This is a genomic window from Acidovorax sp. LjRoot38 (assembly GCF_964252975.1).
Lineage (GTDB): Bacteria > Pseudomonadota > Gammaproteobacteria > Burkholderiales > Burkholderiaceae_C > Acidovorax > Acidovorax facilis.
This window is the reverse complement of sequence record NZ_CAXUPT020000001.1, coordinates 112,510-227,852: the sequence shown is the minus strand read 5'-3', so window position 1 is coordinate 227,852 and position 115,343 is coordinate 112,510. Positions and strand designations below refer to the sequence as shown.

The 115,343-nt window shown below is 63.8% G+C and carries 96 protein-coding genes and 2 tRNA genes (2 of these 98 only partly in view); 28 read left to right on the top strand and 70 right to left on the bottom strand.

The window, feature by feature from the left end; genetic code table 11:
• Positions 1-66: the beginning of an ATP-dependent Clp protease adapter ClpS gene (gene clpS, locus ACSQ22_RS01030; protein ID WP_055396693.1), read on the bottom strand. It extends 303 nt beyond the left edge of the window; only the first 66 of its 369 coding nucleotides appear in the window; its start codon is at positions 64-66; its stop codon lies off the left edge, out of view.
• Positions 67-173: 107 nt separating this feature from the next.
• Positions 174-3,707, bottom strand: coding sequence for a DNA polymerase III subunit alpha (gene dnaE, locus ACSQ22_RS01025; protein WP_436129137.1), 3,534 nt, complete (start codon positions 3,705-3,707; stop codon positions 174-176).
• 183 nt (positions 3,708-3,890) lie between these two features.
• On the opposite strand from dnaE, the gene ACSQ22_RS01020 reads away from it, so the two are divergent.
• Positions 3,891-4,688: an outer membrane protein assembly factor BamD gene (locus ACSQ22_RS01020; protein ID WP_055396690.1), complete on the top strand. Its 798-nt coding sequence runs from the start codon at positions 3,891-3,893 to the stop codon at positions 4,686-4,688.
• On the opposite strand, the gene ACSQ22_RS01015 is transcribed toward ACSQ22_RS01020, so the two are convergent.
• Complete coding sequence (locus tag ACSQ22_RS01015) at positions 4,651-6,699, bottom strand: ATP-dependent DNA helicase (RefSeq protein ID WP_436129136.1); 2,049 nt, start codon at positions 6,697-6,699, stop codon at positions 4,651-4,653. The genes ACSQ22_RS01020 and ACSQ22_RS01015 overlap by 38 nt on opposite strands.
• On the bottom strand, positions 6,699-6,902 hold the full coding sequence (locus ACSQ22_RS01010; RefSeq protein ID WP_055396751.1) for a YdcH family protein: 204 nt from the start codon (positions 6,900-6,902) through the stop codon (positions 6,699-6,701). The genes ACSQ22_RS01015 and ACSQ22_RS01010 overlap by 1 nt, the downstream gene beginning before the upstream one ends.
• 106 nt (positions 6,903-7,008) lie before the next feature.
• Here ACSQ22_RS01010 and ACSQ22_RS01005 point away from each other — a divergent pair, with 106 nt between their 5' ends.
• Positions 7,009-7,815, top strand: a complete 807-nt coding sequence (locus ACSQ22_RS01005; RefSeq protein WP_121420339.1) for a PP2C family protein-serine/threonine phosphatase — start codon at positions 7,009-7,011, stop codon at positions 7,813-7,815.
• A gap of 180 nt (positions 7,816-7,995) precedes the next feature.
• Here ACSQ22_RS01005 and ACSQ22_RS01000 read toward each other — a convergent pair whose 3' ends face one another.
• The 5 genes from ACSQ22_RS01000 to ACSQ22_RS00980 all read right to left on the bottom strand — a co-directional run bounded on the left by ACSQ22_RS01000 (position 7,996) and on the right by ACSQ22_RS00980 (position 15,592).
• Positions 7,996-8,694 carry a hypothetical protein gene (locus tag ACSQ22_RS01000; RefSeq protein WP_436129135.1) on the bottom strand — a complete coding sequence of 233 codons (699 nt, stop codon included), beginning with the start codon at positions 8,692-8,694 and terminating at the stop codon, positions 7,996-7,998.
• Entirely contained in the window at positions 8,691-9,788 is a 1,098-nt protein-coding gene (gene zapE, locus ACSQ22_RS00995; RefSeq protein WP_228895768.1) for a cell division protein ZapE, read from the bottom strand. Before zapE ends, ACSQ22_RS01000 begins: the two co-directional genes overlap by 4 nt.
• An 81-nt stretch (positions 9,789-9,869) precedes the next feature.
• Positions 9,870-11,297 carry a dihydrolipoyl dehydrogenase gene (lpdA, locus tag ACSQ22_RS00990; protein ID WP_436129134.1) on the bottom strand — a complete coding sequence of 476 codons (1,428 nt, stop codon included), beginning with the start codon at positions 11,295-11,297 and terminating at the stop codon, positions 9,870-9,872.
• 89 nt (positions 11,298-11,386) lie between these two features.
• A complete protein-coding gene (gene odhB, locus ACSQ22_RS00985; protein ID WP_306553301.1) occupies positions 11,387-12,661 on the bottom strand; it encodes a 2-oxoglutarate dehydrogenase complex dihydrolipoyllysine-residue succinyltransferase in 1,275 nt (424 codons plus the stop codon).
• A gap of 51 nt (positions 12,662-12,712) precedes the next feature.
• Positions 12,713-15,592, bottom strand: a complete 2,880-nt coding sequence (locus ACSQ22_RS00980; RefSeq protein ID WP_055396677.1) for a 2-oxoglutarate dehydrogenase E1 component — start codon at positions 15,590-15,592, stop codon at positions 12,713-12,715.
• A gap of 243 nt (positions 15,593-15,835) precedes the next feature.
• On the opposite strand from ACSQ22_RS00980, the gene ACSQ22_RS00975 reads away from it, so the two are divergent.
• Positions 15,836-16,894: an AI-2E family transporter gene (locus ACSQ22_RS00975; RefSeq protein ID WP_055396675.1), complete on the top strand. Its 1,059-nt coding sequence runs from the start codon at positions 15,836-15,838 to the stop codon at positions 16,892-16,894.
• A 131-nt stretch (positions 16,895-17,025) separates the two neighbouring features.
• On the opposite strand, the gene ACSQ22_RS00970 is transcribed toward ACSQ22_RS00975, so the two are convergent.
• From ACSQ22_RS00970 to tolB, 5 genes are all read right to left on the bottom strand, one after another.
• A tRNA-Lys gene (locus ACSQ22_RS00970) sits at positions 17,026-17,101 on the bottom strand.
• A gap of 44 nt (positions 17,102-17,145) precedes the next feature.
• A complete protein-coding gene (locus ACSQ22_RS00965) occupies positions 17,146-17,967 on the bottom strand; it encodes a tRNA threonylcarbamoyladenosine dehydratase (protein ID WP_436129133.1) in 822 nt (273 codons plus the stop codon).
• Positions 17,967-18,758, bottom strand: a complete 792-nt coding sequence (gene ybgF, locus ACSQ22_RS00960) for a tol-pal system protein YbgF (protein ID WP_121506181.1) — start codon at positions 18,756-18,758, stop codon at positions 17,967-17,969. The genes ACSQ22_RS00965 and ybgF overlap by 1 nt, the downstream gene beginning before the upstream one ends.
• Positions 18,758-19,297 (bottom strand): peptidoglycan-associated lipoprotein Pal, encoded by a 540-nt coding sequence (pal, locus tag ACSQ22_RS00955; RefSeq protein WP_055393955.1) that lies wholly within the window; start codon positions 19,295-19,297, stop codon positions 18,758-18,760. Before pal ends, ybgF begins: the two co-directional genes overlap by 1 nt.
• A gap of 44 nt (positions 19,298-19,341) precedes the next feature.
• On the bottom strand, positions 19,342-20,661 hold the full coding sequence (gene tolB, locus ACSQ22_RS00950) for a Tol-Pal system beta propeller repeat protein TolB (RefSeq protein WP_176886156.1): 1,320 nt from the start codon (positions 20,659-20,661) through the stop codon (positions 19,342-19,344).
• A gap of 187 nt (positions 20,662-20,848) precedes the next feature.
• Between tolB and msbA the strand changes: the two genes are divergently transcribed.
• Positions 20,849-22,654 carry a lipid A export permease/ATP-binding protein MsbA gene (gene msbA, locus ACSQ22_RS00945; RefSeq protein ID WP_436129132.1) on the top strand — a complete coding sequence of 602 codons (1,806 nt, stop codon included), beginning with the start codon at positions 20,849-20,851 and terminating at the stop codon, positions 22,652-22,654.
• Positions 22,655-22,718: 64 nt separating this feature from the next.
• Here msbA and ACSQ22_RS00940 read toward each other — a convergent pair whose 3' ends face one another.
• From ACSQ22_RS00940 to mltG, 6 genes are all read right to left on the bottom strand, one after another.
• Positions 22,719-23,393 carry an ankyrin repeat domain-containing protein gene (locus ACSQ22_RS00940; RefSeq protein WP_055393961.1) on the bottom strand — a complete coding sequence of 225 codons (675 nt, stop codon included), beginning with the start codon at positions 23,391-23,393 and terminating at the stop codon, positions 22,719-22,721.
• Positions 23,390-24,196 carry a TatD family hydrolase gene (locus tag ACSQ22_RS00935; RefSeq protein ID WP_055393963.1) on the bottom strand — a complete coding sequence of 269 codons (807 nt, stop codon included), beginning with the start codon at positions 24,194-24,196 and terminating at the stop codon, positions 23,390-23,392. The genes ACSQ22_RS00940 and ACSQ22_RS00935 overlap by 4 nt, the downstream gene beginning before the upstream one ends.
• A 154-nt stretch (positions 24,197-24,350) precedes the next feature.
• The gene (locus ACSQ22_RS00930; protein WP_010465538.1) at positions 24,351-24,710 is read right to left on the bottom strand and encodes a PilZ domain-containing protein; all 360 of its coding nucleotides are present in this window, start codon (positions 24,708-24,710) and stop codon (positions 24,351-24,353) included.
• Between the two features lie 17 nt (positions 24,711-24,727).
• Positions 24,728-25,738, bottom strand: a complete 1,011-nt coding sequence (locus ACSQ22_RS00925; RefSeq protein ID WP_436129131.1) for a DNA polymerase III subunit delta' — start codon at positions 25,736-25,738, stop codon at positions 24,728-24,730.
• Positions 25,735-26,412, bottom strand: a complete 678-nt coding sequence (tmk, locus tag ACSQ22_RS00920; protein ID WP_436129130.1) for a dTMP kinase — start codon at positions 26,410-26,412, stop codon at positions 25,735-25,737. The genes ACSQ22_RS00925 and tmk overlap by 4 nt, the downstream gene beginning before the upstream one ends.
• A gap of 20 nt (positions 26,413-26,432) precedes the next feature.
• Positions 26,433-27,419 (bottom strand): endolytic transglycosylase MltG, encoded by a 987-nt coding sequence (gene mltG / locus ACSQ22_RS00915; protein WP_436129129.1) that lies wholly within the window; start codon positions 27,417-27,419, stop codon positions 26,433-26,435.
• 45 nt (positions 27,420-27,464) lie between these two features.
• On the opposite strand from mltG, the gene ygfZ reads away from it, so the two are divergent.
• Positions 27,465-28,373, top strand: a complete 909-nt coding sequence (gene ygfZ / locus ACSQ22_RS00910) for a CAF17-like 4Fe-4S cluster assembly/insertion protein YgfZ (protein WP_436129128.1) — start codon at positions 27,465-27,467, stop codon at positions 28,371-28,373.
• Between the two features lie 65 nt (positions 28,374-28,438).
• On the opposite strand, the gene ACSQ22_RS00905 is transcribed toward ygfZ, so the two are convergent.
• The 3 genes from ACSQ22_RS00905 to ACSQ22_RS00895 form a co-directional block, all read right to left on the bottom strand.
• Positions 28,439-29,296: a YbgC/FadM family acyl-CoA thioesterase gene (locus ACSQ22_RS00905; protein ID WP_436129127.1), complete on the bottom strand. Its 858-nt coding sequence runs from the start codon at positions 29,294-29,296 to the stop codon at positions 28,439-28,441.
• A gap of 7 nt (positions 29,297-29,303) precedes the next feature.
• Complete coding sequence (locus tag ACSQ22_RS00900) at positions 29,304-30,266, bottom strand: alpha/beta hydrolase (protein ID WP_436129126.1); 963 nt, start codon at positions 30,264-30,266, stop codon at positions 29,304-29,306.
• Between the two features lie 62 nt (positions 30,267-30,328).
• On the bottom strand, positions 30,329-31,198 hold the full coding sequence (locus ACSQ22_RS00895) for a 2-keto-4-pentenoate hydratase (protein WP_436129125.1): 870 nt from the start codon (positions 31,196-31,198) through the stop codon (positions 30,329-30,331).
• 97 nt (positions 31,199-31,295) lie between these two features.
• Here ACSQ22_RS00895 and ACSQ22_RS00890 point away from each other — a divergent pair, with 97 nt between their 5' ends.
• Entirely contained in the window at positions 31,296-32,432 is a 1,137-nt protein-coding gene (locus ACSQ22_RS00890) for an iron-containing alcohol dehydrogenase (protein WP_436129124.1), read from the top strand.
• 270 nt (positions 32,433-32,702) lie between these two features.
• Positions 32,703-35,537 (top strand): bifunctional diguanylate cyclase/phosphodiesterase, encoded by a 2,835-nt coding sequence (locus ACSQ22_RS00885; protein WP_436129123.1) that lies wholly within the window; start codon positions 32,703-32,705, stop codon positions 35,535-35,537.
• Between the two features lie 3 nt (positions 35,538-35,540).
• Here the strand turns inward: ACSQ22_RS00885 and ACSQ22_RS00880 are convergent, their stop codons facing one another.
• The 3 genes from ACSQ22_RS00880 to ACSQ22_RS00870 all read right to left on the bottom strand — a co-directional run bounded on the left by ACSQ22_RS00880 (position 35,541) and on the right by ACSQ22_RS00870 (position 40,069).
• Positions 35,541-36,746, bottom strand: a complete 1,206-nt coding sequence (locus ACSQ22_RS00880; protein WP_436129122.1) for a phospholipase — start codon at positions 36,744-36,746, stop codon at positions 35,541-35,543.
• Between the two features lie 44 nt (positions 36,747-36,790).
• Positions 36,791-37,618 (bottom strand): HDOD domain-containing protein, encoded by an 828-nt coding sequence (locus tag ACSQ22_RS00875; protein WP_055393979.1) that lies wholly within the window; start codon positions 37,616-37,618, stop codon positions 36,791-36,793.
• Between the two features lie 81 nt (positions 37,619-37,699).
• The gene (locus tag ACSQ22_RS00870; RefSeq protein WP_055393981.1) at positions 37,700-40,069 is read right to left on the bottom strand and encodes a Tex family protein; all 2,370 of its coding nucleotides are present in this window, start codon (positions 40,067-40,069) and stop codon (positions 37,700-37,702) included.
• Between the two features lie 163 nt (positions 40,070-40,232).
• Here ACSQ22_RS00870 and ACSQ22_RS00865 point away from each other — a divergent pair, with 163 nt between their 5' ends.
• The 5 genes from ACSQ22_RS00865 to ACSQ22_RS00845 all read left to right on the top strand — a co-directional run bounded on the left by ACSQ22_RS00865 (position 40,233) and on the right by ACSQ22_RS00845 (position 47,374).
• A complete protein-coding gene (locus tag ACSQ22_RS00865) occupies positions 40,233-40,643 on the top strand; it encodes a hypothetical protein (protein WP_121420358.1) in 411 nt (136 codons plus the stop codon).
• Between the two features lie 42 nt (positions 40,644-40,685).
• Complete coding sequence (locus tag ACSQ22_RS00860; protein WP_436129121.1) at positions 40,686-41,792, top strand: DUF72 domain-containing protein; 1,107 nt, start codon at positions 40,686-40,688, stop codon at positions 41,790-41,792.
• Between the two features lie 625 nt (positions 41,793-42,417).
• Positions 42,418-45,792, top strand: coding sequence for a hypothetical protein (locus ACSQ22_RS00855; protein ID WP_436129120.1), 3,375 nt, complete (start codon positions 42,418-42,420; stop codon positions 45,790-45,792).
• Positions 45,789-46,718 (top strand): RHS repeat-associated core domain-containing protein, encoded by a 930-nt coding sequence (locus ACSQ22_RS00850; RefSeq protein ID WP_436129119.1) that lies wholly within the window; start codon positions 45,789-45,791, stop codon positions 46,716-46,718. Before ACSQ22_RS00855 ends, ACSQ22_RS00850 begins: the two co-directional genes overlap by 4 nt.
• Positions 46,718-47,374: an SMI1/KNR4 family protein gene (locus tag ACSQ22_RS00845; RefSeq protein WP_436129118.1), complete on the top strand. Its 657-nt coding sequence runs from the start codon at positions 46,718-46,720 to the stop codon at positions 47,372-47,374. The genes ACSQ22_RS00850 and ACSQ22_RS00845 overlap by 1 nt, the downstream gene beginning before the upstream one ends.
• 346 nt (positions 47,375-47,720) lie before the next feature.
• Here ACSQ22_RS00845 and ACSQ22_RS00840 read toward each other — a convergent pair whose 3' ends face one another.
• Both ACSQ22_RS00840 and ACSQ22_RS00835 read right to left on the bottom strand, forming a co-directional pair.
• Positions 47,721-48,923 carry a multidrug effflux MFS transporter gene (locus ACSQ22_RS00840; RefSeq protein WP_228898373.1) on the bottom strand — a complete coding sequence of 401 codons (1,203 nt, stop codon included), beginning with the start codon at positions 48,921-48,923 and terminating at the stop codon, positions 47,721-47,723.
• A gap of 99 nt (positions 48,924-49,022) precedes the next feature.
• Complete coding sequence (locus tag ACSQ22_RS00835) at positions 49,023-50,045, bottom strand: GGDEF domain-containing protein (protein ID WP_436129117.1); 1,023 nt, start codon at positions 50,043-50,045, stop codon at positions 49,023-49,025.
• 380 nt (positions 50,046-50,425) lie between these two features.
• On the opposite strand from ACSQ22_RS00835, the gene ACSQ22_RS00830 reads away from it, so the two are divergent.
• Positions 50,426-51,289: a diguanylate cyclase domain-containing protein gene (locus ACSQ22_RS00830; protein ID WP_436129116.1), complete on the top strand. Its 864-nt coding sequence runs from the start codon at positions 50,426-50,428 to the stop codon at positions 51,287-51,289.
• 132 nt (positions 51,290-51,421) lie between these two features.
• On the top strand, positions 51,422-52,039 hold the full coding sequence (locus ACSQ22_RS00825; protein WP_436129115.1) for a BON domain-containing protein: 618 nt from the start codon (positions 51,422-51,424) through the stop codon (positions 52,037-52,039).
• 77 nt (positions 52,040-52,116) lie between these two features.
• Here the strand turns inward: ACSQ22_RS00825 and ACSQ22_RS00820 are convergent, their stop codons facing one another.
• From ACSQ22_RS00820 to ACSQ22_RS00710, 23 genes are all read right to left on the bottom strand, one after another.
• Positions 52,117-52,818: a Crp/Fnr family transcriptional regulator gene (locus ACSQ22_RS00820; protein WP_121506161.1), complete on the bottom strand. Its 702-nt coding sequence runs from the start codon at positions 52,816-52,818 to the stop codon at positions 52,117-52,119.
• Between the two features lie 177 nt (positions 52,819-52,995).
• Positions 52,996-53,670 (bottom strand): Crp/Fnr family transcriptional regulator, encoded by a 675-nt coding sequence (locus ACSQ22_RS00815; protein WP_055394229.1) that lies wholly within the window; start codon positions 53,668-53,670, stop codon positions 52,996-52,998.
• A gap of 192 nt (positions 53,671-53,862) precedes the next feature.
• Positions 53,863-62,508, bottom strand: coding sequence for a GH36-type glycosyl hydrolase domain-containing protein (locus ACSQ22_RS00810; protein WP_436129333.1), 8,646 nt, complete (start codon positions 62,506-62,508; stop codon positions 53,863-53,865).
• Positions 62,509-62,567: 59 nt separating this feature from the next.
• A complete protein-coding gene (locus tag ACSQ22_RS00805) occupies positions 62,568-62,810 on the bottom strand; it encodes a hypothetical protein (RefSeq protein ID WP_436129114.1) in 243 nt (80 codons plus the stop codon).
• 162 nt (positions 62,811-62,972) lie between these two features.
• Positions 62,973-63,533 carry a methylated-DNA--[protein]-cysteine S-methyltransferase gene (locus ACSQ22_RS00800; RefSeq protein WP_436129113.1) on the bottom strand — a complete coding sequence of 187 codons (561 nt, stop codon included), beginning with the start codon at positions 63,531-63,533 and terminating at the stop codon, positions 62,973-62,975.
• A gap of 124 nt (positions 63,534-63,657) precedes the next feature.
• Positions 63,658-64,563, bottom strand: coding sequence for an SDR family oxidoreductase (locus tag ACSQ22_RS00795; protein ID WP_431149488.1), 906 nt, complete (start codon positions 64,561-64,563; stop codon positions 63,658-63,660).
• Positions 64,564-64,739: 176 nt separating this feature from the next.
• Positions 64,740-65,672, bottom strand: a complete 933-nt coding sequence (locus ACSQ22_RS00790; protein WP_436129112.1) for a glutathione S-transferase family protein — start codon at positions 65,670-65,672, stop codon at positions 64,740-64,742.
• A 30-nt stretch (positions 65,673-65,702) separates the two neighbouring features.
• A complete protein-coding gene (locus ACSQ22_RS00785) occupies positions 65,703-67,373 on the bottom strand; it encodes an isovaleryl-CoA dehydrogenase (RefSeq protein ID WP_436129111.1) in 1,671 nt (556 codons plus the stop codon).
• 9 nt (positions 67,374-67,382) lie between these two features.
• Positions 67,383-67,841: a GNAT family N-acetyltransferase gene (locus tag ACSQ22_RS00780; RefSeq protein WP_218299891.1), complete on the bottom strand. Its 459-nt coding sequence runs from the start codon at positions 67,839-67,841 to the stop codon at positions 67,383-67,385.
• 268 nt (positions 67,842-68,109) lie between these two features.
• On the bottom strand, positions 68,110-69,126 hold the full coding sequence (locus ACSQ22_RS00775; RefSeq protein WP_436129110.1) for an NADP-dependent oxidoreductase: 1,017 nt from the start codon (positions 69,124-69,126) through the stop codon (positions 68,110-68,112).
• A gap of 95 nt (positions 69,127-69,221) precedes the next feature.
• Complete coding sequence (locus ACSQ22_RS00770; RefSeq protein ID WP_055394013.1) at positions 69,222-69,653, bottom strand: PaaI family thioesterase; 432 nt, start codon at positions 69,651-69,653, stop codon at positions 69,222-69,224.
• A 146-nt stretch (positions 69,654-69,799) separates the two neighbouring features.
• Positions 69,800-70,591: an SDR family oxidoreductase gene (locus ACSQ22_RS00765; RefSeq protein WP_055394014.1), complete on the bottom strand. Its 792-nt coding sequence runs from the start codon at positions 70,589-70,591 to the stop codon at positions 69,800-69,802.
• A 387-nt stretch (positions 70,592-70,978) separates the two neighbouring features.
• Positions 70,979-71,188, bottom strand: coding sequence for a hypothetical protein (locus tag ACSQ22_RS00760; protein ID WP_431149492.1), 210 nt, complete (start codon positions 71,186-71,188; stop codon positions 70,979-70,981).
• Entirely contained in the window at positions 71,188-73,041 is a 1,854-nt protein-coding gene (locus ACSQ22_RS00755) for an acyl-CoA dehydrogenase (protein ID WP_121506150.1), read from the bottom strand. The genes ACSQ22_RS00760 and ACSQ22_RS00755 overlap by 1 nt, the downstream gene beginning before the upstream one ends.
• A gap of 55 nt (positions 73,042-73,096) precedes the next feature.
• Complete coding sequence (locus ACSQ22_RS00750) at positions 73,097-73,579, bottom strand: hypothetical protein (protein ID WP_436129109.1); 483 nt, start codon at positions 73,577-73,579, stop codon at positions 73,097-73,099.
• Positions 73,580-73,932: 353 nt separating this feature from the next.
• Positions 73,933-75,108, bottom strand: coding sequence for an acetyl-CoA C-acyltransferase (locus ACSQ22_RS00745; RefSeq protein WP_055394022.1), 1,176 nt, complete (start codon positions 75,106-75,108; stop codon positions 73,933-73,935).
• A 40-nt stretch (positions 75,109-75,148) separates the two neighbouring features.
• Positions 75,149-77,248 carry a 3-hydroxyacyl-CoA dehydrogenase NAD-binding domain-containing protein gene (locus tag ACSQ22_RS00740; protein WP_436129108.1) on the bottom strand — a complete coding sequence of 700 codons (2,100 nt, stop codon included), beginning with the start codon at positions 77,246-77,248 and terminating at the stop codon, positions 75,149-75,151.
• A 190-nt stretch (positions 77,249-77,438) separates the two neighbouring features.
• Positions 77,439-78,134, bottom strand: a complete 696-nt coding sequence (locus ACSQ22_RS00735) for an ABC transporter ATP-binding protein (RefSeq protein WP_121420373.1) — start codon at positions 78,132-78,134, stop codon at positions 77,439-77,441.
• Position 78,135: 1 nt separating this feature from the next.
• Positions 78,136-78,930 carry an ABC transporter ATP-binding protein gene (locus tag ACSQ22_RS00730; RefSeq protein WP_055394028.1) on the bottom strand — a complete coding sequence of 265 codons (795 nt, stop codon included), beginning with the start codon at positions 78,928-78,930 and terminating at the stop codon, positions 78,136-78,138.
• Between the two features lie 2 nt (positions 78,931-78,932).
• Positions 78,933-80,261, bottom strand: coding sequence for a branched-chain amino acid ABC transporter permease (locus tag ACSQ22_RS00725; protein ID WP_121420374.1), 1,329 nt, complete (start codon positions 80,259-80,261; stop codon positions 78,933-78,935).
• Positions 80,262-80,265: 4 nt separating this feature from the next.
• A complete protein-coding gene (locus tag ACSQ22_RS00720; protein WP_055394032.1) occupies positions 80,266-81,219 on the bottom strand; it encodes a branched-chain amino acid ABC transporter permease in 954 nt (317 codons plus the stop codon).
• Positions 81,220-81,287: 68 nt separating this feature from the next.
• Complete coding sequence (locus ACSQ22_RS00715; RefSeq protein ID WP_055394034.1) at positions 81,288-82,520, bottom strand: branched-chain amino acid ABC transporter substrate-binding protein; 1,233 nt, start codon at positions 82,518-82,520, stop codon at positions 81,288-81,290.
• Positions 82,521-82,786: 266 nt separating this feature from the next.
• On the bottom strand, positions 82,787-84,430 hold the full coding sequence (locus ACSQ22_RS00710) for a 3-(methylthio)propionyl-CoA ligase (protein WP_436129107.1): 1,644 nt from the start codon (positions 84,428-84,430) through the stop codon (positions 82,787-82,789).
• 216 nt (positions 84,431-84,646) lie between these two features.
• Between ACSQ22_RS00710 and ACSQ22_RS00705 the strand changes: the two genes are divergently transcribed.
• Entirely contained in the window at positions 84,647-85,333 is a 687-nt protein-coding gene (locus tag ACSQ22_RS00705; RefSeq protein WP_055394037.1) for a Crp/Fnr family transcriptional regulator, read from the top strand.
• Positions 85,334-85,373: 40 nt separating this feature from the next.
• Here the strand turns inward: ACSQ22_RS00705 and ACSQ22_RS00700 are convergent, their stop codons facing one another.
• Entirely contained in the window at positions 85,374-87,080 is a 1,707-nt protein-coding gene (locus tag ACSQ22_RS00700; RefSeq protein WP_436129106.1) for a carboxylesterase/lipase family protein, read from the bottom strand.
• 194 nt (positions 87,081-87,274) lie between these two features.
• Here ACSQ22_RS00700 and ACSQ22_RS00695 point away from each other — a divergent pair, with 194 nt between their 5' ends.
• The 6 genes from ACSQ22_RS00695 (at position 87,275) to ACSQ22_RS00670 (ending at position 91,982) form a co-directional block, all read left to right on the top strand.
• A complete protein-coding gene (locus ACSQ22_RS00695) occupies positions 87,275-88,324 on the top strand; it encodes an AraC family transcriptional regulator (protein ID WP_436129105.1) in 1,050 nt (349 codons plus the stop codon).
• Between the two features lie 62 nt (positions 88,325-88,386).
• Positions 88,387-89,871: a protein adenylyltransferase SelO gene (locus ACSQ22_RS00690; protein ID WP_436129104.1), complete on the top strand. Its 1,485-nt coding sequence runs from the start codon at positions 88,387-88,389 to the stop codon at positions 89,869-89,871.
• Positions 89,868-90,281 carry a peptide-methionine (R)-S-oxide reductase MsrB gene (gene msrB, locus ACSQ22_RS00685; RefSeq protein WP_055394045.1) on the top strand — a complete coding sequence of 138 codons (414 nt, stop codon included), beginning with the start codon at positions 89,868-89,870 and terminating at the stop codon, positions 90,279-90,281. Before ACSQ22_RS00690 ends, msrB begins: the two co-directional genes overlap by 4 nt.
• 25 nt (positions 90,282-90,306) lie before the next feature.
• Complete coding sequence (locus ACSQ22_RS00680; protein ID WP_055394047.1) at positions 90,307-90,855, top strand: septation protein A; 549 nt, start codon at positions 90,307-90,309, stop codon at positions 90,853-90,855.
• Between the two features lie 13 nt (positions 90,856-90,868).
• Complete coding sequence (locus tag ACSQ22_RS00675; protein WP_055394049.1) at positions 90,869-91,129, top strand: BolA family protein; 261 nt, start codon at positions 90,869-90,871, stop codon at positions 91,127-91,129.
• 67 nt (positions 91,130-91,196) lie between these two features.
• On the top strand, positions 91,197-91,982 hold the full coding sequence (locus ACSQ22_RS00670; RefSeq protein ID WP_436129103.1) for a foldase protein PrsA: 786 nt from the start codon (positions 91,197-91,199) through the stop codon (positions 91,980-91,982).
• Between the two features lie 151 nt (positions 91,983-92,133).
• Here the strand turns inward: ACSQ22_RS00670 and ACSQ22_RS00665 are convergent, their stop codons facing one another.
• The 4 genes from ACSQ22_RS00665 to ACSQ22_RS00650 all read right to left on the bottom strand — a co-directional run bounded on the left by ACSQ22_RS00665 (position 92,134) and on the right by ACSQ22_RS00650 (position 95,093).
• Positions 92,134-92,928, bottom strand: a complete 795-nt coding sequence (locus tag ACSQ22_RS00665) for a DUF1624 domain-containing protein (protein ID WP_436129102.1) — start codon at positions 92,926-92,928, stop codon at positions 92,134-92,136.
• A 171-nt stretch (positions 92,929-93,099) separates the two neighbouring features.
• A tRNA-Pro gene (locus tag ACSQ22_RS00660) sits at positions 93,100-93,176 on the bottom strand.
• A gap of 206 nt (positions 93,177-93,382) precedes the next feature.
• The gene (infA, locus tag ACSQ22_RS00655) at positions 93,383-93,634 is read right to left on the bottom strand and encodes a translation initiation factor IF-1 (RefSeq protein WP_010465645.1); all 252 of its coding nucleotides are present in this window, start codon (positions 93,632-93,634) and stop codon (positions 93,383-93,385) included.
• A 226-nt stretch (positions 93,635-93,860) separates the two neighbouring features.
• Positions 93,861-95,093: an HPP family protein gene (locus ACSQ22_RS00650; protein WP_436129101.1), complete on the bottom strand. Its 1,233-nt coding sequence runs from the start codon at positions 95,091-95,093 to the stop codon at positions 93,861-93,863.
• A gap of 481 nt (positions 95,094-95,574) precedes the next feature.
• Here ACSQ22_RS00650 and ACSQ22_RS00645 point away from each other — a divergent pair, with 481 nt between their 5' ends.
• The 7 genes from ACSQ22_RS00645 to asd all read left to right on the top strand — a co-directional run bounded on the left by ACSQ22_RS00645 (position 95,575) and on the right by asd (position 101,911).
• Positions 95,575-96,762, top strand: coding sequence for an ABC transporter substrate-binding protein (locus ACSQ22_RS00645; RefSeq protein ID WP_436129100.1), 1,188 nt, complete (start codon positions 95,575-95,577; stop codon positions 96,760-96,762).
• A 155-nt stretch (positions 96,763-96,917) separates the two neighbouring features.
• Positions 96,918-97,559 (top strand): LysE family translocator, encoded by a 642-nt coding sequence (locus ACSQ22_RS00640; protein WP_121420384.1) that lies wholly within the window; start codon positions 96,918-96,920, stop codon positions 97,557-97,559.
• Between the two features lie 21 nt (positions 97,560-97,580).
• Positions 97,581-98,444, top strand: a complete 864-nt coding sequence (locus ACSQ22_RS00635) for a branched-chain amino acid ABC transporter permease (RefSeq protein ID WP_121420385.1) — start codon at positions 97,581-97,583, stop codon at positions 98,442-98,444.
• Positions 98,445-98,517: 73 nt separating this feature from the next.
• Complete coding sequence (locus ACSQ22_RS00630; RefSeq protein WP_436129099.1) at positions 98,518-99,516, top strand: branched-chain amino acid ABC transporter permease; 999 nt, start codon at positions 98,518-98,520, stop codon at positions 99,514-99,516.
• Positions 99,509-100,282, top strand: a complete 774-nt coding sequence (locus tag ACSQ22_RS00625; RefSeq protein ID WP_436129098.1) for an ABC transporter ATP-binding protein — start codon at positions 99,509-99,511, stop codon at positions 100,280-100,282. Before ACSQ22_RS00630 ends, ACSQ22_RS00625 begins: the two co-directional genes overlap by 8 nt.
• A 1-nt stretch (position 100,283) precedes the next feature.
• The gene (locus ACSQ22_RS00620) at positions 100,284-100,997 is read left to right on the top strand and encodes an ABC transporter ATP-binding protein (protein WP_436129097.1); all 714 of its coding nucleotides are present in this window, start codon (positions 100,284-100,286) and stop codon (positions 100,995-100,997) included.
• A gap of 62 nt (positions 100,998-101,059) precedes the next feature.
• Positions 101,060-101,911, top strand: a complete 852-nt coding sequence (gene asd / locus ACSQ22_RS00615) for an archaetidylserine decarboxylase (RefSeq protein ID WP_436129096.1) — start codon at positions 101,060-101,062, stop codon at positions 101,909-101,911.
• 60 nt (positions 101,912-101,971) lie between these two features.
• Here asd and ACSQ22_RS00610 read toward each other — a convergent pair whose 3' ends face one another.
• The 14 genes from ACSQ22_RS00610 to hutC all read right to left on the bottom strand — a co-directional run.
• Positions 101,972-102,181 carry a hypothetical protein gene (locus ACSQ22_RS00610; RefSeq protein ID WP_055394068.1) on the bottom strand — a complete coding sequence of 70 codons (210 nt, stop codon included), beginning with the start codon at positions 102,179-102,181 and terminating at the stop codon, positions 101,972-101,974.
• Between the two features lie 130 nt (positions 102,182-102,311).
• Positions 102,312-103,130: an N-formylglutamate deformylase gene (hutG, locus tag ACSQ22_RS00605; RefSeq protein WP_436129095.1), complete on the bottom strand. Its 819-nt coding sequence runs from the start codon at positions 103,128-103,130 to the stop codon at positions 102,312-102,314.
• Positions 103,131-103,151: 21 nt separating this feature from the next.
• Positions 103,152-104,534 carry a formimidoylglutamate deiminase gene (locus ACSQ22_RS00600; protein ID WP_436129094.1) on the bottom strand — a complete coding sequence of 461 codons (1,383 nt, stop codon included), beginning with the start codon at positions 104,532-104,534 and terminating at the stop codon, positions 103,152-103,154.
• A gap of 3 nt (positions 104,535-104,537) precedes the next feature.
• On the bottom strand, positions 104,538-105,377 hold the full coding sequence (locus ACSQ22_RS00595) for an alpha/beta fold hydrolase (protein WP_436129093.1): 840 nt from the start codon (positions 105,375-105,377) through the stop codon (positions 104,538-104,540).
• The gene (gene hutI / locus ACSQ22_RS00590) at positions 105,374-106,657 is read right to left on the bottom strand and encodes an imidazolonepropionase (RefSeq protein ID WP_436129092.1); all 1,284 of its coding nucleotides are present in this window, start codon (positions 106,655-106,657) and stop codon (positions 105,374-105,376) included. Before hutI ends, ACSQ22_RS00595 begins: the two co-directional genes overlap by 4 nt.
• A gap of 89 nt (positions 106,658-106,746) precedes the next feature.
• On the bottom strand, positions 106,747-107,379 hold the full coding sequence (locus ACSQ22_RS00585) for a HutD/Ves family protein (protein ID WP_436129091.1): 633 nt from the start codon (positions 107,377-107,379) through the stop codon (positions 106,747-106,749).
• The gene (locus ACSQ22_RS00580) at positions 107,379-108,269 is read right to left on the bottom strand and encodes a phytanoyl-CoA dioxygenase family protein (protein ID WP_436129090.1); all 891 of its coding nucleotides are present in this window, start codon (positions 108,267-108,269) and stop codon (positions 107,379-107,381) included. The genes ACSQ22_RS00585 and ACSQ22_RS00580 overlap by 1 nt, the downstream gene beginning before the upstream one ends.
• Positions 108,270-108,323: 54 nt before the next feature.
• On the bottom strand, positions 108,324-109,118 hold the full coding sequence (locus ACSQ22_RS00575) for an amino acid ABC transporter ATP-binding protein (protein WP_436129089.1): 795 nt from the start codon (positions 109,116-109,118) through the stop codon (positions 108,324-108,326).
• A complete protein-coding gene (locus ACSQ22_RS00570) occupies positions 109,115-109,783 on the bottom strand; it encodes an amino acid ABC transporter permease (protein WP_436129088.1) in 669 nt (222 codons plus the stop codon). The genes ACSQ22_RS00575 and ACSQ22_RS00570 overlap by 4 nt, the downstream gene beginning before the upstream one ends.
• Positions 109,784-109,812: 29 nt before the next feature.
• Positions 109,813-110,562, bottom strand: coding sequence for a transporter substrate-binding domain-containing protein (locus tag ACSQ22_RS00565; RefSeq protein ID WP_436129087.1), 750 nt, complete (start codon positions 110,560-110,562; stop codon positions 109,813-109,815).
• 32 nt (positions 110,563-110,594) lie between these two features.
• Entirely contained in the window at positions 110,595-111,341 is a 747-nt protein-coding gene (locus ACSQ22_RS00560; protein ID WP_436129086.1) for an IclR family transcriptional regulator, read from the bottom strand.
• 105 nt (positions 111,342-111,446) lie between these two features.
• Entirely contained in the window at positions 111,447-113,171 is a 1,725-nt protein-coding gene (hutU, locus tag ACSQ22_RS00555; RefSeq protein WP_228898280.1) for a urocanate hydratase, read from the bottom strand.
• Positions 113,172-113,209: 38 nt separating this feature from the next.
• Positions 113,210-114,751: a histidine ammonia-lyase gene (hutH, locus tag ACSQ22_RS00550; RefSeq protein WP_436129085.1), complete on the bottom strand. Its 1,542-nt coding sequence runs from the start codon at positions 114,749-114,751 to the stop codon at positions 113,210-113,212.
• Between the two features lie 65 nt (positions 114,752-114,816).
• A protein-coding gene (gene hutC, locus ACSQ22_RS00545; protein WP_436129084.1) for a histidine utilization repressor crosses the window boundary here: on the bottom strand, positions 114,817-115,343 show its 3' portion. Its footprint extends 286 nt past the window's final position; only the last 527 of its 813 coding nucleotides appear in the window; its start codon lies off the right edge, out of view; it ends in the stop codon at positions 114,817-114,819.

The window sequence follows — 115,343 nt, the reverse complement described above, 5'->3', positions numbered from 1 at the left end:
CCGCGCGGGCCGGGTCACGGGCAGCGCGGTGGGGGGTGAAGGTGGTTTTGTTGCCATGAAAATCATTCTAGCGATCCGCGCGGCATGCTGCCGTGAGAGAAATCTGACGTTGATCCGGTTTTTTTCAAGCTGTCGCCTTCACGATATTCACCGAATGGTTCCCAACACCCGATTTATTCGTAAACCACGGTGGCCGAACCACTGCCCGCCTGGGCGGTCCAGGCGGCCAGCGCAGCATCGGTGGGATAAAAACGGGCGCTCTCACCCAGTTGCAGCTCCGCCACAGCGGCCGCATCCTGCGCCACACAGCGCACACCCATGCGCACACGCAGGCCGTGGAGCAATTCACCCTCGGCAAGCTCCTCTCTGCGCGGCGGAAACTCCTTGACCAGGCGGTGCACATCCGGCCCCTTGTCGCCGACGGTGACATGCAGGTATTTGCCAAAACGGCAACGCGCCCCTGCCAAATCCCACACCTGTTGCACCTTCACGCGCAGGCCACCGCTGAAATGGTCCAGTTGCAAGCGGCCCATCATCACCACGAACTCGTCTTCCTTGAGCTGATTGCGGTACGTGTTGAGCAAGGCCTCATCGGCAGACGCCTCAATGACGGCAGACTTGTCGTCCAGTTTGAACAGGCCCAATTTGCCCCGCTGTCCATTGATGACCCGGAAATCACTGATGATCCCGGCCAAGACCTGGGGTTCGCGACTATCCAGCAGCTCATCGATCTGGGTGCGCACAAAGCGGCGCACCTCCGTGGCCACTTCATCGAACAGATGGCCGGACAGATAGAAACCGACCGCCGTTTTCTCCAGGGTGAGTCGCTCCTTGATCCCCCAGGGAACAGCGTCCACCAGCTCGGGCTCCTGCGTACTGGAACCATGGGCATCATCGCCCATCATGTCGAACAAGCCACCCTGGTTCACGTTGGCCAGCGTGGCAGCCGCAAAGTCAAAAGCCCGGTCGATCGAGGCCACCATCGATGCCCGGTTCATGTTGATGGAATCAAATGCACCCGCCTTGATCAGCGCCTCCACCGTGCGCTTGTTCATGCGCGCCTTGTCCACGCGCAGGCAGAAATCGAAAAGGCTCTTGAAAGGCCCGGTGGTGGCGCCGTGGGGCCCTTCGCCACGCCCCTCACGCGCCGCCACCATGGCCTCGATGGCCTGCTGGCCCGTGCCCTTAACGGCGCCCAGGCCGTAGCGGATGATTTTGTCGGTCACGGGCTCGAACCGGTAGAAGCCACGGTTGACGTCCGGCGGCTCGAAAGAGAGCCCCATTTTTTGCGCGTCTTCGAACAGCACCTTGAGCTTGTCGGTGTCATCCATTTCCACGGTCATGTTGGCGCAGAAGAACTCTGCGGTGAAGTGCACCTTGAGCCAACCCGTGTGGTAAGCCAACAGGGAGTAAGCAGCCGCGTGCGACTTGTTAAAGCCGTAGCCTGCAAACTTCTCCATCAAATCGAACACTTCGTCAGCCTTCTCCTGGCTGATGTTCTTTTCGGCCGCACCCTTTCGGAAGATCTCCCGGTGCTCGGCCATCTCCTCGGCCTTCTTCTTGCCCATGGCGCGGCGCAGCATGTCGGCGCCGCCCAGGCTGTAGCCCCCCAGCACCTGGGCGGTCTGCATCACCTGCTCCTGGTACACCATGATCCCGTAGGTCTCGGCCAGCACGGGCTCCACCAGCGGATGGGGGTACTCCACCACTTCCTTGCCGTGTTTGCGGTTCACGAAACTCGGGATCAGATCCATGGGACCCGGACGGTACAGCGCGTTCAGTGCAATCAGGTCTTCAAGCCGACTCGGCTTCGCTTCCTTGAGCATGCCCTGCATGCCACGGCTTTCAAACTGAAACACGGCCTCGGTCTTGCCGTCGGAAAACAGCCGGTAGGTGGGGCCATCATCCAGCGGAATGTTCTCGAAGGCGAAGTTCTCCTGGCCTTTGTGGCGCTTGATGATGAACTCACGCGCGATTTCCAGAATGGTGAGAGTGGCGAGACCCAAGAAGTCGAACTTCACAAGGCCAATAGCTTCCACGTCGTCCTTGTCGTACTGGCTCACAGCCGATTCGCTGCCCGGCTGCTGGTAGAGCGGGCAGAAATCCGTGAGCTTGCCAGGCGCAATCAAAACCCCACCCGCGTGCATACCGATGTTGCGGGTCATGCCTTCGAGTTTTTGCGCCATCTCGATGATGGTCTTGACGTCTTCTTCCTTCTGCACGCGTTCGTACAGCAGCGGCTCCAGCTCCAGTGCGTAGTTGTTCTTGTCGCCTTCCTTTTTCACCTCGGGCGGATAGGCCAGCGTGTACGACATACCGGGCTTGCCCGGTACCAGCTTGGAGATGCCGTCGCAGAACATGTAGCTCATGTCCATCACCCGGCCCACGTCGCGGATGGCGGCTTTGGCAGCCATGGTCCCGAAGGTGGCAATCTGGCTCACGGCATTCTTGCCGTACTTGTCCTTCACATAGTCGATCACCCGGTCACGATTGGACTGGCAAAAGTCAATGTCGAAGTCAGGCATGGACACCCGCTCGGGATTCAGAAACCGCTCGAACAGCAGGTTGTATTGCAGCGGATCCAGGTCGGTGATCTTGAGGGCATATGCCACCAGCGAACCGGCACCCGATCCCCGTCCCGGCCCCACGGGGCACCCGTTGGCCTTGGCCCACTGGATGAAGTCCCCCACGATGAGGAAGTAGCCCGGAAAACCCATCTTGAGAATGGTTCCAATCTCGAACTCCAGGCGTTCCACATAGCGGGGACGCTGCTGGTCGCGGTCGGACTCCTTGGGGAAGAGAAGCTTCAGGCGCTCCTCCAGCCCCTCGAACGAGGCAAAACGAAAGAATTCATCGATCGGCATGCCATTGGGGGTGGGAAAGTCCGGCAACTGCGGCTTGCCAAGCACCAGCGTGAGGTTGCAACGCTGGGCAATTTCCACCGTGTTCGCGATGGCCGACGGAACATCAGCGAACAAGGCCTGCATTTCTGCAGACGACTTGAAATACTGGTCGCGCGTGAACTTGCGCACGCGGCGCGGGTTGGCCAGGATCTCCCCCTCTGCAATACAGACACGCGCCTCGTGGGCCTCATAGTCGTCTGGAGTGGCGAACTGCACAGGATGTGTAGCCACCACGGGCAAGCTCAGGCGCGCCGCCAACTGTGCAGCAGCCACCACGTGGCTTTCATCGTCGACACGGCCCGCACGCTGCAACTCGATGTAAAACCGGTGTGGAAACAGCCCTGCCAGGCGCAAGGCAAGCTCTGCGGCGCCCGACTCATCCCCCTTCAGGAGAGCTTGGCCCACAGGCCCAGCCTGTGCCCCGGCCAGGGCAATCAGCCCTTCCGACAACTCTTCCAGCCAGGCCCAGGTGCACAGGGCCAGGTTCTTGACGACATTGCGCGTCCACGCGCGCGCGAGCAGTTCGGACAGATTGAGGTAGCCCTGGCGGTTCTGCACCAGGACGATCAGGCGTGAGGGGGCCGCGCCCGCTTCGCCTTCCAGAAAAATCTCGGCCCCCAGGATGGGCTTGACGCCCTTGCCCCGCGCCTCCTTGTAGAACTTGACCGCGCCAAAAAGGTTGTTGAGATCGGTGATGGCCAGTGCAGGCTGGCCGTCTTTGGCAGCCGCCTTGGCCACCTCATCGATTCGATTGGTACCGTCTACGACGGAGAACTCGGTGTGCAGGCGCAAGTGAACAAACATGGGGGCCATTGTAGAAAGCCCAGCACCTCCGCCGAGAGAAAGCTGGCAGCGCAACGCCTCTTGACAGGTGCCACCCCCAGTACAATGCTTTTTCGTGCCCTGGATGCCAGCGGCGCCCGGCCCTCTGGACCGGCCCAGCTATCCTGCACCCCTGTTTCCTTTTTTTGCTGAAAGCTGCCTGCGATGCTGCGTGCCCCACTGCCCCTCGTTTCTGCCCTGCTGCTTGCTGGTCTGCTGGCGGGTTGCTCCAGCACAACCGAAGACAAAACGGCCAACTGGAGCCCCAATCGCATCCATTCGGAAGCGCAGGACGAAATGAACAGCGGCGCCTACGACAAGGCGGTTCCTCTGCTCGAAAAGCTGGAGGGGCGGGCGGCCGGCACCCCGCTGGCGCAGCAGGCCCAGATCGACAAGGCCTACGCGCACTACAAGGCTGGCGAAAAAGCCCAGGCCATTGCAACGCTGGACCGCTTCATGAAGCTCCATCCCGCCAGCCCTGCGCTTGACTATGCGCTGTACCTCAAGGGCTTGGTGAACTTTAACGACAACCTCGGTCTGTTCTCGTTCATCTCGCGCCAGGACCTTTCCGAGCGCGACCAGAAAGCAGCCAAGGACTCCTTTGAGGCCTTCAGTGAGCTGGCCACCCGCTTCCCGGAATCCCGCTACGCACAGGATGCACGCCAGCGCATGACGTACATCGTGAATTCGCTCGCGCAGTACGAAGTGCATGTGGCGCGCTACTACTTCCAGCGGGGCGCGTATGTGGCAGCCATCAGCCGTGCCCAGGTAGCCCTGGCGGACTACCAGGGCGTGCCCGCGCTCGAAGAAGCTCTGTACATCCTCATCCAGTCGTACGACGCACTGGGCATGACGCAGCTGCGCGACGATGCACGCCGCGTGATGGACACTTCGTACCCCCAAAGCGCCTATCTGCGCGGTGGCCTCAAGGAAAAGGCGGAGCCGTGGTGGAAGCTCTGGTAAGCGCCTGAAGAGCAGCTTCAAACTCAGGCTCTGACTCCAGGCGCCGCATCGGGGGCAAGGCCGCCAGCAGGCGCTTGCCATAGCCCATGGTGACAAGGCGGGTGTCACCCACCACCAGAATGCCCTGGTCGGACTCACGCCGGATCAACCGCCCCGCCCCCTGCTTGAGCGCAACGGCTGCCTCGGGCAGCGCGTAAGACTTGAACGCTTTCCCGCCAGATTTCTCAATACGCTGTGTACGCGCCTCCACCAAAGGGTCGCCCGGGGGAGGAAAAGGAAGCTTGTCAATCACAACAAGCTGCAAGGAATCCCCAGGCACATCAAACCCTTCCCAGAACGTCGCGGAAGCCACCAGCACACAGCCTTGCTGCCCGTGCTCGCTCCCTTCGCGAAAACGCTCCATCAGCCGCCGTTTGGGCCACTCGCCCTGCACCAGCACTTCCAGGGCAGCAGAGCCCGCAAACTGCGCTTTCAACGCATCGCCAATGGTGCGCAAGGCCTTGAGCGTCGTGGTCAGCACCAGGGTGCGGCCACCCAGTTGGGCTGCAGCCTCGCCCACCCAGCGCGCAAGCGCCTTGCTGTGCGAAGGATCGGCCGGAGACGGCAGGTGGCGTGGCACATACAGTGCTGCCTGCGCCCCATAGTCAAACGGGCTCGCAACCCGCAGGATCTGCGCGTCTTGCAAACCCGCCCGCTCCGTGAACCAGCTCAGTTGCTCGTCATCGCCCAAGGTGGCCGAGGTGAAGACCCAGGCCCTGCCGGGTCCGGCAGCAGGCTCCCCGGGCCACCCATCGTCACCCACGGGTTCCGCAGGGGTGGCCAGCAGGCGTGTGCGCATGGCCTCGGCAATGTCCAGCGGGGACTCCGTCAAGCGCAGCTGCGGCCCCACATCGACCCAGCGCACCGCATCCGGATTGCCGGGGCCAGAAAAATGGGCCAGGCGCGCCAGCAGTTCAGTCCCGCGCTCATACAGGCGCACAAAGTCGGGCGCTATTTCGCTGACAGTGTCGAGCGCCTCCTGCGCCTGGGCGCAGTCGAGCGACACGCGGCGCAGGGCAGTCTGCCATTCATCCGGCCTGACGCTCTCCGGCGTTTCATCGGTCCAGCGCAGCTTTGCGCTGCCCCGCATATCTCCCGCCGCCAAGCGCAAATCCCGGGCAGACAGATCCACCTGGCTCGCAAGCCCCGTCCAGTCCGCAAGGCCCCGCGCATGCTGCAGCCCTGCTGCCAGCAGGTCCCTGCCAAAATCCATTAGCTGGCCCGTGGACAGCGTAAGCCCCAGAAACTGCACGCCCGTCTCGTTGATCTGGTGCGCCTCATCAAACACCACCACACGCACGGACGGTAAGAGCTCGGCCATGCCCGACTCGCGCACAGCCACATCGGCGAAGAAAAGGTGGTGGTTGATGACCACGATGTCCGCCGCCAAGGCCTCGCGCCGCGCCAAATGCACGTGGCATTCGCGAAAGCGGGAGCACTGCGAGCCCAGGCAGTTCTCACGGGTGGAAGTGACCAGCGGTATCACGGGCGAGCGTTCGTCCAACCCCGTCAGCTCCGCCAAGTCGCCCGAGCGCGTGCCATGCGACCAACTCTCGACCTTGGCCAAAACCCGTGCCACGCCAGGCTCACGGGCAGACACGTCCTGGCGGGCCAGTTCCATGCGGTACAGGCACAGATAGCTCGCCCTGCCCTTCAGAAGCGCCATGCGCACCGGCAAGCCCAGGGTCTGCGCCAGGCGCGGAAGATCGCGCGCAAACAGCTGGTCCTGCAAGGCCTTGGTGGCGGTGGACAACAGCACCCGCTCGCCGCTCAGGAGTGCCGGGACCAGATAGGAAAAAGTCTTGCCCACCCCCGTGCCTGCCTCCACGACCAGCGCCCCGCCTGTTTCGATGGTGTGCGCCACGGCCATGGCCATTTGCGTCTGGCCTTCGCGCGGCTGGAAATGCGTGTCGGCCCGCGCCAGCACGCCGCCGGGGGCAAACACCTCCTGCACCATCTCCACCAGCGCCATCAAGCGGGCTCTTGGGGTTGAAGGTCCCGTTCCAGGCGATCCAGGGCATCACGCAGAGCGAGGCGGCGCTTTTTGAGGCGCCGCAGTGTGAATTCGTCCGCCACGCCGTCGGGGGCACACCGGTCGATCAGAGCGTCCAGATCAGCATGCTCGATGCGCAGCTCAATGAGTTGGCGTTGGGGGGAATGGAGGCTGGGGTTCAAGGCAAGGGGCCGTGGGATGGCAAAAATGCCACAGGCGGGCGGATAATACGCGCTTGCCCCCGTTTGCGCGATGGCCCTTTGCGTACGCGCCCCCACAATCACCAGCATGACCAAAGCGTTTCGCCTCATCGCGTCCACCGGCATCCACAAGGGTGACCGGGAGTACCAGCAAGACCAGGTGATCCTGATCTCCCACGAGCGGCACAATGGCTGCATACTGGGTGTCATTGCCGATGGCATGGGCGGGCGCAGCGGCGGGCGCAAGGCGTCCGACCAGGTCATGATGACTGCGCGCCAGCTCTTCGAGCGCTATTCGCCCGACACCGACGACCCGGTGGCCATGCTCAAGAGCATGGTGGAAGAAGCTCACATCGTGATCCGGCTCACAGCGATTTCTGCCGAGCAGGAACCGCACAGCACCATCGCAGCCTTTCTCATCAACCCGCGTGGCGACTGCCACTGGGTGCATGCCGGTGATTCACGCATCTACCATTTCCAAGGTGCGCGCATGGTGTTCCGCACCAGCGACCACTCCTATGTCCAGGCTCTCGTGGACCGGGGCGAGCTGACCGAAGCCGAGGCCAACAACCATCCGCACTCGAACATTCTGGTGGGCTGCCTCGGCACTGAAAGCGACCCGCCCATCACCACCCATGTGATCCCCCAACTGCAGCCTGGCGATGTGCTCATGGCCTGCAGTGATGGGGTGTGGCACTACTTTTCGCCCACCGAACTCGGCTCCGTGGTTGATTCCCTCTCGCCACGGGAAGCCACGGAGTTTCTGATTGAAAAAGCCCGCTCCCGCGCGCGGGGCGGCGGCGACAACCTCTCGCTGGTCATCGTGAAGATGGAGGCGCTGGTGGAAGAAAAGAAGGTCGCTCGCCTGGTACCCGCTGACGCAGGGCGTCCCTGAAGCAGCGCCCCACCCGCTGGCATTTGCCTGGGTGGGCAGCCGAAAGGGCGAATGGCTGCGCGGCACTTGAGGAAAGCGGCGCTGACGCGAACCGAGCCTCGGTATCCACCGGCCCATTGCGACTTTTGGGCGCCACGCGCACTTTCAACACCTGGAGCAGCCACCCCAAGTAAACCTGTTTCAGCGTGCTGCCGAACCCGCTGGCAACGGAGCCGCAGGGACCCGCCCCTGGGCTGCGGCCTCTGCCCGTGACTTTTCGACTCGGTCGCGGCGCTCCTGCGCAGCCTGAAGCGTTTGCGCGTGGCGTGTGCGCGCCTCTGCGGCACGCTCGGCATTGCCACTGGTGCGCGCAGCCTGCTCCTGGGCCTGCTTTTGCACCTTAATGCGCTGCTGCTGTGCTCGCTGTTCAGCCTCGTTGTCACGCTGCGATTTCAGGCCCTGGGGGTCTTGCGACGGCTTGCGCACCACAGCGCTTGCAGCACCGCTGCCCGCTGAGGGGCTATCCGGCACGCCGCGCTGCTTTTCTTCAATGGATTTGAGACGCTCCGCCGCTTTTTCCTTGCGCTCGGCATCATTGAGCTCGATCTCCTGTGCACGCAAACGGGCTTCCGCATCGCGCACGCCCGCCCGCACACTGCGCAGACAGTCTTCTACGGAAAATCGCTGGTAACAGGCCGATTCGTCGTGTTGTCGCCTGGCCTTGATGGCCTCGCGTTCGGAGCGGATGCGGTCGTGTTCCGCTTTACGTTCGGCCGCCTTGGCGGCTGCCTGCTGGCCGTTGGCCTCCGCACCAGCAGCTGTCGGCTGCGCAATGGCCGAGGCCGACAACCCCCAGGCAAGCGAGAAAATCGCCACAGAGACGAAGCGTCTGGAGATCATGTCAGCCCCGTATCGACAGTGCGGCGCTCCAGCGCCAGGAACTCCTTGGACTGCATCTCGTTGAGCCGCGAAATCGTTCGCGGAAACTCGTGCGCCAAGGGGCCTTCGGTGTACAGCTGTTCGGGGGGTACTGCTGCAGACAGGATGAGCTTGACGCGCCGGTCGTACAACACGTCCACGAGCCAGGTAAAACGCCGCGCAGGCGACGCCATGCTCACCGGCATGTAGGGCACATCGGAAAGCAGCACAGTGTGGAACTGCGTCGCGATTTCCAGATAGTCGTTCTGCGACCGGGGGCCACCACACAGGGTCTTGAAGTCAAACCACACCACACCACCGGCCTTGCGGCGAGCCCGGATCTCGCGGGCCTCGATGTGCAGCACCGGGTCTTCGTCGTGCACTTCGGCCAGTTGGTCAAACGCCTGGCCCATTTCAGCATCTGCCTCGGGGCCCAGCGGCGTGTGGTACAGCTTCACGTGCTCCAGAGTGCGCCGACGGTAATCGGTACCGTTGTCCACGTTGACCACTTCAAGCTTTTCATTGAGCAGGGCAATCGCGGGGAGAATGCGGTCGCGGTGCAGGCCGTCGGGGTACAGGTCGTCGGGCTTGAAATTCGAAGTGGTCACAAAACCCACACCGTTATCGAACAGTGCCGCCAGCAGGCGGTGCAGGATCATGGCGTCGGTAATGTCCGCCACGTGAAACTCGTCAAAGCAGATAAGCTTGTAGCGCTTGGCAATGCGCGCGCCCAGCACGTCCAGCGGGTTGACCGTGCCCTGCAGGCCCGCCAGTTCGCGGTGCACTTCGCGCATGAACTCGTGAAAGTGAAGGCGCACCTTGCGCTTCAAGGGAACGGCGTCGAAAAAGCATTCCATCAGAAAGCTCTTGCCCCGCCCCACCCCGCCATACATGTACACGCCGCGCGGCACATCAGGCCGGTTGATCAGCTTCTTGAGTGCGTTGGAACGCTGGGCCTTGTATGCGGCCCAGTCATCAGCGCAACGCTGAAGGGCATCCACTGCGCGCAATTGGGCAGGGTCACTTTGGTAGCCTTTAGCGGCCAACTCGGTCAGGTAAGCCTGTTTAACAGTCACGTGGTGGATGCTCAGAAACTATGATTTTTATAGCTACTAGCGCTTATTGGATAAGCGCCAGAGCCCGATTTGACCCAAAAATCAGAAGTTCAGAGTGCGCTTATCCACGGCCAGGGCCGCTTCCTTGGTGGCTTCGCTCAGGCTGGGGTGTGCGTGGCAAATGCGAGCGATGTCTTCGCTGCTGGCCTTGAATTCCATGGCCACAACAGCTTCGGCAATCAGCTCGCTGGCCTGCGGGCCCACGATGTGCACGCCCAGAATCTCGTCAGTCTCGGCATCGGCCAGCATCTTGACCATGCCTGTGGTGTCACCCAGCGCCCGTGCACGGCCGTTGGCCAGGAAGGGGAAGCTGCCCGCCTTGTACTTGACGCCGTCGGCCTTGAGCTGCTGCTCGGTGCGGCCCACCCATGCGATCTCGGGGCTGGTGTAGATGACCCAGGGAACGGTGTTGAAATTGACGTGGCCATGCTGGCCCGCAATGCGCTCAGCCACCGCAACGCCCTCTTCCTCGGCCTTGTGCGCCAGCATCGGGCCGCGCACCACGTCACCCACCGCCCACACGCCGGGCAGGTTGGTCTTGCAGTCGGCATCCACCACGATGGCGCCACGCTCGTCGAGCTGCAGGCCCACTGCTTCGACGTTCAGGCCAATGGTGTTGGGCACGCGGCCGATGGAGACGATGAGCTTGTCCACGTCCAGCGACTGGGCTTCGCCCTTGGCGTTGGTGTAGGCAATGCTCACGCCCTTCTTGCTGGTCTTGATCTCGCCGACCTTCACGCCCAGCTCAATCTTCAGACCTTGCTTGTCGAAGGCCTTCTTGGCTTCCTTGGCGATCTGCTCGTCCACCGCGCCCAGGAACGTGGGCAGACCTTCGAGGATGGTGACATCGGCCCCCAGGCGGCGCCACACCGAGCCCATTTCCAGACCGATCACGCCCGAGCCGATCAGGCCGAGCTTCTTGGGCACAGCGCCCACGCGCAGCGCGCCGTCGTTGGACAGCACCAGTTCTTCGTCGAACGGCGTGCCGGGCAGCGCACGGGCATTGGAGCCGGTGGCAATGATGATCTGCTTGCCCGTCAGCGACTCTTCGGCGGCGCCAGCCACCTTGATCTCGTAGCCGCCTTCAGCAGCCTTCACGAAAGAGCCGCGGCCATGGAAGAAGCTGACCTTGTTCTTCTTGAACAGGTACAGGATGCCGTCGTTGTTCTGCTTCACGACGGTGTCCTTGCGGGCAATCATCTTGGCCACGTCCATCTTGACGCCCGTGGCGGTGATGCCGTGCTCGGCGAAGTGCTTGTTGGCGTGTTCGAAATGCTCGGACGATTGCAGCAGCGCCTTGGACGGAATGCAGCCCACATTGGTGCAGGTGCCGCCGGGTGCGGGGCCACCCTTGTCGCTCTTCCACTCGTCGATACAGGCGACGTTGAAGCCCAGCTGGGCTGCGCGGATGGCGGCAATGTAGCCACCGGGGCCACCGCCGATGACGATCACATCAAATTGTTTGCTCATGGGAAATCTCGTTCAGTCTGTTGGAGAAAGACCCACCGGCGGGCACAACCAGAGGTCGGCCACGCGGGTGGGTCCATGCGGTCAGGAGGTTAGATGTCGAACAGCAGGCGCGATGGGTCTTCCAGCGCATCCTTCATAGCCACCAGGCCCAGCACAGCTTCGCGGCCGTCGATGATGCGGTGGTCGTAGGACATGGCCAGGTAGTTCATCGGGCGCACAACGATCTGGCCGTTCTCCACCACAGCGCGGTCCTTGGTGGCGTGCACGCCCAGGATGGCCGACTGGGGCGGGTTGATGATGGGCGTGGACATCATCGAGCCGAAGGTGCCACCGTTGGAAATCGAGAACGTGCCGCCGGTCATTTCTTCAATGCCCAGCTTGCCTTCAGCGGCCTTCTTGCCGAATTCGGCGATCTTCTTCTCGATGTCGGCAAAGCTCATCTGGTCGGCATTGCGCAGGATAGGCACCACCAGGCCACGGGGCGAGCCCACGGCGATACCGATGTCGAAGTAGCCGTGGTAAACGATGTCGTTGCCATCGACCGAGGCGTTCAGCACGGGGTACTTCTTCAAGGCATGCACGGCAGCCTTCACGAAGAAGCTCATGAAGCCGATCTTCACGCCATGCTCCTTGGTGAACGTGTCCTGGAACTTCTTGCGCATGTCCATCACCGGCGCCATGTTCACTTCGTTGAACGTGGTCAGGATGGCGTTGGTCGATTGCGACTGCAGCAGGCGCTCGGCCACGCGGGCGCGCAGGCGGCTCATGGGCACGCGCTGCTCGGGGCGGTCGCCCAGGTCTTCCTTGGCGGCCGGGGCCGACACCTGGGGCAGTGCCTTGGTGGGCACGCCCGTGGGGATGGCGCTCGGGGCCGCCACAGCAGCCTTGGCGGCACCACCAGCCACAGCGCTGAGCACGTCGCCCTTGGTCACGCGGCCATCCTTGCCGCTGCCGGCCACAGCCGATGCGGACAGGTTGTTCTCGGCCAGCAGCTTGGCGGCAGCGGGCATCGCCACGTCGCCCTTGGAGCCGCCAACAGCCGCTGGTGCGGGGGAGGGAGCCGATGCCGTGGCGGCAGCGGGTGCTGCAGCAGCGGCGGCAGGAGCGGCCGCGCCGGCCTTGCCTTCGGTATCGATCTTGGCAATGAGCTGCTCGGCCACCACGGTGGCGCCGTCGCCCTGGATGATTTCAGCCAGCACACCAGCCGAGGGGGCAGGCACTTCAAGCACCACCTTGTCAGTTTCGATCTCGATCAGGATCTCATCCACTGCCACAGCCTCACCGGCCTTTTTCTTCCACGTCAGCATGGTGGCCTCGGCCACGGATTCGGACAGCTGGGGGACTTTGACTTCTACGATAGCCATATCAATTCTTTCGGAATGGGGTTTTGTTCTGTTATCGGGTCGCAGCTGGCCTTACTTGGTCAGGACAAAACCCTTGAGCTTGGCAAACGCGCCGTCCACCAGCGCCTTTTGTTGTTCCTGGTGCAGGTGCGAGTAGCCCACGGCAGGTGACGCGGAGGCCGCGCGGCCGGAATAGCCCAGCTTCTGGCCTTCGAGCATGTTCTCGTGGATGTAGTGCTGCACGAAGAACCAAGCGCCCTGGTTCTGCGGCTCGTCCTGACACCACACCACGTCGGTGGCATTGGGGTAGCGCTTGATTTCAGCGGCAAATGCCTTGTGCGGGAAGGGGTAGAGCTGCTCCACGCGGATGATGGCCACATCGTCGTCTTCGCGCTCGGTGCGCTTCTTCACGAGGTCGTAGTACACCTTGCCGGAGCAGGCGATCACACGCTTGACCTTGGCTGCCTTCTTGACGATGGCCTCGTCCTGCTCGGGAATCACCGTCTGGAAGCTGCCCTTGGTGAACTCGGACAGCGGCGAAGTCGCATCCTTGTTACGCAACAGCGACTTGGGCGTCATGATGATCAGCGGCTTGCGCAGATCACGCACCATCTGGCGACGCAGCACATGGAAGATCTGGCTGGCGGTGGTGGGCTGCACCACCTGCATGTTGGCGTCGGCCGACAGCTGCATGAAGCGTTCGAGGCGGGCAGAGCTGTGCTCAGGGCCCTGGCCTTCGTAGCCGTGTGGCAGCATCAGCGTGATGCCGTTGACGCGGCCCCACTTCACTTCACCCGAGGCGATGAACTGGTCGATCACGACCTGCGCACCGTTGGCAAAGTCGCCGAATTGCGCTTCCCAGATCACCAGGGTGTTGGGGTCGTTGGAGGCGTAGCCGTATTCAAAGCCCAGCACCGCTTCTTCCGACAGGATCGAGTCGATCACAACGAACGGAGCCTGATTCTCGGCCACATTCTGCAGTGGCACATAGGTGCCGATGTCCCACTTTTCGCGCTTCTGGTCATGAATAACCGAGTGGCGGTGCGTGAACGTGCCACGGCCACAGTCTTCGCCCGACAGGCGCACGGGGTAGCCGCTGGCCACCAACGATGCGAATGCCATGTGCTCGCCCATACCCCAGTCCACGGGGATCTCGCCACGGCCCATGGCAGCGCGGTCGTCATAGACCTTCTTGACCAACTGGTGCGGCGTCACGCTCTCAGGAATGGTCGTGATCTTCTCGGCCAGGCGCTTCCACTCAGCCAGAGGAATGGCCGTGTCGCCAGCGTCCGTCCACTTCTTGCCCAGGAACGGGCTCCAGTCCACGGCGTACTTGCTCTTGAAGTTGGTCAGGACGGGATCGACCGTGTGCTTGCCGGCATCCATGGCGGCACGATAGGCCTTGACCATATCGTCGCCCAGCGACTCACCCAGGCCCTGTGCCGCCAGCTTGTCGGCATAGAGCTTGCGCGTGCCAGGGTGCTGGCCGATCTTCTTGTACATCAGCGGCTGGGTCAGAGCCGGGGTGTCCTGCTCGTTGTGGCCCAGTTTGCGGAAGCAGATGATGTCCACCACCACGTCCTTCTTGAATTCCATGCGGAACTCCAAGGCGAGCTGGGTGGCCAGCACCACGGCTTCGGGGTCATCACCGTTCACGTGCAGCACGGGCGACTCGATCATCTTGACGATGTCGGTGCAATACAGCGTGGAACGCGTATCACGCGGATCGGAGGTGGTGAAACCGATCTGGTTGTTGATGATGATGTGCACCGTGCCACCCGTGTAGTAGCCACGGGTCTGGGCCAGCGCCAGGGTTTCCTGGTTCACACCCTGGCCGGCAAAGGCCGCATCACCATGCACCAGCACCGGCAGCACCTGCTTGCCGTGCGGGTCGGCGCGGCGGTCCATGCGGGCACGCACGGAGCCTTCGACCACGGGGTTCACGATTTCCAGGTGGGAAGGATTAAATGCCAGCGACAGGTGGACCGGGCCGCCAGGGGTGGTCACATCCGAGCTGAAGCCCTGGTGGTACTTCACGTCACCGGCTGGCAGGTCTTCGGGAGCGGTGTGGTCGAACTCGGCGAACAAGTCCTTGGGCATCTTGCCCAACGAATTGACCAGCACATTGAGACGACCCCGGTGGGCCATGCCGATCACGATTTCCTGAACGCCCTTGGCACCGGCAGACTGGATCAGCTCGTCCATGGCGGCGATGAAGCTTTCACCCCCTTCCAGGGAGAAACGCTTCTGGCCGACGTACTTGGTGTGCAGGAAACGCTCCAGGCCTTCGGCGGCCGTCAGGCGGTCCAGGATCTGCTTTTTCTTGTCCACACCAAAGCTGGGCTTGCTGCGGATCTTTTCCAGCTTTTCCTGCCACCAGCGCTTCTGGTTCTGGTCAGTGGCATACATGTACTCGGCGCCGATGGAGCCGCAGTATGTTTCGCGCAGCGCGTTGATCAACTCGCGCAGGGGCATCGACTCTTTGCCGAAGAACGTGTTGCTCGTGTTGAACACCGTTTCCTGGTCAGCGTCGCTGAAACCATAGAAAGAGGGTTCGAGTTCAGGAATGGCGGGGCGCTCGGTGCGCTTGAGGGGATCCAGATCAGCCCAGCGTTGGCCCACGTTGCGGTAGGCAGCGATCAGCTGCTGAACGGCAGTGCGCTTGCGGCCCAGCTCAGAGTCCGCACCCGTTGCCACAACAACCTTGGTGCCGCCCTGTTTGGCGCGCTCGGCAAAAGCGTTGATGACGGGGAGGTGGGGGACGTCTTTGGCATTGCTGCCATCCACCGCAGGCACATGTTGAAGTGCATCAAAGTACTCGCGCCAATTGTCTGGCACGCTACCTGGGTTGGCGAGGTAGTTCTCGTACATCTCTTCGACATAGGGCGCATTGCCGCCGAAGAGGTAAGTGTTGCCTTGGTAGGCTTGATAGACGGACGTCGTATCGCTCATATTCCGCTGACCTCCGCTTTCCTTGGGAAAGCATTAGCTGGTTGAGAAACCTTCCGCGACACGGCTGAACCGATTGGCGGATGCGACTGTGGCTGGGGAAGGGCCTTGGTACGGGCGCCATTGTGCCACCGAATGGCCGACCGCCCTACGGAAATGGTGGGGCCGGTGCTGACACGCTGGCGCAACAAGCGGCTACAAACCTGGCTCGCGTACATTCCGGGTATCTCATTGCCAACTACCCTCATGACGCCACCCACCCTCCAGAACAAAGTCTTTTTGCTGCTGCTGGCCCTTGTCACCATCGCCTTTGGAGCCATCCTTTGGCAGTTCCACGGCGCGGTCTTCTGGGGCGTCATCCTGGCCATCTTGTTTGCCCCCCTGCACCGCAAACTGTTGCGGCGCATGCCCCGGCGGCGCAATCTTGCAGCGCTGTGTACTCTGGGACTGTGCCTTATTGTGGTCATCCTTCCCATGACAGCGATCACGGTATCCCTGGCCCAGGAAGCCACGATAATCTATGAACGGATGCGGTCGGGCCAGCTAAATTTTGGGCTCTACCTACAGCAGGTGATCGCCGCCCTGCCCGCCTGGGCCGCCAATTTGTTGGACCGGTTGAATCTCACGACCGTTGGCGAGCTGCAACAAAAGTTCTCTTCCGTCGCCGTCCAGGCCAGCCAGTTTGTGGCCACACAGGCACTGAGCATTGGCCAGAACACGCTGCAGTTCATCGTGAGCTTCGGCATCATGCTCTATCTGCTGTTCTTCCTGTTGCGGGACGGATCGAGCCTGGCCTTGCGCATTGGCCAGGCCACCCCCCTGGACGAAACACACAAGCGGCAACTGGTCAGCAAGTTCACCACCGTCATTCGCGCCACGGTCAAAGGCAACATTGTCGTGGCGGCCTCCCAAGGAGCGCTGGGCGGTTTGATTTTCTGGATCCTGGGCATCCAGGGCCCCGTGCTGTGGGGGGTTTCCATGGCCTTCCTGTCGCTGCTTCCCGCCGTGGGAGCGGGGCTGATCTGGGTGCCGGTGGCAATCTACTTCCTGGCCACGGGTGCGGTCTGGCAAGGTGTGGTTCTGACCGCGTTTGGCGTTGGCGTTATAGGCCTCGTTGACAATGTCCTGCGTCCGATTTTGGTGGGCAAGGACACCAAGATGCCAGACTACGTTGTGCTGATATCCACCCTGGGAGGCATGGCGCTCTTTGGGTTGACGGGCTTCGTGATAGGACCAGTTATTGCGGCGCTTTTCATTGCGAGCTGGGACCTGTTTTCACCCAGCGCCAGCACTGAATCCGCGTAGCAAAATGGAGTGATACAACAATCGGGGCCATGAATAACATGGCACTGCATCGAACGTTCGGATCACAAAAAAACAAAGGCCTCCGCAAGGAGGCCTTTGTTTACGCCAAAAGACTGGCGCCTGGATTCGGGTGGTAGGACGTACAAGATTCGAACTTGTGACCAACGGATTAAAAGTCCGCTGCTCTACCAACTGAGCTAACGTCCCAACCGGTTGCAATCAATCATGACTGACTGCTGCAAAGCCTTGGATTATAGCGTCGTTTTTGCAGTGTTTTTGGAAGTTGCGGCAAGTTTGTCCAACACCCACCCTGCAGCGCACTGACCAAAAGTCGCCGTCACCGCAACGACCGAACCGTATCCATGGCAGTTCAGAGAACCATCGCCATCCACATTGCAGGACGCATCGGGAGGCGCCACGGCTTCTCTGCTGAAGACGCAGGTCACTCCGATTTTTTTGCCATCACGGGCCGCCCGATGGTGCTTGCGCAAGCGATAGCGCAGTTGCGCCAGCAGAGGATCGTGGGTCGTCAAAGCAAGATCATCCACATCCACTTTGTGCGCATGGCGCTTACCGCCAGCCGCCCCGACCGTGATATGCAGAGCCTTCTGGGCCTGAGCCCAGGCCGCGATGGTCGTTTTGGCTTGCACCTGATCACACGCATCAATCACCGCATCAACGGACTCCGGAAGCAAACCAGGCCAATTGTCTGCATCCACGAATTCCTCCACGCAGTGGACGCTGCATTGAGGGTGTATTTGCGCAATCCGATCGCGCATTGCAAGAACCTTGGCCTGGCCGACGGTATCGGTAAGCGCATGGATTTGGCGATTGATGTTCGACTCAGACACGTGGTCGAGGTCAATCAACGTGATCTGCCCTACCCCACTGCGCGCCAAGGCTTCAGCGGCCCACGAGCCCACCCCTCCAACACCCACCACCACCACATGCGCCCGGCGGATACGCCGAGCGCCTTGTACGCCGTACAGCCGTTCCAGTCCGCCAAAGCGACGCTCCAGCGATGCATCTTCAACATTCCCTGCCGGGGCTTGCAAAGGCGCTTCGCCGACCATTACTTCAATCGGGAAAGGCGCTCTTTGGCCGCCACAGCCGCCTCGGACTGCGGGTAGGCGCGCACAAGGTCTTCCAGGGTCTTGCGGGCAGTTCGCGTGTCTTTGAGTTCAATCTGGCAGTTGGCAATGGACAAAGCCGCCTCTGGCGCCCGCGCATGAGCCGGGGCATCAGACAGCATCAGCTTGAAATTACCAATGGCTTCCTTATAGTCCCGGGTAGCGTATTGGGCATTCCCAAGCCAGAAACGCGCAGACGGTACAAAACCGCTGCGCGGATACTGCCGCACAAAGGCTGCAAATGCTGCCCCAGCTTCTGGGAACTTGCCTGAACGAAACACGGCCAGTGCGGCTTCAAAGTCCTTTTTCTCAGCAGGATCTGCCTGGAACTCCTGGCCGTCCAAGGTCACCTTGACAGGTTCAAACTGACGCAGGCGCTCGTCTACCCCCTGGGCGATGTCTTTCTGGCGCCGCTGCAAATCGGCAGCATCACGCAACAGCTGTTCGTTCTGGCCGCGAAGTGTGGACTGCTCCGTGCGCAGCGTGTCAATCTGACCTTGCAGATCCAGCAGACTGCGCCGCAGCTGGGCGTTCTCTTCACTGAGCCTGCGCACTTCCTCTGCGGACCGTTGCTGAGACAGCTGCATGCCATCCACGCGCTGCCGCATTTCGAGAATGGCGCGGCGGGCTTCGCCATCCTCAAAAATTGCGGCATGGCCCGTGGGCAGCAAGGCCACGGACAGCATCACTGCCGCCAGCGCCTTGAGCGGGTAGGACAAAGAAATCGTGCGCATCAACGATAGGACAGTTCAGCCCGGCGATTTTGGGCGTGCGCGTCTTCAGAATTGCCTTGGGCTGCTGGTTTTTCCTTGCCAAAGCTCACAGCTTCCATCTGGCTGTCCTGCACGCCGAGCAGAGCCAGCGAACGGCGCACTGCCTCGGCGCGCTTCTGGCCGAGCGCCAGGTTGTACTCACGACCACCTCGGTCGTCCGTGTGGCCTTCAATCATCAGCTTGCGATTGGTGCCGGCCTTGATGAAACGAGAGTGCGCCTCGATCAGCGACTGAAATTCGGGCTTGATCACGTAGCTGTCGTAATCAAAATAAACGATACGGCTCACGCCCACTGGGCCTGCAGCATCGCGGCCCGACTGGCCGAGGTCCACACCAGCAACACCGCTCTGCGCGGTATTGCCAGAGTTGGCGCCAGTATTACCACCCATGGTAGACGTGGCGTTCTTGTCTTCGACCGGCACATCGTCCAGCTTCACGCCAGAGCTGCATCCGGCAACGAGGGCGACAACGGTAAGGGCAAGGGTAAAACGTTTGATCATCCAAAATTCTCCTGAAAACTTGATACTTGAAAGTGCTGATAAGTTCATTGCTTTTGAAACGGGCCCCAATCGGGCTCACGGATATCGCCCGCCTGCCCCGCGAGCCGGGCCTTGATCTTGCCGTCCAGCGTGGTGGTCATGAGCGCTTCACGCCCTTGCTGCTGGGTGGCATAAACGATAAGGCGGCTATTGGGGGCAAAGCTGGGGTTCTCATCTGCCGTTGTGTCGGTGACCGCATTCACAGTGCCCGAGGACAGGTCCATCACGTGCAGTTTGAAAGCCCCACCGACACGGGAGATGTAGGCCAGCCAGCGGCCATCGGGGCTGACGCTGGGGGAGATGTTGTAGCTGCCGGTAAACGTCACACGTTCCGCGTTGCCGCCAGATGTGGAGACCTTGTAGATCTGCGGCGCACCACCACGGTCGCTGACAAAGTAGATGCTGCGGCCGTCACCGGAGAACATGGGCTCCGTGTCGATGCCAGCGCTTTGCATGAGGCGGCGCGGCTCGCCACCGTTGGCGTCGATGGTGTAGAGCTGAGAACCCCCGTCACGGCTGAGCGTCACGGCGAGGGATCGACCATCCGGAGCCCAGGCAGGGGCACTGTTGGACCCCCGGAAATTGGCAATCAGACGCCTGCGGCCGGAGGCCACATCATGCACATAGACCACCGGCTTGCGCGATTCAAACGACACATAGGCCAGTTGCCCCCCGCTGGGCGACCATGCAGGGGAAATGATGGGCTCCGGGCTCGACAGTGCCGATTGGGCATTCTCTCCGTCAGCGTCTGCCACCCACAGGCTGTACCGGGAGCCTGTCTTGGTGACATAGGCGATACGCGTCGAGAAAATGCCGCGCTCGCCCGTCAGCTTTTCATAGATGAAATCCGCAATGCGGTGCGACACCAGGCGCAGATCGCCTTGGGTGACCACAAAGCTTTGGCCACCAAGGTCCTGCCCCTTCACCACATCCCAAAGGCGAAAGCGCACATCGAAACGCCCATCTGCCAGGCGCGTCACACTGCCAGTAGCCAGGGAGTCCGCACTCTTCTGGCGCCACAGTGCGACATCCGGGCGCGCGGTTTCGTCCAGCACCGCGCCGGAGGCGTCTACCGCGCGGAACTGTCCGCTGCGCTCCAGGTCGGCCTGGACGATGGCCGATATTTTCTGGGGAGACTGCGCCTCGCCCCGGAACGGCGCAATTGCGATGGGCAACTGGGTCAAACCAACACCCGTGACCTCGACGCGAAATTGCGCGAGGGCGGGCAGTGCGGGGGTCGAGATCAGCGCAGCCAGCATGTGGCGGCGCAAGGGATGCGGCAAGGCCGCAGGGGATGGGTGTGTTGGGATTCGATCTGTGGTCATTGGCATCCAGCGGTGGCCGAACAAATGCCGAAAGGCAAACCCGAATGTTACACACAGCGGGGAAACCCCTGTGACAAAACGTGCGACCTCCAAACCTATTCGCACCGATTTCTTGCAGTCCACAACCTGCTGCGCAGAAATATCTCACCGGCACCTTGACCGCCCACAACCGTAGAATCCGGGCCACATGCAAGCCACAGATACGGGCGCCGCGCCTCCCAACACTCCCTCCCCGCCCGCTGCAAGCCTGGCCACACGCCTGCGCCGACTGTCTGTCTACTTTGGCAACCAGCGAATGGCCTGGAGCCTTGCCGTTGTTGCCACCCTCGTCGGCGCGATCACCGAGCCGCTGATTCCCGCATTGCTGCAGCCCCTGCTGGACCGGGGCTTCACGCAAGGCACCCTCCAACTGTGGATGGTGCCACTGGCCATCCTGGGCGTGTTTTTTGTGCGGGGCGTTGCCCAGTTCGTCGGCCAGTACGCACTGGCACGCATTGCCAACGAAGGCATGCTGACGCTGCGCCAGTCGCTGTTTGACAGGGTGCTGGCTGCCGAAATGGGCCTGTTCTCGCGCCAGTCGGCCAGCACGCTGTCCAACACCGTGGTGTACGAGGTGCAAACCGGCGCAACCCTGCTCGTACAGGCACTGCTAGGGGTGTCGCGCGACGGATTCACACTGGTGGCGCTGCTGGTGTACCTGCTGTACCTCAACTGGCAGCTCACGCTGATCGTCGCCGTGGTCGTGCCGGGCGTGGCGTGGATCATGAAGACCTTGTCCCGGCGCCTTTACCACCTGACCAAAAGCAGCCAGCAGGCCACCGACGAACTCGCCTATGTGGTGGAAGAAAACGTGCTGGCCCACCGCATGGTCCGGCTGCATGGCGCGCAGCCTGGCCAGGCCGGGCGCTTCGCCGCCTTGAGCCAGAGCCTGCGACGCCTGGCGATCAAGTCCACCATCGCCTCCGCAGCCATGACGCCGCTGACGCAGCTACTCGCCGCTGCGGCGCTCTCCGTAGTGATCTGCATTGCCCTGTGGCAGAGCCGTGGCACCGTGGACGCCAAGGATGTCACCGTCGGCGGCTTCGTGTCATTCATCACGGCCATGCTGATGCTTATTGCGCCCATACGCCGCCTTGCCGATGTCGCCAGCCCGATCACGCGGGGTGTTGCCGCCCTGGAGCGGGGGCTGGCACTGCTGGGAGACACCGGAGCCGAAGCGGGCGGCCAGTTCCGCAAGGACCGCGCCCAGGGGGCGCTGGAACTCAAGCAGGTCACGGTGTCATTTGGCCCTGACCACGCCCCTGCACTGGACCACATCAGCTTGCGCGTGGAGCCTGGCGAAATCGTCGCCCTGGTCGGCCCCTCCGGGGCAGGCAAGACCACGCTGGTCAACCTGTTGCCACGGTTTGTGACGCCCGCTTCGGGTGAAATACTGGTCGACGAGACCCCGTTGCCAGAGTGGGACCTCGGATCGCTGCGCTCGCAATTCGCCATGGTGAGCCAAGACGTGGTGATGTTCAACGACACCATTGCGGCCAACGTGGCACTGGGGCACGCGGTGGATGAAGCACGCGTGCAGGCGTGCCTGGCGGCCGCCAACCTGGCCGAACACGTGGCAGCACTCCCCCAGGGCATGCACACGGTGGTGGGTCACAACGCCACGCAGTTGTCGGGGGGGCAGCGCCAGCGGCTGGCGATTGCGCGAGCGCTGTACAAGGACGCCCCCATCCTGATCCTGGACGAAGCCACCTCGGCGCTGGACACCGAATCCGAACGGCTGGTACAGGACGCCCTGCAGCGCCTGATGCAGGGACGTACCACCTTGGTCATTGCGCACCGCCTGTCCACCATCGAGCATGCCAACCGGGTCATCGTCATGGAGCGTGGGCGCATTGCCGAACAAGGCACACACGCTGAGCTGATGGCGATGGGCGGACTGTACGCACGCCTGCAGGCCCGGCCTGCCTCAGGCGAAACTGCCGCATTGCACTGAACACGCTATTGCGTGCTATTGCGTGCTAACCGGCGCGCGACAACGGCCGATCCCAGCGCTACGTCTACCACCGGCCCCGGTTGGGCTGGCGCTTGCGGATGGCTGCGGCGATTTTGTCGGCGGATTCGGTACGACTCACCCGCAAGGCAAAGTCGGCGGCCGTGAGCCCCAGCTGGTTCTTGAGCGTGGGGTCCGCGCCCTCATCCAGCAGCAGCTGAACGGCCTCGTTGGAACCGTATTGCGCCGCCATCATGAGGGGCGTGGTGCCGTTGGGTGATGTGGCATCGATGTAAGCGTGGTTTTCCAGCAGCAACGCGATGATGGCTACATGCTGGCGCGAACCTGCAGAGGCCGCATAGTGCAAGGGCGCCCAGCCTGTCTTGTTCACATCCGCATCGCGTGCCAGCAGCGCCTTTACGGCTTCCAGATTGCCCTTGAGGGCCGCCATCATCAAGGGACTTTCGTCCTGCGCATTGCGGGCCTCCACGTTCACCTGGCTGGATGCCAGCAAGGCTGCAAACGCTTTGGACGACCCATTCTGTAAAGCGATGGTCAGGCCCACCTGCCCTTTCGGGTCGCGCGTATTGGGATCAAAACCCCTGCGCAACAGCGCCGCAATGGCAGCATCGTCATCACGCAGGATGGCGACAAAAAAATCCTCATAGGCTCCGGCCCAGATGCCGGGGGCGGCAAGCCCCAGCGCCAGGGTGGCCAGCGCATTGCGGCGATGGCAAATCATGCGGTCACTCCCTTGAACAGAATGTCGAAGTTGCGGCTGGTGGCGTCGGCCACTTCCTCCAGCGTCAGCCCCTTGGTCTCGGCCACCTGCCGGGCCACATAAGGCACATACGAGGGATTGTTGGTCTTGCCGCGATACGGCACGGGCGCCAGATAGGGGCTGTCGGTTTCGATCAGCGTGCGGTCCAGCGGCACAAAGGCCACCACGTCGCGCAGCTCCTGGGCGCTCTTAAAGGTCACGATGCCCGAGAAGGAAATGTAGTAGCCCAGATCCAGCGCCGCACGCGCCACCTGCATCGACTCGGTAAAGCAGTGGAAGACACCGCCTGCACGGTTTCCGGGGCCGTCCTCGCCCTCTTCGCGCAGGATGGCGAGGGTGTCGTCCGACGCGCTGCGCGTATGGATGACCAAGGGCTTTTCGCACACCCGGGCCGCACGGATATGGTTGCGAAAACGGTCGCGCTGCCACTCCAGATCGGCAATGCTGCGCCCGCCCTTGCGGTCTTCCATGCCGTAGTAGTCGAGCCCCGTTTCGCCAATGGCCACTACGCGCGGCAGGGCGGCACGGTCCAGCAGGTCCTGCACCGATGGCTCGGCAATGCCTTCGTTGTCGGGGTGCACCCCCACCGTGCTCCAGAAGTTGTCGTGCGCCATGGCCAGGGCATGTACCCCGTCGAATTCTTCCAGCGTGGTGCAGATGCAAAGAGCCCGGGTGACCTGTGCCTCGGCCATGGCCTGGCGGATGGCGGGCAGCTGGCTCACCAGTTCCGGAAAATTGAGATGGCAGTGCGAATCAGTGAACATGCGGTTTCAAATTAGTCGTTTCTGGGGCGCAACGCGGGCCGTCAAAGGCGGCGCAGCGCTCTGGAGTAAAGATACGCCATCCGCTCCCTCGTCGTGGGCGCCCATAAAAAATGCCGACCAGCCTGCGCAGGTCGGCACGGTGGCGGCGCCAAACTCAGATGGTCTGGGTGGGCCGGTCGGACCCCAGGGATGTGCCCAGCAGCTCCTCAATCTTGGCCTTCAGCTGGCGCGACTTTTCGTCCTTGGGAAACTGGATGCCCACGCCCTGGGTGCGGTTGCCCGCAGCCCGTGCTGGCGTGACCCATGCCACGCGCCCCGCCACCGGATAGCGCTGCGTGTCGTCCGGCAGCGTGAGCAGCACATAGACATCATCGCCCAGCTTGTAGTCCCGCTGGGTGGGGACAAAAATGCCCCCTTCGGCAAAAAAGGGAATGTAGGCCGCGTACAGGGCCCCCTTTTCCTTGATGGCCAGCTGCATGACGCTGGGGCGAGGGGCGGTGGATGGACTGCTCATGGATGGATGGGTGCGGCTCAGTGCTTGGAGTGTAGGGTGTTTCGCGCCTGGGCGACAAGCGCCTCCAGCATGAGGCCAGCATTGAAAGGATGGTCCGCCGTGCGTGCAGCCTTGGCCAGTGCGCGCGACCAGCGGGTCAGAGCTCCCAACGGCGGCACCGTCTTGGGCAGGTCTGCGGGTGCAAAGTAGCGCGGCGCGCCGCCTACGCTGGCCGCCAGCAGGTCATGGCAGAGTTTTTGCAGTGCGTCGATCACCTGCGCGGGCGACCAGTCTCCCAAGGCAGTCACATCGCCCTTGGCCACCGCCTGCGGCAAGGCCGACCAGGCTTGTGGACTTCGGCCCGAGCGCGCCAGTGCCAACGCATCGTCGGGCCGCCCGCCTGCGGCCCGCAAAAAAGACACAGCGGCACCCGCAGCGATGCCCTGCCCTTGCAGCCACTGCAGCATCTGGTCCTGTGCGGGCCAGACCATGGTGTGGCCCAGGCAGCGGCTGCGAATGGTGGGCAGCAATTGGTGCGCCGCCTCGCTAGCGAGTACAAAGCGCACGTCACCCGGCGGCTCCTCCAGGGTCTTGAGCAAGGCATTGGCCGTGATGTGGTTCATCTGCTCGGCCGGGTACACCAGCACCGCCTTGCCTTTGCCGCGCGCCGAGGTGCGCTGCGAGAACTCCACCGCATCGCGCATGGCTTCCACGCGGATCTCGCGGCTGGGCTTGCGCTTCTTGTCGTCGATGTCCGCCTGGGCCTTTTCCGACAAGGGCCAGCCCAGCGCCATCATCTGCACCTCGGGCATCAGCACACACAGATCGGCGTGGGTGCGCACGTCGATGGCGTGGCAACTGCTGCATTGGCCGCACGCGCCCTGCTCTGTGGGCGCATCGCACAGCCAGGCCCGCACCAGCTCCAACCCCAAGGCGTACTGGCCCAGGCCCGACGGCCCCTGCAACAACCACGCGTGGCCGCGCTGGGCCAGCAGGCTGGCGCGCTGCGCGGCAATCCACGGCGCCAATGCCACTGTGGCCTCGCTCATTGCGCCCCCCCCTGGGACGCCACCATGATCGCCAGCCACCCCTTGCGCACAAACACGCTGGTGAGCTGCTGCCAAACGCGGTGGCGGTCTTGGGCCGCGTCAAGGCGCGCAAAGCGCTGCGGCGCTGCAGCGGCGCGGTCGGCATAGCCCTGGGCAACGCGGCGGAAGAACTCCACAGGCTGGGCCTCGAAACGGTCGGGCACACGCGCACCGGCCAGGCGTTCTGCAGCCACTTCCGGCGCCAGGTCAAACCACACCGTAAGATCGGGTTCACGCATCAAATCTGCCTCTGGCGCAAGTCCAGTCTGCGCAAGACGCTCCAATATTGCTAGCACATCAAGATCAAAGCCGCGCCCCGCGCCCTGGTAGGCAAAGGTGGCATCGGTGAAGCGGTCGCACAGCACCACGTCGCCCCGCGCCAGGGCGGGCTCGATCACATTGCGCAGGTGGTCCCGGCGGGCCGCAAAGATCAGCAGCGACTCGGTGAGCGCATCCATCGGGTCGTTGAGGACCATCTCGCGCAGTTTTTCGGCCAGCGGCGTGCCGCCTGGCTCGCGGCTGACGGTGACAGCACGGCCCTGTGCCCGAAAGGCAGTGGCCAGCCCCTCGATGTGCGAGGACTTGCCCGCACCGTCGATGCCTTCAAAGGTGATGAACAGACCGGGTCGTGACATGAAAACCTTGGTGGAAGAATCTACTGCTGGCCGCGTTGGTAGCGGTTGACGGCACGGTTGTGCTCCTCCAGCGACGTGCTGAAGTGGCTGGCGCCATCGCCCTTGGCCACAAAGTACAGGGCGCGCGTGGCGTCCGGCTGCACGGCGGCCAGCAGCGACGCCTTGCCGGGCATGGCAATCGGAGTGGGCGGCAGGCCTGCGCGGGTGTAGGTGTTCCAGGGCGTGTCCGTCTGCAGGTCGCGGCGGCGCAGGTTGCCATCAAACTTCTCGCCCAGGCCGTAGATCACCGTGGGGTCGGTCTGCAGCAGCATGCCCACGCGCAGCCGGTTGGCAAACACGCCCGCAATCTGGCCCCGGTCGCTGGCCCTGCCCGTTTCCTTCTCCACGATGCTGGCCAGAATCAGGGCCTCTTCGGCCGACTTGAGGGGTGTGTCCGCCGCGCGTTGCGCCCAGGCGGCTTCGAGGCGGCGGTCCATGGCATGCATCGCCCGGCGCAACACAGCGATGTCGCTGGAGCCTTTGGCGTAGGTGTAGGTGTCCGGAAAGAAGCGCCCCTCGGGTGGCACACCGGGGCGGCCCAGTTGGGCCATCAGCGCTTCGTCGGTCAGCGTGGCGACATCGCGCTTGAGTTGGTCTTCCTTGGCCAGCGCCTGGCGCACCTGGCGCCAGTTCCAGCCCTCGACCAGGGTGATGGCGCGCAGGCTCTCTTCGCCGCGCACCAGCTTTTGCAGCAGGCTGCGGGGCGTGGTGCCAGGGGGGATTTCATAGTTGCCGGCCTTGATGGCACGGTCCTGCCCCGATAAGCGGAACCAGGCGTAGAGCATGCGGGCATCCACGCGCGCGCCAGCAGCCACCACATCGCGGGCGACGCCCCGGGGTGTGGTGCCGGGCTCGATGGCCAGCTCCAGAGGCTCGCTGCCGGTCACCAGCGGCTGGTGCAGCCACCAAAAAGCCGCACCACCGGATGCGATCAAAACCAACGCGATCAAAGCCAGTAAACGTCGCACAACCCTGCCGTCTGTGTGTATGAAACAGGGCATCATAATTCAGCGATGACTTACCCCCTGAACGGCATTGCCCCCCTGTCCCACCTGGGCGTGATTCGCGTGGAAGGCGAAGACGCCGCCAAGTTTCTGCACGGCCAGCTCACCCAGGATTTCGCCCTGCTGGGCATGGACCAGGCCCGCCTCGCAGCCTTTTTGTCGGCCAAGGGCCGCATGCAGGCCAGCTTCATCGGCTTCAAGCGCAGCGCTACCGAGGTGCTGCTGGTGTGCAGCCGCGACCTGCTGCCCCCCACGCTCAAGCGCCTGTCGATGTTTGTATTGCGCGCCAAGGCCAAGCTGACCGACGCCACCAACGACTTTGCCCTGTACGGTCTGGCCGGAGACACCGTGCCCGACGGCAGCCAGCCCGCCTGGACCAAGGCCGATATCGGCACCGCGTCGGTGGTCCACCTGTACCCCGCCGATGGCCAGCCCCGGGCCCTGTGGGTGGCCCCGGCCGTTGACCCGGCCCCCGCAGGCCCCGCGCTGGAAGCCGCGCTGTGGCTCTGGAGCGAGGTGAAGAGCGGCGTGGCAACCCTGACCACGCCCGTGGTCGAGGCCTTTGTGCCCCAGATGCTGAACTATGAATCCGTGGGTGGCGTGAACTTCAAGAAGGGCTGCTACCCCGGCCAGGAAGTGGTGGCGCGCAGCCAGTTCCGGGGCACGCTCAAGCGCCGGGCCTACATCGCCCATGCGGCGGCCGAAGTAGCAGTGGGAGCCGAAGTGTTCAACACGGCAGACCTGGAACAGCCCTGCGGCACCGTGGTGCAGGTGGCTTCTGCGCCGAGCGGCGGATTCGACACCATCGTGTCGCTGCAGATCAGCGCCGCGCAGGAAGGCAGCCTGCAGGTGGGTGCCACGGACGGCGTAGCGTTGGCCCTGCGGCCGCTGCCCTACGCGCTGCTCGAAGATATTTGAATAAAAATGGGCTCCAGCGCCTATCCATCAAGCGCAAGCAGCTCATTTATTAATATCAAAATCAACTACAGCCGCTGCGCCATCGCAATGTGCGCGATGCCAGCCTCTTCGTAAGGCTCACCCACCGCGGAGAAACCGGCGCGGCGGTAAAACCCCTCAGCGCTGCGCTGGGCGTGCAATTGCACCTCCGTGTCGCCCCGGGCGCGGGCGGCGGCGGCCAGCGCATCCAGCAACTGCCGCCCCCACTGCGCACCACGCACCGAGCGGTCCACGGCCATGCGGCCGATGCGGCCCACACCCGGTGACTGCTGCAGCAAGCGGCCTGCAGCAATGGGCATTCCCAGCCGGTTGTAGAGCACGGCATGGCGGGCCGAGATGTCGTGCACATCGGCTTCGATTTCGGCGGGAATGCCCTGCTCGTGCACAAACACCTCCGTGCGCACACGGCCTGCATCGCGGCCCAGCGTGTTCCAGTCGCCCGTGCGCACCTCGGCCATGTCGGCACCGGCCTCAAAGCCCTCGAAGATGGCGCGCAGCGCGGGTGGCACCGGGCGCGAGGTCTGCGTGGCCGGGTCGGCAAACACATAGACCAGTTCGGCCGAGATCAGCAACCGGTCGCCACAGAAAATGCCCGCCGTGAACAGGCAGGATGAGTTGCCGATGCGCGTGCAGCGCAGGCCCACATCCAGCGTGTCATCGAGCCGCGCAGAGGCGTGGTATTCCACCGTGGCCTTCTTCACATACATCTCACCGCCCAGTACATGCATGCTCGCCTCGTAAGGCAAACCCAGCGCGCGCCAGTAGTCGCTCATGGCCGTGTCGATGTACATGAGGTAGTGCGCGTTGAACACGATCTTTTGCATGTCCACCTCGGCCCAGCGCACGCGCAGGCGGTGGAAACAGCGGAATTCGTTGCGTTGCATGTTGTCTTCACTCCATTCCAAAGGCCAATCGCAGCGCCCGGGCTGCGTCGGCATGGGCCTTGCGCGCCTCGGGGATGGCGCGGCCCATCTTGATGAATTCGTGGGTCACGCCCCGGTAGATGTCCAGATCTACGGGCACACCGGCCAGGCGCAATTTGTCGGCGTACTCAATGCCTTCATCCACCAGCGGGTCACACTCCGCCAGACCGATCCAGGCGGGGGCCACACCATCGACATCCGGCGCATGCAGCGGGGCAAAGCGCCAGTCTTCGCGCTCGGCGCGGCTTTGCACGTAGTTGCCGAAGAACCAGCTGATGGCAGGCTCTTCCAGCACCAGGCCGCGCGCGAACAGCGCGTGAGATGGCGTGTCTTGATGGGCGGCGCAGCCCGGGTAGATCAGCAGTTGCAGCGCCAGCGGCAGGCCCGCATCGCGCGCCAGAATGGCGTTGACCGCGGCCAGCGTGCCCCCCGCGCTGTCGCCCCCAACGGCCAGGCGCTGCGGGTCGGCACCCAGGCGCTCGGCGTTGGCAGCCAGCCACTGCAGCGCATCCCACGCATCGTTGCTGGCCGTGGGAAAGCGGTGCTCCGGCGCCAGCCGGTAGTCCAGCGACACCACCATGCAACCCGCCAGACGCGCCAGCTCGCGGCACAGAATGTCGTGCGTGGCGATGTTGCCAATGGTGAAGCCGCCGCCGTGCGTGTACAGCAGCACGGGCAAGCCCTTGTCGGTGCTGGGCGCGTACAGCCGTGCGGGCAGCATGGCGCCGTCGCGGGCCGGGATCTGCAGGTCCTCCACCCGCGCCAGTGCGGCCTTGGGCACCTCCAGCACATCCGCGCCCGCCTGGTAAGCGATGCGTGCCTCCTGCGGCGTGCGCGTGTGCAGCGGTGGGTGCCCCGCGCGGGCCATGCGTTCGAGAACGCTGCGCATCTGGGGGGTGAGACGGGTGTGGTGGATGTGCAGGTCGGTCAACGGTTGGGGTCTCGGCAAAAAAACAAAACGGCCCGCACGGCGGCGGGCCGCTCATCGGTGGCTTACTTGAAGGTCACGCGCACCGGTGCGGCGCCGGGCAGGCCATCGTAGGTGGCCGTCACCGACAAACCGGCCTTGGGTGGCAGCAGGGGCGAGAATGAGCCCAGGCTGATCAGATCGCCCGGCTGCATGGCCAGGCCTTCTTGCGCCAACGCGCCCGCCAGCCACACCACGGCATTGAGCGGATGCTCCAGGATGTCGCTGCCCTTGCCACCGCCCAGGCGCGCGCCCGCGCCATCGGTCAGCGACACGTTCATGTCGGCCAGCGCCTTCAGCATGGCAAAACGCTCGCCGCGATAGGCTGGCACAGCAATGGGTGTACCCGCCACGCCCAGGCGCGCGCCCACGTTGATGGCCGTCACGCCTGCGCCATTGAGCTTGGGCGGCGCCTGCACCATCAGGTCGGGCAATTCCATGAACGGGATGATCTGGTCCACGGCATCCAGCACGTCCATGGGGGTCTTGGCCTGGTTGATGGCGGCGCTTTTCACGCGCACCAGCATGTCGGCCTCGTACAGTGGGCGGGCACCGAAGGCCGCATCCACCGTGGCGCCACTGGGCAGCACCATGCCTTCGTAGAGCTTGCCCCAAACGGGTTTGTCGGTGTTGAAGCGCTTTTGCACAGCGGGGTTGGTCAGGCCCGCCTTGTAGCCAATCACCTTGCCCATGCGCTGTGCCAGCAATGCGTTGACCTTGCCGCGTGTACAGGCGCCGTCGGCGTCAGTGAGGTTCTCGGGGTTGGCGGCCGGGGTCTTGGCCACATAGTTGGCCACCAGGTCGGCGGCCTGCGCATCGGTCAGGCACTGGGCCTGGGCGCTTGTCACAGATGCGACGGCTACCAGGGCCGCCATCAGGGTTTGCTTCGTTTTCACGCGTGTCTCCTCCTTATAAAGTGAGCTCAGAACTCGTTTCAAGGGCTGGCGAGCTATCGTAATCGCTGGCACTCCCATTCACACACCCTGTTGCACCATGGCTTTCATCTACTACGTCACCCAGATCCAGTTTGAATTCGGCGCCGTCAAGCTGCTGAAACAAGAGTGCGAGCGTGTGGGCATCACCCGCCCTCTGATCGTGACAGACCCTGGCGTGAAGGCCGCAGGCGTGCTGCAAAAGGCGCTCGATGCGCTGCCAGATATGACGGTGGCCGTGTTTGACCAGACCCCGTCCAACCCCACCGAAGCCGCCGTGCGCGCTGCAGTAGAGATGTACAAGGCGCAAGGCTGCGACGGCCTGATTGCCGTGGGTGGCGGCTCGGCCATCGACTGCGCCAAGGGCATCGCGATTGCCGCCACGCACGAAGGCCCCCTCACCCACTACGCCACCATCGAAGGCGGCTCCCCGCGCATCACCGACCGCGCTGCGCCGCTGATTGCCGTGCCCACCACCAGCGGCACGGGCAGCGAGGTGGCACGCGGCGCCATCATCATCGTGGACGACCACCGCAAGCTTGGCTTTCACTCGTGGAATCTGGTGCCCAAGACGGCCATCTGCGACCCCGAACTCACGCTGGGCCTGCCCCCCATGCTCACTGCCGCTACGGGCATGGATGCGATTGCACACTGCATGGAAACCTTCATGTCCGCCGCGTTCAACCCACCCGCTGACGGCATTGCGCTGGACGGCCTCACACGCGGCTGGGCGAACATCGAGCAGGCCACCAAAAACGGCAGCGACCGCGACGCGCGCCTGCACATGATGAGCGCCAGCATGCAGGGCGCCATGGCCTTCCAGAAGGGCCTGGGCGCGGTGCACTCACTCAGCCACAGCCTGGGCGGCGTGAACCCGCGCCTGCACCACGGCACGCTCAACGCCATGTTCCTGCCCGCCGTGGTGCGCTTTAACGCTTCGGCCGAATCGGTGCAAAAGGAAAAGCGCCTGGAACGCATGGCACACGCCATGGGCCTGGCCAGCGCGGGCGACATCCCCGAAGCCATCCGCGACATGAACGCCCGCCTGGGCCTGCCCACGGGCCTGGCGGCCATGGGGGTGACCGAAGCCCTGTTCGACGACATCATCAAGGGCGCCATGGCCGACCACTGCCACAAGACCAACCCGCGCATTGCCACGCCCGAGGAATACCGCGACATGCTGGCGCAGTCGCTGTAAGAGCCTGCCCAAAGCGTATTGGTGATCTCCCTGCGGCGGCGCCACAGCGCCTGGCGCGCCGCCGCCTCCAACGCACATAGAAGCCTTCCTGCCGTGACCGCTCCTGCGGGATTGCGCTGTCCAAACCCATCTCACGCGATTCACTACGCGCTAGACTCCGACTCGTCAACAATTAATTAACAATTCATTACCCTGGTGGAGAGCCAGTTCAATGTCGTTCTGGCGCTGCCCGGAGACTTTGATCAGGCCCTGGGGGGAGGGCCACTGTCGATGCGCACCGGAAATCTCAGCACCTGGCTCCTGCGGGGCACCTATCCCCGGCTGTATGTGCCTATCGTGCTGATCATCGTGCTGGTCAGCACGGTGCGCTACCACTACCTGGTGGCCACAGAAACCGACGAGGTGCGCCGCCATGCCGCCACCGAACTGCGCCGTGCTGGGGATGCGCTGCTGCCGTCGCTGGCGACCCTGCCCGCCTCGGACCGCCAGGCCCAGGCCACGCTGCTCAGCGAAGGGATTGCCAGCTTCGGGCCGGGCATCCATTCGCTGAAATGGCAGGTGGACAACGAGCCCGCCACCGAAGCCCGGGCGCCCCGCCTGCCCGCCACCGCGCCAGACTGGTTTGCCCAATGGGTCAACATTGCACCGCCCTCGCAGCAGTTCAGCCAGGCGTTGTCCAGCGGCGGGGCCTCCGGGCGCCTGACGGTGACGCTGCAGGCGGCCCCCCTCGTCGGCCAGGTCTGGAGCACGGTGGTGGTGCAGTTGCGCATCTCGGCCCTCAACATTTTCACCATCCTGCTGCTGCTCACCCTGCTGCTGCGGGCCAATGCCCGCATGCTGCGCCGCCTGGCAGAAGCCACCGATGCGTTCCGCCAGGGCCGCCTGGACACGCGCATGGAGGTGACGGGCACGCTCGAATCGCGCGCCATGGCGGCCACCTTCAATGACATGGCGGGCAAGGTCCAGTCGCTGGTGCTGTCGCTGCGCGAAACCCAGCAGCAGCAAAGCGAACAACTGCACTTCACACGCCAGCTGATCGACGCCCTGCCCCTGCCGGTTTTCGTGCGGGATGCGAAGGGTGTCACCCTCGAAGTCAACTGCGCATGGCAGCGGCTTTTTCATGCCCCTGCCGGTGCTGGCAGCGCTCAGGCCTCGACACCCCCGTATCCCCAGGAGCTGTCGCCTGAGCGCTCCACCCAGATCGCCCAGGCACAGGACAACGAGATCCGCGTGCACCCCGCCAACCACCAGCCCCCAAGGGACATGGCCTACTACGAGGCCCCATTCACCACCACCCGGGGCACGCTGGCCGGCACCATTGGCACCCTGGTGGATGTGACCGAACGCAAACGCGCCCAGGAGGCCCTGCGCGCCGAGAAGGAACGCGCCGAGGTCACGCTTGCCTCCATCGGCGACGGGGTGATCACCACCGACCCCTCGGGCTGCATCGAAACCATCAACGAGGCCGCACAGCTCATGACCGGCTTCACCGCCGACCAGGCGCTGGGGCGGCAGCTGGACGACGTGTTTCGCCTGTATGAAGAGCTTGCCAGCCGCAACGCCAGTTCTGCGGCCGAGCGGGACACCGTGCCCGGCGCCCTGCAGCCGGTCACGCACGAGGTGCTGATCCACCGCTCAGGCGAACGCTACGCCATCGAGTACACCGCGTCAGCGATCCGCCAGGGCGATGGCACGGCCGCAGGCTGCGTGCTGGTGTTCCGCGACGTGACCGAAACCCGCAACCTGCGCCACCAGATTTCATGGCACGCACGGCACGATCCGCTCACCGGGTTGTACAACCGCGCCGCCCTGGCCGAGCGGCTGACCCATGCCATCTTCGTGGCACGGCAAAAAGGGCTGCTGCTGGCGGTGTGCATGCTCGACCTGGACCATTTCCAGACCGTGAACGACGCCCACGGCAACCGCGTGGGCGACCGTCTGCTCAAGGAAACCGCGCGGCGCCTGGGCGCCTTCATCACGCCGCAGGACGCCGTGGCGCGCATGGGGGGCGATGAGTTTGTGCTGCTGCTGGGCGAGCTGCCCGACGTACCCGCCATCCAGGCGCGTGTGGACGTGCTCATGCAGCAGCTGGCCGCCCCCTACGCCATCGACGACCGCGTGCTGCACACCACCGTGAGTGTGGGCGTGGCCGTGTTTCCGCAAGACGACGCCAACCCCGACACCCTGCTGCGCCACGCCGACCAGGCCATGTGCCAGGCCAAGGGCTTCGGCCGCAACCAGATGCATGTGTTCGACGTGCAGCTGGACCACGCCGTGCAGACCCAGCACACGCGCCAGACCCGCGTGGCCCAGGCGCTGCACGCGGGCGAGCTGGTGCTGCACTACCAGCCCAAGGTGAACCTGCGCACCGGCGAAATCCTCGGGCTGGAGGCCCTGCTGCGCTGGCAACACCCCGAGCAGGGCCTGCTGGGCCCGCAGCATGTGCTGCCCCTGATCGAGGATGCCGAGCTGGAGGTGGAAGTGGGCGAATGGGTGCTGCGCCAGGCCCTGGCACAGATGCGGCAGTGGACGGACGCCGGCATGCTGTGGGAGGTGAGCGTGAACATCTCCGCGCCCCACTTTCACCGGGCCAATTTTGTGGAGCGGCTCAAGGACATCCTGCACACCTGCCCCGAGGTGTCGCCCACCCGCCTGGAGCTGGAAATCCTCGAATCTGCAGCCTTGCAAGACATGCAGTACATGCGCCACATGATGCAAAGCTGCCAGGCGCTGGGCGTGCGTTTTGCGCTGGACGACTTCGGCACCGGCTTCTCCTCGCTGTCTTACCTGAAGCGCCTGCCCGCCGAAACCATCAAGATCGACCAGTCGTTCGTGCGCGGCATTCTGGAAGACGGCGACGACCTCACACTCGTGAGCGCCATCGTCGCGTTGGCCGCCGCCTTCCACCGGCATGTGGTGGCCGAGGGCGTAGAAACCGCCGAGCAATGCGCCAAGCTGCTGGAGCTGGGCTGCGAGCGCGCCCAGGGCTTTGGCATTGCACGGCCCATGCCTGCGCACGAGGTGCTGACCTGGGCCCGGGAGCACGCTGCTCGCCATGCGGCCCGGGCGGTGCAGGAGGCGGCGCGGCGGCTTGCCTCAACCTGAGTACTACAGCGGTTGCACTGCGTTCATGTCGGGCCGCGCCAGCCACGCCTGCCACTCGTCCACCAGCTGCTGGCTGGCCCGCGTAGCCGCAAGCCAGGCCTTGGCACGCGCGGCGCTGTCGGTGCCGTAGTGGGTGAAATCGTTGCGGTCGGGCAGCTTGGCGTTGGGCAAGGAGCGCACCCAGTCGGGGCTGGGCGACAGCACCACCATGTTGTCCAGCGACGGGGTGGAACGGTGGCGCCACTTGAGCCCCTTGTCCAGCCAGCCGGGCACCACCTGGTGCTGGAAATGCGGGTACAGCACCAGGCCGGGCGAGGCAGTCGGGCCAGAATTTGAGTTTTTTTGGCCGCCAGCGCTTGTTGGATAAGCGCTACCAGCTATTAATTCAATAGCATTCTGTGATTGCTGAACGTAGGACAGGTGCAGGTGGTAGTCGGTGATGCCCCCGTCCCAATACGCTCCACGGGGCGCACCCGGAATGTTGTGCACGGCCTGCAGCACAAACGGGATCGAGCAGCTGGCTTGCAGCGCTGGCATGAAGTTGCCGCCGTGCAGCAGCACCTGGCGCGTGCGGTAGTCCGAGGTGCCAAACGGCAATGCAGCGCACGCAGCACCAACGCTCACACCAACACCATCGGCCGTGGCTGCATCGGACGAGGAAAACACCACCCGCTCCAGCCACGCCCCCATCGCCTTGCGGTGCACCGTGTTCGTCAGAAACGCGCCCAGATAGCCCAGCGGCGTGGCCACGCGGTGCTCGCGCCCCAGCAGGTGCCGCCCGCGCGAGGTGACGATGTGCAGGCGGTAGCGCGGGTGGTTCAGCACCTCGTCGATGCGCCCACCATAGAACGCCTGCAGGTTCTGCCCAAACCGCTCGCTCACATGCGCGGCCGTGGGGCGCTTCTTGCCCGGCGGCAGGTCGTAGTGCTGGTGGATGTAGTCGTGCTCCAGCCGCTCGAAAGCCGCCACCGATTGCTGCAAGCAGGCCGTGGCCATGCGCCAGGCGCCGATCGAGGCGCCCACCAGGTGCACCGTCTGGCTGGACTGGGGCAGCCACTCCCCAAAGATGAAACGGTCCAGCGGACCCAGGATCAGGCCCTTGGGGCCCCCTGCCGCCGCAGGGATCACGCCCACATCGCCGGGCTGCAGCCCGTGGTTTTGAAGGTGTTGGCGGGCGCGGGGGCCGGCATGGATGCGAAGGGCTTTCATGGGCGGCATTTTCGCAAAGCCGCAAGGCGGCTCAAAACCAGCTCTCACACCACGTAGTCAGCAGCCTCAGGCTTCGCAGTCCAGTCGATAGGGTCTTGCTGCAGCACCATGTCGATGTCCAGCCCCAGGGCCAAGCCCACTTCGCCGGGGAACGACACGGCCAGTTCCTTTTCGCCCAGTTCTGCCTCACGCGCCCGGGCGCGCCAGGACGCCAGGTGGATCACACCCGCCAGGGGCTCGTAGGCATTGTTGTCAAACGGCGCGCTCTGGTGGTGCAGGGCATCCACCACCACCTCGGGCAAACGCCAGCGGCGTGCCAGCCCGGCCGTCACATGGCCATAGCAGTATCCAAAGATGCGCTGCTCGATCTTGCCGCGCCGCAGGTCAAACGGGGCCACCAGTGTGTTGACCGACTGGGCTTTGTCCGGGTCGGCCAGGTGAATCACCAGCTCGCCCAGCGCGTGCAGCAGGCCGGTGGTGTACGCAGCGGTCTGGTTCTGGTGCACGATGCCCGCCAGCGACCGTGCCAGCTTGGCCGTGTTGAGGCTGTAGCGCCAGAACTGCTGCATGTGCACGCCGGGCACCGAGCGCGACGCGGTGCCCAGCGGTGCCGACGTGACCAGTGTGCGAACCTGGGCAATACCCAGCAGTGCCAGTGCTTCGGGGATGCCGGCAATCTGGCGCGGTACCTGGAAGGTGTGGGAATTGGCCAGCTCCAGCAGCCGCCCGGCCAGGGCCGGATCGGTGCCGAAAAGCTGGTTCAGACGCCGCAGGCTGGGCTCTTCATGCGCCAGCTCGCTCATCAGCAATGCCACAGTGCGCGGAAGGCTGGGCAGAGCTACGGGTTGGGCCAGCAGTGCGTTCAGCTCCATGGGGTCAGGCACCAGAGTTGGGGTTGCTGGCGATTATGGCCCCCAACCTGCCGCAAACCCAGGCCATCCCGCCGCAATCCGTCAACGGCCCTTGGCCTGTTGCAACTTGGCAAATGCCGACGCCATGGCCGACTGTTGCACGGGCTCAGGCGCACGGCGCTGGGGTTGTGCATAGCCCCGGCCAGCCCCCTCAAAGCGGTTGTCGCGGGGTGCACCCCGGTCGCCGCCCTGGCGCGGTGGCGCGTCGCCCAGCTTCATCGACAGGCCGATGCGCTTGCGCTCCACGTCCACCTCCATGACCTTGACCTTGACGATGTCGCCGGTCTTGACCACTTCGCGCGCATCGTTCACAAACTTGTGCGCCAGCTGGCTCACATGCACCAGACCATCCTGGTGCACGCCCAGGTCGATGAAGGCGCCAAACTGGGCCACGTTGCTCACCGTGCCTTCCAGGATCATGCCTTCCTTCAGGTCCTTGATGTCTTCCACGCCATCGTTGAAGCGCGCCACCTTGAAGTCCGGACGCGGGTCGCGGCCGGGCTTTTCCAGCTCGGCCAGGATGTCCTTGACGGTGATCACACCGAATTTTTCGTTGGCAAACAGCTCTGGCTTCAAAGTCTTGAGCATGTCGGCGCGGCCCATGATCTCGGCCACGGGCTTGCCCGTCTTCTCCATGATCTGCTCGACCACGGGGTAGGTCTCGGGGTGCACGCCGGTCATGTCGAGGGGGTTGTCGCCCCCCCGGATGCGCAAGAAGCCCGCGCTCTGCTCAAAGGTCTTGGCGCCCAGGCCCGCCACGTCCATGAGCTGCTTGCGGCTCTTGAACGCGCCATTGGCCTCACGCCAGCGCACCACCGCCTTGGCCACGCTGCCCGACAGGCCCGAGACACGGCTGAGCAAAGGCACGCTGGCCGTGTTCAGGTCCACACCCACGGAGTTCACGCAGTCTTCCACCACCGTGCCCAACGTGCGCGCCAGCTCGCTCTGGTTCACGTCGTGCTGGTACTGGCCCACGCCAATGCTCTTGGGGTCGATCTTGACCAGCTCGGCCAGCGGGTCCTGCAGGCGCCGCGCGATGCTGGCAGCGCCGCGCAGGCTCACGTCCACATCGGGCATCTCTTGCGAGGCGTATTCGCTGGCGCTGTAGACCGAAGCACCGGCCTCGCTCACCACCACCTTTTCAATCACGCGGTCCACCTTGGCCGCCAGCTTGATCAGGTCGGCAGCCAGCTTGTCAGTCTCGCGGCTGGCCGTGCCGTTGCCAATCGCAATCAGGTTCACGCCGTGCTTCTCGGCCAGCTTGGCCAGGGTATGCAGCGAGCCCTCCCAATCGCGGCGCGGCTCATGCGGGTAGACAGTCGCGGTTTCCACCAGCTTGCCCGTGGCATCCACCACGGCCACCTTCACACCGGTGCGGATGCCCGGGTCCAGGCCCATCACCACACGCGGCCCCGCCGGCGCGGCCAGCAGCAGGTCGCGCAGGTTGTCGGCAAACACCTTGATCGCCACCTTTTCAGCGTCGTCGCGCAGGCGGGCGAACAGGTCGCGCTCGGTTGAAAGGCTGAGCTTCACGCGCCAGGTCCAGGCCACACACTTGCGGATCAGGTCATCGGCTTTGCGGCCCTGGTGGCTCCAGCCCAGGTGCAGGGCAATCTTGCCTTCGGCCATGCTGGGCTTGCCGGGTTCGGGCTCCACGGGCAGCACCAGCTTGGCCTCCAGAATCTCCAGGCCCCGGCCCCGGAACACCGCCAGCGCGCGGTGCGAAGGCACGCGGCCGATGGGTTCGTCGTATTCAAAGTAGTCGCGGAACTTGGAGACCTCGGGGTCGTTCTCGTTCTTGGACTCGACCTTCTTGCTGCGCAGCAGCCCCTCGGCCCACAGCCATTCGCGCAGGTTTTGCACCAGTGCCGGGTCTTCGGCCCAGCGTTCGGAAAGGATGTCGCGCACGCCGTCCAGCACTGCGGGCACGGTCGAAAAGTCCGCACCGGTCTTGCCATCGTCCAGCACCTCGGGCGGCTTCGTGAAGGCGGCAGCCTCCACGGCAGGGTCCAGCGTGGGGTCGGCAAAGAGCTTGTCAGCCAGCGGCTCGATGCCGAACTCGCGGGCCATCTGGCCCTTGGTGCGGCGCTTTTGCTTGAACGGCAGGTAGATGTCTTCCAGCTCCTGCTTCGTTGGAGCTGCGGCAATGGCAGCACGCAGCGCATCGGTCAGCTTGCCCTGCTCGTCAATGCTCTTGAGCACCGCAGCGCGGCGGTCGTCCAGCTCGCGCAGGTAAGACAGGCGGGCTTCCAGCTCGCGCAGCTGGATATCGTCCAGCCCACCGGTGACTTCCTTGCGGTAGCGCGCGATAAAGGGCACCGTGGCGCCCCCGTCCAGCAGCTCCACCGCTGCGCGCACCTGCTGTTCACTAACCCTGATTTCTGCGGCCAACTGCCGGATGATCTGCTGCATGTGTGGGCAAACTCTCTGAGACTCGGTCAAACAAACGAACAAAAACGCGAAGCGCGGGAGTTTGCCACAGGCACTATTGGTAACAACCCGTGGGAACAACCGGCCTTGCCATGAGGGCGGGGTGGGCTGTCTAGAATGCTCCAGCCTCCAAGACCGCCCCTTCATGCAGCCCCTGCCCTTCCCCATCCGCACAGAATGCCCGCCCGGTGCCTGTGTCTGCGACCGGGATGCCCTGCTGCAATCCCCCGATGCCGTGCTGGAGGCACGCATCCTGCAGCTCACCCAGGCTGAAGAAAAGAAGTTGCTGCAGCGGCTGGAGAACATCACCAGCCTGAGCGACCTGCGGCGTTTGCAGGAGCGCATGGAGCAGCAGCTGGGCCTGCGCCTGACCATTGCCCCCAGCCCCAACGAGGTGCGCACCCTGCGCGGCATCACCATCCTGGTCCACGAGCAGCGCGGGCTGTGCCGCAAGACGCGCCAGGCCATCCCAGCCGCCATCAAGAAGGGCATGGACCAGCGGCCGGAGATCACGTACGAGCTGCTGAATGAGGGCGGGTTGTTCTCGGGGTTGTGACCCCGCGCATTCGCCTCTTCGCCCACCCGCCCTGCCCGCCGCATGCAAGACGACCTGTTCGGCAGCCCCGAAGCCCCGACACCTCCTGTGCCTTCGCGGCATTCCACCCGGCCGACCAAAGCCGATGCGCCCGAAGCCGCAGAACACGCCGCGCCGCCTGCCCCGCGCAAGCGCTCCAGCCAGGTAACCGCCATGGCGCACGACGATGCGCTCACCGCCCTGGCCGCCGCCTTGCCCCGGCAGTTGCGCCTGGGCACCTCCAGCTGGACCTACCCCGGCTGGAAAGGCCTGGTGTGGGAGGGCGAACATTCCGACACGCAACTGTCCAAGCAAGGCCTGGCGGTATATGCCCAGCACCCACTGATGCGCACCGTGAGCATTGACCGCAGCTTTTACCGGCCGCTCACCGTGAGCCAGTACGAAAGCTACGCCTCGCAGGTGCCCGACGACTTCCGGTTTGTGGTGAAGGCACCAAGTGTGGTGACCGACGCCCTGGTGCGCAGCGAAGACGGCCGGGGCCGCCAGCCCAACCCGGCGTTTTTGAGCCCCGAACTGGCCCGCAGCGAGTGTGTGGAACCTGCCCTGCAAGGCCTGGGGCACAAGCTGGGTGCGCTGGTGTTCCAGCTCAGCCCGCTGCCGATGGCGCAGCTGGACCGCCTGCCGCTGCTGCTGGAGCGTCTGCGCACCATGCTGCTCGCCCTGCCAGCCCTCGCGCCCACGGCGCCCGATGGGGTGATTGCGGTGGAAGTGCGTGACCCCGAATGGCTGACCCCCGATTTTGCCGCCGTGCTGCGCGAAGCCGGTGCCACCTACTGCCTGGGCCTGCACGCCAAGATGCCGCCGCTGCAGGCCCAGCTGCCCATGCTGCGCGCGCTGTGGCCAAGCCCCCTGGTGTGCCGCTGGAACCTGAACCCGGTGCATGGCCCCTATGGCTATGAAGAGGCGGAGCGCCTGTACGCCCCCTACGACCGCCTGCACCACCCCGACCTGCCCACCCGCTCGGAGCTGGCCAGCGTGATTACGGGCATCACGCGCCGGGGGCAGAACGCTTTTGTGACCATCAGCAACCATGCTGAGGGCTGCGCGCCGCTGACGGTGCGCGGTGTGGCCGACGAAGTGGCTGCGGTGCTGGCGGCAGCGCCACGCTAACTGCATACCGGCCGCAGAGGCGTCCAAGCCTTTGAGCATGGGCACAGGGGGCACGGTGGCAAGACCCATGCCGTATGCATCCTCGGAAAGCGGGAAGATCACATATTCATAGCTGCCAGAGCTTATCTATGAAGCGCCAGGGCCGATTTTCGTCCATATTTTTAGAACAGTACGCATGGTATGTGTTCACCAGCGCGCGCCCAAAAAAGCCGAGCTGCACGGCGCAGGCGTCGGGCCGCAGGGGCTGACGTGAACAAACGACCAAATGGCCTTGAGCAGAGCCATCGCATCCCCTCAGGCCAACCACAGGGCCCTGCACCGTCACACGATTGCCCGGTGGCTTTTTGGGATGGGCTTGCCAAATTGCATCGAGACCTCAGGCATTCGCGCCGATAGGTACCTAACCTGAATGTCGCCGAACAACACCTACCAGAGTTGGTAGTTACGAACTCTTGACAGGAATTTTCTAATTGGCACCGACTTCAGCGCGTGCGCCACAGCACCGGGTATTTTTGCAAATGATACTTACTGCGACCGATGAGATGGTTTTCACCACGGGTAATGTAATAGATGTTCCCATTGATCAACAGCAGTTTCCAGACAATACTAATCACCGGGAGGAATTTTGAAAAATAAATCCACAAAATGGCTGTGGGTCGTGTTATTTGCTACAGCAAATATCGGACATGCACAAGAGGCGATTCCAGATTTTTACAAAGAACCGGGGATTCAGCCCAACAGAGCATTTGTCAATCAGAGCCAAAATGAAAATATTGACCCGTTTACTGGTGCACTCCAGCGGCACTATATCGACCTTAGAATTCCTGGCAACGGTGGAATGGATTTAACCATCGTCCGTTCTTACAACAGCAGCAGTGTAGATCCTGCCAATCCAACACAACCCCGAACGAGCATTGGCTTGGGGTGGACCCTGCATTTTGGTCGCATTCTGAAGTCTCGCAATTCATACCCTTGCCTGAATCAGAACCTTGAGTCCGTTTCAGACAACCCCATCCTGGAACTCCCGGATGGCAGTCGGCAGTTGCTTACCTTCACTGGCCAAAGCTCTCCATTGATGCTTACCACGCAACGATGGAAGGCCATGTGCAGCACCAGCGGGACAGGCTTGGTTATTACCTCACCCGACGGGATGATTTATGACATGACCCAAGCATTGGGACCGGGATCGACCGCCAATCCAATGTATGAATGGCACACCAAAAAAATCACAGATCGCAATGGAAACTACATCACCATTAGCTATGCATCAGCTTCCAGTTCAGAAATTCGAAGTATTACTACTAATGATGGAAGGTCCGCTTCCTTTACATACATTGACTCAGGAAAAACAACTGCTCGAATTAGCAGCATAACCAGCGCCGGCCAAACCTACGATTACTCGTACAAACCCTCGGGCATCGCAGGCGTCTATCAACTAAGCACCGTCACCAGGCCTGATAACAACAGCTGGGAATATGATTATTCAGAAAACAATGGTGCCACTGCTGGTAGCTATCTCATGCGCTCGGCTACGACACCGCAAGGCGGGACGATCAGCTACACCTACGATTTTGTATTTTTTGACTCGCAGTCCAATCCAGCCAGCAAATCCAATGTCGTGAGCCGCAAGTCAATGAGTACAGGAGGAAGCTGGTCATTCGACTATTCCCCTGGAGGCAATAGCTCTCTGGATACGACTCGAGTCACCTCGCCAGAAGGAACGACAACATACAAGCATGTAGGCCCCAACTATGCTGGCGCTGGAAGCGTCTGGAAGGTTGGTTTGTTGATCCAAAAGCGCATTGGCGATGAACAAACTGAACAATACACCTGGAGTGGACAGAGAATTTCCACAGAAACCTATGTCCGCCCCGGTGCATTTGTGACCAGATTCGATTATCTTGAAACCAATGCACCGTTGCTCACACGCAAAACCATTACTCGCGACGGCGGTAGCTACGATACTGCCTATAGCAATTTCGATAGCTATGGAAACCCACGCGCCATCACCGAATCAGGCACAAGGGGTGGCGACAGAACAACCACCGTCAGCTACTTTACAAATACATCGAAGTGGATCATCAGGCAGCCACAAAACGAAACATCATCAGGCCATACCATTACGCGGGATTTCGATAGCAGCGGCAACATGACCAATGAAACAAAAAATGGTATATCGATCAGCCGAACCTACGATAGCGCCGGCAATGTAAGCAGCGCCACCTTCCCAAGGTCGCTAACGCATAGTTATTCCAACTACAGCCGTGGTGTTGCACAAAACGAAAGCCAGCCTGAAGGAATTTCGATAACACGAGAAGTTAGCAGCGCTGGCAATGTCACCTCTGAAAGCATTGGGGGTGAAACAACTCGCTATGGATATGACTCCATGAACAGAATCACATCCGTGGACTACCCAGAGGGCAATAACGTCAACATCAGCTACACAAGCCGAAGCCGCACGGCAACACGTGGGTCGCTGACAGAAACGATCAACTACAACTCCTTCGGCAGAGTATTTTCAGTCACCCGGGGGGGTATCAGCACCTCATACTCCACAGATGCACTGGGGCGCACTACATTCATATCCAACCCCGGCAGCAGCTCGGGCACATCGTACTCCTACGATATTTTGGACCGGGTGACTCAAATCCGGAACCCTGATGGAACATCGAAATTCATCAACTATGGATCTGCTTCCAAATCGGTGCGCGATGAAAATGGCAATACCACCATTCACTACTACCGCGCATATGGCGATCCTGACAAAAAATTTCTGATGGCCATCACGACGCCTGATTCCAGCGCGAGCATGGACTATGACCGCAACAGCAAAGACCTCATTACGTCTGCAAAGCAGGCTGGGATAACAAGGCGCTACTCTTATAACAGCAGTGGCTACATGATTTCCGCAACCCATCCAGAAACTGGCACAACAACCTACGGTCGGGATGCAGCGGGCAATATGACATCCAAGAATGTAGGATCTTCAGGCACCACCACGTACAGCTATGACAATCAGAATCGGCTTAGAACCGTCAATTACACAGGCGCCACGCCTTCTGTCACCCACACTTATGATGACAGGCACCGTTTACTGCGGACATTCTCGACAGATGCTACCCGCAGCTTTTCCTACGATGGGAACGGAAATCTTCAGTCTGAAACATTAAATGCCAACGGGATGACCTGGACGGCCAGGTATGGGTACAACGATAACGACCACCTGACTTCCATTACCTATCCACTCTCCGGTGAAATTGTTCGCTACGGCGTGGATGCGCTCGGGCGCCCCACTTCCGTCTCCGGCTATATCACCAGTGTCAGCTATTGGCCATCAGGCCAGGTCAACAGGATTATGTATGCCAATGGCGTCTCTTCGGAGTACAGCCAAAACTCCCGCCTGTGGCCCAGTTCATTTTCTACGGTCCGGTCATCCACCGCCTACAGCCGGTCCTCATTTTCGTACGATGGTGTTGGTAACTTGACCAAAATTTCGGACAGCATCGACGATACTTATGATCGCACCTTGGGATATGACAATCTTGATCGCCTGACCAGCCTGAGAACACCGCAAGGTTCTGGAAGTATTTCCTACGACGGCGCTGGAAATATCACGACGCAGACCATTCCAGGATTGCGGCTTTCCTACCACTACGACAGCAGCAATCTGCTCAGTAGCATGACGGCAACGCCAGGCAACACTGCAAATCACTCATACGACGCCATGGGCAACATCATTGTGCGCGGCCCCCGGACTTTCGAGTACGACAGTGTTCCCAACCTCAAGTGCATCAACTGCTCAAACGCGGCCACCCGGGTGCAGTACGCCTACGACGGTGACCAAAAGCGCACGCAGGTCATCCAGGCAGGCATCACAACGCATGAGTTCCATGGCGCCCACGGCAACCTGCTGGCAGATTACTCCCCTGGCTCCCGCCGACTGGTCCAGTACATCTACCTGAACGGCAAGCGCATCGCCCAGAAGGAGTCCGCACAATGATCTCCACGCTCCACTCCTTCTGGTTGCGTCTTCTGATGCGCCTGGCCCTCCTTCTGGCCTTCGGCGCCTTTGCGGCCAGCGCTGGCGCTCAGACCACCATCACGTTCTTTCACAACGACATCCTGGGCAGCCCCGCCATCGCCACCGATGCCGATGGCGCCGTGGTCTGGAAGGAAAACTACCTGCCCTATGGGCATCGCCTGCAAGCGCCCCCCGCCGGTGCCAACAACAAGCTGTGGTTTGCGGGCAAGCCGTACGACCAGACGAACTGGATTACCTACATGGGGGGGCGCTACTACATCCCTCTGATAGGGCGTTTTACGGGGATTGATCCCCAGGGCATCGTCCCGGAAAACCCGCACAGCTTCAACCGCTATGCGTATGCCAACAACAACCCTTACAAGTATGTGGACCCGGATGGGAGGTCTGCCAGGCTGGCTTGGAAAGTAGGTGTGTCATTGCTTGCGCTTGCAGGGGCCGCCAGCCACCTAACACCTGAGCAGCGAGCGCGGATGGAGCAGGCCGGGGCCTTGCTCCAACAGCGCACGAGTGAATTGCTGGATCGGGCTTCTGGGTTGGTTTTTAATGAGGGGGCAGATAAGCCAGTTGATATCGTAGTACCGGGTGATAAGTATCCGGAGAGTGCTGATCACATCCGTGATGCGCAGAACAATGGACAGCCTGACGTGTTAACGCTTGATCGTGGTGGCGCAAAGGATCGACGCAAGGATGCAATGAGCGGACAGCCGGTTGTACCTGGCAAAGATCGCGATGAATACCCTCCAGCATTGACTGCCGAAGGCGGTCGCGGTGCGAGCGTCCGCCCAGTGTCACCCTCAGATAATCGTGGAGCAGGCGCTTGCATAGGAGCCCAATGCCGGGGACTACCAGATGGTACGCGGATCAGAATTATCCCAGGATCTTAATGTCAATAATATCTATTGAGAAACTTCTATCAATTTCCACTCCCGCAACTTCAGTTGCGGAAGTGGGAAAAACAGCGTCTCTCGCCGAGCATCGCGGCGAATTACCCGATGAATTAATTCAAATCCTCTCCAAAAAAAATGGCTTCTATGCGTTTGAGGAGGCACTTCATGTCTTCTCCTGGGATGATTCAATTTCGCAAGGCCAGATTCTAGGGCTTCAGGCATGGAATGAAAAGACTCTATGGCGCGATTGGTATCAAGGATTAACTGAAGAACTATTTTTTTTTGCAGAAGACATTTTTGGCGGGCAGTTCGCTCTTAAAGGAAGGGAAGTTGTTTCATTTGATCCAGAGTCGGGTGAAATAGAATTTCTTGCAAAATCAATTGAGGATTGGGCAGCAGAAATTCTATTAAACTATCCTCAGTTGACGGGATATCCCTTAGCGCACTCTTGGCAAATGCTCAATGGGCCAATTGCGCGCGGCAAGCGCCTTTTGCCAAAAATCCCCTTCATCCTTGGTGGAAAGTACGAGGTAAACAATTTATTTGCAGTTGATGCCGTCAAAGGCATGCGGTACCGTGGAGAACTTTGGGAGCAGCTTCGAGACCTCCCGGATGGCGCAAAGGTAAGGCTAAAGGCGCTGCCTCTTCAGTAAGTTTTTGACCTAATACTTATACCGAGATAAGCGTCGCTTATACGCTCCATTAAACGCAGGCACTATGTGGCGGCGGAGGGGACAGCGCACGCGGGTCATTCTGGGAGGCATCACAACGCATGAGTTCCATGGCGCCCACGGCAACCTGCAGGCCGACTACTCCCCTGGCTCCCGCAGGCTGGTTCATTACATCTACCTGAACGGCAAGTGCACGCCCAGAAGGAGCCCGCACAATGATCACTTCACAGCGGAGAAGTGCTCCTCTATTCATAGCTTCTAGCGCTTATCTATCAAGCGGTAGAGGCACTTTTTATTCAAATTTTTCTACAAGCGCTTGCGGCACGGACTAGGCATGCACCATCGCCCCGCGCCTGCCGCCCAGCGTGATCCACGCCAGCGCCACGCCCACCAGCGCCCCGGTGGCCATGCCGACTACCATGGGCAAGGGCTTGCCGGTGGCAAACAGGCCGACCACGCCCATGGCCAAGGCGCCCGTCAGCATCTGCAGTGTGCCCAGCAGGGCAGATGCCGTGCCGGCGATGGCGCCGTGTTTCTCCAGCGCCAGCACCGAGGTGGTGGGGATGACCAGCCCCATGAGCGCGCTGGCTACAAAGTACAAACCGATCAGCACGGCCAGGTCATCGCCGCCCAGCAGGTAGTACAGCAGCAACGACGCCATGACCGCGCCCGAGGCCGTGGCCGCCGCCTTCACCACCCGCACCATGCCAAAGCGCTCACCCAGCGTGGCGGTGAACTGGGAGGCGCCGATGAACGCCGCCGCGTTAACCCCAAAGGCCAGGCTGTACTGCGTGGGCGTCAGCCCGTAGTGGTTGATGAGCACAAACGGCGAGCCCGCAAGGTACACAAAAAACCCGGCCATGGCACAGCCGCCAATGAACACCAGGCCCAGGTAGTGCCAGTCGCGCAGCAGCAGCGCGTAGGCGCGCAGGGCGCCGCCCAGGCTGCTTTCCACGCGGTCGGACGCGGGGCGTGTCTCCTGCAGGCTGCCGTACACCAGCGCCAGCCCTGCTACGGCGGCAACAGCCACCACCCAGAAGACGCCGCGCCAGCCCGTGAGCGCAATCACCCCGCTGCCCGCCAGCGGCGCCAGGATGGGCGACACGCTGAACACCAGGATCAGCAGCGACATCAGCCGCGCTGCATCGGTGCCCGTGTGCAGGTCGCGCACCACGGCACGCGGTATGGCCATGCCCGCCGCCGCGCCCAGGCCCTGTAAAAAGCGCAGGGCCACCAGGGTTTCGATGTCACTGGCCAGCGCACACCCCACGCTGGCCACCGTGAACAGGCCCAGGCCAAAGTACAGCGGCGGCTTGCGCCCCACCATATCGGAGATAGGGCCGTAGAACAGCTGGCCAGCCCCCAGCGCCAGGAAAAACGCCGTCAGGCTCCACTGCACAGCGCCCACCGACGCCCCCAGGCTGGCGCCAATGTCGGGCAGCGCGGGCAGGTACATGTCGATGGCAAAGGGGCCGATGGCCGAGAGCAGACCCAGGATGAGGGCCATTTTGAGGAAGCGGGAAAAATGCATAGCCGCCCATTGTCACCATTTCGGTGCACACCACTCGGGTAAACCCTGAATGAACGGCCAACAGCGCTACCTGCGCACGGCAGGTACTGCGCCCACCCTTCAGTCCGGAGCCAGCTCGATGCGGTTGCGCCCGGCCTGCTTGGCGCGGTACATGGCGCGGTCGGCGCGGCGCACCAGTTCTTCGGGGGCCTGGTCACGCTGGGGCACAAGGCTGGCCACGCCAAAGCTGACGGTCACGATGCCAAAGGGTGCCCCCTCATGCGGCAAGGCCAGCGCCTGGATGGCCTGCTGGATCTGGCGGGCCACTTCCATGGCAGCCTGCTCATCCGACGCCGTCAGCAGCACCACAAACTCCTCGCCACCAAAACGCGCCGCCAGATCACCCTCGCGGCGCCCGCCGGTTTGCGCCAGGGTCAGGGCCAGAGCCTGCAGGCAGGCATCGCCCGCCAGGTGACCATAGTGGTCGTTGAAGTGCTTGAACACGTCCACGTCCAGCATGATCAGCGAGAGCGGCGTCTGCGCCCGCTGGGCGCGGGCCCATTCGTGCGCCAGGGTCTGGTCAAAATGGCGGCGGTTGGCAATGCCGGTGAGCCCATCGGTGTTGCTGATCAGTTGCAGCCGCTGGTTGGCCTGCGCCAGGGCTTGGGTGCGCTCTTCCACCAGCGCCTCCAGCTCCAGGTTGCGCTGCTGCAGGCGGCCTACCGGGTACACCTCGCCGTCACGCGCCAGGCCGTAGGGGATGGAAATGCTGCTGTGGGCAATCTTCCAGTCGCCCTCCTCATGGCGAAACACCAGCACCAGTCGCGCGGTCTCGCGGGCAAACAGTGCGTCAGGAATGGGCAGCCGGATGTGGAAAAACGCCGTGACGGCCACCACGTCATCGCTCAGTTCCTGGGGGAAGAGGTCCACCACGTCAATGCCGATGCGGCCGGGCACCTGGGCAAAGTCCTGCAAGGTGACGTCAACCCAATCGCTACGGCTCTTGACCAGCTGGTCGCTGCTGCCCGCAAAGCCGCTGAAGTTGTCACTAAAACGGGTGACCAGCCTTGCGTCCCGTGCGGCATACATCTCGATGTATTCGTCGAACAGCAGGCGAATCAGCCGTTGGCGTTCTGGGGACATGGGAGGGATTCCTTGCCTGAGACTTCAAAAATTCACGGACAGCCAGCGAAGCTGCCACAGCAGCCAAGAGCCCGGAGGCGATCTCCCAAGGGTCGCGCAGCAAGGGCAAAAACAGTTGCTTCAAACGGTATAACTGAATGTAACACTCGCAACACGCCACCACTGCCCCTCCTGAGACAAGCTGCAACAGGCCGCCTTCACCGGCCCGTCCTCGGCCAGATATGTGCGGTGACAGACAGTGACACCGGCAGCAACCCTGCAGACTTTGTGGCAACAGGGAGTCTGTCTGCGCTGGCAATAGCGCACGTGCGCCCTGACCACACGCCGTAAGGCAAATCAAATCTCCTTCCTTGAGGTGAAGGCACAACAGGGCTCGGCATATGGGTACCAACCAAAGATCATTTCTGTGGGGCAAAGCCCTCACCACGTCCTGGCCAACCACCGTGCAACTGCGGCGCTGGAACCAGGTGTTCCGGGCGATACGTGCGGAGTGGTTCCACCGCGCAGCACCGCATGCGAAAGTCCTCCTTCCCCGCACCACCCACACCCCCTATCCCAAGCCCGGCGCCGATGTCAGCTTGCCAGAGTGCGTTGCGGCCCTTGAGGAAATGCGCCAGGCCCTCCAGCGCGAAACCGCCCAGCGGCAAGCGCTGGAACGCGCCTTCCGCGGAACCCGCAAGGCACTCATTCAGGCCGAGGCCGATCTGGCCTGCGTGCGTGGGGGTGAGCGCCACGCGCGCCACCAAGCCCTGCATGATGAGCTGACAACCCTGCCCAACCGCCGCCACCTGATGCAGCAACTGGGCCAGGCCCTTGCCCAGCGCGGGCCTGAAGACCTTGGGCCAACGGTGATCTACATTGACCTCGACCACTTCAAGACCGTGAACGACACCCATGGACACGGCGTGGGGGACGAGGTGCTGCGCATTACCGCAGCACGGCTGAGTGCAGCAGTGCGCCACGGCGACCTGGTGGTGCGCCTTGGGGGCGACGAATTTGTCTGCCTGCTACAAGGCGTGGCCGACGCTGCGCCGCTGCGCCAGCTGTGCGCCAAGTTGCTGGAGGCCGTGTCCCGCCCCATGAAGGTCGCCGACCTGCAACTGCTGGTGTGCCCCAGCATTGGCGTAGCCATGTGCCCCCAGCATGGCTCGGCGGCCAAAGACCTGATGGCATGCGCCGATGCGGCGATGTATGCGGCCAAGCGCGAACAGCGCGGATTCGCGTTCTACGGCGAAGCCGCGTGATCCCGCAGGTGCCTTCCTCACAAAGTAAAACATTCCCATGAGTACGGTTACGAACAGACGGATGCAGCGTGCCATGGGACAGTGCAAACAACGGCCACCACCATGGTGACAACCTTTCCAAAGGACTTTTGCATGCGACATCCCACACCCTGTAAGCTTTCCAGGGCCCTTCTGGGGGCGTTGGCGGTGATGTCGCTGCAAGGCTGCAAGCGCATCGAGCTTGTCACCGACTGGACGCTTGCCGCCCCCTCCCCCACCGCCTACCTGGAAGACAGCGTGCTGACGTCTCGCGTCCGCGCCGCACTCATCCTGTCGCCGGTGGTAAACAGCTTCAACATCGGCGTCGAATCGCACCAGGGGGTGGTGCTGCTCAGCGGCATGGCGGCAGACCCCACGCAGATCGACCTTGCTGTGTTTGTGGCGCAAACCGTGCCCGGTGTGAGTTCGGTGGACAGCTTCATGTTCTCTACAGGCGTGGCCCCCAACCCGACCCTCGGCAAGAGCTACGTTCCCGACTCAGACACGTTGCGCAACCAGCGCAGTTTGGGCAATTTCTCACACCCTGAATCCGCCGGGCAGGATGGGACGCCGCCAGCACCGTCCCCCGTTGGGATGGCATTGAGCCATCCCCTGGCTCTGGAAACCGGGCTGCCTGCCGACACTGAACGCAAGCAGAGCGGCTGGGTCCACCTGGCCCACCGCGTGCTGGGCATTCGCAGCATTCAAGAAGAACTGTTGATCAAGCAGTAGGCGCGGCCCCTTGCCCGGAACGGGGCACAACCGTGCGGGCGCTGCGCTCTCAGAGCCTCCTGAGGTCTTCTGGATGGTCAGACTTTGGCCTTCATCAATCGCTGATAGATCTGCTTGTCTGCGGCGTAGCAGCTGCAGGCCTCGGCCTCCAACGCCTTGCGGTCGAGCACCGTGAGTTCGCCCCGGTGGTAGACGATCAACCCGCTGTCCTGAAAATGGCTGGCCGCCTCGGTCACGCCCACGCGGCGCACGCCCAGCATCAGGGCCATGAATTCCTGGGTGACGTGAAAACACTCTGAATGTGAGCGGTCCTGCATCATCAGCAGCCAGCGCGCCAGGCGCGGCGCAATCTGGTGGTAGCGCTGGCATGCCGCCGCCAGCGTCTGCTGGTGCAGGCGCGTCAGCAGGCAGGCCTGGAGCAAGGCCTCCAGTTCGGGAATCGCGTCGATCTGCGTGCGCAGTTGTTGGGCGCCGATGCGCCAGCTGGACCCGGCCCCCTGCACCAGCGCCCGCCAAGGTGTGGCCGCCAGCCCCAGAATCAGCTCCGCCCCCAGCATCGCCTCTCCCCCGACCATGCCAACTTCGAGCGGGGGGTGGCTGTCCACATCGATCACCAGGGACAGGAAACCTTCAATGGGAAAGTGGGCATGCTGCAGCGGCTTGCCCCGCACGCTCAGCTCTGCGGAAAGCACCAGTTCGAACGGTTCGCAGTGGTCCAACAACTGCTGGCGCGCGGCAGGGCGCAACTTGAGAAGAAGGGCATTTTCGGGGCGGTGCATCGGGGGGCGTCTCACAGGTCGGTCCGCGCCGCTCAAAGAAGCGGCATCATGACAACCGCACGGGGGCTTGCCCAGCGCAGGTCTGCGGCCAGTGTGGGCGTCACTTTGCCGCGCGACTGTCTGCCAGCGCACACAGCACGCCTGCCCCGCCCGACCCGGCACCACTTCGAAAACGCGCTAGCTGGCAACGCCCGTGGGCAGCAACCGGTCGTACTCCTTCTTGACGACCTCGTAGCACTCGCAGGTGCGTGCTTCCAGGCCCGGGCGATCCAGCACATTGATATGACCCCGGGCATAGCTGATCAGCCCCGCACGCTGCAGCTTGAGGGCCGCTTCCGTCACGCCCTCGCGCCGTACACCCAGCATGTTGGCGATCAGTTCCTGCGTCATCACCAGCTGGTTGCTTTGCAGGCGGTCCAGGCTCAGCAGCAGCCAGCGGCACAGCTGCTGGTCCAGCGAATGGTGGCGGTTGCACACGGCGGTCTGCGCCATCTGGGTAATGAGTGCCTGGGTGTAGCGCAACAGCAGGTGCATGACCGGCCCGGAGCGGGCAAACTCTTGCTTCATGGCGTCGGCGCGCATGCGGTAACCCGAACCCGCGCTTTGCACTACAGCCCGGCTCGGGGTAGAACCGCCACCCATGAAGATGGAGATGCCCACCAGGCCCTCAAAGCCCACTACCGCAATCTCCGCCGAGGCACCATCCTCCAGCACGTACAGCAGAGACACGATGGCGTTGGTGGGGAAATACACGAATGGCATGGCTGCACCGGATTCGTACAGCACCTGCCCCAAAGGCAGCTCCACCGACTCCAGCTGCGGCAGCCAACGCTGCAACTCCACCTTCGGCAAAGCGGCCAGCAATTGATTCTGGAGGGGGGAGTTGGATCGTTTGATGGCAGCACCTTGTGGAACGCGGGGCGCACCACCCTCGCGGTTGTGCCTGCCCCGCTGGGCAAGCAGCCAGTTTGTGGGGCCACGCCCTTCGGGTCTGTACGGTATCGCACATACACACATTTACCAAATGGCGCCCATCCCAAGGTACTACACAGCGCCAGAAACCGTGTCGGCATGTACCGAGAGGGGAATCACACAACACAGGTCCAAAGGCAGATCGACCCAGCGGAGCCGCTCTCCCACCTGGAGCCAGCGTGCGCCAGATGGGGCACCGTCCGGCAACGCGGCAGGCTCCGCTCCTGGGGCCATCCGCACCAGGATGAACCGCAGCGTGCGCCCACCGCGCACCAGCGTCAACTCTGCGCCCGGCCAGTGCGATGGCAGGCATGGGGTGAAGAACAGCTCCTGCGCGCCCATCTGCAACCCCACGATGGACTCCACCGCCGCCCGGTGCAGCCAGCCCGCCGCGCCGGTGTACCAGCTCCAGCCGCCGCGCCCCACATAGGGTGGCTGGCTGTAGATGTCGGCCGCCATCACATAGGGCTCCACGGCGTACCCCGGCCCCCACACCGGGTGCTGGGCCCGGTGCGCCGGGCTCAGGTAAGTGAAGTAACGGTAAGGCACATCGAACGCACCGGGGTGCTCAGGCTCCTGCAGGGCCAGTTCTGCGGCGGCCATCAGCGCCCACACGCCGCCATGGGCATATTGCCCCCCGTTCTCGCGCACGCCGGGCGGGTAGGCCTGGATGTAGCCCGCGCTGGGTGATGCATGGCGCAGCGGGGGCGCCAGCAGCTGGATCAAGCCTGCTGCGGGGTTGACCAGATGCTCCTCGACCGCGTCCATCGCATGGCGCTGCCGCGCAGGCCTTGCTGCGCCAGAGAGCACTGCCCAGGCCTGGGCGATGAGGTCAATGCGGCCCTCGTCCCGCGTGTGGCAGCCCAGTGCCGTGCCATCGTCAAAAAAGGCGCGCTGGTACCAATCACCGTCCCACGCCTGGTTTTCCAATGCGGCGCGCCAGCCGGTCAGGGCAGCGTCCCACCGCTGCACGCGATCCAGATCGCCCCGATCGCGGGCGATCGGAATCCAGTCGGTGACGATGGCGCACAGGAACCACGCCAGCCACACCGATTCGCCGCGCCCACCGTCGCCCACGCGGTTCATGCCGTCGTTCCAGTCGCCGCCGCCCATCAGCGGCAGGCCGTGTGCGCCGGTGCGCAGGCTGCGGTCGATGGTGCGGGCGGCATGCTCGTACACACTGGCCGTGGTGGTGCTGGCGCTGGGCGATTCGTAGATGTCTTCCGCCCCTTCGGGGATCGCAGAACCTTCAAGGAACGCCACCTGCTCCTCCAGCAAGCTGTGGTCTGCAGTGCGTTCCAGGTAATGCGCGCAGGCAAAGGGCAGCCAAAGCAGGTCGTCCGAGAAATGCGTGCGCACCCCGGCCCCGCCCGGCGTGTGCCACCAATGCTGCACATCGCCCGCTTCAAACTGGCGCGATGCGCACAGCACGATCTGTGCGCGCAAGGTACCCGGCTGTGCCCAGGCAAGAGCCATGGCATCCTGCAACTGGTCGCGGTAGCCCGTGGCACCGCCCGCCTGGTAAAAGCCCGCTTTGGCAAACAAGCGTGAAGACACCGTCTGGTACAGCAGCCAGCGGTTGACCAGCACGTCGAACAGCGGATCGGGCGTGTCCACCTGCGTTGCGCCCAGCAGCAGATTCCACTGGTCGACGGTCGCCTTCTCCCGCGTGCGGGCCGCCACGGCCATGGCCTCGGCGCCCAGGGTGCGTGCCTCAACCTCGGTGGGGGCGTAGCCCATCAGGTACACGCGCTCGAACACCGCCCCGGCCCGCAAGGTCACCAAACGCGACAGGGCTGCACAGGGGTCCATCCCAAACCCGCTGCGCTGCCCCAGCTGCAGGGGCACCACCAGATTGCCCTGCGCATCGAAGAACTCGCGGCGGTCGCAAGTCCAGTCCAGGCTGTCGTTGGCACGGTCGTCCGTGCCCGGCCCAGCCGAGGCTTCGCAGAAAAAGGCCGTGCCCCCGCCCAAGCCTGCGGCCGCCTCGGTCTGCGTGCACAGCAGGCCCAGCAAGCGGCCATCGGGCAGTGGTGCAAAACACGGGGCGGTGGCCAGCGTGGCACGGTCGCCGCGTTTTTCGCCCATCATCCACTCCACCATGCCCACCAGGCGCAAGTGCTCGCGCCGGTTGCCCAGGTTGCGCACCTGCACAAACACCTGCTTGATGGCGGTGACGGGGTCCACACACCAGCGCACCTCCACATCCAGCGCGCCTCTGCGGTGGCGGATGGTGGTGGTGCCCTGGGCGTGCTCCACGCGGTACGCCACATCGGCCGCACCCCAGGCCGAGGGCGTCAGGCCCCACACCTCGCGCGTGCGGCGGTCTTGCAGCAGCAGCCATTCGGCGGGCGGGTCGGCCACCGGGTCGTTGGACCATGCGGTGAGCTGGTTCAGGCGGCTGTTGAGCGCCCAGGTGTTGCCCGCGCCAGTTTCCGACACCATGGCCCCCAACTGGGCATTGGCCAGCACATTGACCCAAGGTTTGGCAGGCCGCAGCGCGGCCGACACATCAAACCCAAAGGTGCCGGTCACCGGCGCAAAACCGCCCACCGGCGCGGGCGCCCGCGTGCTGCCCTGGTGCGTGGGCACTTCGTCCGTGGCGCCGCCGCGCCAGGGGCTGGCCATCGAGACGCCATGGGCTCCTACCCAAGCCTTCACCTGGTGCACGAGCGCATGGCCGTCGGCCTGCAGGGTGATGCGGGCCAGGCTCACCAAGGTGCCCAGCTGCGCAGCCGACAGCTCATCCAGCCGTAGCACCCGCAGGCTGGTCACCGCCGGGCCGGTGTGTGTGGCCAGATCGGCATCGTGGTGCTCGCGCAGCAGCGTCAGCTCCCGCTGCAGGGGCATGTGGTACGAGTGCGATTCACTGCTGAGCACCACCAGGTCGCAGGCCACACCGCCATGCGCCCATTCGCGCAGCGCCTGGGCCAGCGTGCGCAGCAAGCCCATGCCCTGGGGCGATCCGGCCATCACCAGCACGATGGGCCGGTCGCCTGAGAGGCCCAGTTGCCACAACGTGCGCCGGTCACACACGGGGTGGGCGGCCTGGGCCTCGGTCAGCACGCCCAGGTAGGGGGTGTGGACCTTGGGCAGCGTGAACACCAGCGCCGTGGTCAGTGCCTGCAGCGCGGGCAGGTAGTCGCGGTGCGGGCGGTGCGACGCCCACTGGATGCTGGCCAGCGTGGCCGACATGGCCGAAGCGCGCTCCAGATAGGTGGGCTGGCGGTACTTGTCGATGATGGCCAGCAGCGTGGCCGGGTCTTGCGATGCCGCCGTGGCAAAAGTGACGCAGGCCTGCGCACCGGGCGCAATGCGCAGCATCACGCCCAGCGCCGCCACAGGGTCCAGGCCCGTGTCCAGCGATGCAGGCACTTCAGGCACGCGGCTGAGCAAAGCCAACGGCTGGCCGGGCGTATGGTTGCGCCCCAGCCAGAGCTGCCGGTCGGTCTGGCAACGCAGGCCCAGCACCTGCCCTTGGGTATCTGCGACAAAGTGGGCGGCTTGCAGGGTGGTCTCGGTCTGCAGGCGGGGCGTTCGGATGAACCTCAGCGCCTGCTGTGCGGGCAGCCAGTCGGCCGCGACGAAAAGGTTGGAGAACGCGGGGTGCGCCTCGTCGGCCGCGTGGGTGGCCAGGGTGATGTCCAGGGCCGAAATCAGCTCCAGCTCGATCACCTCATCACCCAGGTTGCTCACCACCACCTTGCGCAGTTCAATGTCGTCTTCCGGGCTCACCCACACGGTGGTGTGCACGCGCAGCCCCGGCCACAGTGCGTCAAAACACACGCGGTCGGTGTGGAAGATGCTGCCATACACCGCACGCGCATCGGGCGCGGGGTGGCTGGTGACGGACGCGGGCACGCTGGAGCCCATCTGCCGCACATACAGAAAGCTGCCATGTGCATCCCGCAGCGCATCGTCGCGCCAGCGGGTGATGCCCGTCTGGTGCCAGCGGCTCCACCCTGCCCCGTTGGCGCGCAGGGTAACGCTGTAGCGCCCGTTGCCCAGCAGGTGTGTGGGCTCCAAGACCTGGGCGCCCGGGGTGACGGGGCGCACATGGTCGGGTGTTTTTTGTTGGCGCGCATGCAGCGGCAGGCGCGGCGGTGTGGCCTGCAAGGTGGGCAGCTCGCGCGGGGCGCGCTCCTGCAGCAGCGGCAGCACGGCTTCGATGCGGGCATGCGCCGTGCCCCAGCGCTGCGCAACGCCACCGAGCAGCACGTTGGCCAGCGCCACGATGGTCATGCCCTGGTGGTGGGCCATGTAGGTGCTGACCAGCGTGAGCCGTTCGCCATGGGTCTGGCGTTCGGGCGTGAAGTCCAGCGCCTCGTAAAAGCCGTAGCGCCCCCGCGCCGACAGTGCGGCCAGCGTGCGGAAGTTGGCGCAGGCTGCACGGGCATCCACCTGGGTGGCCAGCGCCGTGGCATAGGGGGCAATCACCAGCTCGCCCACGGGCGTGCGGCGCAAGGCCAGGCGGGGCACGCCCTGCGGAGCGTACTGGTAGGCCAGCGTGTGGTCGCGCCCGGCGTAGGCGCATTCTGAAATGCCCCAGGGCATGTCTTTGCCCAAGGCCAGCACCAGCGCCATATGCTCACGCAGGGCGGACCGCCCTGCCTCGCCCAGGGCGCTGTGATACGGCTCGTCCATGACCAGCGTGGGCATCAGGTACTCGAACATCGAGCCTGACCACGAGCGCAGCACCGCATGGTGGCCGCTGGCAAAGAACGGCCGCCCCAGGGCCGCCCAGTGCTTGACGGGCAAGTCGCCCTTGGCGACGGCCAGCAGGCTGGTAGTGCGCGACTCGGACGCGAGCAAGTCGTAGAACGAGGTGTCCAGCTGCTGCTCGTCCACCCGGTAGCCAATGTGCAACAGGTGCCGGCGGGGGTGGTACAGAAACCGGAAGTCGGCCTGCCAGGCCAGGGCGTCCAGCGCATCGGCCAAGGCCGTGAGGCGCCGCGTGGCATCGGGCGCGCCGCCACTGTGCGCGGCATGCTGGTCGCGGTCCACCGACTGCAGTGTGGCCAGGTGGTCGGCCAGCAGCCACAGCAGTTCGTCCTGCGCCGTGGGCGGGCTGTGCACGATGGCCGGGTGGCGTGGCTGGGCCATGCTGCGCAGTTCGTCCTGCGCCTGCGCCAGCAGCGCGCGAAACGCCGTGGCCTCCGGCTGGTGCGCCGGGTCCGGCAGACGCATTCCCAGCAGACGGCTCAAGGCGGACGAGGGCTGCATCCCACGCAAGCCCGGGTGGTGGACGCCCAGCCGGGGCTGCAGTCGAGCCAGCGAGGTGCGGATGGCCTGCGCACCCGCCAGCGGTGACAGTGGCTGCGCCGCCAGCGCGCTGCAGGCCTGCGCCACGGCAACCAGGTGCGCGCAGAGATTGCCGCTGTCCACCGTGGACACATAGCGCGGGTGCAGGGGCTGCAGGGTTTCGGTGTCGTACCAGTTCAGGAAGTGGCCCCGGTGCCGCTCCATGGCTTGCAGGGTCACGAGGGTGGCTTCGAGCCGGTCGAGCAGCTCCAGCGTGCCGATCCAGCCGAACTGGCGCGCACAGCTGGCGCTCAGCAGGTACAGCCCGATGTTGGTGGGCGAGGTACGGTGCGCCACCATTTCATACGGGGCGGTCTGGAGGTTGTCGGGCGGCAGATGGTGGTTGTGGGCATCCACACAGCGCTCGAACAAACGCCAGGTGTCGCGCGCCACGCCGTGCAGCAGGTCCTGGTCTTGTGCCGACAGTGTTGGGTTGCCCAGGCCAGACGGAACGCGGTTGGCCAGCCACACCAGCAGCGGCGACAGCGCCCACAGCGCCAGCAGCGGCCCCACCAAGGCCCAGGGTGCCTGGGTTCCACCGGCCCACAGCGCCACGCCGCAGCCCAGCGCCAGCAAGGGTGCCGCCTTGTGTCTGCGCAGCGTGGCGCCCAGGCCTGTGATCAGGGTGTTCTGCGCAGCCTCGGCCGTGGTCCACTCCAGCAGATGCCAGCGGCTCACGGCCTGCCGGTGCACGGTGCGTACCACGGCATCGCCCAGCAGCAGCGCCTGCTGCGGCAGCAGGGCCAAGTGCCACACACCACTGGCCAGGGCCCTCAACAGGTCGCCCGATGCTTCGTGCACAAAACGCATGCCGACCAGCCCAAAACGGCTGGGCACCCAGCCCGCCAGTGCCCCCATCAAGGGCGCAGCCGCATAGGCCGCAACCACCAGCGCCAGCGTGCTGGCCAAGGGGAGGCCCAGGCCCGCCAGGGCCAGCACCACCAGCATCAGCGATGCGGGCGCCACGAGCGAGCGGCGCAGGTTGTCCAGCAGCTTCCAGCGGTTGACCGGTGAGAGGCTCCAGCGGCGGGCCTGGGCCAGAAAGGGCCACAGCTGCCAGTCGCCCCGCGTCCAGCGGTGCAGGCGGGCGGCGGCGGTGTCACTGTGTTCGGGCTCCGCCTCCACCAGCGTCACATCGCTGACCACGGCGCAGCGTGCCAGCGCACCTTCGAGCAGGTCGTGGCTCAGCACCTGGTCGGCCGGCAGGCGCCCGCCCAGCACGGCGTGCACCGTGGCCACATGCAGCAGGCCCTTGCCGGTGAAGCTGCCTTCGGCAAAAAAATCCTGGTAGACGTCGGACGTCATGGCGCTGTACGGGTCCAGCCCCTGCTGGCCCGCAAACAGCCATTGCCACAACGAGGTGCTGGCAGAGGTGGGCAGTGGCGCCAGCACCCGGGGCTGCAGGATGCCGTAGCCCTGCACCACGCGCTGGCATGTGGCATCCAGCCGGGGCTGGTTCTCTGGGTGCTCGGCCACCCCCACCAGGCTGCGCAGGCGGCCCGGGGGCAGCTGCGTATCGCTGTCGAGCGTGAGCACATAGCGGGTCTGGGGCGCCAGGTGCGAGAGTTCGCCCAGGTCCAGGAAGGCGCCTTGCCCGCCAGTGGCGAGGGCCGCCACCAGCTGTTCGAGCTTGCCGCGCTTGCGCTCCCAGCCGATCCACTGCTGCTGCGTGGGGCTGTAGGTGCGGGTGCGGTGCAGCAGCAAAAACCGCGGGGCACCGCCCGTGATAGACGGGTGCTGGGCATTCAGGGCCAACATCAAGCCCTCGGCATGGGCCAGCAGCACGCCGTCTTCGGGCAGGTCTTGCACATCGGCATCCACACCGTCGGTCAGCAGCGCAAATTGCGCAAAGGGCTCGGGGTTGGCCAGGTAATGCAGGTGCAGGCGGTGCACCAGCCGGTCGATGGTGCCGGTGCTGCTGAGCAGGGCCGGGATCGCCACCAGCACACGTGCCGATACCGGAATGCCCGCTGGCAGCAGGTAGCGGGGCATGTAGGTCGGCCGGACAGATTCGCCAATGAGCCGGTTGACCACAGCCACAACGATCTCGGACACCGGCAGCAGCAACAAGACGGCGAGCAGCGCCAGGCCCACAAGATGGGCTGCGCTGGTATCGGGCCCCGCCTGCACACCCCACAAGGGCGCCATCAGCCAGGCCAGCAAACCGAGCGAGCCCAGCAGCAAGGCGCCGAGGTACAACGGCACACGCGACAGGCCCACCGCAGACCGCCACAGGGCCACCGCGTCGGTGGCATGTCGGCGCACACCCAGGGCATGCTCCAGCTGGTTGCGCCCGGCGCCTTGCAGCCAATAGCCTGCCAAGGCCTGCGCAGCTCCCGGATGATCTGGAGGCTCGCCGTCGGCACCCGACATCAGCACCAGCAGCGCCTGCGCCACGGCGGCCTCGCCCTGCCCGCTGCGGGCCGACAGGTTTTCGATGCCGTGCAAGGTGGTGTTGCGGGTGGACTCGTCTTCGGCCGCGAACACGGGCGACTGCAGCATGGCGCGCAGCACCAGGCTGGTCTGGCTGATGATGTCGGACCAGTCGGCCGCACCCACCCGCCGCAGTGCCGTGACGGCATTGCCCATGCTCAGCTGGTCGGCGGCCTGGTTGATCTGCTGCTGGGCCTGCAACGCCACCAGGTCAGGCACAGCGGTCAGCAACCACTGCTGTACGAGCGTTGGCGTGCCTGCAGCGGCATGCCCGCCCACCACGCCGCGCCCCATCATCGACTGCGCCAGGTGGGCCAGGAACACCGGTGCCACGCCACGCTGCTCCATGGCTGCGCAGGCGGCATCCAGCGTCAACACGTTCAGGTCCTTGCTGCGGGCGGCGCACAGGCTGGCCAGCTCCTGCGCGGCCTTGTGGCTGGCCAGGCGCTCGGCCAAGCGGCGCAGGTTTTCCACCAGCACCACACGCAGCGTGGTGGGCAACGCCCACAGCTCCCCCTGGCTCAGCTCGCGGGTCTGCTGGTAGGCATTCAGGTAGTGCACCAGCAGCGATTCATCAAACGCGCTGTCGGTATGGGCCACAAACGACCACGCCACACCGTACACACGCGGCAGGCCCACCAGCGGGGCGTCTTTGAGCACCGGCAGCGAGCGGTAGTAACGCGGTGGCAGCCCGGCCCGGATCTCCTTGAGCTGGCTTTCGATCAGGTGGAAGTTGTCAAACAGCCATTCAGCGGCGGGGCTGATGGCATGCTCGTCATGCGGTGCATCGAACAGGTAGCGGTATGCGGCCCGCAGCGCGCGGATGTTGCTCTGCAGGCGTGGGTAAAAGGTGGTGCGGCCAAACGGTGCCTTGCCTGCGTCGTGGGACGCGCCCAGGTGCCGGCCATGCTCTTCGAAGCGGGCCACGCCAAACACTTCGGCCCGCAAGGGGTCCAGCACCAGGCCTGCCCGGGCATCGAGCATGCGGTCCAGCGCGGAAGGAACCCAGGGCCATGGTGTGCGTAAGCCCATGCGTGCGCCCCCTATCGCACCAGCGATACGACCCCCACCAGCAACGTGATCAAGAGCGCAACGGTCACCACATGTTCGGCCACCAGGGTCTGCAGCCACGCAGCACCCGCGAGCAACTGGTCCAGCGGCCCGCGCAAGGCGCCGCAGTGCGCCAAGTGCTCACCCAGGTGGGAAAGCTCCAGCAGCGATACGTCTGCCGGCTGCCCGACGCAAGACGTGTCCCACGCAGAGGCAAGGGTGGATGGATGGGACATAGGCGGCTCCTGGTACACAAGTGAATGGCGCCACCGCGTTGCGGCAGCGCTCTGATCCTCTTGTACAAGGGGCTGGGGCCGCGAGTCTGTACGCTGTCGAACAGACCACCAGAGAGGCCTTTTTCAGCCCAAAGGCAACCCACCAAGAACTGAAACGATCAGTTACCAATCAAAGAGCGATGGTGTTCCACCCGGGCACGCGCCTTCAATCTGAAGCATGCGCAGCTTGGTCAGCGCGCCGCCTCCGGCCGAAAAGCCGCCCGGCCGGTCACCCGCCGCCAGCACCCGGTGGCACGGCACCACGGGCGCAAACGGGTTCAGGCCCAGCGCCTGCCCCACGGCGCGCGACAGGCCCTTGCTGCCGATCTGTTCGGCCACCTCGCCATAGGTGCGCGTGCGGCCCGGCGGTATGGCCCGGGCAATCGCATACACCTGCTGGTGAAACGGCGAAATGCCGGACATGTCGAGCGGCACCTCGCACAGGTCGCGGGGCTGCCCCGCCAGCAGCGCCTGGATGCCTTCGATGGCGCTGCGCACGGGGGCGGGGTGCTCCCCAGACTGCGCGCAGTGTGAATGGCTGCGCAGCAAACGCGCCCGGGTCGCCTCGGCATCCGCCTCGGGCAACTGCACGGCCACGATGCCGCCCGGGCCCCAGGCAATGCCGCAGGTGCCGATGGCGGTGTCGAACAGCGCATGGCCGTGGCCAGGGGTGGCATCAGGCACAGTGCGGGCCCCTCCTTGCAGGTTTGGCACTCACTACTCTTTTTATAGCTACCAGTGCTTACTGGATAAGCGCTAGAGGCCAATTTTTCTCATATCTTCGGCACCAAAGCATGCGCGTGCGCCATCAATCGGCCCGCAGCGCCGCGCGCAGTTGCGCGCCCAGCTCGGGCTTGGCGGCAAACGGGTCGGTGGGGTTGCGGCCCATCATCACGTCTTCCATGCGCGTCTGCACCGAAGCCAGGGCCTTGGGGTGGCTGTAGATGTAGAACTGGCCTTGAGCCGCTGCGTCGAACACTTTTTGCGCTACCTCGGCGGCGGTCACCTTGCCGCTGCCCACGGCCTTGTCGCTCATGGCCTGGCCGATGAGCTGGCTCTTGGTGGGCTTTTCGGCAGGCAGGTCGCCGGGGCGGTTGCGGTGGCTTTGGTTGATGCCGGTGGGCACAAAGAAGGGGCACAGCACGCTGGCGCCGATCTGGTCAGTGACCAGCGACAAATCCTGGTACAGCGTTTCAGACAGGCTGACCACTGCGTGCTTGCTCACGTTGTAGATGCCCATGTTGGGCGCCGCCAGCAGGCCCGCCATGCTGGCGGTGTTGATGATGTGGCCGCGCCAGGCCGGGTCGGCCTTGGCCGCTGCCAGCATCATGGGCGTGAACAGGCGCACACCGTGCACCACGCCCCACAGGTTCACGCCCAGCACCCATTCCCAGTCCTTGACGGAGTTCTCCCACACCAGCCCGCCCGCGCCCACGCCCGCGTTGTTGAACACCAGGTGCGGCGCACCAAAGCGCTGCTGCACATCGGCGGCCAGTTGTTCCATCTGCGCGGCGTTCGATACATCCACCTTGCGGGCCAGCACCTGGCTGCCTGCGGCCTGCATCTCGGCAGCGGCGGCGTCCAGCGCGTCCTGCTGCACATCCACCAGCACCAGGTTCATGCCGAGGCGGGCACCGATGCGCGCGCATTCCAGGCCAAAGCCCGAGCCTGCGCCAGTGAGGACGGCGGTTTTGCCGGAAAAGTTGTCGATCATGGTTTTTGTCTCCTTGAGTCCGTAACAATTTAGAGCGTTGGGTTGAAACTGGCGGGGCCCACGCCGGGGACACCGAGCAAGGGCCGCCGAGCCGCGTATGCGGCGCCTCGCTTGCGTGCGAGGGCGTCGTCCCCCTTCCCGGCGAAGCCGAGAGAAGGGGGAAGCGGCGCAGCCGCTCAGGGGGATGGTCTTAGAACATACCCAATGCGCGGGAAGTGCACATGCACCGTGCCCGCGCGCGGGTCGGTACGGCGCAGCGTGTAGCGGGTGCGGGTGGCAGCAATCAGCTCGCCCTCGGTGGGCTCCGTGCCAAAGCTCTCGGCGGAAATCGTGACCTGGCTGCCCAGCGGGATGCCGTGTTCGTCCTGGAAAACGTCGTCCATCAGGGGCAAAGGGTCCATGCCCGCGGCCACCGTGATGGCGTCCTGAGCGCTGAACTTTTCCATACGACCATGGCCCAGCGCTGCGATGCGGTCCATCCACTCCAGCACGGCGGGGGTGGCGGCAAAGATGTCGGCCATCACCGGCACACACTGGCGCGTGAACCACAGCGGGTGGTAGGCCGCAAAGTCGGCCAGGCAGGGCTCGGCACCGAACAGGAAGTCGTGCTCCTCGGCCATGTGGGCGATGCGGCGCAGGTACGAGCGGTAGGCAGCCGTCGCGTCGGCCGGTCGCAGGCGCTGCATGCCCGCGCTCATCTCGCGGCGGTCTTCGCCAAACACTTGCGCGGCGGCAGGCGGCAAGTTGGCAAACAGCACCGCAGCGCCTCTGGGCTGCAGGTTGTAGGCCATGGCGGCCCAGAACAGCGTGCTATCCGCCCACTGTGCAAACACACGCGCCACGCCCTTGAGGTGCGGCGGGTACAGCACCGGCTCGGGCTGTTCATGCTCCAGCACGTCGCAGATGAGGGCCGAATCGCAATAGATGTCGGCACCGATCTGCAAGAACGGCGTCTTGCGGTAACCCCCCGTGAGCGCCACCACATCGGGCTTGGGCATGACGCTGGGGATGATCACGGACTTCCAGGCCAGCTGCTTGAAGCCGAGCACCGCGCGGATCTTTTCGGAGAACGGCGACGAGGGGTAGTGGTGCAGGATGAGGTGGGACATGGGGTTCTCCGCAAAATTCTGTAGGGTGAATCAGGCCGGGAGCGCACGGGCCAGGGTGGCGTCAAGGTTTACACCCGCGCCCAGCGTGCCAAAGCTGTAGCCCCAGTCGCCGGAGAGGCGCGAGTCGCAAAACGCGCGGAAAACGGCACCGGGCGCACTGCGCAGCAGCAGGGCCGCCTGCACGGCCAGCGCCACATCCTGCGCGAGGCGCCGGGCCTCGGCCTCGGTGGTCATGGCGTCCACGCGCAGGGGCAACGCGCCGGCCAGACGGTCCAGCGCCGGATGGGCGCCGCGTGCGGGTGCCAGTTCGGCGTCCAGAGCGGCAGCGGTGTCGGCGCGGCGCACGGCGCGCATCAAATCCAGCGCCATGATGTTTCCCGCGCCTTCCCAGATGGAGTTGAGCGGCATCTCGCGGTAGATGCGGGCCATCACGCCTTCGCCGCCCTCTTCCACATAGCCGTTGCCGCCCAGGCATTCCATGGCCTCCTGCGCAAACACGCTGCCGCGCTTGCACACCCAGAACTTGGCCACGGGTGTGAGCAGGCGGGCCATGATGGCCTCGTGCTCGCTCTTGTCTTTGTGGTCAAAGGCGCTCGCAAGCCTTATGGAGAGAGCGGTAGCCGCTTCACTTTCCAGCGCCAGATCGGCGAGCACGTTGCGCATGAGTGGCTGGTCGATGAGCTTCTTGCCAAAGGCCGAGCGCTGGCGCGTGTGGTGCAGAGCGATGCTGAGCGCCTGGCGCATGAGGCCGCTGGTGCCTAAAGCGCAATCGAGCCGCGTCATGGTGCCCATCTCCAGGATCTGCGCCACGCCCCGGCCTTCCTCGCCCACGCGCCAGGCCAAGGCGTTGATAAATTCGACCTCGGAGCTGGCGTTGGCGTGGTTGCCCAGCTTGTCTTTCAGGCGCTGAATGCGGATGGCGTTCACGGTGCCTTCGCCACCATCAGGCAACACACGCGGCAAGAAGAAGCAGGTGAGCCCGCCGGGCGCTTGCGCCAGGATCAGGAAGGCGTCGCACATGGGGGCCGAGAAGAACCATTTGTGGCCGGTGATGCGGTAGCGCGCGCCCCAGGCGTCTTCACCATCGTGCACAGCCTGTGTGGTGTTGGCGCGCACGTCCGATCCGCCCTGCTTCTCGGTCATGCCCATGCCCATGGTGAGCGCGGATTTCTGCGAGAACAGCGCGAGGCGCGGGTCGTACTGCGTGCTCGCCAAACCCTTGCTCCAGTCCGCCCATACCGCTGAATTGCCTCGCAATGCCGGGGTCACGGCGTAGCTCATCGACACGGGGCACAGCACCGAGGGCTCGGCTTCTGTGAACAGCATGAAGCCTGCGGCCCGCTCCACATGCGCGTGGCCCGTGTCCTGGCGCGACCACGGCGTGGCATGCAGGCCGTGGCGCAGCGCGGCGCCGATGAGGGCGTGGTAGCTGGGGTGGAACTCCACCACATCGGTGCGATGGCCGAAGCGGTCGTGGGTGCGCAGTTGGGGTTTGTAGGTGTTGGCGAGCCGAGCATGGGTCTGCATTTCGGCCGATCCCATCTCCGCGCCCAGCGCCGCGAGGCCCGCCAGCGGCAGGCCGGGGGCATGCAGGCGCAGCGCGTCCTGCAAGGGCTGGTTGGCGGTGAAGAGGTTCACATCGGCCCAGGGCGTGCTCTGGTTGAACACCTCATGGGTGACGGCAGGGCTGGCAGCGGTCATGGCGGCTCCTCAGGCAGTGGGGCTGTCACCCCGTCTCAGCATTTCGATGTGGGGGATATCGTCTTCCAGGTACTCATCGGACACGGCCTCAAAACCCAGGCTGCCGTAGAAGCCCTGCAGATGGGCCTGCGCGCTGATGCGGATGCCCCGCCCCGGCCATGCCTGGCTGCAGCGAGCGATGCCCTCGGCCATCAGCGCCCTGCCCGTGCCGTTGCCCCGCGCTTCCTTGGCGGTGACCACGCGGCCGATGGAGGGCTCGGGGTAGTTCACGCCCGGGTCCACCACGCGCAGGCAGGCCTGCGCCACCCCGGCCTCGTCGTAGCCCAGCAGGTGGTAGGACTGCTTGTCCGCCCCGTCCGGGTCCTGGTAAGGGCCCTGCTCCAGGATGAACACCTTGCAGCGCAGCGCCAGCGCATCGTGCAGGGCGTGCACGCCCAGGTCATCGAAGCGGGCCCAGGTCCAACGCATTAGAACCTGCTCCCGGCCTTTTCATGGGGTGCGTTGCCCCACAAAGGCAGTGGATGCAAGGCGCCCACCGAAAGCCGCACTGATGTGCGGCGAGGATGGGCAACGCAGCAGACGCTGCCTTTGCGGGGCAACCCGGAGGGCATGGCAGCAAAGAGCCACGCTCGTCGTTGCCCACCTTGCCCAGGCCGCCAGCATGGGCTGCGGTGGACGCCTAGATCGTGACTGTTTGCTGTCATGCGCACCCCATGAAAAGGCCGGGAGCAGGTTCTTAGATCAGCTTCACCAGCTGTTTGCCGAAGTTTTTGCCCTTGAGCAAGCCCAGGAAGGCCTCGGGCGCGGCGGTGATGCCCTGCGCAATGGTCTCGCGTGGGCGCAGCTTGCCGGTGCCGACCAGCGTGCCCAGTTCCTTGAGCGCATCAGGCCAGACTTCCATGTGCTCGCTCACAATGAAGCCTTCGACTTTCATGCGGTTGATGAGCATGAGCGCGGGGTTGGCCATGGGCAGCGGCGCGCCGTCGTAGCCAGCGATCATCCCGCACAGGGCAATGCGGCTGAAGGCGTTCATGCGCAGCATGACGGCGTCCATGATCCAGCCGCCCACGTTTTCGAAGTAGCCATCGATGCCGTTGGGGCACGCTTCCTTCAGGGCCTTGGACATGGCCTTCACGTCGCTGTGTTCCTTGTAGTCGATGCAGGCGTCAAAGCCCAGCTCTTCCACTGCGTACTTGCACTTGTCGGCGCCACCGGCAATACCCACCGCACGGCAGCCGCGCGCCTTGGCCAATGCGGCAAACGCGCTGCCCACCGCGCCGGTAGCGGCGCTTACCACCACGGTGTCGCCTTCCTTGGGCGCAATGATCTTGACCAGGCCGTACCAGGCGGTCACGCCAGGCATGCCCACGGCGCCCAGGTAGTGCGACAGCGGCACATGGGTCGTATCGACCTTGCGCAGCGCGCCGGGCTGGTCGGCATTGACCACGCTGTACTCCTGCCAGCCACCCATGCCCACCACCTTGTCGCCCACCGCGTACTTGGGGTGCTTGCTTTCGGCCACTTCGCCCACAGTGCCGCCGATCATGACTTCGCCCAGCGCCTGCGATGCGGCGTAGCTCTTGCTCTCGTTCATGCGGCCGCGCATATAGGGATCCAGGCTCAGAAAGTGGTGGCGTACCAGCACCTCGCCGTCCTTGAGCGCGGGCGTGTCGGTGGCCACCAGCTTGAAGTTGCTGACCACGGCTTCGCCTTGGGGGCGGTTGTCGAGAACGATTTGTTGGTTGCGTGGCATGAGAGGCTCCTTCAGAATGTCTATCACTATAAATTCAATAGCTGCCAGCGCTTATAGATAAAGCGCTAGAGGCCAATTTGACTTAAAAATCTGACTCAATCGGTGGAAATGACCTTGAGGTCATTCACATTGCGCCCATCGACTGGCAGGCGCCGCACGTACTTGAACGTGCCGGTGGCATGGCAACACACCTTGCCCTGCGCGTCATACACCGTGCCTTCGGTAAAAGCCATGGTGGCCGTCCGGTGAATGAGCCGCCCCTTGGCCACCAGCGGCCCGCGTGCGGGCTGCATGAAGCTGGTCTTCATCTCAATGGTGACCACGCCCATGTCGGGCGTGTCGCTGCGCGCCGCCGTGGCCATGGTCACGTCCAGCAGCGTCATCGACGCACCGCCGTGGGTCACGGCAAACGAGTTCAAGTGCTCGGGCTGAGCTTCGTAATGCAGCTCAGACTCGCCGCCTTCCATACGCTGCAGCGTGAAGCCCAGGTGGTGGACAAAGGGAATTTCGACACCGAAACTTTTCAAGGGATTTCCTCAGAACACAAACCTCAAATACTGGCGCGGCCCAGACCAGGGCAGCCGAGCAAGGGCCGCCCCGCAGCGAGGGCTGCGTCCTCCTTCCCGGCGAAGCCGAGAGAAGGGGGAAGGAGCGCAGCGCCTCAGGGGGATGCTCACCCGCCGGTGACGATACTCACGCCCCCGTCCACCGCCAGCCATTGGCCGGTGATGTGCTTGCCCGCATCCGACGCGTACAACGCGCACAGGCCCTTCAAATCTTCATCATCGCCGAGACGGCCCAGGGGGGCGTGGGCGGCCAGCGCTTCCTCGCCCATGGCCTTGAGCGTACCCACCGTCATTTTGCTTGGGAAGAAACCCGGGCAGATGGCGTTGACGCGGATGTTGTACGCGCCCCATTCAGCGGCCAGGGCCCGTGTGAAGTTGATCACCGCGCCCTTGGAGGTGTTGTAAGCAATGGTGTTCATGCCCTTGGGGTTGCCGCCCAAGCCTGCGATGGACGCCACGTTGATGATGCTGCCGCTGCGGCGCGCGATCATGCTGTGCTTGGCGATGTGCTGGCTCAGAATGAAGTAACCGCGCACGTTGAGGTTCATCACCTTGTCCCACGCGTCCACAGGGTGGTCTTCGGCAGGGGCACCCCAGGCTGCGCCTGCGTTGTTGACGAGGATGTCCACATGGCCCAGGCGCTCCAGGGTCTCGTCGGCCAGGCGCCGGATGTCGTCTTCCTTGGCGCAATCAGCGGCGATCCACCGTGCGTCGATACCCGCAGCCTGCAGGTCGGCGGCAGCCTCTTCCAGGTCAGACGCCTTGCGCGAGCTGAGCATGATCTTGGCACCCGCTTCGCCCAGCGCGTGGGCCAGTTGCAGTCCCAGGCCGCGCGAGCCGCCGGTGACCAGTGCGGTCTTGCCGGTGAGGTCAAACAGTTGTTGGATGGTACGGGTCATGCTGAAAGTCTCCTTCGGTTTTGGATGGATCTGTCGTTGGGTGTTTGCCCCACGCGCCCGAGGATTGTGCGATGCAATGCGGGCGCTTTGTGTCGCGGGGGTGTCGGGTGTTCAGCTAAGAGCCTGTTCAAAATTTTTCTGGAGCCGCACAAGTGCCTTGCCGGGATGGGATGCAAGGCGCGGTGCGCCGCCGATAGCCCGTGCTATCGGCAAGCGCCGCAACGCCGTAGACCGCCCGGCAAGGCACTTGCCCGAAGGGTTGGAGTGAAATCGGGCGATTGGACGCCCCGGCTGCCTGCATGGGCATGAGCCCATGCGGCGCATCCGAAGCATCCACTCATCCCGATTGCACTCCAATGCGGTCTCCAAAAAGACTTTGAGCAGGCTCTAAGGGCCGGGGTCGGTGTGCAACCGGGCCCGCACCGCGATCAGCACCACACCCACCACGGCCAGCACCCCGCCGCCCACGATGAGGCTCCAGCCCAGAGCCTCATCGGTGCGGGCGGTGGCGATGCCCAGTATCAGCGTGAGCAACCCGCCGTAAATCAGCAGCCAGATGAGCTTGTGCAGGCGTTGCAGGGTCAGTTGCGCCGCCATCAAAACGCCTCTTCAGGGAAGGCCGCGCAGGTGGCATCGCGCGTGCTCACCACCTGCAGCCAGGCACCGATCTTGGGCAGCTCGTAGTGGAAGAAAAAGCGCATGCCGCCCATGCGTCCCACGCTCGCGGGCTGGGCCAGATCGGCATCCCGGGCCAGCGTGGCCAGGGCCACGTCCAGCCAAACCCAGGCGAGCACCGTGTGGCCAAAGGCCTGCATGTAGGGCACGGCATTGGCCAGCGCATCGGCAGGCTGGCCCGTGGCCCAGGCGGCCTTGGTGGCGGCGCCCACGTCCTGCAGCGCCTTGCCCAGCGCGTTGGCATGGGCCGCCAGCGCGGGCACCTGGATCGCGCGCTCGATGGTGGCATTGATGCGCCCGGCCAGCAGTTGCAGGCCGCGGCCGCCTTCCATCAGCACCTTGCGGCCCAGCAGGTCCATGGCCTGGATGCCGTGCGTGCCCTCGTGGATCATGTTCAGGCGGTTGTCGCGCCAGTACTGCTCCACCGGGAAATCGCGCGTATAACCGTAGCCGCCATGGATCTGGATGGCCAATGAGTTGGCCTCCAGGCAGAACTCGCTGGGCCAGCTCTTGGCAATGGGGGTGAGCACCTCCAGCAGCAGGCGGGCTTCGTCGGCCGCTGCCGCGTCGCCCGTGTGCTGCTCGTCCACCAGCTTGGCGCAAAACAGGTTGAGCGCGAGCGCCCCTTCGCCATACGACTTCTGGGCCAGCAGCATGCGCTTGACGTCGGCGTGTTCGATGATGCGCACCTGGGGCTGGGCGGCGTCCTTGACCACGGCAGCGGCGCCATCCTTGGGGCCCTGCACCGGGCGCCCTTGGGGCCGGTTCTTGGCATAGTCCAGGCTGGCGTAATAGCCCGCCAGCCCCAGCATGGTGGCGGCCATGCCGATGCCGATGCGCGCCTCGTTCATCATGTGGAACATGCAGTGCAGGCCCTTGCCGGGCTGGCCCACCAGGTAGCCCACGGCCCCGGCCTTGCCCTCAACCGGGAACCTGCCTTCACCGAAATTAAGCAGCGTGTTGGTGGTACCGCGCCAGCCCAGCTTGTGGTTGAGGCCCGCCAGCGCCACGTCGTTGCGTACGCCGGTGAGCTTGCCTTCGGTGTCCACCAGCTTCTTGGGCACGATGAACAACGAGATGCCCTTGGTGCCCGGCACCAGCTTGCCGTCCGGCCCCGGGATCTTGGCCAGCACCAGGTGCACGATGTTTTCGGTCAGCTCATGGTCGCCCGAGCTGATCCACATCTTGTTGCCCGTGAGGCGATACCTTGCACCCAATGGGTCGGCCTCGAAGCCATCGCCATCAGGCACTGCGCGCGTGGCCACATCCGACAGCGAGGAGCCCGCCTGCGGCTCGGACAGACACATGGTGCCCGACCAACGCCCGTTGAATTCATTGAGTGCAAACACCTGCTTTTGCGCCTCGGTGCCATGCACCATGAGCAGGTTGGCGTTGCCCGAAGTCAGCAGGTTCGAGCCGATGCTGATGGACGCCACCGCAAAGAAGCTGTTGGCGGCCGCCTCGACGGCATAGGGCAGCTGCATGCCGCCGACCTCGTAGTCCTGCGCGGCCGACAACAGGCCGGATTCTGCGTAGGCCTTGCGCGCCTCGTAGGTCGCCTGGGGCAGGATGACCTTTTCACCGTCGAAGTGTGGCTCCTCGATGTCTACGGTGCGGTTGAAGGGCGCGTACTTCTCGCGAGCGATGCGCTCGCAGGTGTCGAGCACCGCATCGAAGGTTTCGCGCGAGTGGTCTGCAAAACGCGTGCGGGCCGTGAGGGACTGGGCATCGAGCCAGTCATACAGCAGAAAGTCGAGCGTGGAACGCAGGGTCATCAGAAGGTCTCCTTGTGGCTGCGTGCATGCCCGATCTCCAATGGCCTGATAGGGCTCAGCGTGCAGGCAGCACGATGTTCTTGAAACACCAGTAGTCCATGTCCGAATCGGGCTTGGGCTGGCAATTGGCTTCTCCGAGCTGCAGGCGTGTGGCACCTGCAGGCAGTGGCGGGAACGTGATCTTGACGAGCTTGTTGCGGCCGGGCTTGACCACATCCATCTTCACGTTGCAGAAAGACAGGCCTCCAATCGACAGCTGCGGCAGCACAGTGCCGGTGCCCAGGTCCTTGAGCGTGAACGCATCGGGCGAGCCAGTGGGTTGCGCACAGGCCTCGAACGATTCATCGGTGGTGTTCTTGACGACAAGCGTCACCCGCGTCTGTTTGGCGTCCACCACGATGTCCTGCAAAACCACGTCGGAGTCCGACTCCAGCGGCAGCTGGAGCTTGTAGGTCTGGCTCTGGGCATGGGCACCGCATGCAACGGCAAGGGCCGAGAGGGCGACACATTGGCGAAAGGAAGGAAGCAGACAACGCATGGGAGGTACCGGGTTCGGGATGGAGAAAGGAGACAGGTTCAGTGCCACAGGCAAGCCGGTGGTCGCGCGGATTCTGCCCGCGCCAACCGCGCCGAGGGGCGCATCATGCCCCGGCAAAGCAACAATTTGTAGCCTGCACCTCTTCGCCCCCTCGACCCTGCTCTGCCCTGGTGTCTTCCTCTCATCCCCTTCTACGGGTAGTTCAGGCATCCATCTGAAATTTGCTGGGCTGAGAGCCAACGCATGTGGTCCGCCCATGGGCCCCACCACCGCTGCTTGCGCCACCCACAAAGGGGCAAGCGCACAGGCAACACGTGAAGGTGCCGCCTGTTGCGCAGCCCCCAAGCCAAGTTTTACAGCACTTCGAAAATGCCGGCAGCGCCCATGCCGCCACCAATGCACATCGTCACGCACACCTTCTTCGCACCACGGCGCTTGCCTTCAATAAGCGCGTGGCCCGTGAGGCGCTGGCCCGACACACCGTAGGGGTGGCCCACGGCAATCGCGCCGCCGTTCACGTTCAGGCGGTCGGCCGGAATGCCCAGCTTGTCGCGGCAGTACAGCACCTGCACGGCGAAGGCTTCGTTCAGCTCCCACAGGTCGATGTCCTGCACCGTGAGGCCCAGCTTTTTCAGCACCTTGGGCACGGCAAACACGGGGCCGATGCCCATTTCGTCGGGCTCGCAGCCTGCCACCGCAAAGCCGAGGAAGCGGCCCAGGGGCTTGAGGCCCTTCTTGCTGGCGTACTCTTCGCTGGTCACCACGCAGGCGCCGGCGCCGTCGGAGAACTGGCTGGCGTTGCCGGCAGAGATCAAACCGCCAGGCAGCGCCGAGCGCAGGCCGCTGATGGCTTCTACCGTCGTGCCTTCGCGTGTGCCTTCATCCTTGCTCACGGTGACCTGCTTGGTGATCAGGCCCAGCGTTTTGTCGGCCACACCGGCGGTCACGGTGATGGGGGCGATTTCTGCGTCGAACAAGCCAGCGGCCTGCGCTGCGCAAGCCTTCTGCTGGCTGGCGGCACCGTATTCGTCCATGGCTTCGCGGCCGATGTTGTAGCGCTTGGCCACCTGCTCGGCGGTCTGCAGCATGCTCCAGTAAATCTCGGGCTTTTGCTTGGCAAGTGCCAGGTCCTGGATCATGTGCAGGTTCATCTCCTGCTGCACGCAGGAGATGCTTTCGACACCACCGGCCACGAACACATCGGCTTCGCCAGCGATGATGCGCTGGGCGGCCATGGCAATGGTCTGCAGTCCCGAGGAGCAGAAGCGGTTGACCGTGACACCGGAAGCGGTGATGGGCAGGCCGGCCTTCAGGGCGATCTGGCGCGCGATGTTGCTGCCGGTGGCACCTTCGGGTGTGGCGCAACCCATGATGACGTCGTCCACGTCAGCGCCATCAATGCCGGCGCGCAACACGGCGTGCTGCACGGCATGGCCGCCCAGGGTGGCGCCATGCGTCATGTTGAAAGAACCCTTCCAGCTCTTGGCGAGCGGCGTGCGGGCGGTGGAAACAATCACTGCGGAGGTCATGTGAATTCCTTTGATTCTGTGGATGGGTGCACGCGGCTATTTACTGGAAGGCCTTGCCTTCGGCGGCCAGCTTGGCCAGCAGCGGAGCGGGCTTCCAGAACGCTGCGTCATCCAGCGGGTTCTTGGCAAAACGGTCCATGGCCTGCACCACGTTGAACAGACCCACTTCGCTGGCGTAGTGCATGGGGCCGCCACGGTGGATGGGGAAACCGTAGCCGGTCAGGTACACCATATCGATGTCGCCGGACTTGCTGGCGATGCCGTCTTCCAGGATGTGCGCGCCTTCGTTGACCAGGGCGAACACCAGGCGCTGCACGATTTCTTCGTCCGAAATCTTGCGCGGTGTGATGCCCAGTTCCTTGCGGTGGTCTTCGATCATCTTGTTGACCAGGTCGCTCGGGATCGCGTCGCGCTTGCCGGCCTGGTAGTCGTACCAGCCTGCGCCGGTCTTCTGGCCGAAGCGGCCCAGTTCACACAGCTTGTCGGCCGTGCGGCTGTACTTCATGTCGGCACGTTCGACGGAACGGCGCTTGCGGATGGCCCAGCCAATGTCGTTGCCCGCCAGGTCGCCCATGCGGAACGGACCCATGGCAAAGCCAAACTTTTCGATGGCCTTGTCCACCTGCTGGGGCGTGCAGCCTTCGTCCAGCAGGAAGCCAGCCTGGCGGCTGTACTGCTCGATCATGCGGTTGCCGATGAAACCATCGCACACGCCCGAGACCACCGAGGTCTTCTTGATCTTCTTGCCAATCGCCATCACCGTGGCCAGCACGTCTTTGGCGGTCTCCTTGCCACGCACCACTTCCAGCAGCTTCATCACGTTGGCAGGGCTGAAGAAGTGCATGCCCACCACGTCCTGCGGACGCTTGGTAAACGCTGCGATCTTGTCCACGTCGAGCGTGGAGGTGTTGGACGCCAGAATGGCGCCGGGCTTGGCCACAGCGTCGAGTTGCTTGAACACGGCTTCCTTGACGCCCATCTCTTCGAACACGGCTTCGATGATGAGGTCGCAGTCCTTGAGGTCGGCGTAGTCGAGCGTGGTGCTCAGCAGGGCCATGCGCTGCTCGTACTTGTCCTGCTTGAGCTTGCCCTTCTTGACCTGGGCTTCGTAGTTCTTCTTGATCGTGGCCACGCCACGGTCCAGGGCTTCCTGCTTCATCTCCAGAATCTTGACGGGGATACCTGCGTTCAGGAAGTTCATGGAAATGCCGCCGCCCATGGTGCCCGCGCCAATCACGCCGACCAGCTTGATGTCGCGCTTGGGGGTGTCAGATGCGACATCAGGAATCTTGGAGGCGGCGCGCTCGGCCATGAACAGGTGGCGCAATGCACGCGACTCGGGCGTCCACATCAGGTTGATGAAGATCTCACGCTCGACCAGCATGCCTTCGGCAAACTTCTTCTTGGTGGCGGCTTCAACCGCGTCCACGCATTTGGCGGGCGCTGGGAAGTTCTTGGCCATGCCCTTGACCATGTTGCGCGCGAACTGAAAGTACGCATCGCCTTCGGGGTGCTTGCAGGGGAAGTTGCGCACCAGGGGCAGCGGACGGGCATCCGCCACGCTCTGGGCAAATGCCAGTGCTTCAGCCGCCAACGATTCGGCCGACGCGGCCATCTTGTCAAACAGCTTCTGGCCGGGCACGGCGCCGATCATTTCGCTCTTGACGGGCTCGCCGCTCACGATGAGGTTGAGCGCGGCTTCGACGCCAATCACGCGGGGCAGGCGCTGCGTACCTCCTGCGCCAGGGATCAGGCCCAGCTTGACTTCAGGCAGTGCAATCGAGCAGCCAGGCGCTGCAATGCGGTAGTGGCAACCCAGGGCCAGCTCCAGCCCGCCGCCCATGGCAACGCTGTGCATGGCAGCCACGACGGGCTTGGCCGAGTTTTCAATGGCGGCAATCACCGACAGCAGGTTGGGTTCTTGCAGTGACTTGTCGGTGCCGAACTCCTTGATGTCGGCGCCGCCAGAGAACGCACCACCGGCACCGGTGATCACGATGGACGTGACCGCTGCATCGGCATTGGCACGGCCAAGGCCTTCGACGATGCCCTGGCGGGTCGATAACCCAAGTCCGTTGACGGGAGGGTTGGCCATGGTGATCACGGCAACGGAGCCGTGGACTTTGTATTCAGCGGTCATGGTGCTGTTGTTCCTTGGAAAGTGAAAAAGAACGATCGTGCGTTTTTATTGTAGAGACTTCAAACCCATTTGGCGTGTCAATTTGTCCCGGGCGGGACAAGGGGGTTTGCAGTGCAACATTTGGTAGAGCAAAAAAAGAGGCGCCTTCAGCTATCGGGCGCCTCTTTTAGCCATGGTTCTTCAAAAATCGTCAGACTTCAAGCCATTCCTTGCGGATGTAGTTGTCGGCCCGCAGGCTGTCCGGCGTGCCCTGGAACACGATCGAGCCATGCCCCATGACCAGCGCGCGGTCCGAGATCTTCATGGCGATGGTCAGCTTCTGCTCGATCAGCAGCACCGAGATACCCCGCGCCTTGATGGTCTGCAGGTACTGCCCCACCAGCTCGACAATCTTGGGGGCCAGGCCTTCGGTGGGCTCGTCGATGATGATCAGGTCGGGGTCGCCCATCAGCGTGCGGCACAGCGTAAGCATCTGCTGCTCGCCGCCCGACATCACGCCCGCCTCGGTGTGCTGGCGCTCCTTGAGGCGCGGGAACATCTCGTACATGTCGTCAAACGACCAGCGGCTACCCTTGCCTTTGCCTTTCTGGCCCAGCAGCAAGTTCTGGTGCACGGTGAGGTTGGGGAACACATCGCGGCTTTCGGGCACGTAGCCCACCCCCAGGTGGGCGATCTCGTAAGCCTTCTTGCCGTTGAGGTCCTGCCCCTTCCAGTTCAGCGTGCCCTCCCAGTCCACCAGGCCCATGATGGCCTTGGCGGTGGTGGAACGGCCCGAGCCGTTACGCCCCAGCAGGGCCACGATTTCACCGGGTTGTACGTCGAAGGTCACGCCATGCAGCACATGGCTCTTGCCGTAATAGGCGTGGAGATTTTCGATTTTCAGCATGTCAATGTCCCGCCCCTTGCTCATCCGCAACGACAGAGCCCAGATAGGCCTCCTGCACGCGCTGGTTGGCGCGCACCTTGTCGGGCGTGTCATAGGCAATGACCTCGCCATAGACCACCACAGCAATCTTGTCCGCCAGGCCAAAGACCACGCCCATGTCATGCTCCACCGTCAGCAGCGTGCGACCTTCGGTCACTTCCTTGATGAGGTGGATGAAGCGCGTGGTCTCGGTCTTGCTCATGCCGGCCGTGGGCTCGTCGAGCAGGATCACGTTGGCACCACCCGCGATGGTGATGCCGATCTCCAGGGCGCGCTGCTCGGCATAGGTCAGGTTCATCGCCAGCGTGTCGCGCTTCTTGTCGAGCTTGATCATTTCCATGAGCTGCTTGGCGCGCTCATTGGCATCGTGCAGATTCGACAGGAAGCGCAGGAAGGTGTACTTGTAGCCCATGCTCCAGAGCACACCGCAGCGCAGATTCTCGAACACCGAGAGCTTGGGAAAGATGTTCGTGATCTGGAAGCTGCGCGACAGCCCCTTGCGGTTGATCTCATACGGCGCCAGCCCGTTGATGCGCTGGCCATTGAGGATCACATCCCCGCTTGTGGGCGCAAAACGCCCACTGATGAGGTTGAACAGCGTGGACTTGCCCGCGCCATTGGGGCCGATGATGGCCACGCGTTCGCCCGAGGCCACGGACAGGTTCACGCCACGGATAATTTCCGTCTTGCCAAAGCTCTTGCGCAGGTCGCGCAGTTCCAGGGCATAGGTGGTGTTGGTTGGGTTGTCAGCTGCCATGTTTACAGCGCCTCCCCACGCTTGATTTCATGTTCGATCTCTTCCTGGATCGTGCTCCACTGCCGCAGGAACTGGCGGCGGCAGAGTTCAAAAAGTCCAAAGCCCGTGACCATCACGAAAATGGCGCCAAACCAGCTCGTAAAGCCTGCGGCATTGAGCGTGGCCCCCAGGAACGTCAGTTCTGGCCCCAGGGCCGCGTTGAGCTGCAGGTGGTAGGTCATCTCGATCATGCAGGCTGCGCCCATCACCCCCACCAGCGCTGTGCCGCCCAGCGCCAGGTAAGAACTCCAGAGCTGACGCAGCTTGCCGTACTTGGCCAGCCGCAGGTTCATCATGATCAGGCTGGCAATGCCTCCGGGCGCATACATCACCATGAACAGGAACACTAGGCCCAGATACAACAACCATGCCTTGGACAGCTCGGACAGCAACACCGACGCCAGGACCAACAGCACCGCGCCGATGATGGGGCCGAAGAAGAACGTTGCCCCGCCGAGGAAGGTAAACAGCAGGTAGCCTCCGGAGCGAATCACGCTCAGGCTGTCAGCTCCCGTGATGATCTCGAAGTTGATCGTGGCCAGCCCACCTCCGATGCCCGCAAAAAAGCCCGCGATGATGAACGCGAAGTAGCGCACACGCTGCGTGTTGTAGCCGATGAACTCGACGCGCTCGGGGTTGTCGCGCACAGCGTTCAGGATGCGGCCCAGCGGCGTGCCGGTGAATGCAAACATGGCGGCAGTGCAGACAAAACAGTACGCTGCAATCAGGTAGTACACCTGAATCGCAGGCCCGAAACTGATGCCAAAGAAGGCTTTGCCATACACCCGGTCCGTGGTGATGCCGCCTTCTCCGCCGAAGAACTCGGGGAACATCAGCGCCATGGAGGCCACCAGTTCGCCAATACCCAGCGTGATCATGGCGAAGGTGGTGCCCGACTTCTTGGTAGTGACAAAACCGAGCAGGATGGCAAAAAATGCCCCTGCCAGGCCGCCCACCAGTGGGATGAAAACCAGCGGAATGTGCACAGAGCCCTTGGTCGCCATGTTCATTGCATGAATGGCGATGAACGAACCCAGGCCCGTGTAGACCGCATGGCCAAAGCTCAGCATGCCCCCCTGCCCCAGCAGGATGTTGTAGGACAAGCAGATGATGATCAGGTAGCCGATCTGCGAGAGCATGGTCAGCGCCAGACTGCTGCGAAACAGCATGGGCGCCACGATGAGCATGACCGCGAACAACGTCCAGATGATGAGGCGCCCGACGTTCCAGGGCTTGAACCGGTAGTGCGACGTGGCGCTGGAAGCGACAGTAGTGGTTGTAGTGGAATTCATGGCATCAGTCCTCCCGCGTGCCCAGCAAGCCCTTGGGGCGGAAGATCAGGATCAGCACGAGGAACAGGTAAGGCAAGATGGGCGCGACCTGGGAAATCGTGAGCTTGAGCAAGGGGTAGCCGAAGGTCTGGTCAGTCACCGCAACGCCCACGGCCTTGAAGACATGGATCAGAGAGTAGTCCAGCGCCACGGCAAAGGTCTGCACCAGACCGATGAGCAGCGATGCCAGGAAGGCACCTGCCAGCGAGCCCATGCCACCCACCACCACCACGACAAAGATGATGGAACCCACGGAGGCCGCCATCGCAGGCTCGGTGACATAGGTGTTGCCACCGATCACCCCCGCCAGGCCGGCCAGCGCGGCACCACCGCCAAACACCAGCATGAAGACGCGCGGCACGTTGTGGCCCAACGCCTCGACCATCTCGGGGTACTTGAGGGCGGCCTGGATGACGAGACCGATGCGCGTGCGTGTGAGCAGCAGCCACACCGACACCAGCATCAGCAGGGCCACGAGCATCACAAACGAGCGCGACTTGGGAAATTGCGTGCCATAGAGCGAAAACAGCGGACCCTGCAATTGCTCGGGCAGGCCATAAGGCACGGTGGAACGGCCCCAGACCAGTTGCACCACTTCCAGAATGAGGTAGGACAGGCCGAACGTGACCAGCAGTTCGGGCACGTGGCCGAACTTGTGCACCCGGCGCAGGCAATAGCGCTCGAACGCGGCCCCCAGCGCAAACACGACAAGGGGTGCCAGCACCAGCGCTGGCCAGAAGCCCACCACCCCGGAGATGGTGAACGCGAAGTAGGCACCCAGCATGTAGAAGCTGGTGTGTGCAAAGTTGAGCACGCCCATCATGCTGAAGATCAGCGTGAGGCCGGAACTCAGCATGAACAGCAGGAGCCCGTAGCTCACGCCGTTCAGCAAAGAGATCACGAAAAACTCAGGATTCATTGGAATTTTTCACTGCAGGGGTAAAAAAAAGGCCCGAGTGGTCGGGCCTCGAAGCGATTGCGCAAGGCTTACGGGCGCTTCATCTGGCACGATGTGGGCGTGCTCGCCACATAGGGCTCGTAGTACTTCACAGGCACAAAGGTGTAACCCGTGTTTTCAGAGTCGATCGGGAACTTGCCGCCAGCCTTCTCCCACTTGGAGATGAACAGGCCCTGCTGCAGTTGGTGATCGGTCTTGCGCATCTCGACTTCGCCATTGAAGCTCTTGAACTTCATGCCCTCGAACGCAGCAGCCACCTTGACCGGATCGGTCGACTTGGCCTTGGTAAAACCTTCGGACAGCATCGTGAACGCGTGGTAAACCGCGCCCGTGTACATGTCGTCGTTGAACTTCTTCTTGTAGTCCACCACGATCTGGTTCAGCGGCCCGGGCAGGTTCATGTGGGCATAGGCCACCATGTAAACGCGCCCTGCTGCGGCCGAGCCCATAGCGGTGGGGCTGCCAGTGACGGAGCCGTAGTAGGTGTAGAAGTTGACGTTGTTCAGGCCCGCGTCGTTAGCGGCTTTGATAAGCAGCGCCAGATCAGAACCCCAGTTGCCGGTGATCACGCTGTCGGCGCCCGACTGCTTGATCTTGGCAATGTAGGGAGAGAAATCACGCACCTGAGCCAGCGGGTGCAGATCGTCGCCGACGAACTGCACGTCAGGGCGCTTGCGCTGCATCATTTCCTTGGCGAACTTGGAGACCTGGTGGCCGTGCGAGTAGTTCTGGTTGATCAGGTAGACCTTCTTGACCTCGGGCATGTCCTTCATGTACGTGGTCAGGGCTTCCATCTTCATGGAGGTGTCAGCGTCCAAGCGGAAGTGCCAGTAGCTGCACTTGCTGTTGGTGAGGTCTGGGTCCACGGCAGCGTAGTTCAGGAACAGGACTTCCTTGCCAGGGTTGCGCGCGTTGTGCTTTTCCAGCGCATCCATGATCGCCAGTGCAGGGCCGGAGCCGTTGCCCTGCACCACGTAGCGCGCACCCTGGTCCATGGCCGAGCGCAGGGCGCTGGTGGTTTCCTGGGGACTGAGTTTGTTGTCGATGCCGATGATTTCGAATTTGACGCCTGCAGGGTTCTTCTTGTTGAACTCTTCAGCGATGAACTGGAAGCTCTTGAGCTGGTTCGTTCCCACTGCCGCCATCAGGCCAGACAGGGGGTCGAGCCAGGCGATTTTCACCGTCTCGCCCTTTTGAGCGAAGGCCCCGCCAGCGCTTGCCAAGATTACCGAGGCTGCTACAGCCTTAATAGCGAACTTCATGCTTTTGTCTCCTTGTAAATCGACACAACGCAGCGTACCGCGTTGCAACAAAGCGATGCTCAGGGATTGCCCCTACCAGCGTCGCACACGTGACTGAACTCGGTATCACCCCCTGAGGCGCTGCGCGCCTTCCCCCTCTCCTTCGGGAGGGAGACGCACCCGGTGGCCTGGCAAAGCCAGCTCCACGGGTGCACTGGCCTGGGCCGCGCCAGTTTCGAAAGCCGCGAGGGCGATCAAGAGGGCTGGCGGGGCCAAGGACGCAGCTTTCATAAGCCTGGGAGCTTGTAATCCTTGAGCTGCTCGCGCAGTTTTGTCTTGAGCATCTTGCCGGTGGCACCCAGTGGAATGGCATCAACAAACACCACGTCATCCGGGATCTGCCACTTGGCGGTTTTGCCTTCGTAAAACGCCAGCAGCTCATCGCGTGTGACCTCGGTGCCCGGCCGCTTGACCACGGCCACGATGGGGCGCTCGTCCCACTTGGGGTGCGGCATACCCACACAGGCCGCCATGGCAATTGCGGGGTGGGCCATCGCAATGTTCTCGATGTCGATGGAACTGATCCACTCGCCACCGGACTTGATCACATCCTTGCTGCGGTCGGTAATCTGCATGAAACCGTCGGCGTCGATGGTGGCCACATCGCCCGTGGGGAACCAGCCCCGGCCCTGCGCGTCTTTGACGAGTGGATTGCCGCCCTCGCCCTTGAAATAGCTGCCGACGATCCACGGCCCCTTGACCAGCAAATCCCCGTAGGTCTTGCCATCCCAAGGCAACTCGCTGCCGTCGCCCCCCACGATCTTCATGTCTACACCGTAGATCGCGCGGCCCTGCTTTTGCAGGATCTTCATCTGGTCATCCTTGGACATGGCCAGGTGCTTGTTCTTCAAGGTGCACAGCGTGCCCAGCGGGCTCATCTCGGTCATGCCCCAGGCGTGCAGCACCTCCACGCCGTAGTCTTCCTTGAAGGCATGGATCATGGCGGGCGGGCAGGCTGAGCCACCGATGACAGTGCGGCGCAGCGTGGAGAACTTCAGACCCGCGGGCTTCATGTGGCCCAGCATCATCTGCCACACGGTGGGCACGCCAGCTGCGTAGGTGACCTTCTCGCCTTCGATCAGTTCGTAAATCGACTTGCCATCCATGGCGGGACCAGGGAACACCAGCTTGCAACCCGTGAGTGCCGCCGAGTAAGGAATGCCCCAGGCATTGACGTGGAACATGGGCACCACCGGCAGCACGGAGTCGCGTGCGGAAAGGCACATCACATCAGGCAGCGCTGCCGCATAGGCATGCAGCGTGGTCGAACGATGGCTGTACAGCGCGGCCTTGGGGTTGCCCGTGGTGCCGCTCGTGTAGCACATGCTCGACGCGGAGTTCTCGTCAAACTCGGGCCAGGCGTAGTCGGGCGACTGCGCACCGATCCAGGCTTCGTAACTGGTGAGGCCAGGGATGCCTGAATCCGCAGGCAGCTTGTCGGCATCACACAGCGCCACCCACTTCTTCACCGTGGGGCACCTGGCATGCACGGCCTGCACAAGGGGCAGAAAGGTCACATCAAAACACAGCACCTGGTCTTCGGCATGGTTCATGATCCACGCAATCTGGTCGGGGTGCAGGCGCGGGTTCACGGTGTGCAGCACACGGCCCGAGCCGCTCACACCAAAGTACATCTCCATGTGGCGGTAGCCGTTCCAGGCCAGCGTGGCTACGCGGTCGCTGAACTGCAGCTTCATTTCATCCAGCGCATTGGCCAGGCGGCGTGCGCGGACAGCCAGGTCGCGGTAGGTGTAGCGATGGATGTCGCCCTCGACCCGGCGGGACACGATTTCGGCGTCGCCATGGTGGCGCTCGGCGAACTCGATCAGCGACGAAATCAGCAACGGTTGGCTCTGCATCAGGCCCAGCATGTGTGCTCCTTGGATGTTGTAGTGAAGGGAACGATCATCGTAGCGCGGGGGTTCTCATGGCGGTGTCGCCCAGGCAAGCGGCCCCGCCAGACCGACACCCCCAACAGGGGTTCAGTGTGCGCGTGTCCAGCGTGCCTGCCAACACCTGTCGTCCCGTTGACAAAGGGCAAGGGAATACCCTGAACGTACGGCCCCCGAACAACGACAATCACGCCCATGCTCAGCTCCGCGCCGTCCGCACAGCGATTCATCGAAGCCCAGCCCTGGTTTGCAGGTGTCCCCGTGGCCCTGCAGGAGAGGCTGCGCGACGAGGTGTCCGTGCAGCACGCCGACAAGGGCACAGTCATGATGCCGGCCGGCAGCGCAGTGCAAGGCTGGCATGCAGTGTTGTCAGGCTTGGTGATGCTGCAAAGCCCCGCCAGCCAGGGCCGCGCCTCGGCGTTCATCGGAGTACCCGATGGCGAGTGGTTTGGCGAAGGCTCAGCCATGAAACCCGAGCCCCGCCGGTACCACGTGGTGGCGCTGCGGCCCACCACGCTCCTGTGCCTGCCGCTGCCACTGTTTGCCACGCTGCGCGAGACCAGCCTGGGCTTCAACCAGTTTCTGGTGCAGCACCTGAACATGCGCCTAGGCCAGGCCATGACGATCATCGAGGCCGGGCGCACGCAATCCCCCGAACACCGCGTGGCGCTGTACCTGAGCCGCCTGTTCTGGCGCAGCACACGGCGGCTGAACCTCACGCAGGAAGAGCTCGGCCAACTGGTGGGCCTGTCACGCCAGACGGTGAACAAGGTACTGCGTGTGCTGGAAGGCCGGGGCATCGTGTCGCTGGACTTCGGCCGTGTGGCTATCGTGGACGACGAGGCGCTGAACGCGTACCTCGCCGCCACTGCGGCACGCTGACGCACTGCAGAGTGCACAAACACGTTCACCCTCATCCCTCTCACTGCACGCTCAGGCGCATGGCCTTCTGGTCGGCGTCGAACACGAGCCGACTGGGCCATGGCGTCCAGTTTTGGTTGACCGTTGCGTTGTTCGGGTTGCCCGTGTGCACAAAGGCACGCATGGTGTCCATCATCGCGCGCGACAGCGCCAGTCTGCCTGGCTGATTGGCCGTGCTGTTGGTGGCCTTGGCAAAGACCGAAGGTCCAAAGTTGCCGAACAGGAACGGCAGGTCAAACGCATGCGCCGCGCCGTACACATCGTTCCAGGGCGCGGGCTGCTGGGCCCAGTTGAACTGGTAGCTCCATACCGTGGATTGCTGACTGCGCAGGGTATTGAGCAGGTTGTCGCGGCTCGGATCGATGAACACGCTGCCCAGCAGGCGGGTGCGCGCGTTGTAGCCCGTGCCGGGCGCCGTGACCGGCAGGTAAGAGGCATCCAGGATGTCGCCAGCCGTGAGCGTGGTGGGAGCATCGGGGTTGAAGTTCTGCATCATCACAAAGCGCTCGGCGTCGGAGATCTTCATGCCCGGCTTGCCGCCCAGCAGCGCCAGGAAAGGCGCAAACAGCTTGCCCTCCTCGCCCGTGTAGCCAGACAGCACGGGCACCTTGTGATAGCGGCCAGCGCCCATTTCGGCGATCGGATCTGCGGGCACCACCACGCCATCAGGGATGGGGCCCGAGCCCGTGAGACCGTTCTTGAGCACCGTCTGCAGCACTACCCGCGCGTCCTTGCCACGCAGGTAGCTGGCTACCTGCGCAGGGGGCCATCCCGCAACGAGCGCCTGTGCATCAGCAAGCGCAGGCGCCAGGCCATCAGCCAGCGCCAGATGCGCCAGCAGCATGCCCGCCTGCGCGGTGTACCGGGAGGCCGGGTTGAGCGTGGGAATCGAACCGGGCGGCAGGTTCGTCGCCAGCGAAATTCCGCCACTGACCGGTACGAGCTTGTGGAACAACCCAGCGGCCTGGGGCGCGACCAGCAGCGCCAGCGCGTTGATGGCGCCCGCGGACTGCCCCATCAGCGTGACATTGCCCGCATTGCCGCCAAAGCTGGCAATACTGTTCTGGATGAAGCGAAGTGCCTGCACGTTGTCGAGCAGCGCGTAGTTGCCGGTGTAGGGCTGCGTGCCGGTGTGCAGTGGCGGCATCTGGAAGTAGCCCAGAACGTCGAGCCGGTAGTTGGCCGTGACCACCACGGCGTTGGCAGACCGTGCCAGCGCAGCGCCGTCGTAGACGGGATCGGCCGTGTAGCCCGAGATGGCACTGCCGCCATGGAGGAACAGCAGCACAGGCAGCTTGTCTTGCGAGGTGGCTGGGCGCCAGATATTGAGGGTCAGGCAGTCCTCGCTGCCTACCGGCGTGCCCAGGGTCTCGCCAATCGTATTGTCAAACCGGTTGTTGGCACCGGGGCCGTAGATGCGGCCCATTTGCAGGCAGGCACTGCCAAAACGTGTGGCGTCACGCTCTCCGGACCAGGCGGCTGGGGCTGCGGGCGGTTGCCAGCGCAGCTCGCCCACGGGTGGCCTGGCAAAAGGAACACCTTTCCACGCGTAGGTGCCGGTCACCGCACTGTCGTCCACACCGCGCAAGGTGCCGTACACCGTCTCGCGCACCTCGGGCGCAGAGCCGGAACCACCACCGCAGCCCACCATTGCTGCGGCCGAAAACACCGCTCCCAACCATTGCAAACGCCAGCGCGAATCGACCATGTCTTGTCTCCTTGGGGGTTTTCAGGAATGGGTCGGGCCTCTGTCTGCAGTCACACTACGGGCAGGACACAACCTCGGAGGCGATTGTGGGAACCGGGTGGCGTTTGGCTACTATCGCAACCTTGCCAAAACACTGACTTCAGGCCACCACCGCGCGTAAACCCTGATCCGCCATTTCTTCCATTCGCCACCCCATGACCTCCCGCACAAGCTCCGCCGCCTGGGTGCGCGGCATCACCGACATGATGGCCAGCGAAGGCTTGCCTGCTGCCGAGTTATGCGCCGAAGCGGGCATCGATCTGGCGGCGCTGCAACTGCCACAAACCCGTGTGGACGTGGACAAGATCAGCCGCCTGTGGGAGCTGGCGGTGGCACGTTCGGGCAAGGTGGCGCTGGGGCTTTGCCCGCAGCTCACGGCGCGCTACGGCAATGTGGATGTGGTGGGCTACGCGCTGGCGTCCGGCCCCAACCTGCTGGTGGGTTTTCAGCACCTCACGCGCCATATGGCGGTGATCTCGGACTGCACCACCTTCGCGCTGGATCACGATGCACGCGGCTACTGGATCTCCATCGCGCACATCGGCGCCACCCGCCCCATTCCGCGCCAGCGTGTCGAATACGCCCTGCTCACACTGTTCACGCTGTGCTGCTGGCTCACACGCCGGGAGCTTCGCCCTCTGGCTGTGGAGCTGACCACACCACAACCCGCCGCTACCGGTGAGGCGCCCTACCATGTGGCGTTTGGCATGCTGCCCCGCTTCGGGCAGGCAGCCAACCGGTTTTTGCTGGCCGAGGCCGACCTGCTCGCCGATATCCCCACCCACAACCCCAGCCTGTGGGCCCTGCACGAGCGGCTGGTAGAGACCGAGCTGGACCACCTGGGCCAGTCTCTGATCAGCACCCGTGTGCGCACCGAGGTAGCCCGCATCCTGCACCGGGGCGAACCCCGCCGCGAGGACGTGGCCGCGCGCCTGCACCTGACGGACCGCACGCTGCAGCGGCGCCTGCAGGCCGAATCCGTCAGTTACCAGCAGTTGCTGGACGACACCCGCTGTGAACTGGCACGCCAGTACCTCAGCGACGAGCGCCGCAGCCTGGCCGAGGTGGCCGACCTGCTGGGCTTTGCCGACCAGAGCAACCTGTTTCGGGCCTGCAAGCGCTGGTTTGGCCTGCCGCCGGGCCAGTACCGCGCACAGGTGTTGCACCCCGAGGCCGAAGGCCAAGGCACAACCCAGGCCGCATAGGCCGGGCCGTGGTCCAAGGCCCTGCAAGCGCCGGGGCATCCGGGGTGCGAGACAATCCACCCATGAACCTGCCCGCCGAAAGCGCGACCCCCACCGCCGATATCGGCCTGGCCTGGAAGCACGGATTTGCCGCCCTGGGACCGGACTTTTTCACCGAACTACGCCCCACTCCGCTGCCCACCCCCCACTGGGTGGGCACCAGCACTGCCGTTGCACAGCTGATCGGCCTGAACGCTGACTGGCTGCAGCGGGACGAAGCCCTGCAAGCCTTCACCGGCAATACGCAGCTTGCAGGCTCTCGGCCCCTGGCCAGCGTCTACAGCGGCCACCAGTTCGGCGTGTGGGCCGGCCAACTGGGTGATGGCCGCGCCATCTTGCTGGGAGAAACTGCGGCGGGCCTCGAAATCCAGCTCAAGGGCGCTGGCCGCACCCCCTACTCCCGCATGGGCGACGGGCGCGCTGTGCTGCGCTCCAGCATCCGCGAATTCCTGTGCAGCGAGGCCATGCATGGCCTGGGCATTCCGACATCGCGCGCACTGTGCATCACCGGTTCGCCCGCACCCGTGCGCCGCGAAGAGGTTGAGACGGCCTCCGTAGTGACGCGGGTGGCCCCCAGCTTTGTGCGTTTTGGCCATTTCCAGCACTTCGCGGCCAACGACCTGCAAGCACAGCTCAAGACCTTGGCCGACTACGTTATCGACCGCTACTACCCCGAATGCCGGGACACCCGCGACTTCGGCGGCAACGCGTATGCCGCCCTGCTGCAGGCCGTGAGCGAACGCACCGCACACCTGATGGCCCAGTGGCAGGCTGTCGGCTTTTGCCATGGGGTGATGAACACCGACAACATGAGCATCCTGGGGCTGACCATTGACTACGGTCCTTTCCAGTTTCTGGACGCCTTTGTGCCCGGCCATGTGTGCAACCACAGCGACAACCAGGGCCGCTATGCCTACAACCGCCAGCCCAATGTGGCGTACTGGAACCTGTTCTGCCTGGCGCAGGCCTTGTTGCCGCTGATCGGCGACCCGGAGCTGGCAAAAGGTGCCCTGGAGTCCTACAAAACCGTCTTCCCGGAAGCGTTCATGGCCCGCATGCGCAGCAAACTGGGGCTGGCGCAGGCACGCGAGCAAGATCCAGAACTGATCGACGGCATCTTGGTGCTGCTAGCCCAGAACGCCGTGGACTACACCATCTTCTGGCGCCGCCTGTCGCACGCGGTGCAGCAGAACGATTTTGAGCCGGTGCGCGACCTGTTCGCCGACCGAACCACCTTTGACCGCTGGTTGCTATCATATTCAGAGCTATTAGCGCTTGATAATCAAGCGCTAGCGGCCAATTTGATGCTAAAAAACAATCCCAAGTTCGTTTTGCGCAACCACCTGGGCGAGCAGGCCATCCGCGCCGCGAAACTTGGCGACTTCAGCGAACTCCAAACCCTGCAGCGGCTGCTGGAGCACCCCTTTGACGAGCACCCCGGGCACGACGCCTACGCAGCCTTCCCGCCCGACTGGGCCTCTTCCATCGAGATCAGCTGTTCATCATGACCTACCCCGTTCAGAAATCCGATGCCGAATGGCAAGCCATCCTCAAGGACAAGGGCGCCGAGCCCGTCGCGTTGCAGGTGACGCGCCACGCCGCCACCGAGCGGCCATTCACCGGCAAATACGAAGCCCATTGGGCCGATGGCAGCTACCACTGCATCTGCTGCGGTGCGAAACTCTTCGATTCCGTCACCAAGTTCGACGCCGGCTGCGGCTGGCCCAGCTTCTCGCAAGCCATCCCCGGCGCCATCACCGAGATCGTGGACCGCAGCCATGGCATGGTCCGCACGGAGACCGTGTGTGCACAATGCGGGGCCCACCTGGGCCATGTCTTTGAAGACGGCCCCACCCCCACCGGCCTGCGCTACTGCATGAACTCGGCCTCGCTGGATTTCGAATCCGGCAAGGACTGAGCCCCGAGACCCGCCCCCTGACCCCATGAAAATTCTGATCGACTTCTTCCCCATCCTGCTGTTCTTCGGGGCCTACAAGTTCTATGGCATCTATGTGGGCACTGCAGTGCTGATGGGTGCCACGGTCGCTCAAATGGCGCTGATCTACGCCATCGACCGGCGCCTGCAGACCATGCACAAGGTCACCCTGGTGCTGATCCTGCTGTTCGGCACGCTCACGCTGGTGCTGCAGGACGACCGCTTCATCAAGTGGAAGCCCACGGTGCTCTACGGCGCCATGTCCATCGCCCTCGCGGTGGCGGTGTGGGCCATGAAGAAGAACTTCCTCAAGATGCTGCTGGGCAGCCAGCTGACGCTGCCGGAGAGCGTGTGGCACCGGCTGAACGTCGCCTGGATCGTGTACTGCGCCTTCATGTCGGCCATCAACGCGTATGTCGTCGTCAACTTCAGCACCGAGGCCTGGGTGGATTTCAAGCTCTGGGGCTACGCCTTCCCGCTGGTCTTCCTGGTGGGCCAGGGCATCTATGTGGCGCCCCACATCAAGGGCGACGAAGGCGACGAGCCTGCTGCCTGAAGGACAACCTGCCATGACCTCCCTCGCTCAGCAAATGCACCAGACCCTGGCGGACCGTCTTACACCCACCGCCCTGGAAGTGCTTGATGAAAGTGCCGCCCATGCAGGGCACGCGGGCGCTAACGGCACCGGCTTTGGCACCCATTTTCGGGTGCGCATTTCGTCACCTTTGTTTACAGGCAAGCCCCGCGTCGCACAGCATCGCCTTGTGTATGATGCGCTGCAAGAATTTATTGACCAAGGCGTTCACGCCCTCGCCATTGAAGTTCTCTGAACCGGCCCCCATATCCTCTGTTGCCGGAACTCAGCTGGCAAACAACCTCTCATTTTTTGGATTCCGCATGAAGAAACAGCTCCTGTCCGGCCTCGTGGCCGCTGCCGTGCTGGGCACGTTGGCCCTGCCCGTTTCCGCCCAGAATATCGCCATCGTCAATGGCAAGGCCGTGCCAAAAGAGCGCGTTGAAGCTCTCAAGCAGCAGGTGGAACGCTCGGGCCGTCCTGTGACGCCTGACATCGAAGGCCAGATCAAGGAAGAAGTCATCACCCGCGAAATCTTCATGCAGGAAGCGCAAAAGCGCGGCCTGGAAGGCTCGGCAGACTACAAGGCACAAATGGATCTGGCCCGCCAGACCATTCTGATCCGCGAACTGTTCGCCGACTACCAGAAAAAGAACCCTGTGACCGACGCCGAGATCCAGGCTGAGTACGACAAGTTCGTGGCAGCCAACAGCGGCAAGGAATACAAGGCCAGCCACATCCTGGTGGAAAAGGAAGCGGATGCCAAGGCCATCATCGCCTCCATCAAGAAGGGCGCCAAGTTTGAAGACATCGCCAAGAAGCAGTCCAAGGACCCAGGTTCTGGCGCCAAGGGTGGCGACCTGGATTGGGCCAATCCTTCGAGCTACGTGAGCGAATTCACGGAAGCCCTGGTCAAGCTCCAAAAGGGCAAGATGACCGACGCTCCCGTGAAGAGCCAGTTCGGCTGGCACGTTATCCGCCTGGACGACGTGCGCCAGGCAGAACTGCCCAAGCTGGAAGAAGTGAAGCCCCAGGTGGCCCAGCAGCTGCAACAGCAGAAGCTGGCCAAGTTCCAGGAAGACCTGCGCGCCAAGGCCAAGGTCGAGTAACTGGCAAGGCAACTGCGCATCTGCTTTGGCAATGCACTCAAAAAACGCGGCCCAGGCCGCGTTTTTTTATGGGCGGGTGGAAAACCGCCCCACGGTGACCGGAGCGGCAGCGGGGCCTATGGGTGCAGACCCCAGAGCGGTCCCCGGCCCACTAACCCTTCGTTATCCAGGCTACCGCCATCAGCAGCCCAATCATGACCGGCTGGTGCACCATGTAATAGCTCAGGCTCCACCGCCCCAGCAGTGCCAGCGGCTGCAAGCCTTGGGGAACCCGCCACCCCAGCCAGTGGCCCCGACCCGCAGCCATTGCCCATTGGCCGGCAGCCAGCCCCCACCACAACACCCCCAACCACGGCAGCACGGGTACGTAGTCTTCGGTAAAAGGCTTGCGCGACACCAGACCCATCCAGTTGAGCGCGCGCCCATTGAACCAGGGCGCAGCGTCGGCCCAGGCACCCGCCAAAAGCTGGTGCGCTACCGATGGCAACGCCACAGCCACCAACCCGGCAAGCCACAACCACCGCCCCCACCCTGCGGTACACCGGGCAATGAGCAGCATTACGGCCATGCCATGCAGCACGCCAAAATGGATGAAGCTGTGGGGAAACATCACGAACGACCCCGCAGACACCAGCAGCGCGCAACCAGCGATCTGCAACCACCGCCGACCAAACCGAGCCCACCCCTGTCCCTGGTGCAGCGCAATGGCCTGCCCCAGCCCGGCGCAGAACAGGAACAAGCTCACGATCACCGTCCGCTGCGAGGTCCAGAATGGGTCGGCGCGGAAATTCTGCGGCCAGAAGCCCAGATGGCTCAGGTCAAAGCAAAAGTGGAAGACCGTCATCCACACCATTGCCAGGCCGCGCAATGCATCTACGCTGTCATAACGTGGTGACGGCTGGAGCGAGGAGAACGGGGCAGGCGGCAAGGGAAGCGCACGGTTCATGGCAATACCAGCGGAAGGTGTCGGTGCGGATACTTGCCCGCCCTATGGGCCCGATGGTACGCAAATCCAACTCCGTCTTGCCACGCGGGTCGAACCATACACGCCAACAAGCAAAAAAAATGCGGGCAAGAAAAAAGGCCTTGCAGCATGTGCTGCAAGGCCTTCAAACATTGGTCGGAGCGGCGGGATTCGAACTCGCGACCCTCTGCTCCCAAAGCAGATGCGCTACCAGGCTGCGCTACGCTCCGACAGCTCGTATTCTAACCCGGCAATTTCCCTGTTTTTGGTTCAACGCGTGCTTTTTGTGATTTTTTTAAAAGCACGGTGCGAAGACCTGAACCGGGAAAGCACCGCCTCTGGGAGAAACAGTGCGCAGATGAAGGAACACAAGAAACCGGTTGCCCCAAGAGCCGGAACAAGCAAGCGCCAGTCCGTGTCTCCCCGGGGCCGAATATCAACGATTGCCCGAAGGGCCGGGACCGCGACCGGCCAGATGGCGGAACGTGATGCGTCCTTTGGACAGATCGTAGGGCGACATTTCCAGCGACACCTTGTCACCCGCCAGAATGCGGATGTGGTGCTTGCGCATCTTGCCGCCCGTGTAGGCGATCAGTTGGTGACCGTTGTCCAGCGTCACGCGAAAGCGCGAGTCGGGAAGGACTTCCGTCACGGAGCCTTGCATTTCAATGAGTTCTTCTTTGGCCATGTTCTATCTTTTCAAAACAAATATTCTGTGATCGGCACCTGACGCTTGTGCATCCACCACGGCAGCTACGGCGTGGTCGGTGCTCGACACACGGTGCATTGCGGGCGGTGGGAGTCGCTGCACCCGGGGCGCAGATCAGGCAGAGGGCCGGGGGAGACGGCTTCAATGGACAGGCATAAGCACTGTGCAAAGCCTGTCAATTGTACCGCGATGTACCGTGTCTTGCCTATGGGGAAGCTTGCTCTTCGGTCGGCGCACGCCCGCGCACCGAGGTGGGACCCGCAGAGCCTCCCTCGTCGCGCCCTTGCACAGCTGCTGCCAACGTCCGCACAAGGTCCGTCTGTGTGATCACCCCTACCAGACGGCCCTCGCTCTCCACAATGGGAATATGGTGGTGCCCGCCCTGGGAAAACAGAGGGACGAGATCCATGGCGTGCTGCCCCACGTGGGCCACCTGGACCGGGTGCGACATGATTTCGCCCACATTTTGGGGCTGCCCCGTACGCCCCATGACCAGTGTCCGCAAACGCTGCCCCAAACCTTCATGCATATCCAGGTTGGCCAGCCGCATGAAGTCCGCCACCGTCACGATACCTACCACCAGGCGTTGGGCATCCACCACGGGCAGCGCCTTGATCTGCTGGGCACGCATCAACGCCCAGGCGTCTTTAAGGGAAACCCCCGCCTCCACCGCAAACGGTGGCCTGGACATGATGTCCGAACAGCGAACCTCCCCCAGCGTCCGCTGGAAGGCTGCACGGCCCGCCAAGTGCAACAGCCCTTCCAGATCGGCACGGCTCACGTCCAGCACCTGGTTGTAGTGTGCCAACGCTGCATCCACATCCGAGGCGGTAAAAGCGCCCTGAGCAATATCGGTTCGGGCCGCCATCCGCTGAGGATGGGGGTACCGGCGCCCTGTCAGGCCGTTGTAGACCACGGCCGAGACCAAGAGAACGATCACATTGAACAGGATGGGAAATGCGGCCAGATGCCACCCGTCCCCCGCGGTCAACACGACATACAGCGCCATTGCTCCGCCCGGTGGATGCAGGCAACGCAGGGGCACCATCAGCGCAATAGCCAACCCCACCGCAACCGCCCCTGCAAGTGCCGGGTCCGGGATGAACGCGGAGCAAACGGCGCCCACCAGCGCAGACAAAGTACTTCCTCCCAGGACCGGCCAGGGCTGGGCCAGTGGACTGGACGGCATGCCAAACACCAGGACCGCACTCGCCCCCAGCGATGCCACCATCCAGGGACCTGCGCTGCTTCCCCCTGCCCACCAGCGGCTGAGCAATCCCGTCACCAGTACACCGATCACGGCGCCCACAATGAAGCGAAGCCTTTCGCGTCCGTCGATACCTAACGGTGCGGGCCAGAAATGGCGCAACCACCGGGCTAGACGCACCCGCATGGACTGGGAACTGGACGATGAAGATGGGGGTGATGAAAGGGGCATGAAGCAATCGGAAACATGCGGTTTGCCGCCTTCCGGCGAGACGGGGCGCACCCCCTTCAAGAGCTGGCAACACCGGTCTCCAGCGTCACCCATGCCTCCATTTTGCAGGGCATTGAAGCACTCCCACCCAGAGAGCCACTGCACTCGCGGCCAAACGACCCGTCACGGCTCTTAGAACCGTGCCTATGCTCGAAACTACTGATACCGGAGGCTCAAATAGCTGCCCACAGCAAAAATCACACGATCTATACTGCACAAAAAGCACAAAACTGCACTTTAATTCATGAACTTGGTTCTATGTCCGTCAAGCAGCCCTTGGTAAACCCATCATCGGCGAGCCTCTGCCGCCGGGCCCGGTTGCAGTCCTCGGGCACCTCGCAATGCGGGAGCCCCTTGCCCAACGGTACGGGTAACCCATAGGTATTCACCACCGAATGCTTGCAGTAAATTACTTTAAGCCTAAACAAAGGAGACAAGTCCAATGACCACCCGCCGCCTCGTCATCAGCCGTAGCGCCGCCCTCGTGGGCGCCGCATCTACAGGGCTGTTGCTGCCCTCCATCGTGCGTGCGCAAAGCGGCAAGGTGCGCGTGGGCTTCATGCTGCCCTACACCGGTACCTTTGCACAACTGGGGGTCGCCATCGAAAACGGCGTGCGCCTGGCCATAGACCAGCAGGGTGGCAAGCTCGGCGGTCGCGAGATCGAATGGTTCAAGGTGGACGACGAGTCCGAGCCCAGCAAGGGTGTCGAGAACGCGAGCAAGCTGGTGCAGCGCGACAAGGTGGATGTGCTGATTGGCACCGTGCATTCAGGTGTGCAGATGGGCATTCAGAAGGTGGCGCGCGATACGGGGGTTCTCAACCTGATTCCCAACGCCGGCGTGCATGCCGCCACGCGCGCACTGTGTGCCCCCAACGTTTTCCGTACTTCGTTCAGCAATTCCCAGCCCACGCTGGCCCTGGGCAAAGCCATGGTCGAAAAGGGCCACAAGAAGGCTGTGTGGATCACCTGGAAATACGCGGCAGGGGACGAAGCCTTCGAAGGCTTCAAGCAAAGCTACACCGCAGCCGGCGGCACCATCGTGAAGGAACTGGGCCTGCCCTTCCCCAACGTGGAATTCCAGGCGCTGCTGACCGAAATCGCCGCCCTCAAGCCCGACGCCGTGGCCTGCTTCTTCGCGGGCGGCGGTGCTGCCAAGTTCATCAAGGACTATGCGGCCGCAGGCCTCAAGGACAAGATTCCGCTATACGGCTCGGGCTTCCTCACCGAAGGCGTGCTGGACGCCGCCGGCCCCGCTGCCGAAGGCATCATCACGACCATGCACTACAGCGACTCGCTGGACACACCGCGCAACAAGCAATTCCGCCTGGAATACGCCAAGGCCTTCCGCAGCCAGCCCGACGTGTACGCCGTGCAAGGCTACGATACCGGCCTCCTGCTGGTGCAGGGTGCCAACGCCGTCAAGGGCGACCTGTCCGCCAAGGCTGCCGTCATCAAGGCGATGGAAAGCGCCACCATCGACAGCCCGCGCGGCAAGTGGACGATGAGCAAGGCACACAACCCCGTGCAGGACATCTACCTGCGCCGCGTCGACAACAAGGAAAACAAGGTGATTGGCATTGCCGCCAAGGCCCTGGCCGACAGCGGTGCCGGCTGCCGCATGGGCTGACGCGCTAACCCCACTGCCCGGGCCACTGCGCGTGCTGGACCTCGGGTCCGGTTCGCCCCGCAGCTTTGACACAATGCATTGATGGACTGCCGCCATGGCAGGCCTGTCTGCTGTGCGCCCGGACTTTGCGGCCACCTTGCCCTCCACCCAATCCTATGTCGCTCAGTACCTACCTGCTCTACCTCGCCGCAGTGGCCCTGCTGGTTCTTTCACCCGGCCCGACGATGCTCATGTGCATGACCAATTCTCTGCAGCACGGCCCGCGCAAGGCCCTCGCCGCTGCTGCAGGCAGCGTGACGGCAGTGCTGGGCACCATGCTGCTTTCGGCCCTGGGCCTTGGCGCATTGCTGGCGGCATCGGAAACCGCCTTCTGGGTGCTCAAGGCTGCCGGCGCGGCGTATCTGATCTGGCTTGGCATCAAGACATTTCGCAGCCAGACCACGGTGTTTGACGAGATGCCCGCCAACGGCACGCAGACCAAGGCCGTGGTGCCCGCGCGCAAGCTCTACATCCAGGGTCTGATCGTGGGCGGCAGCAACCCCAAGGCCCTGCTGTTCTTCACGGCGTTCTTCCCCCAGTTTCTGGACCCGACCGCCGCATGGGCGCCGCAGTTTGCCGTGCTGGCAAGCACCTTTGTGGCTTTCGAATTCACGGTTCTCACGCTGTGTGCACTGGGTGTAGCACGGCTGGCACCCGTTTTGCGCTCTGGCGCACGCATGCGCTGGTTCAACCGCATTTCGGGCGGCCTGTTCACGTTGATGGGCACCCTTTTGCTGGCGACACGCCGCGCTACCTGATCCCCTGTCTGTTTGCCCACCATGGACTTCGCCACTTTCCTGATCCAGTTGCTCAACAGCGTGCAGTACGGGCTGCTGCTGTTCATGCTGGCCGCCGGCCTCACGCTGATTTTCGGAATCATGGGGGTGGTGAATCTGGCGCACGGCAGCTTTTACATGCTGGGGGCTTACCTGGGCTATTCGCTGTCGGGCCACTTTGGCAGCCTCACGCTGGCCATCCTGGGGGGTGCCGTGCTGGCCGTGTTGTTTGGCCTGGCGCTGGAGTGGTTGCTGTTTCGCCACTTCTACCACCGCGACCACCTGGACCAGGTGCTGCTGACCTTCGGCCTCATCTACATCTTTGAGGAACTGCGCTCCATCCTCTGGGGGGACGACGTGCACGGCGTCCCGATTCCAGCGATGCTGGACTGGTCCATTCCGCTCACCGACACCCTTTCCTACCCGGTCTACCGGCTGTTCATCTCCGGCGTGTGCATGGCGCTGGCGCTGGGCCTGTACCTGCTGATCTCCAAAACGCGGCTGGGCATGAAGATCCGCGCGGGCGCCTTCAACCGCGACATGGCCGAATCGCTGGGGGTGAACATCAAGCTGATCCACGCCATCGTCTTTGCGCTGGGCGTGGGCCTGGCGGCCGTTGCCGGCATGGTGGCCGCGCCGGTATCCAGCGTTTATCCCAACATGGGCTCGTCCGTTCTCATCATGTGTTTTGTGGTGGTGGTGATCGGCGGCATAGGTTCCGTGCGTGGCGCCCTGATCTCGGCCCTGCTTGTGGGGCTGGTGGACACCTTTGGCAAGGTGTTGCTGCCATCGATGGCCGGAATGCTGGTCTACATGCTGATGGCGGCCGTGCTGCTGTGGAAACCCGAAGGCCTGTTCAAACAATGATGACCCCGATGCTTGCCACTGTCACTTCGCGCTCTTCCCACGCCATACACGCTTCACAGCCCGGCGCCCCCCTATGAGCACCCCCCGCGCCCATATCGAAGTGTTGCCGCGCAGCGTGCAATTCGCGCTGGCACTGGGGCTGGCTGCGCTGCTGCTGTTCCCGGTCGTCGGCAGTGATTTCTACGTGCAGATGGTCACACGCATGATGATCATGGCCATCTTCGCAATGAGCCTGGATCTGCTGCAGGGCGTGACCGGCCTGGTGTCGCTGGGCCACGCCGCCTACTTTGGGGTGGCGGGCTATGCGCTCGCCTTTCTCACACCCGCCGATATGCCGGTGAGCCTGTGGTGGTCGCTGCCCCTGGCGGTGGCGGGTGCCGGGCTGGTGGCGCTAGTCATCGGCTTCTTTGTGGTCCGCACGCACGGCATCTACTTCATCATGGTCACGATGGCGTTCGCGCAGATGGTGTTCTACCTGTTCTTCGACAACAAGGTGCTGGGCGGCTCGGACGGGCTGTACATCAACTTCCGGCCCGATGCCTCCATCTTTGGCTGGCTGCCTTTTGACCTCGAAGGCCGCAAGACCTTCTACTACTTCACGCTGGCGCTGGTGGTCATCGTCTACGCACTGCTGCGCCGCCTGCTCTGGAGCCCGCTGGGCCGTGCCCTGTCGGGCATTCGCATTAACGAACATCGCATGCGCGCCATGGGTTTTGGCACGCGCGGCTACAAACTCACCGCGTTCACCGTGGCAGGTGCGCTTGCCGGGCTGGCAGGCTACTTATGGGGCGCGCAGACAGGCTATGTGAACCCGGAGCTGATGGGCTTTCACATGAGCGCCCACGCCATCATGATGATCATCCTGGGTGGCATGGGCAATTTTGCCGGGGCCATCGTGGGCGCCTTTGCCTTTGAGTATCTCCTGCATGTGTTCAAGGACATCACCAAACACTGGCAACTGCTGATGGGCAGCTTCATCGTGCTGGTGGTGGTGGCAGCACCGCGCGGGCTGCTGGGCGTGCTGGGGCAGCGCCGGGCCGCCAAGGCGCAGGAGGATTCTCACCATGGCTGATGCTCTGCTCTCGGCCCGCCAGCTCACCAAACGCTTCGGAGGCCTGGCCGCTGTCAACGGCGTATCGTTGGACCTGTGGCGTGGTCAGATCCATGCCGTGATCGGCCCCAACGGCGCGGGCAAGTCCACACTGACCAACCTGCTCTCGGGCGACCTTCCACCGAGCGCGGGCCAAGTGCAACTTGGCAGCACCGATGTGACCGGCTGGGCGCCCGAACGCATCTCGCGCCAGGGCCTGGGGCGCAGCTACCAAAAAACCAACATCTTTTTGCCGCTCACAGTGCATGAAAACGTGCGACTGGCCGCGCAGTCGCGCGATGCGCAGCAGCCCTGGAACCCGCTGCGCTGGTGGCTGGACACACGTGCAAACACTATCAAAAACAGCGCTACCAACGCCCGCCTGGAAAGCGCTATCGAGCTTTCTGGCTTGAAAGACCGGCGCATGGCGATTGCCGGCGCCATGAGCCACGGCGAGCAGCGCCAGTTGGAGATCGCCATGACCCTGGCCACGGAGCCCCAGGTGTTGCTGCTGGACGAGCCCCTGGCGGGCATGGGCGTGGCCGAGGCCGAGCGCATGGTCGAGCTGCTGCAGCGCCTCAAACCCGCCCACGCCATCATGCTGGTGGAGCACGACATGGATGCCGTGTTTGCGCTGGCCGACCACCTCACGGTGATGGTCAACGGCGAAGTGATCGCCCATGGCACACCGCCCGAGGTGCGCGCCGACCCCACAGTGCAAGCCGCTTACCTGGGGGAGGATCACTGAGATGAGCGCACCATGGATTGATGCCAAGGGCATCCACACCTTCTACGGCAGCAGCCACGTCCTGCACGGCATTGATTTCACCGTGGGCCAGGGCGAGACCATCGGCCTCATGGGCCGCAACGGCATGGGCAAGAGCACCCTGCTCAAGTCCCTGATGGGCCTGGTCAAGCCCCGCTCTGGCAGCGTGGCCGTAGCGGGCCGCGATATGACGGGCAAGCCACCCTACGAGGTGGCGCGCCTGGGAATCGCTTACGTGCCGGAAGGCCGTGGCATTTTTGGCAACCTGAGCGTGGTCGAGAACCTGCAGATGGCCGCGCGCGCCGGCACACGCGGCCAGCGCGACTGGACCTACGAGCGTGTGCTGGAGACCTTCCCGCGCCTGCAGGAGCGCCTCGGCCACGGCGGCCAGCAGCTCAGCGGGGGCGAGCAGCAGATGCTGACCATTGGCCGCGCGCTGATGACCAACCCGGATGTGCTCATCCTCGACGAGGCCACCGAAGGCCTGGCCCCGCTGATCGCCCGCGAGATCTGGCGCATCTGCAGCCTGATCAAGGACAGCGGCATCAGCAGCGTCATCGTGGACAAAAACTGGAAACACGTCACGCAGATCACAGACCGCAACATCATCCTGGTCAAGGGCCAGGTGGTGTTCGAGGGCAGCTCCGACGCATTGCACGCGCAGCCGCAACTGCTGGACCAGTACCTCGGGGTATAAGAATGCGGCCGATGGCGCCCCGCCGATAGAATCGTCCGCTTTCGTCTTCGAGGGGTTCGCCCGTGTCCGATCGCCTGGCAGTTCTGCCGCAATACCTCCTGCCCAAGCAGGCACTGACCACCCTGGCTGGCAAATTTGCGTCGGCCCAGTTGGGCGGACTGACCACCTCGGTGATCCGCCGCTTTGTGGCCCGCTACAACGTCAACATGGCCGAGGCTGCCAACCCCGACATCACCAGCTACGCATCGTTCAACGACTTCTTCACGCGTGCGTTGAAACCCGGGGCCCGCCCGCTGGCGGCGGCAGACCTGATCTGCCCCGTGGATGGCGCCATCAGCCAGTTTGGCCCCATTGCGAAGGACCAGATTTTCCAGGCCAAGGGGCACACCTACTCCACCACCGCCTTGGTGGGCTGCGATGCGGAAGCAGCAGCCCGTTTTGACAACGGCCACTTCGCCACGCTGTACCTCAGCCCGCGCGACTACCACCGCATCCACATGCCCTGCGCGGGCGAGCTGACGCGCATGGTGCATGTGCCGGGCGATCTGTTTTCGGTGAACCCGACCACGGCACGAGGTGTGCCCGGCCTGTTCGCGCGCAATGAACGCGTGGTGTGCTTTTTTGAGTCGGCCCAGGGGCCCTTTGTGCTGGTGCTGGTGGGCGCCACCATCGTGGGCAGCATGGCCACCGTGTGGCACGGGCAGGTCAACCCGCCACGCACGGGCACGCTGCGGCAGTGGGACTACGCCAAAGGTCAGGTCAGCCTGCAGCAGGGTGAAGAAATGGGCCGCTTCCTGCTCGGCTCCACGGTGGTGATGTTGTTTCCCCAGGGGCCATTGCAATTCAACCCGCAGTGGGCTCCGATGCGGGCGATTCAGCTGGGCGAGGCCATGGCACAGCGCGGGGCGGTCTGAGCGACCGCAGCCTTGCGACAGGCAAAGGGTGGTAAGCACCCTGCCCTGTGCACCAGCCCGTCAGATCCGGTCCGGGACGCGCGTCAGCTGAAACGCGGTGGGGGCCAGTTGCAGGGTGTCGGGGTGCACGGCAGTGTCGTTGCCCACCAGATAGATCATCAGCGCATTGCGGCGGATGACCACATGGCTGACCGTTTCGCGCTGCTGCTTCCACTGGACGGAAGCGCCAGGCTTGAAATGGGGCATGTAGTAATAGGCGGTTGGATCCATGGGGTGCGGCTCCTTCCGCTTGAGTGGGCCAACAGGGAGCCCTCTCAGCGGCCAGATGCGGACCGCTGACCCATGGTAGCACCGAACCCCCATCAACAGTGAGAGGGCTAGCTCACAAGCTTGAGCAAGCTCAAGCCTTTGATGCTGACGTGGCGAAGGCCAGCGCCGCAGTCAACATGCGCTGCAGATGGGGCTGGACACGCGCCGCAACCTCAGGCAGATAGTCAAATGGCAAGGCCTCCTGCATGTAGCTGCACTGTGTCATTTCCAGCTGGATGGCATGGATGCCCTGCTCCGGCTGGCCGTAGTGGCGTGTGATGTGCCCGCCTTTGAAACGGCCGTTGAGTACGGCGGTGTAGCCAGTGGCTTGTTGTGCAATCGACAGCAGTTCTTGCGCCAGGGCGGGGTTGCAGCTTTCGCCATTGGCCGTGCCCAGGTTCAGGTCGGGCAGCTTGCCCTCAAAAAAGCGCGGCAGCACTGAGCGGATCGAGTGGGCGTCCCACAGCACCGCCACGCCATGCCGGGCCCTGATGCGGTCCAGCTCGGCACGCAGTTGTGCATGGTATGGCACCCACACCGCATCGCGCCGCGCCGCCACCTCAGCATCATCCGGCACATCCCCTTGGGCGTAGATGGGCGTGTCATCAAAGGTATCGACCGGGCACAGGCCGGTGACGCTCTGGCCGGGATACAGGCTGGTGCCGTCAGGCGGGCGGTTCAGATCGACCACATACCGCGAATGCGTGGCCACAAGAACAGAGGCACCCAAGTCTTTGGCAAAGCCATACAGCCGCTCCATATGCCAGTCGGTGTCGGGCACCTGGCGGGCCTCGTCGGTAAAGCGCGCCGCCAGCGCCGGGGGCACGTAGGTGCCCGCGTGGGGCATGGACACCAGCAGCGGTGCGGTGCCCGGGTAGAGAACAAAAGGTGGTGGAGAGGTATCAGTCATCACAAATCCAAAGGTATGGGTTCAATCTGGCGCGATGGTGGCGGAACGCGCGGTCACAAACGCATGGGCAGCACCATCGTGCAGTGCGTGCCGGCCAGCAGCGATGCGCCGCTGGCCCGCCACCCACACACTGTCAATGGCGGAGGTGCGGTGGCTGCCAAACACATGGGCCGACAGCATGCTGTGCGCGGGCAGATCGCGCAGCGCCACATGCTGCGCATTGAGAGCCACCAGGTCGGCCTGCTGCCCCACTGCGATGCCGCCAATGGCGCGCCCTGCGGCCTGCGACCCGCCTGCAACGGCCTGCAAGGTCATGGCCGTCGCAACTTCGGGCTGCGCTGCATTGGCAAGCACATTGCGCTGGCGCAGCGACAGGCGCTGGCCGTATTCGAGCATCAGCAGTTCCTCGGCCGCGTTCACGCAGGCATGGCTGTCAGAGCCCACGCCCCAGCGGCCGCCGTGCTGCAGCCACAGCGGCATGTCGAAGATGCCGTCGCCCAGGTTGGCTTCCGTGGTGGGGCAGATGCCAGCCACGGCACCCGTGCGGGCAGCATCGGCGTATTCCTGCGGCGTCATGTGCGTGGCATGCACCAGGCACCAGCGCTCATCCACCGGCGCGTGCTCCAGCAGCCACTGCACAGGGCGCAGGCCGCTCCAGGCAATGCAGTCATCCACCTCCTGCGTTTGCTCAGCAATGTGGATGTGGATAGGGGCCTCGGGGTTAAGCGCCGTGAGGCCCTGCACAGCAGCGGCCAGGCTGTCGGGCGGCACCGCACGCAGCGAGTGCGGTGCAAGACCCAAAACGGCCCCTTGCGCCTGTGCAGCGGGCGTGAGCCGCTCCAATAATGAGAGCATGTTGTCCGTGCTGCGGATGAACCGGGCCTGGTCTGCACGCGGCGGCTTGGCGCCAAACCCGCTGGTCTGGTACAGCACCGGCAGCAGCGTGATGCCCATGCCCGCGTTGCGCGCTGCGCGCAGCAATGCCTCCGACAGCGTGGCATCGTCGGCATACGGTGTGCCATCCTGGTCGTGGTGCACGTAATGGAACTCGCACACCGACGTGTAGCCAGCCTCCAGCATCTCCACATACAGCCAGGTGGCGATGGCCTCCAGAGACTCGGGCGTGATGCGTGCGGCAAAGCGGTACATCAGGTTGCGCCAGCTCCAGAAGCTGTCCTGGCTTTCCCCCCTGTACTCGGTGAGGCCCGCAAACGCGCGCTGGAAGGCGTGCGAATGCAGATTGGGCATACCAGGCAGCACAGGCCCTGGGGCCACGGGAGTGCCCTGTGGCACAACGGCATCCGGTGCGACGGTGCAAAGGCGCCCAGCCTCATCCCATTGCAGCAGTACATTGCGCGCCCAGCCGGTGGGCAGCAGGGCGTTCGCGGCAAACAGCTCATTCATTGATCACGCTCCAGAAGGGTAGGCGCTGCGCCAGAAGGCTTCCAGTGCGTCGCAAAAAGCCTGCGGCGCCTCGTCAGGCCACATATGGGTGGCCTGATGCACCACCAGATGGCGCGCCTGCGGCATGGCACGCGCCGCAGCGCTGGCGACTTCGCCAAAGACGGGGCGTGTGTCACCGCCCTGGGCAATGCACACAGGCAGCGTGATGGCCGCCAGGTCGGTGGCAGACAGCGGCAGCGGCGGCGTCTGCGACATGATGCGCGGCAGCGTGTGCGCGTTGTCCAGTTGCACGGCGCGCCGCTCTGCAGGCTGGCGGTCAAAGTACCCCGGCGACTGGCCCGAGGCATCCATGAGGATGCGGGTAGCAGCGGCCAAATCACTCCGCAACACGGCCTCGGCCAACGGGCCGTACATGAGCTGTGCGTCGGCCTGAAAGCGTGCCAGCGCTTCCGGCTCCTGCAGATAGGTCGGAAAGCCTGGCTCGTACACGAACACGCTGCGCAGCCGCGTGGCGTGGTGCCGCGCCATGTACAAAGCGGCATGTGCTGAATACGACCAGGCCACCAGATGCACCGGGCCCTGGCCCCATGCGTCGATGGCCTGCACCAGGTCATCCAGATGCGTGGCCAACCCAAAGGGCGGGCCATCGTCGGGCCAAGCCTCCGTACCAAAGTAGCGCAGCGTGACGGCCAGTGTGTTCCAGCGCGCACCCAGATGGCTCTGGTGGGCCGACCACATCCGCGCATCGGCCAGCGCACCGTGCACCAGCAGCACGGGCGCCCCCTGCCCTTGCTGGCGCCCGGGCATGGGGCCCAAGCGCAGTTCCGATACAGCCATGCTCATGCCTCACTCCTTGCCCTTGCAATACGCCCTTGCCGCACGATGGTGCAGTCGGGCTTTTGGCCCAGCCAGTAGGCCAGCTCGGCCGCCTCGCCCACAGGCCACAGCACAAAATTGGCGGGCCTGCCAGAAGCGATGAGGCCGTGGGAATCTTGCAAGCCCAGCGCGCGCGCGGCATGGGTGGTGATACCGGCCAGCGCCTCGGGCACCGTCAGGCGGAACAGCGTGCAGGCCATGTTGGCCATGAGCAGCAGGCTGAGCGCGGGCGATGTGCCCGGGTTGTGGTCGGTGGACACCGCCATGGGCACACCGGCCTCGCGCAGCTGCGCAATCGGCGGCAGGTGCGTGTCGCGCAGCGTGTAGTAGGCGCCGGGCAGCAGCACAGCCACGGTGCCTGCGGCCTTCATGGCAGCGATGCCGTCGGCCGAAAGGTGCTCGATGTGGTCGCATGACAGCGCGCCGTAGCGTGCTGCCAGCGCCGAGCCGCCCATGTCCGACAGCTGCTCGGCATGCAGCTTGACGGGAATGCCCAGCTTTAGCGCAGCCTGGAAGACCTGTTCGGTTTCGGCCAGCGTGAAGGCGATGCGTTCGCAGAACACATCCACCGCATCCACCAGGCCCTCGGTGGCCAACGCGGGCAGCATCTCATTGCAGACCAGATCGACATAGGCTTGGCTGCGGCCTGCGTACTCGGGCGGCAGGGCGTGCGCGCCCAAAAAGGTGGTGCGCACCGTCACGCCAAACGCTTCGCCCAGACGGCGGGCCACGCGCAATTGCTTGCGTTCGTGCTCCAAGGCCAGGCCGTAGCCGGACTTGATCTCGATGGCGCATACGCCTTCGGCCAGCAGGGCCTGCAGGCGCGGCGCGGCCTGGTCAAAGAGTTCGTCTTCGGTGGCAGCGCGCGTGGCCTTCACCGACGAGACGATGCCCCCACCCGCCTTGGCCACTTCTTCATAGGTGGCACCGGCCAGGCGCATGGCGAATTCGTTGGCACGCTGACCACCATAGACCAGGTGCGTGTGGCAGTCCACCAGCCCGGGGGTGGCGAGTGCGCCCCGCGCATCATGGCGCGGCAATGCCTGGTAGGCGGCAGGCAACTGCGCCTCGGGCCCCACCCAGGCCATCTGGCCTTGCTGCACCACCACGCAGGCGGGCTGGCCCTCGAGCACGGGCACATCGGCCACCCACAGGCCGGGCGCGGGTTTCAGGTTCTGCCACACGCCATCGGCGTTCTGGCTGGCGGCCCATCCATTGGGGTGACTGGGGTTGTCGTTGTGTTGCATCTGCCTGCCCACCCGTGGGCTCCGTGTTGAATGCTATATAAATAATAGCTACCAGCGCTTATCCATCAAGCGGTGGCGGCCATTTTTATTCAAACTTTAGGGGCTACACCGCGCTGCAAGGCGATCCAGACCAGTGCGGACGCATCGGCGTCGGCCCCCGCATGCAGCGGCTCCAGTTGGCCCGGCGTCGCCCCCCCCTCGCCCGCCCACCAAAAGCCCTGCCCTGCCGCCAACGCACGTGGCCCGGCGCCCTGCGCCACCCATTGCCAATCGCCCTGCAGCACCAGGCACAGGCCTGCGGGCGTGTCGCCGGGCGACTGCGCATCGCTCACCACCCGCAGCGGGCCCTTCCACAGGCCCCGCCGTTGCATGAGGTTGAAGTCCTTGGAGGTGCCGCCCAGCATGGCGCCATCCACCGCGTCATCGCCCGAGAACGCAAACGGTTGCCAGCGCTGCTCCAGCCGGTGCTCCCAGCCAGGGCTGCGCAGGTGCAGGCCGTCACCGCCCAGCAGCATGATCTGGCGATCAATGGCTGGGAAGACCGAGAACGGCCCGGGCCGGTCCACCGTGGCCAGGCTCACGCGCCACTCGAAGCTGTTCATGTCCGCGCCGGGGGGCCAGCAAGCCAGCTCCTGCGTGCTGCCACCGCCATTTTTCCAAGGCATGCTGGGAGTGGTGGCCAGGTCAAAGAAATGCAATGCCATCGTTGTCGTCGTATTCATCAGGATGCTGCGGTTGTCTGCTCCGTGTCTGCGACCAGCAGCGGGAACAGCGGGTGGTCCATCTCCGCGCCCGCGGGCAGCTCCTCGGCGAGGCCCGGAAACTCGGGCGAGGTTTTCCAGGGCCGCGGCGCGTGGCGCGTGTCGTCGCCCAAAAACCTCACCGAGAACACGCGGCGCCGGTTGCTCCCTTCCACCCCACCCGCCGCATGCAGCGTGAGCATATGAAAGCACACCACATCGCCGGGCTCGATTTCCCAGCCGACGATGGGAAAAGCATCGCGGTTGGCCTCCACATTGGGAAGGTCCTGAAGGCTTCCTTCGGGGAACCATTTCGCCTGGTTGTCCATAAAGGTGCGCGGCATGAGCCACGGCCCTTTGTGCGAGCCAGCCACGAATTCGAGCGTGGCGGCGCGGGAAACCGGATCGACCGGAATCCACATGCTGATGTTCTGATTGCCGTCGATGTTGTAGTACGGCTGGTCCTGGTGCCACGGCGTACGCTGGCGCGTGCCAGGTTCCTTCACCAGCAGGTGATCGTGGTACAGGCGCACCGTGCGCGACTGCATCAGACGCTGCGCGGCGAGCGCCAGCGGAGTTTCGCGGACAAAGCGGCCGAACTGCGGAATGTCCTGCCAGTTGCAGAAGTCCTCGAAGAAACGGCCTGGGTCATCGGGACGACTGGCCACCTTGGCCCGAGGGCTGGGTGCGGCCAGGTTGGCATCGATGCCATCGCGCAGCAGTGCCACCTCATCGCGCGTGAGCAACTGCTTGATGCAGATGGCGCCGTCGCGGTCAAAACGCGCAATGTCGTCTGCGGTCAGGCGCTCCTGCAAGCGCTGCTGAAAGCGTGCTGGCAAGGGTGTGTCCAAAGCAGATGAAGGCTGGGGCATCGGGGTTGTCTCCTTGATTGTTATTGACCATGGTGCACCACGCCGCTCCCAGCCTCAGGCGCGCGTGAGCACGGCTTGCAGGAAAGAGCGCGTGCGCTCCTGCGTCGGGTTGGTGAAGATGGTGGCAGGTTCACCGGCCTCGATGATGCCGCCGCCGTCCATCACCACCACCACGTCGCCCACCTCGCGTGCAAAGTCCATTTCGTGCGTGACCACCATCATGGTCATGCCCTCGCTGGCCAGCAGCTTCATCACCTGCAGCACCTCGCCCACCAGCTCCGGGTCCAGCGCCGAGGTCGGCTCATCGAACAGCATCACGCGCGGCTCCATGGCCAGCGCGCGGGCAATGGCCACACGCTGCTTTTGTCCACCGGACAGGCTGGCGGGCATGGCCGAAGCCTTGTACGCCAAGCCCACCTTGGCCAGCAAGGCCTGGGCACGCTCCTCGGCCTCCTTGCGCGACAGGCCGTGCAGCTTGCGTGGGCCCAGCGTCACGTTGTCAAGCACCGACAGATGCGGGAACAGGTTGAACGACTGGAACACCATGCCCACCTCCTCGCGCAGCGCGTTGAGGTCATGGTCGGGCAACATGCGGCCGTCTTGCACCAGTGTGCGGCCACAAATCTCGACCGTGCCGCCTTCGGGCTGCTCCAGGCCGTTGCAGCAGCGCAAAAAAGTGCTCTTGCCCGAGCCGCTGGGCCCGATGACCACCACCACCTGCGACGGCAGCACATCAAAGTCGATGCCATTCAGCACCACGTGGCTGCCAAACGACTTGCGCAGTCCGCGAATGCGCACGATGGGCTCGGCGGACGGGCTTGCTCCGGTCATCACAGAATTTTTCTTCATTGCACCATCCCCCCGGCACGCAGGCGCAGCTCCATGCGGCGCAGCACCAACGAAGTGACACCCGTGAGGATGAAATACACCACCGCAATTGCCAGGTACACCTCCAGCGAGCGGTACGACACGCTGATGATCTTCTGCCCTTCGTGCATCAGGTCGTGGATGGTGAGAAGCGACACCAGCGCCGAGTTCTTGATCAGCGCGATGAACTCATTGCCCAGCGGCGGAATCATGCGCACCACGGCCTGTGGCAGCACCACGGTGCGCATGGCCAAGCCCGAAGCCATGCCGATGGAGCGCGCCGCCTCCATCTGCCCCTTGTCAATGGACTGGATGGCGCCGCGCACCACCTCGGACACATAGGCGCCCGAGTAGATGCCCAGGCCGATCACGCCGCACACAAAAGCGGGCAGCAGGATGCCGAACTGCGGCAGGCCAAAGAACAGGATGAACAGCTGCACCAGCAGCGGCGTGCCACGGATCGCGGCCACGTAGGCGGTGCACAGGGCGTAGATCACGCGGCGCTTGGGGTTCAGGCGGCCAATGCCCACCAGCAGGCCCATGGCGCAGCCCAGCAGCAGCGAGGCGGCCGTGATTTCCACAGTGACCAGCGCACCCGCCAGCAACTGGGGCAACCCGGCCCAGACAGGAGAAAAATCGAGTTCCATGGCTCAGTTCGGCAATGTGTGGCTGCGGTTTACTTGGCAGCGCTGTTGCTGAACCACTTCTTGACGATGGCCGCATAGGTGCCGTCGGCCTTGAGCTTGGTGATGGCACCGTTGACGGCCTTCGTCAGCTCCGGCGTGTCCTTGCGCAGGGCCATGCCGTATTCCTCGGTGGTGAGCTGCTCGTCGAGCACGCGCAGACCCGGGCGGGTGCGCACATACTGGAACGCGGCGGGCTTGCCGGTCACGGCGGCGTCGGCGCGGCCGATGTCCACCAGGTTGAACATCTCCTGGTTCTTCTCGACCTCAACGCGCTGCACCTTGGGGAATTTTTCGGTCAGGTACGACACCGACTTGGTGCCCACCTGCACGCTGACCTTCTTGCCGTCCAGGTCGGCCAGCTTGTTGATGGCCTTGTTGTCGGCCTTCACCATCACCACCAGGCCGCCGGCGTAGTAGGAGTCGGTGAAGTCCACCACCTTCTTGCGCTCGTCGGTGATGTAGATGGCCGACACCGGCATGTCAAAACGCTTGGAAATCAGGCCGGGAATCAGGCCCTTGAAGTCGATGTCCACCCACTCGACCTGCTTGCCCATGGTCTTGGCAATGGCCTCCACCAGCTCGACATCAAAGCCTGTGCGTTTGCCGTTCTCGACAAACTCCATGGGCGGGAACGTGGCATCGGTGCCCACACGCAGGACGTTGTCCTGGGCCTGTGCACCCGTGGTGCAGAAGGCTGCGGCGGCCAGGCTGGCCAGAAGAAGGTTGCGGCGAAGGTTCATGGGGAAAGCTCCTTGGGAAGGGGTGAGGGAAATCAGGGAAAAGTGAGCTGGCGGGAGATGCGCGCTGCGGCGACGACGGCCATGCCGGTGAGCGCGGCCTCCTGCCCTTGGGCTCGCAAGATAGGGGCCATCAGGGTGATGGCCCCTGCAGCCTGCCGGGGAGATCCGAACACGGGCACGCTGACACCCCAGACACCGGCATCCACTTCGCCAGAGCTGACGGCGTAACCCGCCTTGGCAATGCCCTCCAGCTCGGACAGCGCCGCCTGGCGCTCAGCAGTGTCTGCGCCGTAGTGCAGGTCCAGAATGGCATTGCGCGTAGCCGGTGCCACATGGGCAAGCAGACACTTGGCGGAGGCACCCGCGCGCAGCGGCACGCTGCGCCCTTTTTCAAACGAGCAGCGCAGGGCCTGCGTGCTGTCCACCATGTCCAGGCAGACCACGCTGTCGTTCACCGCCACCACCAGCCCCACGCTCTCGTGGGACTGCCGGGCCAGGGCCTGCATGTCCGGCCGCGCGTGGTGCACCAGGTGCGACGCCATGTCAAAGCCTAGGGCCAGTTGCAGGCTCAGCGGCCCGGGCGCGTAGTGCCCGCTGCTCTCCAGCACAAAGCCCCACTGCTTGAGCCGCGCCAACTGGCGGTACAGCGTGCTGCGCGCCAGGCCCGTGGCCTCCATCAACTCGGCCGCCGACATGGGCTGCCCATGTTGCGCCAGCACCGCCAGCACGTGCAGAACACGGTCGGCGGCGGCAACGGAGGTTGGTCCACGGGTGGGCATGGACTCAGTATCAAAGGATTGCAGCGGCATTCAAACCCAACATTCCCAACGACTGGGAATGCAGTTCCCTTTTTTCACATTCCTGTCATTCCCTCCCTCGCCCCTTCACTTCACCATGGGCAGCTTCAGGCCCTGCTTCTTGGCCGTCTCCACCGCCAGTTCGTAGCCAGCATCGGCATGGCGCATCACGCCGCTGCCGCAGTCGTTGACCAGCACGCGCGCCAGGCGCTCGGCCGCGTCATCGGTTCCGTCGGCCACGATGACCATGCCCGAGTGCTGCGAGTAGCCCATACCCACGCCGCCGCCGTGGTGCAGGCTGACCCAGGTGGCGCCGCCTGCGGTGTTGAGCAGCGCGTTGAGCAGCGGCCAGTCGCTCACGGCGTCGGTGCCGTCCTTCATGCCTTCGGTCTCGCGGTTGGGGCTGGCCACGCTGCCGGTGTCCAGGTGGTCGCGGCCGATCACGATGGGTGCCTTGAGTTCGCCGTTCTTCACCATCTCGTTGAAGGCCAGGCCCGCAATGTGGCGCTCGCCCAGGCCCAGCCAGCAGATGCGTGCGGGCAGGCCCTGGAAGGCGATGCGCTCGCCCGCCATGTCGAGCCAGCGGTGCACATGCTTGTTCTCGGGGAACAGCTCCTTGATCTTGGCGTCGGTTTTGCGGATGTCTTCCGGGTCGCCGGAGAGCGCCACCCAGCGGAACGGGCCCTTGCCTTCGCAGAACAGCGGGCGGATGTACGCGGGCACAAAGCCGGGGAAGTCGAATGCGTCCTTCACGCCTTCGTCAAACGCCACCTGGCGGATGTTGTTGCCGTAGTCCACCACCGGGGTGCCCATGTGCTGGAAGTCGAGCATGGCCTGCACGTGCACGGCGCAGGACTTGGCAGCGGCCTTCTTCAGCACCTCGTGCTGCGTCACGTCCTGCTGCGCGGCACGCCACTGGGCCACCGTCCAACCTTCGGGCAGGTAGCCGTTGACGAGGTCGTGGGCCGACGTTTGATCGGTCACCAGGTCGGGCTTCAAGCCACCGGCCTTGGCGCGGCGCACCAGCTCGGGCAAAATTTCTGCGGCATTGCCCAGCAGCGCAATCGACACCGCCTCTTTGGCTGCGGTGTGCTGCTGGATCAGCTCAAACGCATGGTCGATGTCGCGCGCCTGCTTGTCCACGTAGCGCGTGCGCAAACGGAAGTCGATGCTGCTTTGCTGGCATTCAATGTTGAGCGACACCGCTCCCGCAAACGTGGCCGCGAGCGGCTGTGCACCGCCCATGCCGCCCAGGCCTGCGGTCAGGATCCACTTGCCTTCGAGTGACCCGCCATAGTGCTTGCGGCCCGCCTCGGCAAAGGTTTCGTACGTGCCCTGGACGATGCCCTGTGTGCCGATGTAGATCCAGCTGCCCGCCGTCATCTGGCCGTACATGAACAGGCCCTTCTGGTCCAGCTCGCTGAAGTGCTCCCAGTTGGCCCACTTGGGCACCAGGTTGGAGTTGGCCAGCAACACGCGCGGTGCGTTGGCGTGGGTCTTGAACACGCCCACGGGCTTGCCGGACTGGATGAGCAGGGTCTCGTCGTCGTTCAGGTCCTTGAGCGAGGCAAGGATCTGGTCATAACACTCCCAGTTGCGTGCGGCGCGGCCGATGCCGCCGTACACCACCAGGTCTTGCGGGCGCTCGGCCACTTCGGCGTCCAGGTTATTCTGGATCATGCGATAGGCCGCTTCGGTGAGCCAGCTCTTGCAGGTGAGCTGGCTGCCACGCGGCGCGCGGATCACGCGGCTGGCGTCGTGGCGGGGGTCGGTGTTGGAGGCGGCGGCGATGATGGCGTCGTTGGCATTCATGGTGGGCTCCTGTGAATCAGTGGGTGTGCGTAAAAAAATCAGGCGAAGCTGGGCAGGCATTGCGTGAGCGCGGCAGGCCATGTGGACTGCTGGGCCCATGCGCGCATGGCTTCGATGTCGGTGGCAAGGTAGCGGTCTTGCTCCAGGTAGGCCACGCGCTCGCGGATGGCGGCGAACTGTGCTTCGACGAGCGGAGAGGATTTCAAGCTGCGGTCGAACTCCATGCCCTGCGCAGCGGCCATGGCCTCGATGCCCACCATCACGGCCGCGTTGCGCACCATGTCGCCCAGTCGGCGTGCGCCGTAGGTGGCCATGGAGACATGGTCCTCCTGGTTGGCCGATGTGGGCAGGCTGGTCACGCTGCTGGGGTTGGCCAGGCACTGGTTCTCGGCTGCCAGCGCGGCAGCGGTGACCTGGGCGATCATGAAGCCCGAATTCACGCCGCTGTCGCGGATCAGGAACGCGGGCAGGCCCGAGAGGCCCGGGTCCAGCAGCAGCGACAGGCGGCGCTCGGAGATGGCGCCGATCTCGGCCACGGCGAGCGCAATGATGTCGGCCACAAAGGCGACCGGCTCGGCGTGGAAGTTGCCGCCGGAGATCACGTCGCCGTTGTCGAACACCAGGGGGTTGTCCGACGCGGCGTTCGCCTCGATGGTGAGCACGCGCGCGGCGTGGTGCAGGTTGTCCAGGCACGCGCCCATCACCTGCGGCACGCAGCGAATGGAGTAAGGGTCTTGCACGCGGCCGCAGTTGGGGTGCGATGGGTCGATGGCGCTGCCGTCGAGCAAGGCGCGCACAGCGGCCGCCACGGCAATCTGCCCGGCCTGGCCGCGCGCTTCGTGGATGCGCGCATCAAAGGGCTTGACCGAGCCCTTGATGGCTTCGAGTGACAGGCAGCCCGCGACCAGCGCTGCAGCGAACACGCTCTCCGCGCCAAACAGCCCGGCCAGCGCGAGTGAGGTGGACACCTGCGTGCCGTTGAGCAGCGCCAGCCCTTCCTTGGGACCCAGCACAAACGGCTGCAAACCGATGGAGCGCATGGCCTCGGCACCGGGCACCACCTTGCCATCCACCTTGGCCTGCCCTTCCCCGATTAGCACACAGGCCAGGTGGGCGAGCGGCGCCAGGTCACCCGATGCGCCGACGGAACCCTTGGCCGGAATAACAGGAAGCACATTGGCGTTGGCCATGGCCAGCAGCGCATCCACGATCTCGGGCCGGATGCCCGAATGGCCACGCGCCAGGCTGATGGCCTTGGTCGCAAGGATGAGGCGCACCACATCGTCCGCAAGCGCATCGCCCGTGCCCACGCTGTGCGACAGCACCAGGTTGCGCTGCAGCTCGGCCAGGCGCTCGTGCGCAATCTTGGTGCTGGCGAGCTTGCCAAAGCCGGTGTTGATGCCATAGACCACCTGGTCTTCATCAACGATACGCTGCACCGTGACCAGCGACGCCTGCATGAGGGCCCGCGCGGACGGGTCCAGCGACAATTGCACGGGCGCGGCATAGATGCTGCGCAGCACGGCCAACGACACATGGCCGGGGAGCAGGGTCAGGGAGGAAGTGGTGGCTTTTGTCATGGCGTTGATCCTGTATATACAAGTAGGTACAAGCGAAAAAATCTGGGGCTTTTGACCAACAGCCGTCAACCGGCGACGGGGTTGCCGTCGGCTCGGAAACGGCTGCCCAAACGGTAGCGGGTAGCGGGGTGCAGGCAGCGCACCACGGTGATGGGTACGCCGCGCGACCAGGTGCGGCGGGTGAGCAGCAGGCAGGGCTCCTGCGGCGACATCTCCAGCAGCGTGGCCTGCTCCGCGGTGGGCATGACGGCATCGACCACATGCTCGATCTGGTCGAAGGGCACGTTGCGCACCAGGTACTCGGAGGGTTGCAGCAGCGTGAAGTCCTGCGCGGCGAACTGAGGCACCTGGCGCGGGTTCACGTGACGGTCTTCGAGCTGCACAGGCAGGCCGTCTTCGCGGTGGATGCACAGCGAGTGGAACACCGACTCGCCGGTGCGCAGGTCCAGCGCGGCGGCCACTTCGAGCGTTGCCGAGATGCGCTCTACCGCCAGCACGTCGCAGCGGTAGTCGTGCCCGCGCTGGCGGATCTCGCTCGCGAGGTTGGCGATCTGCAGCAGCGTGGACTGCGGCTTGTCTTCGGCCACAAAGC

Bases quoted from the DNA above. Each gene is read 5' to 3' on its own strand.
- dnaE (WP_436129137.1), bottom strand. From the start codon at position 3,707: ATGTTTGTTCACTTGCGCCTGCACACCGAGTTCTCCGTCGTAGACGGT.
- ACSQ22_RS01020 (WP_055396690.1), top strand. From the start codon at position 3,891: ATGCTGCGTGCCCCACTGCCCCTCGTTTCTGCCCTGCTGCTTGCTGGT.
- ACSQ22_RS01015 (WP_436129136.1), bottom strand. From the start codon at position 6,699: ATGGCGCTGGTGGAGATGGTGCAGGAGGTGTTTGCCCCCGGCGGCGTG.
- ACSQ22_RS01005 (WP_121420339.1), top strand. From the start codon at position 7,009: ATGACCAAAGCGTTTCGCCTCATCGCGTCCACCGGCATCCACAAGGGT.
- ACSQ22_RS01000 (WP_436129135.1), bottom strand. From the start codon at position 8,694: ATGATCTCCAGACGCTTCGTCTCTGTGGCGATTTTCTCGCTTGCCTGG.
- lpdA (WP_436129134.1), bottom strand. From the start codon at position 11,297: ATGAGCAAACAATTTGATGTGATCGTCATCGGCGGTGGCCCCGGTGGC.
- odhB (WP_306553301.1), bottom strand. From the start codon at position 12,661: ATGGCTATCGTAGAAGTCAAAGTCCCCCAGCTGTCCGAATCCGTGGCC.
- ACSQ22_RS00980 (WP_055396677.1), bottom strand. From the start codon at position 15,592: ATGAGCGATACGACGTCCGTCTATCAAGCCTACCAAGGCAACACTTAC.
- ACSQ22_RS00975 (WP_055396675.1), top strand. From the start codon at position 15,836: ATGACGCCACCCACCCTCCAGAACAAAGTCTTTTTGCTGCTGCTGGCC.
- ACSQ22_RS00965 (WP_436129133.1), bottom strand. From the start codon at position 17,967: ATGGTCGGCGAAGCGCCTTTGCAAGCCCCGGCAGGGAATGTTGAAGAT.
- ybgF (WP_121506181.1), bottom strand. From the start codon at position 18,758: ATGCGCACGATTTCTTTGTCCTACCCGCTCAAGGCGCTGGCGGCAGTG.
- pal (WP_055393955.1), bottom strand. From the start codon at position 19,297: ATGATCAAACGTTTTACCCTTGCCCTTACCGTTGTCGCCCTCGTTGCC.
- tolB (WP_176886156.1), bottom strand. From the start codon at position 20,661: ATGACCACAGATCGAATCCCAACACACCCATCCCCTGCGGCCTTGCCG.
- msbA (WP_436129132.1), top strand. From the start codon at position 20,849: ATGCAAGCCACAGATACGGGCGCCGCGCCTCCCAACACTCCCTCCCCG.
- ACSQ22_RS00940 (WP_055393961.1), bottom strand. From the start codon at position 23,393: ATGATTTGCCATCGCCGCAATGCGCTGGCCACCCTGGCGCTGGGGCTT.
- ACSQ22_RS00935 (WP_055393963.1), bottom strand. From the start codon at position 24,196: ATGTTCACTGATTCGCACTGCCATCTCAATTTTCCGGAACTGGTGAGC.
- ACSQ22_RS00930 (WP_010465538.1), bottom strand. From the start codon at position 24,710: ATGAGCAGTCCATCCACCGCCCCTCGCCCCAGCGTCATGCAGCTGGCC.
- ACSQ22_RS00925 (WP_436129131.1), bottom strand. From the start codon at position 25,738: ATGAGCGAGGCCACAGTGGCATTGGCGCCGTGGATTGCCGCGCAGCGC.
- tmk (WP_436129130.1), bottom strand. From the start codon at position 26,412: ATGTCACGACCCGGTCTGTTCATCACCTTTGAAGGCATCGACGGTGCG.
- ygfZ (WP_436129128.1), top strand. From the start codon at position 27,465: ATGACTTACCCCCTGAACGGCATTGCCCCCCTGTCCCACCTGGGCGTG.
- ACSQ22_RS00905 (WP_436129127.1), bottom strand. From the start codon at position 29,296: ATGCAACGCAACGAATTCCGCTGTTTCCACCGCCTGCGCGTGCGCTGG.
- ACSQ22_RS00890 (WP_436129124.1), top strand. From the start codon at position 31,296: ATGGCTTTCATCTACTACGTCACCCAGATCCAGTTTGAATTCGGCGCC.
- ACSQ22_RS00885 (WP_436129123.1), top strand. From the start codon at position 32,703: ATGCGCACCGGAAATCTCAGCACCTGGCTCCTGCGGGGCACCTATCCC.
- ACSQ22_RS00880 (WP_436129122.1), bottom strand. From the start codon at position 36,746: ATGAAAGCCCTTCGCATCCATGCCGGCCCCCGCGCCCGCCAACACCTT.
- ACSQ22_RS00875 (WP_055393979.1), bottom strand. From the start codon at position 37,618: ATGGAGCTGAACGCACTGCTGGCCCAACCCGTAGCTCTGCCCAGCCTT.
- ACSQ22_RS00870 (WP_055393981.1), bottom strand. From the start codon at position 40,069: ATGCAGCAGATCATCCGGCAGTTGGCCGCAGAAATCAGGGTTAGTGAA.
- ACSQ22_RS00865 (WP_121420358.1), top strand. From the start codon at position 40,233: ATGCAGCCCCTGCCCTTCCCCATCCGCACAGAATGCCCGCCCGGTGCC.
- ACSQ22_RS00860 (WP_436129121.1), top strand. From the start codon at position 40,686: ATGCAAGACGACCTGTTCGGCAGCCCCGAAGCCCCGACACCTCCTGTG.
- ACSQ22_RS00850 (WP_436129119.1), top strand. From the start codon at position 45,789: ATGATCTCCACGCTCCACTCCTTCTGGTTGCGTCTTCTGATGCGCCTG.
- ACSQ22_RS00845 (WP_436129118.1), top strand. From the start codon at position 46,718: ATGTCAATAATATCTATTGAGAAACTTCTATCAATTTCCACTCCCGCA.
- ACSQ22_RS00840 (WP_228898373.1), bottom strand. From the start codon at position 48,923: ATGCATTTTTCCCGCTTCCTCAAAATGGCCCTCATCCTGGGTCTGCTC.
- ACSQ22_RS00835 (WP_436129117.1), bottom strand. From the start codon at position 50,045: ATGTCCCCAGAACGCCAACGGCTGATTCGCCTGCTGTTCGACGAATAC.
- ACSQ22_RS00830 (WP_436129116.1), top strand. From the start codon at position 50,426: ATGGGTACCAACCAAAGATCATTTCTGTGGGGCAAAGCCCTCACCACG.
- ACSQ22_RS00825 (WP_436129115.1), top strand. From the start codon at position 51,422: ATGCGACATCCCACACCCTGTAAGCTTTCCAGGGCCCTTCTGGGGGCG.
- ACSQ22_RS00820 (WP_121506161.1), bottom strand. From the start codon at position 52,818: ATGCACCGCCCCGAAAATGCCCTTCTTCTCAAGTTGCGCCCTGCCGCG.
- ACSQ22_RS00810 (WP_436129333.1), bottom strand. From the start codon at position 62,508: ATGCTCGATGCCCGGGCAGGCCTGGTGCTGGACCCCTTGCGGGCCGAA.
- ACSQ22_RS00805 (WP_436129114.1), bottom strand. From the start codon at position 62,810: ATGTCCCATCCATCCACCCTTGCCTCTGCGTGGGACACGTCTTGCGTC.
- ACSQ22_RS00795 (WP_431149488.1), bottom strand. From the start codon at position 64,563: ATGATCGACAACTTTTCCGGCAAAACCGCCGTCCTCACTGGCGCAGGC.
- ACSQ22_RS00790 (WP_436129112.1), bottom strand. From the start codon at position 65,672: ATGTCCCACCTCATCCTGCACCACTACCCCTCGTCGCCGTTCTCCGAA.
- ACSQ22_RS00785 (WP_436129111.1), bottom strand. From the start codon at position 67,373: ATGACCGCTGCCAGCCCTGCCGTCACCCATGAGGTGTTCAACCAGAGC.
- ACSQ22_RS00780 (WP_218299891.1), bottom strand. From the start codon at position 67,841: ATGCGTTGGACCTGGGCCCGCTTCGATGACCTGGGCGTGCACGCCCTG.
- ACSQ22_RS00775 (WP_436129110.1), bottom strand. From the start codon at position 69,126: ATGCCACGCAACCAACAAATCGTTCTCGACAACCGCCCCCAAGGCGAA.
- ACSQ22_RS00765 (WP_055394014.1), bottom strand. From the start codon at position 70,591: ATGACCCGTACCATCCAACAACTGTTTGACCTCACCGGCAAGACCGCA.
- ACSQ22_RS00760 (WP_431149492.1), bottom strand. From the start codon at position 71,188: ATGGCGGCGCAACTGACCCTGCAACGCCTGCACAAGCTCATCTGGCTG.
- ACSQ22_RS00755 (WP_121506150.1), bottom strand. From the start codon at position 73,041: ATGACCCTGCGTTCCACGCTCGACTTTCTGCTGTATGACTGGCTCGAT.
- ACSQ22_RS00750 (WP_436129109.1), bottom strand. From the start codon at position 73,579: ATGCGTTGTCTGCTTCCTTCCTTTCGCCAATGTGTCGCCCTCTCGGCC.
- ACSQ22_RS00745 (WP_055394022.1), bottom strand. From the start codon at position 75,108: ATGACCTCCGCAGTGATTGTTTCCACCGCCCGCACGCCGCTCGCCAAG.
- ACSQ22_RS00740 (WP_436129108.1), bottom strand. From the start codon at position 77,248: ATGACCGCTGAATACAAAGTCCACGGCTCCGTTGCCGTGATCACCATG.
- ACSQ22_RS00735 (WP_121420373.1), bottom strand. From the start codon at position 78,134: ATGCTGAAAATCGAAAATCTCCACGCCTATTACGGCAAGAGCCATGTG.
- ACSQ22_RS00730 (WP_055394028.1), bottom strand. From the start codon at position 78,930: ATGGCAGCTGACAACCCAACCAACACCACCTATGCCCTGGAACTGCGC.
- ACSQ22_RS00725 (WP_121420374.1), bottom strand. From the start codon at position 80,261: ATGAATTCCACTACAACCACTACTGTCGCTTCCAGCGCCACGTCGCAC.
- ACSQ22_RS00720 (WP_055394032.1), bottom strand. From the start codon at position 81,219: ATGAATCCTGAGTTTTTCGTGATCTCTTTGCTGAACGGCGTGAGCTAC.
- ACSQ22_RS00715 (WP_055394034.1), bottom strand. From the start codon at position 82,520: ATGAAGTTCGCTATTAAGGCTGTAGCAGCCTCGGTAATCTTGGCAAGC.
- ACSQ22_RS00710 (WP_436129107.1), bottom strand. From the start codon at position 84,430: ATGCTGGGCCTGATGCAGAGCCAACCGTTGCTGATTTCGTCGCTGATC.
- ACSQ22_RS00705 (WP_055394037.1), top strand. From the start codon at position 84,647: ATGCTCAGCTCCGCGCCGTCCGCACAGCGATTCATCGAAGCCCAGCCC.
- ACSQ22_RS00700 (WP_436129106.1), bottom strand. From the start codon at position 87,080: ATGGTCGATTCGCGCTGGCGTTTGCAATGGTTGGGAGCGGTGTTTTCG.
- ACSQ22_RS00695 (WP_436129105.1), top strand. From the start codon at position 87,275: ATGACCTCCCGCACAAGCTCCGCCGCCTGGGTGCGCGGCATCACCGAC.
- ACSQ22_RS00690 (WP_436129104.1), top strand. From the start codon at position 88,387: ATGAACCTGCCCGCCGAAAGCGCGACCCCCACCGCCGATATCGGCCTG.
- msrB (WP_055394045.1), top strand. From the start codon at position 89,868: ATGACCTACCCCGTTCAGAAATCCGATGCCGAATGGCAAGCCATCCTC.
- ACSQ22_RS00680 (WP_055394047.1), top strand. From the start codon at position 90,307: ATGAAAATTCTGATCGACTTCTTCCCCATCCTGCTGTTCTTCGGGGCC.
- ACSQ22_RS00675 (WP_055394049.1), top strand. From the start codon at position 90,869: ATGACCTCCCTCGCTCAGCAAATGCACCAGACCCTGGCGGACCGTCTT.
- ACSQ22_RS00670 (WP_436129103.1), top strand. From the start codon at position 91,197: ATGAAGAAACAGCTCCTGTCCGGCCTCGTGGCCGCTGCCGTGCTGGGC.
- ACSQ22_RS00665 (WP_436129102.1), bottom strand. From the start codon at position 92,928: ATGAACCGTGCGCTTCCCTTGCCGCCTGCCCCGTTCTCCTCGCTCCAG.
- infA (WP_010465645.1), bottom strand. From the start codon at position 93,634: ATGGCCAAAGAAGAACTCATTGAAATGCAAGGCTCCGTGACGGAAGTC.
- ACSQ22_RS00650 (WP_436129101.1), bottom strand. From the start codon at position 95,093: ATGCCCCTTTCATCACCCCCATCTTCATCGTCCAGTTCCCAGTCCATG.
- ACSQ22_RS00645 (WP_436129100.1), top strand. From the start codon at position 95,575: ATGACCACCCGCCGCCTCGTCATCAGCCGTAGCGCCGCCCTCGTGGGC.
- ACSQ22_RS00640 (WP_121420384.1), top strand. From the start codon at position 96,918: ATGTCGCTCAGTACCTACCTGCTCTACCTCGCCGCAGTGGCCCTGCTG.
- ACSQ22_RS00635 (WP_121420385.1), top strand. From the start codon at position 97,581: ATGGACTTCGCCACTTTCCTGATCCAGTTGCTCAACAGCGTGCAGTAC.
- ACSQ22_RS00630 (WP_436129099.1), top strand. From the start codon at position 98,518: ATGAGCACCCCCCGCGCCCATATCGAAGTGTTGCCGCGCAGCGTGCAA.
- ACSQ22_RS00625 (WP_436129098.1), top strand. From the start codon at position 99,509: ATGGCTGATGCTCTGCTCTCGGCCCGCCAGCTCACCAAACGCTTCGGA.
- ACSQ22_RS00620 (WP_436129097.1), top strand. From the start codon at position 100,284: ATGAGCGCACCATGGATTGATGCCAAGGGCATCCACACCTTCTACGGC.
- ACSQ22_RS00610 (WP_055394068.1), bottom strand. From the start codon at position 102,181: ATGGATCCAACCGCCTATTACTACATGCCCCATTTCAAGCCTGGCGCT.
- hutG (WP_436129095.1), bottom strand. From the start codon at position 103,130: ATGACTGATACCTCTCCACCACCTTTTGTTCTCTACCCGGGCACCGCA.
- ACSQ22_RS00600 (WP_436129094.1), bottom strand. From the start codon at position 104,534: ATGAATGAGCTGTTTGCCGCGAACGCCCTGCTGCCCACCGGCTGGGCG.
- ACSQ22_RS00595 (WP_436129093.1), bottom strand. From the start codon at position 105,377: ATGAGCATGGCTGTATCGGAACTGCGCTTGGGCCCCATGCCCGGGCGC.
- hutI (WP_436129092.1), bottom strand. From the start codon at position 106,657: ATGCAACACAACGACAACCCCAGTCACCCCAATGGATGGGCCGCCAGC.
- ACSQ22_RS00585 (WP_436129091.1), bottom strand. From the start codon at position 107,379: ATGAATACGACGACAACGATGGCATTGCATTTCTTTGACCTGGCCACC.
- ACSQ22_RS00580 (WP_436129090.1), bottom strand. From the start codon at position 108,269: ATGCCCCAGCCTTCATCTGCTTTGGACACACCCTTGCCAGCACGCTTT.
- ACSQ22_RS00575 (WP_436129089.1), bottom strand. From the start codon at position 109,118: ATGAAGAAAAATTCTGTGATGACCGGAGCAAGCCCGTCCGCCGAGCCC.
- ACSQ22_RS00570 (WP_436129088.1), bottom strand. From the start codon at position 109,783: ATGGAACTCGATTTTTCTCCTGTCTGGGCCGGGTTGCCCCAGTTGCTG.
- ACSQ22_RS00565 (WP_436129087.1), bottom strand. From the start codon at position 110,562: ATGAACCTTCGCCGCAACCTTCTTCTGGCCAGCCTGGCCGCCGCAGCC.
- ACSQ22_RS00560 (WP_436129086.1), bottom strand. From the start codon at position 111,341: ATGCCCACCCGTGGACCAACCTCCGTTGCCGCCGCCGACCGTGTTCTG.
- hutU (WP_228898280.1), bottom strand. From the start codon at position 113,171: ATGAATGCCAACGACGCCATCATCGCCGCCGCCTCCAACACCGACCCC.
- hutH (WP_436129085.1), bottom strand. From the start codon at position 114,751: ATGACAAAAGCCACCACTTCCTCCCTGACCCTGCTCCCCGGCCATGTG.